Source organism: Verrucosispora sp. WMMA2121 (genome assembly GCF_027460185.1).
GTDB lineage: Bacteria > Actinomycetota > Actinomycetes > Mycobacteriales > Micromonosporaceae > Micromonospora > Micromonospora palythoicola.
Map to the genome: position 1 here is coordinate 1149759 of NZ_JAPZBH010000006.1, position 115343 is coordinate 1265101.

The following is a 115343-nucleotide window of genomic DNA, read 5'->3' on the forward strand; positions in this document are numbered from 1 at the left end:
CGGCGTTGTGGCGGCGGCCGTTGGCGAGCACGTCGAGCAGCACGGTCTCGAACGCCGCCGACTCGACCCAGTCCACCTCCCGGGTGAAGCCGCAGATCAACGCGGCGCCGGTGACGGCGAGGAAGTCCCGCAGCACCGGCTCGGGGGCGCGTAGCACCGAACAGCTGCCGAAGTAGAGGCGTCGCCCCTCGCAGCGTCCGGCCATCAGCTCAGCCACCTCGGTGAGTTCCACCGAGTGCCAGTCGGTGAGGCACAACCGGTTCGGCTCGCCGTGCATGGCGAAGAAGCCGAGCCGGTGGTCGGCGTACTGCTTCAGCAGCCAGCGGTCGATGAAGTAGAACAGCTCGTCGCGGGTGGCCGCGTCCTTGTGGATGAAGCGGACCTTGCCCAGCCGTTCGAGCAGTTCCAGGGTGGGCAGCACGGATCCGCGCTCGTTGAGATCCCGGTGCCACTGGCCCTCGACACAGAAGATGCCCCCACGCGCCACGCCCACCTCCCTCGCCGCCGGCGCTGACGTTACCGGGCCGGTTGACCCGGTGAACATCACCCTCCGTGGCACCGGCTGCGACCTTCCGCACGGAAATGGCTGCTCTACGGCTGCTCACCACCGGATGCCGGTTTCGGAAACGCGCCTAATTCACAGGCAATGCCCAGGTAAGGCGAATTACGAGGACAATTCTCGTTTATTCCATCCAATCGGCTGCTCCGGTGCGAGGGTGGATCCACGGGACAGCCCGGTCGAAGTCCCGGATGCCATCCCATTCACTCTCCTATCGGGAGGACTTCTGTGCGCGTACACACCTTGAAACGGGCAGTCGTCGCCCTCGCTCTGGCCCTGCCGGGCGCCGCGATCGCCTCGGTGGTCGCCGCGCCAGCGGCCCATGCCGACGGCTGCTACACCTGGAACCGCAACCTCTACCAGGGGCGTTCCGGCAGCGACGTGCGCGAGCTGCAACTACGGATAGCCGGCTGGGCCGGCAACAACAACGTCGTGGAACTCGACGGTCGGTTCGGCCCGAAGACCGCCGCCGCGGTTCGCCGCTTCCAGTCCGCGTACGGCCTCAAGGTCGACGGGGTCGCCGGGCCACAGACCTACCGGAAGCTGTACCAACTCCAGGACGACAACTGCACGCCCCGGCACTTCAGCTACACCGAGATGGACGACGGCTGCGGCGGCAGCGGGTGGGACGGTGGCCCGCTGAGCACCGGGCAGACCCGGCAGAACGCGCTGCGCACCATGTGGAAGCTGGAGGCGCTGCGCAAGAGCCTCGGCGACCAACCGCTGATCGTGACCAGCGGGTTCCGCAGCCGCACCTGCAACAACCGGGTGGGTGGGGCGTCGGACAGCCAGCACCTCTACGGCAACGCCGCCGACCTCATCTCCCGGGACAGGTCGCTGTGCCAGATCGCCCGCCAGGCGCGCAACCACGGCTTCAGCGGCATCATCGGGCCCGGCGTGTCCGGCCACAACACCCACGTCCACGTGGACTCGCGGCGGGAGAACAACCAGGACCGCAGCGCGAACAACACCTACTGGGCGGCACCCAGCTGCGGAATCCCCGCCGGGAACCGCTGATCGCACGGCGCATCGCGACGCCGGCCCGGGCGCGGGCGGGGAATGACCGCGCGCTCCGGGCCGGCGTCGTACCGCCGGCGGGCGAGCCCGCTCAGCTCGCCCGCGGCCAGCGCGGCGCGGTGGCGGGGGGTGCCACCGGCCGGCCGGAGCCGGGCGTCCGGACGCCACCGCGCGCGACCGGGGCGGCCACCCGGGGCGCGGGACCCCGAGCCGGGTAACCGGGGACGCGGTCGGGTCGCGCCGGATGACCGGCGGCCCGCGGCGGGTAACCGGCGGCCCGGTCGGTGCCCGCCGGACGCGCGGCGGGAGTACGTCCCGCCGACGGCCCGTTGATCAGGAACGGGAACGGCACGTGCACGAACGGATTGCCGTGCCGGATCAGGGCGTCGAGCTGTCGCTCGTTGAGCCCGTGGTTCAGCAGCACCTTCCGACCCCAACGATGCAGCCGGCAGGGGAACCGGGCACCGTCGTTGCGGCACAGCGCCCCGGTCGGCCACTCCTCGGCCGCGTGCACGACCACCGCCCGGACGGCCAGCCGGACGTCCTCGGGGGTCAACGGCGTCGGGACCGGCAACTCGCCCAGAATCTGATCGATGGGATCCGTCGACTGCTCATCAACTCGCACGGCAGACCTCCCGCAGCTCCGGTAGCGGTGCGCTTGAGCACCGCACCTCGAGCAGTGGTACGGCCACCGCGACGGGATGGTTCAAACGTTTTCAGACCAGCCCGGCGTCGTGGACGAGCAGGGCCACCTGCACCCGGTTGTTGAGTCCGAGCCGGGTCAGCAGCCGGGAGACGTACGCCTTGACGGTGGCCACGCTCATGAACAGCTCGGCGGCGATCTCGGCGTTGGTGCGCCCCCGACCGAGCGCCACGGCGACGGCGCGTTCCCGCTCGGTCAGGTCCTCGATCAGCCGGGCGGCCCGGTCCCGCCGTGGGTCGGCCGCCGGTCCGGCCGTGACGTGTTCGATCAGGGTCCGGGTGACCGTCGGCGACAGCGTCGCCTCGCCGGCCGCCACCCGGCGCACCGCCCGCACGATCTCCACCGGCGGGGTGTCCTTCAGCAGAAAGCCGCCGGCACCGGCGCGCAGCGCCCGCAGCACGTGCTCGTCGGCGTCGAACGTGGTCAGCACGAGCACCTCCGGCGGGTGGGGCAGCCCACGCAGCGCCTCGGTGGCGGCCAGCCCGTCCAACCGGGGCATCCGGATGTCCATCAGCACCACGTCCGGCCGGCACGCGGCGACGGCCTGGACGACCTCACTGCCGTCGGCCGCCTCGCCGACCACCTTCAGGTCGGGCGTACCACCGAGGATCATCGACAGCCCGGCGCGTACCAGCGCGTCGTCGTCCACGATCAGGATCCGCACTGTCTGCCCGCCGCCGGCAGCGGGCGCGTCGGCGGCAGCCGCCGACGCCGCGCCATCGCCCTCGGCGGCCGGCCCCGGGCCGGTCACGTCGCCGGCCACGGCAGCCACGCGGCCAACCGGAAGTCGCCCCGCTCGTCGCAGCCGTGCTCCAGCCGGCCGCCGGCCAGACTGACCCGCTCGGCGATGCCGACCAGGCCGGTGCCGGTGCCGGGGATGGTCGTCCGGGGCACCTCGCCCACCGGCCTGCGGTTGCGGATCTCCACCCGCAGCCCGTCACCCGGCGCCCCGTCGAGGCCGACGGTGACGGCGGCACCGTGGGCGTGCTTGCGGGCGTTGGTGAGCCCCTCCTGCACGATGCGGTAGGCGCTGCGCCCCACGGCCTCCGGTAGCCGGTCCGGCACGGCGACCTGTTCCCGCAGGTCGACGCGAGTTCCGGCGGCCCGGGACTCGGCGATCAGGGCGGGCAGGTCGTCGAGGGTCGGCTGGGGGCGTTCCGGGTCGTCGGGCAGCGCGGTCTCGGCGCGCAGCACGCCGATCACCGCGCGCAGGTCCTGAAGGGCGGCGTGTGCGCTGTCCCGGATCACCCCGGCCGCCCGGGCCACCTCCGGCGCAGGCGCGTCGGGGCGGAACTCCAGCGCCCCGGCGTGCAGGCTGAGCAGGGAGATCCGGTGGGCGAGCACGTCGTGCATCTCCCGGGCGATGCGGGTGCGCTCCAACTGCCGGGCCTGTGCGACCCGTAGCTGCTGCTCGGCCTCGGCCCGCTCGGCGCGCTCCCGCAACGACAGCACCAGTTGCCGGCGCGCCCGCACGAACATGCCCCAGGCCAGCACCAGCAGGGTGATCACCCCTCCCCAGAGGGTGGATATCCAGTACGAGCCGGAGGGGTCGGGACGCAGCAGGGCGAAGAGGAAATTGGTGACGAGCCCGGCACTGGTGACGGCCAGGGCGACTGCCGTCCGACGGTGCACCACCACCGTGAAGTAGATGATCACCAGGGCGATGCTGGAGGCGACGGAGAACATCGCCAACGGCAGCGTCGCCATGGCCACCCCCACCGGCCAGCGACGCCGCAACCAGAGTGCGGCCGTGCAGACCTGGCCGAAGAACGCGTCCGTGACGATCATCCAGTCGTGGGGCAACCGGTCGGCGAACGTCGGGTTCGGGGAGGCGGCGTCGAAGGTGGCCAGCACCACCCAGGCCAGAGAGATCAGGAAGGCGAGGCTGTCGACCAGCCAGTCGCGGGCGGTGCGCCGGGCACGGAGCGGCGCGGCGCCGAGCGACCCGGGCAGCAGACCCGGGTGCTCCAGTACGACGGCGCTGCTCACAGGCGCAATGGTAGGCAGCCGATCGGGCACCGGACCAGCTACCAAAGTCGAGACCTCGGCGTCGACCTTGGTCTGCGCGGACCAGACCGATGGCCGCTGCGGACGACCGACCGGCTCGGACAGGCTGGCAGCCATGATCGCCGTACACCAGCTCACCAAACGGTACGGGCGGCACACCGCCGTCGAGGACGTGTCGTTCCACTGCGAACCGGGCACCGTCACCGGCTTCCTGGGTCCGAACGGGGCCGGCAAGTCCACCACCATGCGCATGATCTGCGGGCTCACCCCACCGACCGCCGGTGCCGCCACCGTCGACGGTCGGCCGTACCGGCAACTGCCCAACCCGGGCCGTACGGTCGGGGTGCTGCTGGACGCCTCCGCCCAGCACGCCGGGCGGACCGGCCGGGAGGCACTGGCCGTGGCGGCGGCGACGATGGGCGTCGACCGGCGCCGGGTCGGCGAGCTGCTCGACCGCGTGGGGCTGGGCCCGACCGCCGCCCGACGCCGGGTGCGGGCGTACTCGCTGGGCATGCGCCAGCGGCTTGGCCTGGCACACGCGCTGCTCGGCGACCCCCGGGTGCTCGTCCTGGACGAGCCGGCCAACGGCCTCGACCCGGAAGGCATCTTCTGGATGCGCGGCCTGCTCCGGGACTTCGCCGACCGGGGCGGCACCGTGCTGCTCTCCTCCCACCTGCTGCGCGAGGTGGAGGCCGTCGCGGACCGGCTGGTGGTCATCGGGAGTGGCCGGATCGTGGCCCAGGGCGGCAAGGACGAGCTGCTGGCCGGTGCCGGCACCGTGGTGCGGGCCCGCGACGGCGCGGCGTTGCGGGCCGCGCTGCGGCGGGCCGGCCTGACGGTCAGCGAGGGCTCCGAGGGCCTGCTGGTCGGCGCCGACACCGACACGGTCGGCGAGATCGCCCGGACCGCCGGGGTCGCCCTCAGTGAGCTACGTCCGGCCGGCGGCGGTGGCCTGGAACAGCTGTTCCTCACCCTGACCGCCACCGCACCGGGCCCCGTCCCGCACTCCACCACCAGCACCGAACCGACCGGGGAGGTCGTCCGATGACCACCGTCAGCACCGCACCAGAGGTTGTCCCGGGTCACCGCTCGGCCGAACACCTACCGTCGCTGGCCCGGCTGACCGCCGTGGAGCTGCGCAAACTCGTCGACACCCGGGCCGGCCGCTGGTTGCTGATCACCATCGGTCTGGTCAGCGCCGTGATCGTCGCGCTCCTCCTGGTGTACGCCGAAGCGCCGGAACAGAACTTCGCGGTCTTCTTCACCACCGCCCTGCTGCCGGTCGGGGTACTGCTGCCGGTGCTCGGCATCCTGTCGATCACCAGTGAGTGGTCCCAGCGCACCGCGCTCACCACGTTCGCCCTGGTGCCGCGCCGGGAACGGGTGATCACCGCCAAGCTCGTCGCGGTGGTGCTGGCGGCGCTCGGGGCGGTGCTGAGCAGCCTGGCGTTCGCCGCCGTCGGCACGGCGATCGCCGGTGCCACGGGTGGCGCGGGCACCTGGCGGATCGAGGGAGCGCTGGTGGCGCACGCCGTGGTGTTCCAGGTGGCGAGCGTGCTGATGGGTGCGGGGTTCGGGCTGCTGCTGCTGAACACTCCGCTGGCCATTGTGAGCTACCTGGTGCTGCCGATCATCTGGTCGATCGTGGGAGAACTGGTCCGGCCGCTGAACCGCGCGGCCGAGTGGTTGGACACCGGGCGGACCATGGAACCGCTGTTCACGGCCGAGGTGACAGCCGGGCAGTGGCAGCGACTGGCGGTGTCACTGGTGCTGTGGTTGGTTGTGCCGGTGGTAGCCGGTACGGTCCGCACCATGCGGCGGGAGGTGGCGTGAGGGCGTACGGGTCGCCGACCGTGGTGAGCGGTGGCATCACCGAGCTGGTCGTGCTCTGGGGCGGGATCCCGTTGGTCGGCGGCGCGCTGGGTGGGTTGGTGGTGGCCGGGTCCGGCTGGGTGGCCGACCTGCCCTGGGCTCCGGTGCAGGGCCTGTTCCGAGCGCTCGACGGCCTGCCCGACACGTACTCGCTACCCGGTGGGGTGGGTGTCGGGATCCTGGTCGGGCTGGTGATCGCCGCCATCGGCACCGCCGAGCGGGTACGGGTGACCGTGTCCGGTGCCGAGGTCCGGCTGCGGGAAGGCAGCTCCGAACGGGAGATCGACCGGCGCGACACCCGGGCTGTCTACCTGGACGGCAAGCACCTGGTGCTGCTCGACGCGGACGACGCCGAGCTGGCCCGCCAGTCGGTCGACCTGCCGGCGAGGGAGCTGGCCGAAGCCTTCCGGGAGCACGGTTGGCCGTGGGCGGAGGCTGATCCGCACCGCGCGGCGTACCGGCTCTGGGTGCCCGACCTGCCCGGTTTGCCGGCGGGCGCGAACGCGCTGCTGCGCGCACGGCAGGAGGCGTTGAAGCACGACCGGGGCGGCGAGGCCAGGGAGCTGCGCGCCGAACTGTCCCGCTACGGCGTGGTGGTCCGCGACGACGGCAAACGACAACACTTCCGGCTGACCCGCCGAGCCGCACTGCCCGACTGACCGGGGCGGGCCGGACCCCGAGACCAGGTCCGGCCCGCCTGGCGCATGGTCGCCTACCTCCAGTGGTGGCCGTGGCCGTACTTGTGGCCATGACCGTGTTTGTGGCCGTGCCTGCCCTTGCCGGGCGTCGTCACGCCGTTCACCTTCGAGGTGTCGTACGCGAACGTGATCACGGCGGTGGCGATGGCGTCGGCGTTGACGTCGAGCGCGAAGACGTTCACGTTGCCCTGGAGCCGGTACTTCTTGCCCAACGCCTGGTAGATCGCCGCGTCAGCGCCGTCGGCGACCGGCGTGCGGCTGTCGCAGGCCTGGTGGTAGCAGGGGTCGTAGGAGACATCGGCCAGCCCGCCGAAGAGCGCGACCTCGGCCTCCGTCTTGACGCCCTCGGCACCGGTGAACAGGCCACCGGCCGGGATGTCGACACCGGCGGCGATGAACGGGCCGTAGTCCGAGCGACCGGTGAAGTCGGACGGCACGGTGGGCAACTTGCGGGAAGCGAAGAACTTCTCGAACACCTTCTCGATCTCCGCCGAACCTTCCGGACCCGGGCCGGAGCCCTGCTGGGCGGAGTCGTCGCCGTCGTACACCCCGAAGACGTAGTTCGGCGAACCGACCATGTCGAAGTTCAGGTAGAGGGCGATGTCGGCGACCTGCTGCTCGGTCAGGCTGTCCACGTAGTACTGCGAACCGACGAGGCCCGCCTCCTCCGCGCCCCACCAGGCGAAGCGGACAGCGTTCTTCGGCTTCACCTTGGCCATCTGCAGCGCCACCTCGAGCAGCGCCGCGCTGCCGGTGCCGTTGTCGTTGTAGCCCGGACCGGCCGGATCCGAGTCGAGGTGCGCTCCGGCCATGACCACGTTGTCGGTGCGCCCGTGCCGGGTCTGCGCGAAGACGTTCTCGGTACTGCGGATCTCCGACGTGGTGTCGGCCTCGATCCGTACCACCAGGCCGGCGGTGGCGGCGAACTGCTCACCGGTGTAGTAGGACACCGAGACGGTGGGGATGCCCACGGGTGCGCTGAGGGTGCCGGCGAACAGGTCGTAGCGGTCCGCGTTGGCCTCCGGCGTACCGTTGCCCTGGTTCATGATGATCGCGCCGATGGCGCCTGCCGCCTCCGCGTTCGCGGCCTTGACACCGAACCCGCAGGTGCCCCGCTGCATCAGCGCGACCTTGCCGGCCACGTCGACGGCGTCGAAGTCGCTGGCCTCACAGCCGGAGGACGAGGCGCGTGGTGGGTCGAGGGCGAGGTCGACCGGAACGACCGCCGCCTCCGCGATGCCCGCACCGGAGTAGTCCATCAGCTCGTAGTCGACGCCTTCGGTGTACGTGGCCGGGCTCGGTGTCACCTGGGCGAACGACGAGCCGAACTCCTCGTAGAACGCGAAGTCGAACTGCTGCCGGGTCACCTGGTAACCGGCCTTCTTCAACAGCTTGGCCACGTAGTCGGCGCTGGCGTCGTAGCCAGGGGTGCCGGAGGCGCGGGTGCCGGCGTTGGCGTCGGCGATGGCCTGGAACCTGTCGAGGTGCTTGAGCACCCCCTTGACCGTCACCGCCTTGGTCAACTTCTTGGCCGAGTTGTTGTTCGGGCTGGCCAGCGCCGGGCTTACCAGCGCGGTCGTGCCCAGGAGGGTGCCGGCCGCGATGGTGGCGAGCACTTTCCTGCCGGAGAAAGGCACCACGATGTGCCACGTCCTTCCTCTATGGATGTCCGGCTCCCCTACCCCCGTGCGCCGGACGTCCCGCCATCCTGATATATCTCGATGCCGTCGCACAGCGCCTGATCAGCCGGTACGCATCGACGTTCGGCCGCTACACCGATCGACGCGCACCCGCACCGCACCGCACCGCTCAGCGCACCAGGGCGACGGCGAGCGCCATGGCGACGACAAATGAGCCGGCCGTCGCCGCCACCCGCAGCCAGGGCCGCGTCGCCCCGTTGACCGGTAGGCCTCGCCAGCGTTGGACGGCCAGGGCCAGCCCGACGCCGGAGGCCACCAGCCCGAGCGGCCAGAGCCATCCGGGCACGGCCGACCAGTCACCGAGCTGGTGACCAAGAGCCGGGTAGACGATCGCCCAGACACCTCCCGACAGCACGGTGAGCCGGTCCGCCGCGGGGCGCAGCGCGGTGCCGATCAGTGAAAGGCCACCGATGAAGGTGAACAGCAGACCGATCCCGACTCCGATCCAGGTCGGCCGAGCCGGCGAGGCGGTGCCGGCCTCCTCACGGGGCACCCCGAGCAGCCGCAACCCGACGGGTTCCACTCCCCTGTCGGTGTTGCCGAGCACCACCACACCCCGCCCGGTGGCCCGGTCGAAGCCGACGTACGAGTAGAAGCCACCTGTGGCACCGTTGTGCCAGGTGATCTCCCGGTCGCCGTAGCGGGTGGTGAGCCAGCCGTACCCGATGCGGGTGCCGTCGGTGTGGTCGAAGCGCGGGTCGCGGGCATCGGCGCCGGGTGCGGTACCTGCGGCCGTGGCCGCGACGAGTCGCGCCAGGTCCTCCGCTGTGGACCAGTAACCCAGGCCTGCGGGGGCGTATCCGGTGCCGATCCACGGGTCGGGTGTGCGACCACTGCCGAGAGTGCCCTCCGCCCGCTCGGCGGGCAGCGCGTGCGCGCTGGTGACTCGGATGGTCGCGGTCATGCCCAGCGGGGTCAGCAGTTCCCGGTCGAGCAGCTCGGGATAGCCGGTGCCGGCGTCGGCCGCGAGAGCCTGGCCGAGCAGCGCCATGCCGAGATTCGAGTAGTGGACCTCGCCCCGGCCGTCGCCGGGTGTCTGGTCGTTCGCGGCGGCGCGGACCCGGTCGACGTCCTGCCCGGCGTACGGGTTGCCGGCCGCGTAGTTGGCCCAGATCGTGCGAGCCCAGTCGGTGACCGAGCTGAGCACGATCCGGGGCAGCCCGGCGCGGTGGCTGGCCAGCTCGGCCAGGGTCACCTCCCGGGCGGCACCGGTGATCGCCGGCCAGGTCGCGCCGAGAGTGTCGTCGGGGCGTACCGCCCCGACGCTGACCTGGTGGGCCAGCAGCATGCCGGTGAGCACCTTGGGCACCGATCCGGTCTCGAACGGCGTGTCCGGCCGGACCGGGTTGCCGGCGCGGTCCCGGTCACCGAGGCCGGCGGTGCGGATCCGCCCTCCGTCGATCAGGGCGACGGCGAGGCCACGGTAGCCGGCGGGGTCGGCCACGGCCGCCCGGGCGGCGGCGGCCACGTCGGCGTCGCCGGTCGTCTGGGCGGTCAGCCGGGGTTGCCGGGGCATGAGGCCGAGCCCGGCCAGACCGGCGACCATGCCGGCGACCAGGGCGATGACGGAGGTCTTGCGCATGACGTGCTCCTTCCGTGCCCTGCCGGATCGACGCGGGGCAGTCGTGCCGGCCACGGTGGTGGTCTCCTGCCGCGACGGTCGGTGGTGGTCAACGACCGGCGGCGGTGAGGATGGCCAGCAGCGGCACCACCCGCTCGGCGGGGATGGCGTACCGGCCCCGGCCGGCGCTGCGCAGCCAGCCGGCGGCGGTGAGCTGGCGCAGGTGGTGGTGCAGCTGGCCGGTGGTGCCCAGGTCCTCGATCCCGGCCAGCTCGGCGGTGCCCTGCCGGCCGCCGAGGATCTCCCGCAGCAGCCGCAGGCGTACCGGGTGGGCCAGCGCCGACAGGACGACCGGCAGGTCGGCCCAGTCGTCGGCCAGCAGGTCCTCGACGCCCCGCCCGTACTGCCAGTCGTAATGCTGCCCGCCGACCCGGACCGTGCCGGTGTAGAGCACGGCGCCGGCACCGTCGGTGGGCAGTCGCTGCTTGAGCCCGTCGAGCGCCCAGAAGACCCCCTCCGGCGGCGGAGCCGGACCCGCACCGCCGCCGAGCCGCTCGATCAGCTCGGCGACCTGAGTCTCCAGCGCCGCCAACCGTTCCTCCACGTCCGCCATAGCTCGAGAGTACGAACTTACGTACTTACGTGCAAGCCGAGGATGATCGACTTTTCGCCGGACGGACCGCTACCGTCAGTCGTCTTGGGGAGGTACGTCGATGTACGTCGTGTCCGTGATCAACTACAAGGGCGGGGTCGGCAAGACCACGGTGACCGCCAACCTCGGTGCCGAACTGGCCAACCGGGGGATGAAGGTGCTGCTCATCGACCTCGACCCACAGGCCAGCCTGACCTTCGGCTTCTACGACCCGGACGACTGGCGGGAGCGGCTGCGCGACACCCGGACGGTGAAACGCTGGTACGACGGCCTGCGCGAGGGCAGCCCGTCGGTCACGCTCAGTGAACTTGTGGTGTCACCCGGCCCGGCGAACTCCCGGCTCAGCGGTGCCGGCCGGCTCGACCTGATCGCGTCGCATCTGCAACTCGTGGACATCGACCTGGCCCTGGCCCGCAGCGTCGCCGGTGGCGAGGAGTACGACGCCGAACTGTTCCGGGTCCGCGGGTCACTCGCCGAAGGACTGCTCGCCGACGGGCTCGACCCGTACGACATGGTGCTGATCGACTGCCCGCCGAACTTCAACGTGGTCACCCAGTCGGCCATCATCGCCAGCGACCACCTGGTCATTCCGGCCCGGGCCGACTACCTGTCCACCCTGGGCATCGACTACCTGCACGGCAACGTGCGGGAACTGGTCGAGCAGTACAACTCCGACGCCCGCCGGTTCGCCACCGTACGCCGGCACCAGAAGGTCGCCCCCGACGTGGCCGGCGTGGTCTTCACGATGATCCAGTTGCTGTCCCAGCAACCCATCGCCACCCACCAGACCTACATGGACCAGGTCCGCAACCTGGGTCTGCCGGTCTTCCCCACCGCGCTGCGGGAGAACGTCACGCTCTACGCGACGAACACCCCGCGCGGCGTGCCGGTGGTGCTGCGCGACCGCGTCACGGTGCCCGCCGTACGCGACGAGCTGCGCCGCCTCGCCACCGAGTTCCTCGACCACCTCCAGCCGGACCGGCAGCCGCAGCGAAGCGGAGGGCCGGCATGAGCGAGCGACCGGACCTGACCGTCGCCGTCGACCGGCTGGCGACGATGGGCAGCCGCGCCGACGGTTCCGCGTACCTCTCTCCCTGGCCGCTGCGCGACCTGCGGGAGCTGGCCGCGCAGCTGGGGTTGCGCGGCGTCGGCGGGCTGCGCAAGGCGGACCTGGTCGAGCGGCTTGTCGAGCACACCATCGGCTACCGACTCGCCTCGACCGCGTTGCGTCGCCGCTGATCCGGCACAGCTCAGCCGCCGGTCCTCACCGCCTGCCGTGACCGACCGCTACCTCCGGTGGCCTGACGACCGATCACGGTCTGCTCGGCGGTGCGGGCAGTCGGTGCCCGGTCGAGCAGCGCCCGGTACGGATTGCGCAACGCCCGCTCCCGGTGGCGGGTCCAGCGCACCAGCACGACCATCGCGCCCACCAGAACCGCCGCCACCACGACCGTGAGCGTGACGCCCAGCCAACCGGTCACCGTGGCGAACGCGACAGGCGCACCCGCAACCATCAGCCCGACCCCGCTGATCATCAGGACGACGGCAGGCAGCCACAACAGGTCGTGGTCGGCCGGCATGAACAGTGCGACCACGAACGAGATAACCAGAAAAGCCGTACACACCAGCACGAGGGCCGCCAGATCCTCCTTCCCCCATCCCCCCTGGCGGCCGATCACCGTGCTGAACGAGCGAATGACGGCGATGCCGACCAGGACCACACCGGCCAGCGCCCCGAGCGTCACGGCGACGTTGCGCAGGAAGGTCAGGACCGTGGGCGCCTCGGGCCGCTCGTTGAGCGTCCGCCAGTCCCGCAGGTCGGCGTCGAGCACGCCACCTGTCCACAGTCGACTGGCCAACTCCGTCAACACCGGCATGGGCAGCCGGGTCAGCAACGCGGCCCGCCAACCGGACACCCGAGACCCCAACGCCTGCACCGCCAGGTCGCGCGCGGCCTCGGGCTCCCGCCGGGCCACCAGGTCGAGCATGTCGCGGATCTCGTACGCGCCGAAGGCTCCGGAGAGCAGCCGCTTGTAGCCGAGGCTGTGCGCCTTGCGATTGAGCTCATCGGTCAGTTCCTTCGACGCCTTGCCGGCGCTGACCGCATCGGGGCGCGCAACGAGGCCGATCGCGAGACGCACGTCGACGGTGCCGAGGTCACCCGGCGCGTCGTCGGTCGACTCCAGGATCAGCCAGCCGAGGCGCCCCATCGTCCGGGCCATCGGGGTGCCCGGCTCGAACGGTGCCCACAGCCAGTCGTACCACTCCGCGCCCGGCAGCCGTCCCGACCGCCGGCCGGTCAGCCGCGCCGCCTCGGCGGCCACGGACGCGGCCTCCGCCGCCGTGGGGTCGAAGGTGCGCAGTTCGTTCTCCACGTCGGGGGCGTCGACCAGGGTGGCCAGCCGCCATGCCGCGCGTACGGCAACCTGCCGGTCCCGGGCCCACAACTGTTCCGCCAGGGCCACCGCGGCGGCGGGAGTGCCGATGGCAGCCAGGTCGTCGACGGCAGCCACCGAGCCGGCGCCGGCCCGGGCGGCGAGGGTCGGAATGGCCAGTTCACCGGTGGCCCGCAGGGCGGCGCGGGCCGCCGGCACCCGCACCGCCATCTCGCTGAGCAACTCGATCGCCTCGCGGCGACGGGACTCCGCGAGGGCCACCACCGCGTCCTCGGCCACCGAGCCGCCGGAGCGAGCCTGCTGCGCCAGGCTGTCGAACAGTCGCTGACCGAACGGCCCCGAGTTACCGGACACCGCACCGAGCGCCGCCAGCACCAGATGCTTGTCCGCGGCCGGCGTACCGAGCAGCCGGACGTGACTGTCCACGATGGTCGCGGCGAGGCTCTCGTCGAGCTGTCGGGCCTCGGCGACGCACTCCAGGGCGAGCAGCCGGTCCCGGCCGTCACCGGCGAAGATCTGCCGGATCACGCCGGAGGCGTCGCGATTGGCCCCGGCGCACCAGAGTTTCACCGTCTCCCGCCACCGGCTCGGGTTCTCGCGGTAGAGCCCGAGCAGCCGGTCGGGATCGTCCGCGAGTTCCACCGCCGCCAGGTACTCCTGCAGGGTCAGGTGGGCGAACTCGTAGAGCAGGTTGTTGTCGTCGATGCGGATCAACAGCCCGCTGCGCTCCACGATCTCGTCGACCATGCGCGGCAGGTGCTCCTCGGCCAGCCGGAACCGGGGCAGGATGCGGGCGAGTTCGGCGTACACCTCCGCCTCGCCGATCACCCGGCGGTCGGTGCCCTGGGACCGGCCACCCTGGGCGGCCAGCGCGATCGCCCGCAGCGCCATGAGCTTGTGGCCGGCCTGGTAGCGGGCCAGGTTGCGGTGCCGGCCGAGATCCCGGTCCCGGCGCAGCAGGTGCTCGACGGCCTGCTGGTAGAACTCCGCCCGCGAGTTGGTCAACATCGGACCGGCACCGGCGTCCGCCTCGTACAGGGTGGTGATCATCGTGAGCATCAGCGGGCTGCGGGCCAGCCGCATCACCGTCGGGCTGGATCGCAGTTCCGCCAGGAGTTGCTCCACGACGTGCCGGGAGTCGGCCGACACCTCGTCGCGTTCCCGCCCCGGTGCGTGGTGCTCGGCATCCCCGCCGTCCCGCCGGGTGAACCAGAGCCGCAGGAAGTGCCGGATCCCGGCGTCGTCGAAGCCGGCCACCCGGATCTCCCGGTCGAAGACCGGCCGCAGGTCACCGTCGTAGACCGCGTCGCGGCAGGTGACCACGACCTGCGTCGTCGAATGGCGCTCGGCGAACTCCTTGATCTCGTCGGCGACCGCACCGCGTCGCTCGGTGACCACCTCGTCCAGCCCGTCGAGGAACACGCAGAGCTGGCCACTGGCCAACGCCACCTCGACGACCTGCGCCGCGTCGGCGACGAGCGGACGGGCGCGCCGATGCCGGCGGCGACCATCCGGGTCGTCGTCGAGCCGGCCGAGCGCCTCCGTGATGAGCTGCCGGATCGGGCGGCCGTCCCGGTTGGACCGGGCAAGCTCCACAAGCACCGGTACGCGCTCGAACCGCTCGGGCGCCGCCGCCCAGCGCACCATCGAGTGCCGCAGCAGCATCGACTTGCCCGCTCCCGCCGCGCCGAGGATCACCGTACGCCGCCGGTCCCGCACGTCGCGGTAGACGTCGACGCGCCTGCCGTCCTGCTCGTACTCGAGCGGCACGTACACCTCGTCCAGCGTGACCGAGACGTCCCGCACGAAGCCGAGTTCCATCCGGTTGTAGGTGCGCGCGACCCAGGCACGGTAGCGGCGCCACTCGTCCGCCCGGATGCCGCGCCGTCGGCCGGCGACGAGTCCCCACAGTCGGGCCAGCTGGGCTTTGATCCAGTCGGCGAAGAACTGCTGGATCACCGCGACGAGCAGCGCCAACAGGAAGACCCCGACTGCCCGGTAGTCCACACCGAAAGGCAGGTCCGGTAGCTGCGGCACTGGTGAATCCTCCACTGTGTGACGTCGGACAGGAACACACCGTATGGGTGGCGCCGTCCGGGCGCACCGGGCTCAGGTGTCAGCGTCGATGGACCTTCGGACGAGCGGACCGGGTCAAGGGGTTGACCTCGAGTGCGCTCGAAGACGCAGGCTGGTGCCGCGTCCACAGGTTCGGGCGCGCGAGAGGAGTTTCCATGCGGTACCGCACGATCGGCAGCGACCCGCGTACCCGGCGCGAGGTCAGCGTGCTCAGCCTCGGGGCGATGCTGTTCGGCACGAAGACCGACGAGGCCACCTCCTACGCGATCCTCGACCGGTACGTCGAGGCCGGCGGCACCTTCATCGACACGTCGGACAACTACGCGTTCTGGATGACCGGCGGGCAGGGTGGCGAGAGCGAGGAACTGCTCGGCCGGTGGCGGCGCAGCCGGGGCATCGGCGACGAGGTCGTCATCGCCACGAAGCTCGGTGCCCGGCCACTGGCCCCCGGCACCAGCTACCTCGACAACCCGGAGGGGCTCTCGGCCAAGGTGATCCGGGAGTCCGCCGAACGGAGCCGGGAACGCCTCGGCATGGACCGGCTGGACCTGCTCTACGCCCACATCGAGGATCACCGGGTGCCCTTGCGGGAGACCGTGGAGGGGTTCGCCGAGCTGGTCGCCGAGGGCACCGTGGGGCTGCTCGGCGCGAGCAACCACCGCACCTGGCGGGTGGAGCGGGCCCGAGCGCTGGCCGCGGCGGCCGGACTGCCCGGGTACGAGGTGCTCCAGTACCACCGCAGCTACCTGCCGGCCCGACTCGACGGACCGACCGACCTCGACGTCGACGGCAACGTGGGCGCGGTCGGCGGCGAGCTGACCAGCTACCTGCGCGCCGAGCCCGGGCTGATCCTGGTGTCGTACGGGTCACTGCTCCGGGGCGCCTATGTGCGACCGGACAAGCCGCTGGGGCCGGAGTACGACCTGCCGAGCGCGCCGGTGCGGCTGGCCGCGCTGCGCGAGGTGGCGGAGCAGACCGGCGCGACGGCCAACCAGGTGGTGCTGGCCTGGCTGATCGACGGCGACATCCCCACCATCCCGCTGGTGGGGGTCTCCTCGGTGGCGCAGTTGGACGAGAGCCTCGCCGCCGTGGACCTGGCGCTGACACCCGAGCAGCGGCACCGGCTCGACACCGCCTGGTGACGGGGCCGGCAAGCCGTCGGACCGGATCACCGCCGGCAGGTGGTGTCGGGACAGCCGCCGCTAGATCAGATCTAGCGGCGGCTGTCCGCCGTCTCGCGCCTGTGTGGTGAGCCGACCACTCCCGTCGGCCAGCGTCGTTGTAGCTGGCGGGCGGCCACGGGGAGGGAGCATTCTGTCGTACCCGTGGGATGTGGTGGGTCGCCGGGTCCGGCGGCCCGGCTCACAGACGTGACGAACGGAAGGACACTTCGCAATCATGAGTAGACGCACCACCGGCCTCGCCATCGAGGCCGAGGGGCTGACCCGGTCGTTCGGCGAGACCCGCGCGCTCGCCGGCATCGACCTGCAGGTTCCGGCCGGTGCCGTGTACGGGCTGCTCGGTCCGAACGGGGCCGGCAAGACCACCGCGGTACGCGTGCTGGCCACCCTGCTTCGTCCCGACGGCGGGCAGGCCCGGGTGTTCGGTCACGACGTGGTGGCCGAGGCCGACGCGGTACGTGCCCGGGTCAGCCTGACCGGCCAGTACGCCTCGGTGGACGAGGACCTGACCGGCACGGAGAACCTCATCCTGCTCGGCCGGTTGCTCGGGCTGCCCAAGTCCGCCGCCCGGCAACGGGCGGAGCAACTGCTGGCCGCGTTCGGGTTGACCGAGGCGGCCGGACGGCAGGTGAAGAAGTACTCGGGCGGCATGCGGCGGCGCATCGACATCGCGGCGAGCATCCTCAACACCCCCGACCTGCTGTTCCTCGACGAGCCGACGACCGGGTTGGATCCGCGCAGCCGCAACCAGGTGTGGGAGATCGTCCGGGCGGTGGTCGCGCACGGCACGACCGTGCTGCTGACCACGCAGTACCTGGACGAGGCCGACAAGCTGGCCAGCCGGATCGCGGTGGTCGACCACGGCCGGGTGATCGCGGAGGGCACCCCGGGCGAGTTGAAGTCGTCGGTCGGCTCCGGCACGGTCCACCTGCGGCTGCGCAACGCCGACCAGCGGCCCGAGGCCGAGCGGGTGTTGCAGGCGACGCTGAGCGTACCGGTGCAGTTGGAGGCCGACCCGGTGGCGATCACCGCCCGGGTGGGTGGCGACGGCAGCGAACTGGACGCCAGCGCACAGGCCGCCCGGGCCCTGGGCGAGTTGTCCCGGGCCGGGATCGTGGTCGACGACTTCTCCCTCGGCCAGCCCAGCCTGGACGAGGTCTTCCTGGCCCTGACCGACCATCCCGCCGTGCCGGCCACCGACGAGCGGGACGACGAGCTGGAGGCAGCCCGATGAGCAGCGACACCGCCACCTCGACCGGCCGGGCGCCGACGGTCTTCGTACCCTCCTCCGAAGCGCTGGCGACGGTCCTCGCGCCGGGCGCCCGACCGCCACGGCCGAGCCCGCTGTCGGCGTCGTTGACCTTCAGCTGGCGGGCCCTGTTGAAGATCAAGCACGTGCCGGAGCAGTTGTTCGACGTGACCGCGTTCCCGATCATCATGGTGCTGATGTTCACGTACCTGTTCGGTGGCGCGCTCGCCGACAGTCCTCGTGACTACCTGCAGTTCTTCCTGCCGGGCATCATGGTGACGAGCGTCGTGATGATCACCATGTACACCGGGGTCGGGTTGAACACCGACATCGAGAAGGGCGTCTTCGACCGGTTCCGGACGCTGCCGGTCTGGCGGCCCGCCGCGCTGGTCGGCATGATCGTCGGCGACGTGCTGCGCTACGTCCTCGCCGCCCTGGTGATCCTCACCGTCGGGCTGGTGCTCGGCTTCCGCCCGGACGGCGGCGTGGTCGGCGTCCTCGCCGGGATCGGCCTGCTGGTGGTCTTCTCCTTCGCGTTCTCCTGGGTGTGGACGTTCTTCGGGCTGATCCTGCGCAGCGAGAAGTCGGTGATGGGGGTCAGCATGATGGTGCTGTTCCCGCTGACCTTCCTGAGCAACGTCTTCGTCGACCCGTCCACCATGCCCGGCTGGCTCCAGGCGTTCGTCAAGGCCAACCCGATCACGCACCTGGTCTCGTCCGTACGCGCGGCCATGGCCGGCACCACGGACGCCTCGGCGATGATGTGGATCGCCGTCTGGAGCGCCGCCTTCATCCTCGTCTTCGGCCCCCTAACCATGCACCGCTACAACCGCCGCTGACCCGACCCGCAGCCCTGGATCTTGGTCCGGAGGCGCCCCTCGGAGGGCGCTTTCGGACCAAGATCGCTCCTGGTCAGAGGTGCCAGGGGAGGGGGGTGGGTGGGAGGTAGCGGCAGGCGGCGCCGGTGGAGATGGTGGCGCGCAGGTGGGTGGCGAGGGGTGGGTGCCGCTGGTCGAGGCGGCGGAGCGTGTCGCGGATGCGGGCGGTGACCGTCTTGCGGGCCCGTTCCGCCTCGTCACCGAGCCGACGGGTCCGGCCGGCCAGCCCGGCGGCGGCCCGCAACTGGTCGATGAGCGCCTGCCGCTCGGTGTCCAGCGCCGCCACCCTGTCCTCGTCGCCGCGCCCGGCCGCCAGGTCGATCTCGTCGTCGAGCCGTGCCAGGTGGCGCCGGTACCGGCTCTTCGCTTCGTCGTCGAGCACCTGATCGCCGCCCATCCGGCGGGCGGCGACGAGTTCCGGCCCGGCGGCCGGATCGAGCATCTCGACGGCGGGCACGTCGACGCCCGGACGGCCGAGCAGCAGGCGCAGATCGTGCAGCCCCTTCGCGTCGGGCAGATGCACGGTGCTACCACCGAAGGTGAGTCGCCAGACGGCCCCGTCGCGACGGAACTCGTACGCCGGACCGACCGCACCACCGGTGACGGCCGTACCGGCTGGCACCGCGCCCACGGCCGACGCCCAACCGGCTGCGGCTGCTCCCACCGCCACCGGACCAGCCGCCAGCTCCGCCACTGCGCCGGCCACCGACCCGCCAGGCGACGCCGAGCCCGCCGACGCTCTGTCGGCCGTGGCCGAGCCGAAAGCCGGGACCGCCTCCGCGGGCCGCTCGGGTGCCTCGGTGGCCGGCACGACCGGTGCGACGGCGGCGAGTCGGGCCAGGAGTTGCGGCATGTCGAGGTCGCGGGCCTCGCGCCCGGCCTCGGCACGCAGGGCGGCGGCGATCGTGGCGTCGTCAGGCCCAGCCCGGGCGGTCAGCGCGTCGACCAGCGCGGTACGGGCGATCAGCGACCACGGCCGGGCACCCATCCGGTCGGCGGCGGCGCGGGCGGCGGAGAAGCCGGCGACGGCGTCGTCCCAACGCCCCTCGGCGGCGTCGACCACGGCGAGCCAGTGATCCACCGGACCGCTGAGGTCGCAGCCGTACAGCGAGACGAGCCACTGGCCCCGATACGGCAGCAGCGCCTGACGCACCTCGGCGCAGCGGCTCGGATCGGCGACCGTGGCCTGGGCGCGCAACCGCAACCACATCGGCGAGACCGACCCGGCGAACCGGGTGCCCGCGGCTTCGAGCTCCGCGATGAGGTCTGCCGCCGTGCGGTGGTCACCCCGTTCGGCGGCGGTGATCGCCCGCAGCAGGCCGAGCTGCGGATGATCGGTCTTGGCGAGCCCGTCGAGCAACGCGTCGGCATCGTCGAGTCGGCCCCGTAGCAGCAGCAACGCCCAACGCAGATGATGCCCGAGGAAGGCGTGGTCGGAGTGCTCCCACTCGTCCAGCTCGCCGAGTTCGTCGTAGCAGGCCTGCGCACCGGCGAAGTCGCCTCGGAAGGCGGCGATGATGCCACCGTCGATGGCCGCCGCCATCTGGTGCCGCGGCTTGCCGGTCTGTCGTCCACCGGTGACGAAGGCGGTGAGTTCGTCGAGGTAGTGCGGGTCGCCGAGTTCCAGCAACGCGACCCAGCGCAGCGAGGTGGACCACAGCTCGGTCTCCCGGTCACCGTTGCGACGCGCGACGTCGCGAATCTCGCCGGTGAGGGCGGACCGGTCGGCGGCGGTGCCCAACCCCCAGGTGGAGTCGTGTCGCACCCACAGGCTGAAGGTGAGTGCCTCGTCGTCGCGCGTCGACCGGGCGAGCGTCTCGGTGGCGGTCATCAGGTCGGCTTCCAGGACGGCCGGTCCGACGCTGGCGGCGGGCTCGCCGATGAGCCGCCGGTACGCCTCGCGCAGCAGCGCCTCGCCGTCGATGCCGGCTACGGGGTCGAGTTGCCAGTGGCGACGTACGTTGAGTGCGAAGCGGGCCAGCACCGCCGGGTCATCGACCGTGAGGGCCAGCGCGGCGGCCTCGCTGAGCAGTTGGCGCGCCTCCTCCCGGGCACCGCAGTGGAAGAGCTGGTCGGTCAACGTCGTCACGATCTTGAACTGTTGGAGTTCGTCCCGCACCACCTCCAGAGCCCGCCGCAGGTGCAGGGTGGACTCGTCGAGCGCCAGTCGACACCTGGCGTCCCGCGCGGCGTCGAGCAGCAGTTCGGTGACGCGGAACTCGTCCAGATGGGCACCGGCCAGCCATGCGTGGCGGGCCACGTCGGCGGGGATCAGCAACCGGCCCAGCGTGTCGTGCTCCTCGACGGCCCGCACCACGGCGGCGTGCCGCGCTGCGCGGTCGTCCTCGGTCAGCGCGTCGTAGAGCGTCTCGCGGACCAGGTCGTGCGCGAATGCGTAGCGGTCGTCGCCCATGCCGAGCAGTAGTCGGGCGGTGACCGCGACCTCCAGCAACTCACCGACCCGGGGTGTGGGCAGGCCGACACCGGCCGCCAACACCTCCCCGTGGAACTCCCGGCCCAGCACGGCGGCGACGGTGAGCGCGTCGACCACCATGGCGGGTAGATGCTCCAGCCGCCGCCGCACCACCTCCCGTACGCCGGGAGGGATGGTGGCCAGCGTGCCGTCGGCGTGCCAGAGCCGGGCGGTCTGCTCCACGAAGAACGGGTTGCCGCCGGTGCGCCGGTGCACGTCGTCGACGCAGTGCGCGTCGGGTGTCCGGCCGGCGGTGCGGGTCATCAGCTCGCCGACCTCGTCCCGGCTGAGGCCGGTGAGGCTTATCGAGGTGGCCTTGGCCACCAGCGACATCAGCAACGGCCGCAGCGGGTGGTCGGCGGCCTCCACCTCGGCGTCGCGATAGGTGCCGACGAGCAGCAGCCGCTCGAACCAGGTGTGCTGGGCGGCGAACCGCAGCAGTCGCATCGACGCCGGGTCCGCCCAGTGCAGGTCGTCGAGGATCACCATGACCGGCCGGCGTTGCGAGACGGCGACCAGCGCGGTGGTGACCGCGTCGTAGAGCGCGAACGCCTCCTGCTCCGCCGCGTCGCCCTCGCCGCGAACCGACGTCAGGACGCTGCCCTCACCGTGGACGGTGGCCGACACCAGAGGACTCGCCTCGCCGAGCAGCAGGGCGAGCGCCGGCTCGGCCGACTCCCGGGCCACCGTCCAGTCCTCCGCCGACCGGCGCAGCCGGCGCAACACCTGCGTCCACGGCCAGTAGCCGGGTGCGCTGGCCGAATCCCAGCAGGCGCCACCGAGCACCAGCGCACCCTGTCGACGGGCCTCGTCGGCGGCGGCGGTGACCAGGGTGGTCTTGCCGATGCCGGGCTCACCGGCGACCAGGACCAGCCCGCCGTGGCTGGCGGTGGCGCGGTCGACCTCGGCCCGCAACAGACCGGCCGGATGATCCCGCCCGATCATGAATCCGCCCGCCCGCACGCTCATGGCAACCGACGGTAGCCGACCGGACCGACACCCCGGGCCGTCCCGGTTCAGCGCGCGTCGGTCACCACGTGGGCGCAGGCGACGCAGGCGGCCGGCCCCTGTTCGGCGAACCAGCGGCAGGTGCGCCGGATGGCGCAGCGGGGCAGTTCCACCTCCGGTTCGCCGACGGTCTGCGCGTACGACGCGACGAGGCGCTCGCCGAGCCCGCAGTGCTCGCCGGTCCAGAAACCGCATCGGCTGGTGACGCAGGGGCCGGCGAGTCGGTAGCGGGTCTCCACCGCGACGTCGGCCTCCGTCGCGGCGGCGACGGCCACCTCGGCGGGCAGGGCCGGGGTCACGTACGCGACCCGGCCCGCCGGGGTGATCATGCCGAGGAAGACCGTGGCGTTGCCCGTGGGCGTACTCGGGCACATCCGCTCCCCCGGCCCGTCCGGTCCCCGCGGCGGTCGGGTCACTTCTGCAACCAGAAGCCGATGTCGTTGATCTTCTCGCCGAGGTCCTGGGCGAACGGACCGTCGATCACCCACAGGCCGTACCACTCGGGCCGCAGCCGCAGGTTGGCGTGGCCGAGGGCGAGCGGGTTGCTGAGCTTGGTACCGGCGACCGAGAGCGCGGCCAGACCGGCCTTCTGGATCTCACCGGCGATCTGGCTCTGCTGCTCGGATGTCAGGTCGACGCCGTCGACCACGAAGCGGAACTCGTGGCGTGCCATGGTGTTTCCTCCGGTTCGTTCAGTAGGTGTCGGTGCGCAGCCCGCGTCGCAGGGCCGCCCTGGTGAAGGCCGCCCAGCCGGAGCGGGAGGCGGCGTCGAGACGGCCCACCCGGTGCCGCCAGGTGGCGGCCCCGGCGGTACGCACGCCCCACAGTTCGCGGCACGCCGCGACCGCGAAGGCGACCTGCTCGGATGAGCCGGTGAAGCCTGCCGCACCGTCGACCACGCGCAGCCCACCGTCGGCGGCGACGCTCACCTGGCCGAAGTGGTGATGCAGGCTGGCCAGGGTGCCCAGGTGGGCGTGGTCGGCTCGGCCGGCGAGGAAGGCGGCGAACGGCCGATCGGCCGCCACCACCCGGATGGCGCGCAGGGTGAACGCCGCCCCGGCGGCGTCGGCCGCGCCGACCACCTCGACGGGCACACTCCACGCACCCGGTGAGTTCGCCGACCAGAACGCCAACCAGGCGCCCAGCCGCTCGTGCAGATCAGGTTGCAGGGCCGCCGGGGCGGCCAGTCGTGCGGTGGCGATCCCGTCGCGGACGACCGCCGATGCTGCCGGGTGAACCGGGACGGCCGCCGCGGCGGATGGGGTGAGCACGGTTGCGGTGACGGCCGCGGCCGAGGCGACCGCGGTGCCGGCGAGCAGCCCGCGCCGGGACAACGAAACGGATGGGGAGGTCATGGTCCGCCTTTCTCCGACGGCCTAGGCACCCCACGCTATCGACGGCGACAGATCATCTGAACCGCCGTTGTATCGGGACACCGACATGAATCCCGGTGATCGACGACGGCGTGAATCCGTTCATCCTGCATGCCGTCGCCGCTGGTCAACGCGGCGGTGCAGGCACCGTGGCGAGGTGGGCGAGGATGGCCTGGTTGGCCTCCCAGCCGTCGGGGAACCGGACCGGCACGTCCAGTTGCGGCACCTCGGTCGAGGGGTGGGCGTCCAGCAGGTCGCCGATGCCGGCGCGGGCCACCACCAGGCAGGCGTGCCGGTGCCGGGAGGTGAGCACGCAGAGCCGCCCCGACTCCAGGTGGAAGGCGGTCGCGTCGCGCCGCCCGGAGAGCGGGTGCAACACGATCGTCACGTCGTACTCCCGGCCCTGGAGTCGGTTGGCGGTGTCGACGGTGATGTCCGCACCGGCCTCGCCGAGTCGCGCGCGGATGGCCGCGACCTGGTCACGGTGCGCGGCGCCGACGGCGATCCGGTCCGCGGTGACCGGCGCGCCACCGGGCGCCTGCTCACTGACCGCCACCGCCCCGCGCCGCAGCACCCGCAGCGCGAGCGCGGCGCACGCGGCGGCGGCTTCCCCGTCGGTACGCAGGGTGTGCCGGGGCGGCAGCTCGTGCAGCGCCCAGCCGGTGGCGGCGGCCGACTCCACCGCCCGGTCGACGGCGTCACCCGACCCGGGCGTGGTGAGGTGCAGGGCCCGGTCGTCCGGGCCGGTGCCGGCGCGGAAGCCGGTGAACGGGTAGAACGCGCGGGACACCACCGGGGCCGCCGAGGCGGGCAGCCGCCAGGAGACCGGCAGCCGACGCACCGGCAGGTGCGGGTTGTGCCGCAGCAGCACCGCCACCGCCGACTGCATCGGATCCCAGGTCAACCCCGCCCACCGACCACTGTCCACGGTGGAGAACGGGTCGAGCTGCCCCGGATCACCCACGAACAGGGCGCGTTCGAACCTGCCGGCCACGCGCAGCAGGGCGTCCGAGCGCATCTGGTACGCCTCGTCCACGATCGCCCACGGCCAGCAGCCCTCGGTGACCGTGGCCCACTTGGCGGCCGTACCGATCACCACGGCCGAGGCGGCCAGGTCGGCGGCCTTCGCCGCGACCCGGACCTGTGGATGCGCCCGCACCCGGGGCGACGCCCGGTAGTCACCCGCCGAGAGCCGCCCGATCCGCAGCTGCGGCGCCTTCGCGGCGAGCCGGTCGATCAGGTCATCGACCTGCTCGTTGGTCTGCGCAATGATCATCAGTGGCGCGCCGTCGCCCGACCCGCCGCCGCCCGGGTCGGTACCGCCCGACCCGCCGGTGGCCAGTTCGACCGCGGCCCGTACCACCAGGGTCGACTTGCCGGCCCCCGGCGGCGAGTCGACCACCACGCCCCGGTGCTCCCCGGAACGCAGATCGGCCAGCACGGCGGTGATCACGCGCTCGGCCTCGACCCCCGGCGGCACCACCAATTCCGGCGGCAATCCGATCTTCCCCACCGGCCGCACCCTACCGCCAGCTGTCCTGTCCCGCGCCCGCCCGCTCGGCGACAGCCACGAGATGCGGCATGTTGGGCCCGCTAGCTCGTGGGAAGGCCCAACATGCCGCAAGCCGCGAGGGACGGAGCGGTCAGTGAACGATGACCGGGACCTTCGGCTGGTCCCCCGGCTGATCTCCGGGCTGGTCGTCGAGCAGGTGGGACCGTTCCCGGCGCCGGGGCAGGAACGCGGCCGGGATGAACGTGGCCGCCACCAGGGCGAACGCCACCCAGAAGGTGGTGGCGAAGGAGTTGGCGGCGAAGTCCAGCCCACGCTCGATCAGCGACGGGTCGGGAATCTGCTGTGCCAGCTCCGGCCGCTGCTGGGCGGCGATCGCCAGGCCGGCCTCGGTGACCGGGTTGCCGTTCTCGTCGGTGAGGCCGGGGACCTGCCGGGAGCCGTTCAGCTCGTTGGTCAGGATCACCGACATCACCGCGGCGCCGACTGATCCACCGATCTGCTGGAGGATGTTCACCAGCGTGGAACCTCGGGCCACCTCGTGCCCGGTCAGCGTCTTCAGCGCCGACGTCATGACCGGCATCATCGTGCCGCCCATGCCCAGGCCCATCACGAACAGCGAGCCGCAGAGCAGCACGTACGAGGTGTCGGCGTCGAGCTGGGTGAAGGTGAAGAACCCGGCGAGGATGAGCAGCAGCGCGAACGGCACCGTCCGGCCGACCGGCACCTTGTCGGCGAGCATGCCGGCGATCGGCATGGTGACCATGGCACCGAGGCCCTGCGGAGCCATCAGCAGGCCGGCATGCAGCGTCGACTCACCGCGTACCTGCAGGAAGTAGCTCGGGAACAGCAGGCCGGCACCCATGAACGCGATGATGAAGACGAACATGGTCAGCGCGGCGACGGTCAGCCTGCGGTTACGGAACAGCCGCAGGTCGAGCAGCGGGTGCCGGGGCTTGAAGGAGTAGATGACGAACGCCACCACCAGTGCGGCACCGACCAGCATCGGCCCCCACACCTCGGGGTCGGCGAAGGTCCCGGCCTCGGGCAGCGTGGAGACGCCGTACAGGAAGAGGGCGAGACCCGGCGAGAGCATCAGCATGCCGAGGAAGTCGAACGACTCGGAGGGCTGCGGGCTGTCCTTCGGCAGGGCCAACTGGGCGTACACCAGCGCGACGATGCCGATCGGCAGGTTGATCAGGAAGATCCAGTGCCAGCTCGCCACGTCGATCAGCCAGCCGCCCAGGATCGGGCCGCCGATCGGGCCGAGCAGCATCGGGATGCCGAGCACCGCCATCAGCCGGCCGATCCGGTTCGGCCCGGCCGCCCGCGTCATGATCGCCATGCCGATCGGCATCAGCATGCCACCGCCGAGACCCTGCAACACCCGGTACGTGATCAGCTGGCCGATCGTGTCGGCGGTGGCGCACAGGCCGGAGCCGATGGTGAACAGCGCGAGCGCGATCATGTAGAGGCGTTTGGTGCCGAACCGGTCGGCGGCCCACCCGCTGAGCGGGATGACCGTGGCCAGGGCGAGTGTGTAGCCGGTCATCGTCCACGCCACCCGGGCGTACGAGGCGTCGAACTCGCTCTGGAACGTCGGCAGGGCGACGCTGACCACCGTCACGTCGAGGATCGACATGAGCGCACCGAGCACCACGACGCCGGCCACCTTGAGCACCGCGGCGTCGAGCTTGTCCGAGGTCGGAACAGGCTGCGGTGCCGCGACAGATTGCTGTGTCACGAGGTCTCCCGTTGTTGGAACTGCCCATGAAACGAGCGGTGGTGGCCGACGTGGCGCCGATTGGCCGACGCGACGGCGGAGGTGAAGCCCGCACGGCACAGTAGCTCCCGCGAACGACACTTCGCCGCCCGTTTAGCGACCAGCAGAGGTTTCTGTGAGCACGGCCACGGTGACTCTGCGCCGCCAGGCGTGACCGGACGGGAAACGGGTAGGCGCGGCACGCGGTCAGGGCCGGGCAGACGGCGGGAGAGGTGGTGCCAGCGTGGCGAAGTTCCTGGTCACAGCGATCTACACGATCCCGGGCATGGCCGGGTTGGCCAAGGAGGGCGGCACGGCGCGGGCCGAGGTGGTCGAGGCCCTCATCGAGAACGCCGGCGGGCAGGTGGAGGCGGTGTACTACGCGTTCGGCCAGTTCGACCTGTACGTGCTCTGCGAGGTGCCGGACAACGTGACCGCCGCCGCGCTCGGCATCGCCGTACGGGCGGCGGGTGGCGTCGACGCCCGTATCGTGCCGCTGCTGACCACGGCGGAGATCGACGCCGCCGTCCGACTGCCCATCACCTACCAGCCGCCGGCTGCGTGACGTAGGTCCGGACGGACGGCGCCGCTCCACGTCACTCAATCAGCGGCGGCGCTCCCCCACCCGGTAGGTGACCAGGTTCGGGTCGGCCCGTAGCTGCCTCTTGGTGAACTTGATGGTGTCCCAACCCTTGGCCGAGTACAGCCGGGTCTGGTCGGCGTACCAGGGCGAGTTGGGGTTGGCCGACTGCGAGTAGGTGAGCAGCTGCCGGCCCGACGGCCCGTCCCGGCTCAGCTCGACGGCCATCAGGTACGACGTGCCGTGCCGCACCTTCGGGTAGCCGACGCCGGGCTGCACCTGGTTGATGATCATGTTGAAGACACCGGCCTCCGGCCAGCCGCCGTGGATGGGGATGCGTTCGGTGCCCCGAGGTTCGCTCTGGATGTCGCCGAGGCGGGCGTCCAGCGGGATGCCGCCGAGCAGTTTCACGGCGTCGGCGAGCGCCGTGCGGACCCTCGGGTCGTCGACCGCGAGCCGGTTCGGCGTGGTCAGCGGCGCGGCCGGATCGAACGGGTCGGCGAACCGCAGGCCGCCGGCCCGGGCGAACTCGGTGAACACGTGCGAACCCCGGCTGTCCAGGTCGACCCGGAGGTCCCAGCCACGGAGCGCGGCGCAGGCGGCCGTCAGGTCGACCGTGGTGCCGTCCGAGGCGGTGGCCGTCGGCTGGGCCTCGCAGAGCCGGACCAGGTCGTCGCGGACCAGTTCGCCGCCGTACGCCCGGTTGCCGAGCGTCACGTCCCACAGCCGGCCGGTGGTGAACCCCCGGCCGGGCAGCCCGTCGGTGCCGGCGAGTCGCTGCCGCACCTGGTGCACGCCGAGCCGGGTCCGCAGGCTGCGGACCGTCCGCTCGTCGCCGACGATGCGCGGGTACCCGACGAGCGGGCGAGCCGGGTTGGCCAGCCAGTAGCTGTCGTTGGAGTTGGTCACGTAGTCGTCGCGGACCAGCGTGGGCAGGTTCGCCGGTCCGAGGATGCCGGGCACCGCCGCGTCGCGGTCCCGACCCAGCTCACAGGCGGAGCGGGAGCCGTCGAGGACGGCCTGGCCGCTCGTCGCGTACAAATTCTGGAAGGGAGCTGGAATGCACGCGGCGGCGAGGGAGTCGGTGACCCGGGGCACGACGGAGTGGTCCGCGTAGAGGGCCCGTCCGTGCCGGTCGGCGGCGATGACGTTGACCCAGGGCAGGAACTGCCGCCGGTCCAGCACCGACCGCAGCTCACCCACCGAGCGCGCCCGGCCCATGGCGAGCCAGCCGTCGAGCGCCCGGTTGTTCGTGGCGTTGACGTCGGTGATCGCGTACGCCGTGTCGGTGGTCCAGTCGAAACGGCCCGGCACCACGACGACCGGGCCGAAGTGGGTGTCGTGGAGGGTACGGCTAATCGGCCCGGCGGGGGTCCGGACGGTGACCGTGCGGGCTGTCATCTTCCGAGTCCGGCCGTCGTAGCGGTAGCTCGTCGGGTCGCCGGGCACCAGCGTGAGCCGGTGCCAGACGAAGCGGCGGGCGGTGGAGACGGTGTGCGACCAGGCAATCTTGCCGTTGTGCCCGATCTCGACGAGCGGATCGCCGATCAGGGCCGCGCCCTCCACGTCGTACCGGCCGGGCACCTTCAGCCGCATCCGGTAGAAGCGCTCGTCGCCGTCCCACGGGAAGTGCGGGTTCGCCAGCAGCATGCCGGCGCCGCTGGTGGTGGCGCGGCGTCCCAGACCGTACGCGTTGCTGCCCACCCCGGCCGGCGCACCGTCCCGGGCGGTGACCACGGCTTCCGCCCGCGGGGCGCTCACCTTCGCGTCGCTGCCGTCCGCACCCGGTGGCGTGGCGGCGACGATGCCGTCGGCGAGTGCGCCGGAGCTGGCCCGGACCATCCGGGCCCGGTTGGCCCGCCACAGGTCCAACTCGGTGACCGGACGTACCCACTCCTGCCCGGCGCAGGCCGGGTCGTTGATCTTCTTCCGCGCTCCCCGCAGGTAGGCGTTGTAGCCGGCGGCGAAGCCGCGCATCTGATCGCGTACCTCGTCGGAGGGTGCGCTCAGGCCGTCGCGCCGGCCGACGAGCCAGCGCTCGGCGGCCCGGTCGTCGATCGCCTTCTGGTGGAACAGGTCGCTGGCGACGTTGTCGGTGTCCGCGCCGAACCAGCGGGACCGCTGGCCGTTCACGGTGACCAGCTGCTCGGCGATCAGGCAGACGTTGTCCTCCGCCTGCGCGTACCCGACGCCGTAGCCGAGGCTGGCGAAGTCGCGCGCGGTGATGTGCGGTACGCCGTACGAGGCCCGCTGGATCAGGGCCGAGTAGCCGCCGCCGCGCGCGACGGCGGTCCCGCCGGTCACGGCGAGACCTGCGGCGACCAGGACGGTGGCGGTGGCCGCGGCTGTTGCTCTGGCGACGATCCGTCGCGCCCTCATCGGACAGCTCTCTTCATGGACGTCTCCCCGTGGTGTCGACTGTGCCCGGTCAACTCGTTGCCCAACCGAGGCTAGTCACATCGACCGATCTGGCAATCGGGGATCACCACCACCCGCCTCCGGGATCACCCTCAGAGTAGGGGCCCAACCACGCCACATTGATCACCGTGGCCGAGTGCGGCTGACCGTAGTGCCATGACGGAGAGCCGGCCGGAGGAGGTCCCAGGTTGCACCGGTGCTGACAGGATTGAGGCGGCGGAACTGATGCATTGGGGGTCCGATGCCGGTGGACACCTTTGTCGACCGCGAGCGCGAGTTCGAGGTCGCGATGGCCCAGGTTCAGTCGGCCTGTGCAGGCCGCGGAGGTTTCCTCGTCATCGACGGTTCGGCGGGCATCGGCAAGAGCGCGCTGCTCGCGAAGCTCGCCGAGTCGGGAGGTGCGCCGACATTCTTGTCGGTGCGCTGCCACGCCCAGGTAGGACACCTTGCCGCCTACGGACCTCTGGTCGATCTCGCGTGGCTCATCGAGCAGAGCACTCCACGTCACCGCCGCCTGCTGCGCCGCTCCGGCGAGGGAATGAAGACCCGGTGGCCCGAACTGCTGACCATGGTGCCTGGCGTGGGGGAAGCGCTGAAGATGGTCGCTGAATCCCTGTCGGGACCAGTGCCCGGCGCACCGCTGGTGGACCACCGCACAGCTGCCCGGTCGATGGCGGAGGCAACGCTTGCGCTACTGCGGGCGAAGCACCCTGCCGTCGTGATGATCGATGACGTGCATCGGATCGACGGGAGTTCCTGCGCAGCGCTGTCCTACCTTGCCCGCGCCGTGCAGAGCGAGCCGGTGCTGTTCGTATTGGCGCTGCGCCACGACGAGACACCCGACAATCCCGCTGCCCAGCAACTGATCGACGACCTGCAACTGCAAGGTGCCCGTCAGGTTCGGCTCGGCGGTCTGCCGCCTGCCGCCGTCGAACAGCTCGGTCGCCTGCTCGCCGGGTCGACGTCTGCCCAGGTGACCCGGCGGCTCGTTGATCAGACTGGCGGGCATCCCCTTCTGCTGCACTACTGCCTCGGCAGGGGAAGACCGCTTGCCGCGCTACCCGCCGCCGACGATGTCGCCGGAGAGGTAGGCCTGCGGGCAGAGGACGACGCAGATGCCCTGCTCACCCGCGTCCGGCTGGTGATTCAGGCCCGGCTGCGACGACTGTCCTCGGAAGACCTACGCCTGCTGTCCATCGCGGCTGTACAGGGCCGCTCATTCCACAGCAGTGTGGTGGCACACATCGCGGGACAGGACCACGATGTGGTGGCGCATCGGCTACACCGGCTGGCGACTGAGACGGGCATGCTGTACCCGGTCGGAGCCGATGACTGGGACGATGTGCTGAATGCCGATCGTTACTCTTTCGAGCACGATCTGCTCCAGGAAACCCTCTACCGAGACCAGACCGAGCGGCAGCGCCGCGAGCGGCATCGCAAGGTGGGCCGCATCCTGTACCAGCATTCACGGAACTTCGCCGACCTGAACCAGGAGCTCGCGTTGGACCTGATCCGGCATCACCGGCTCGGTGGCGACTGGTTGTCGGCAGCGAAGGTAGCGCACGATACCGCCTGTCGCCTGGCCGGCACCGGTGCCTCCACTCGCGAGGTCATCGCGATCGCCGAGCAGGGTCTGCACGATGTCAGACATGCGGCACCGGTGCCGGACGCCGACCGGCTACGCGCCCAGCTGATCGAGCTGCTGTTGACCGCAAGTGAGTTGAGCTGGCGTACCCGGCCGGAGGCAGATGGCACCGTACGTCTCGAGGCGCTGTCGGCCGAGGCGCTGGAGGCCGCCCGCACCGCCAACGACGAGGCGCTCCAGGTCCGGGTGCGATATCTGCACGGCAAGGTTCTGCTCTATACCCGTGGCGTCCCGGCCGCGATCGGCCCACTCCAGGAGGCCTGGGAGACCGCACTCGACAGTGGCGATTCAAAGAACATCCTCCTGGCTGGTTGTGAGTACGGACGGCAACTGCCGAAGGTGAACGTCGAGGCTGGCCTCGACGTACTCCGCCGAACCGAAGAGGCCGCTGACGCCCTCGCCGACGACGGGGACGATCCCGTCCTGCAACGTGCCCGGCACATGACTGCTTTGCAGCTGGGGGTCAGCCTTCTCGATGCGGGCCGGCTCGGGCCAGCCCTCACCCGTCTGCGGGCCGCGGTGCCCGACGTCCGCCGCAGGCCGGCGCTCGGTCTACTACCGATCGGTCTCAACTACCTGGCGCAGGGGGAGACCGCTGTCGGCAACTACGCAGAGGCGGAACGGTTGCTGACCGAAGCGACAGCGCTGCACGACGCCGACGAGCCGGACGGTTGGCACGCGGTCAACCTCGCGTATCTCGGTAGTCGGAGGGCGTTGGACCAGCACGACTCCGGCGGACTCGCGCTTCTGGAACAGGCCCGGGACGAGGCAGAGGCGACCTGGCAGGCGAACCTCGCCCCGCTCGTGGCGAATCTATACGCAGCGAGTCTCATCGCGCTGGCCACCAACAGCCCCGCCATGATGCGGAAGGCACTGAGTGTCCTCAATGAGACGCTTACTGAGACGCGGCGCACCGGCATGCGGCGCAGTGAGATAGCCGCCCTGTCATTGCTCGGCGAGTGGCACCGCCTGGAGGACCTGCTCCCGCAGGCAATGGCGTTCAGTGAGCTGGCCGTCGACCACATCAGGACGGCTGACTGGAAGATCCCGGCCGTCTGTGTGGAGGAAGTGCTGTACCGGCACAGCCGCATCCAGGAGGCGCTCGGCGACGAGCAGGGCGCGCGGGAATCCGTGATCCGTGCCGCGTCCGAGGTGAACCGCAAGGCCGACAGCCTGGACGGCGATGCCCGTGTCCGTTTCCTCCGAGACGTTCCCCTGAACAGAGCCATCCTCGCAGCGGCCGCCTGAAATATTCCGTGGCCATTGAGATTCATGCATGTCGCTATCTAGCATGCGGACCATGAGTGCTCGTCGGGTCACCCTCGTCGCCGTCCTCGGCATCGTGCTCGGGCTGTCCGGCACCGCCGTCGCCCACGCGGCCGACGATCCGGTGCTGACCACTCCCGGCGCGCCGGTCGTGGTGGCCAACGAGCCACACCAGCTCACCCTGACCTGGGCACCGTCGACCTGGATCGGTGAGCCCGGCGGGACGCCCATCCAGCACGAGGTCCGGGCGTGGCTCGGCCCCAACGTGTACCGCAGCCTCGGCACCACCACCGGCACCGACCTCACGCTCACCGATCTCGCGCCGGGCACCGAATATCGGCTCACCGTGTGGGCGTACACCAACGCCGGGTACTCCCTCGACTCGTCGGTGACCCCGGTGCGCACCGCGTACGGGAAGGCGCGGGTCAGCTACCGCAACCTGAGCTGGTCACCGACGGACAACCAGATCCAGCACGTCCTCCAGGTCGTCAACACGGGCACCGCCCCGCTCGACCTCGCGGACGTGCGGATCCGCTACCACGTGACGTTCGAGGGTGGGAACACCTCGCTGGTCACCAACTGCGACTGGGCGGCGATCGGCTGCGCGAACGTGCAACGCCACATCGAGTACTTCCCACCGCCCCTGCCGCCCGGCCCGCCGACCCCGACGCCCACTCCAACGGTCTTCCCGCCGCCCGGCACCCCGGTCCCCGGCTGGATCGAGCTGACCTTCACCGGTGGGGAGCTGGCCCCTGGCGAGTCGACCGGGCCCATCTACCTCCGCCACCACCGCCCGAACTGGTCCGCGATCGACGAACGCGACGACCGCAGCTGGCAGCAGCCCTCCGGCGAGTGGACCGACAACAGCCGGATCACCCTCGACGTCAACGACATCCGCGAGTACGGCGACACGTACGCCTGAGCCGAGCAACGTCCGCGGCAATCTTGCACTTACTGTCGGGACAGAGCGAACAAACCAGTCATCTCGACGACCGGAAGTGCAAGATCGCCGTGCAGGGGCGTCAGTGGATCGGATAGCTATAGGCGGGCGACGGATCAACCTGTCAGCACCTGCTCCACGACGCTGAACCGGATCCGCTCCTGCTCCAACCGCAGGGCGGGTGCGTAACGGTCGGCGACCAGATCGCGGTACACCTGCGACTCGTCGGGAGTCAGGCGAGCCAGCTCCACCGCGACCGGAGTGGCCTCCCGGCCCCAGTGGGCCCGGTGCCGCAGCAGCGTGTCGGCGTCCATCAGCGTCGACGCCGTGTGCGGAAACACCTGGCGAAGCCGGTCGAGAATGGCGAACCCATGGGTGTCGATGTCACCCCAGTAGGTCAACTTCCGGTCGTGCAGCCAGGCCAGCGGTGCCAGGGCACGCACCGCATAGCCGCCGCCGAAGACCGCGATTGTGTCGGGGACCGGCGGAAGCGCGAGGTATGTGGTCTCGTTCTCCACGACGAGCACCCGCGCGACGTCGGGCGGGCAGGCGGCCAGCTCGTCGACGCGTACGGTCAGCTCGCTGAACGGTCCGAGCGCCGCCGGCGCAGGCCGGGTGAGCGCCCGCAGCCGCACGTACGCCGGTTTGGTGCGGAACCGGTACCGCTCGGCGAACCGGCCCGGCGGTTGCGCCGGGTCGACCCGTTCGGGTGCCAACTGCCGGTCCAGCAGCTGGGCAAGGACGCCCCGGTGCTGCTCGATGAACTTGGTGTCGACCCCGGGCACGTCGATCTGCCGCACATACCGCTCGCTGCTGGGGTGACGGTCGATCCAGCGCACAACGTCGACCAGGCGGGGCCAGCTCGGCTCGTGGTCCAGCACCTTCATCGGTTCGGCGATCATCCACTCGACCAGGCCGGGGACGCTGGACCGGGTGGCCTCGACCAGCCGCAGGAACGTCTCCACCTGCCGCTTCACCCGCAGCAGGGACCACATCCGGTCGGCACTGTCGATGACGGCCCGATGCGGCACCTCGTTGCTGCCGACGAGTCGCCCGCCGACGCGTTTCCACTCCAGGCGGACCAGGGTCGGGTCGACGGCCTGCCACGCGGCGAGCCAGTCCTGAGCGGCGCCGAAGTTCTCGCCCAGTTCGACGGCGGTGGGCGCGCGCAGCGGCACGACGATGGGCTCCCACCGCTGCCGCGCGTACGCGGTGAGCAACTCGCCGGAGTTCCACCGACGCCGCAGCTTCGCGACGAGGTCTGCCGGCGTGGACCAGCGCGTTGCCGGCACGGTCATTGCCCGACGGTGACCAGATGGGCGAGCTGGTGCGTATCGCGCTGCTTGTGGTACTCCTCGATGCTGAGGCTGCGCAGCCGCGAGTTGCTGCCGGTCGGGTTGTCGACGAAGCCGACGGCCGACACGTACGGCTCGATCACGTGGATCTTCTGCAGCGGGGTGACGATGAGCAGTTGCAGTCCGAGCCGCTGGAACAGTGCGAGCGCGAACCGGGTCGACTCGTCCGAGCCCCGGCCGAACGCCTCGTCGATGACCACGAAACGGAAACTCTGGTCGCGGTCGGTGGTCAGGTCCAGCTTGAACTGGTACGCCAGCGACGCGGCGAGGATGGTGTAGGCGAGCTTTTCCTTCTGCCCGCCGGACTTGCCGCCGGAGTCGCTGTAGGTCTCGTGCTCGCTGTCGTCCTCGCGCCACCGCTCGGAGGCGGAGAAGACGAACCAGTTGCGCACGTCGGTCACCCGCCGCGCCCAAGCCTTGTCGATGTCGGTGAACCCCGGCCGGCCCCTGAATCGTTCGATGAGCTGCTTGACCTGGAGAAACTTCTGCTCCGAGTACTGGTCGGCGTCGTCGCGCGCGAGCGAGTTCTCGGTACAGGCGCGCAGGTCGCTGATGAAGTCGCGGATCTCCACGTTGGGAGTGCGGTTGCCCTCCAACCGGATGTACCGGCCGTCGTTGTAGTCGATGTCCACGAGGGACCGGTTGATCGTGTCGATCCGTTCCCGGATGAGATCGGCCTGCTTGTGCAACTGGGAGTGGAAACCGGCGATGTCGCGGATGGTGTTGGTGTTCAGGTACGTCTTGAACTCGTGCTCGAACCGCGGCAGGTCGTCGCGGACCAGCCGCTCGTGCATCACCCGGTACTCCGGCGCGGACTGGATGGAGCTGTCGAGTTCGGCGGCCTCCACCGGATAGGTGTTGCGGAAGTCCTCCATGGCGCGTACCGCCCGGTTGCTGGCCAGTGCCGACCGGCGGGCCGACTCGTCGCGCTCCCTGGTGAACTGCGCCTCGGCAGTGCCGCGCAACTGGTCGTACTCCTGCGGGCTGGACAGCGGGGTCTCCCCGGCCAGCTCGGCGATGGCCGCGAACCAGCGTTCCGCGTCGCGCGCCGCCGGCTCCCGTAGCAGCGCCTCGGCGTCCCGCTGACCGTGCGCGGCCTGTTCCAGATGTACGTCGGTCTGGGCGATCCGACGCTGTAGGGCGTCGCGCTCGGCGCTGTGGGTGTCGATCTCCTTCAGCACCGCGTTCAGCCGAGCGGTGATCCGCTCCAGCTCCCGCGACGCGCCTTCGAGCTGCTGCTTCTCCTGGCGCAACCCGTGCACCCGCCGGGCCGAGGACTGCCAGTCGACGTCGGCGAAGTCGGTGGCTTCGGCGAGCTTGCCCAGCACGCCGAGCCGGCGGTTGAGGGCGTCGAGCCGGTCGACGACCGCGTCCCGGTCGCGCACCGCCTGAGCCTTGTCGTGGGTGAGTACACGTGCCTTGGCCAGCAGCGCGTCGATCTTCGACTCGATGCTCCAGCCCAGCACGTACGTGCTGCGGTCGTCGATGCGGCTGCGGTCGTCCTTCTCGTGCCGGCCGCCGGTGTCCTTGACCTGGCCAGCTTCGGTGATCGCCCGCTCGGCGCGGCGGAACTCCTCGACCGTCTGCACGCACTCGTAGCCGGCGCGGCGGCGCAGCTGCCGTTCCAGCCAGGGTCGCAGCGGCGAATCCTTCAACTCCAGCTTGGCGAAGAGCTGCCGGCCGGCGTCGGCGGGCAGCGGCTCCGCCTGCCGGGGCACGGTCGCCGGCACGCGGTAGTAGACGAGCCGTCCGCCGAGGTGGTGCCGGTCGACCCATCCGGCCACGGTCGGGTAATGCTCGTCGGACACCAGGATCGACAGCGCGAAGCCGCGCAGCAGCCGCTCGGCCGCCCCCTCCCAGTCGGCGGCGTCGGCCCGGACCTGGATCAGCTCGCCCGCGAACGGCAACGCCGCCTCGGGCAGCTTCAACTCGGCGCAGATGCGTGATCGTAGATCGAGGTTGCGTCGGGGGATGTTGCTGCGCCGCTCCTGGAGGCTGCGCAGCTCGGCGTTCACCTCGCTCTCCTGCTGCTCCAGATCCCGCACCCGCACCGCGGCGTCGGTCAGCTCGTTCTGCAGGGCGGCGCGATGCTCCTCGGCACCGGTCAGCTCGTCGGTGATCTCCCGTTGCCGGGCGGTGAACTGCTCGATCGTCTCCACCGGCGGGAGGCCGGCCTCGGCCAGCAGGCCACTGAACCGGTCAGAGCGGCGGCGCCGTTCGTCACGGGTGCCCTCGGTGTCGGCGATCTGCCGTTCCAGTTCGGCGATCCGGTCGCCGCCGTGCCCGGCACGTTCTAGCTCCAGGCGTTGCCGCTCGGTCCCCAGCTCGTTGAGCGTCGTCCCGGTGGCGGCCAGTTGTCCGTGCAGCTCGGCGAGCTCGGCGGTGTGCGCCGCCACCCGGGCTGCGTACAGTTCGGCCTTGCCTCGGGCACAGAAGTACGGCAGCGCCTCCCGCTTCGCGTCCAGCTCGCCGATGGCCTGACCATAGGTGTCGTACGCGTCGCAGGCGTCGAGCAGCGGCTTGAGCGCGGCCAACTGTTGGCGGGCCTTGACCACCGCCTCGTGCGCCTTGGTCAGATCCTGGAAATGCTCGACGAGGCGACGGATCCAGCCGCCGGTGTCGAAGGGCTCCAGCATGTGCTGGCGGACGAAGTCGTTGAGGTCACCGACCGCCTTCATCGACACGGTCTGGTGGAACAGCTCCATCGCCTGGTCCGAGGCGATGCCGAGGCGGTGGCGAAAGTCCCGGCCGTACTCGGGGAAGTGGTCGTACACCTTCGCGCCGGACTGGCGCAGCCGCCGCTTGAGCTGGCCGATCTCGGAGCCGAAGTCGGCGAAGTCATCCGCGATGGTCAACTCCTGGCCGGCGGTCAGGTAGAAGCGCTCCGGCTGGCCCGGGTTGCCGTCGTGCAGCCAGAACACCTGCGCCAGGCTGACCGTCGCGCCGCTGGCCGGCTCGATGAAGACACCGAGTAGCACCGAGTAGCAGGAGCCGCGGCGCAGGCCGACCGGTTCCGAGGCGCCGGTCTTCTCGTTGCGCTCCGACTTGTAGTGGCCGAGCACGTAGGAGCGCAGCGATCGCTCCCGGGTGTCGGCGCCGGCCGCCTTGTTGTACGAGATCCGGTTGGCCGGCAGCAGCAGCGTGGTGATGGCGTCGACGACGGTGGACTTGCCGGAGCCGATGTCCCCGGTGAGCAGGGCATTGGCCCCGTCGAGGTGCAGCGCCCAGACCTGGCCGTCGAACGTGCCCCAGTTGTGCAGCTCCAGCCGCCGCAGGCGGAACCCGCTCTCGGCGGTCATCGGGTCGCCTCCAGTTCTGCGGCGTACTCGGCCAGCCGGGCGTCGAAGTCCGCCAGCCACTGCGCGTCGACGAACGCCTTGATGATGCGCCGCACCTCGTACGTCGCCTCGGTGTCGTCGATGCGGCGCAGGAAACCCAGCTCCACGATCTTGTTGAGGTGGCCGTCGATCTGGTCGATCAGCCGAGCCTCGCTGGTCGAGGTTGGCAGGAAGACCGCGCACAGGTCCACGATCTGCTGCCGGGTCAGCACCAACCGGGTGTCGGCGTTGCTGGCGTCGAACTCAGCGAGCTTCTTGCGCAGCAACGCCAGCAGCAGGCTGACGTGGAACGACAGCGCCCGGCGCGGGATGAGCCGGGGAACGGCCGGCTGCGTCTCGTCATCGCCGGGCTGGGAGCGCAGGAACGCGTACCCTTCGGCCTCGTCGATGACGACGGTGAGGCCGAGCACGGCGACGTAGTCGCGGACCTGTGCCTGCAACTGCGTCAGGTGGTGCCACGGCACCGGATGCGTGTCGCGGTAGACGACACCCTTCATCAGGTGGGCGGCGGCCACCGAGAGACTCGGCTCGTCGCTTCTGGTCGTGGCCATCACACCGCCTCCGGTACGGGCACCCGGCGGACGAAGGAGACGGCGGGCAATAGTGCGGTCCGGGTCCGGCCGTCGGTGTCGCACCAGCGCACCTGGTCGCGCCGGCCGTCGTCGAAGACCACGTCGAACGCCGGGTCGCGCAGCGACAGGTACGTCACCAGCTCCGCCAGGCCCTGCTCCAGTGGGCGGTCGGCGAGCACGTCCGGCAGGGACACCTGAGAGTTACGGCGCAGGGCTCCGCGTACCGCGTCGGTCAGCCGGGCCGGATCGACGTACACCTGCTCGAAGAGCCGGGAGACGTCGATGTCCGTCTCGCCGGTGTCGACCGTGCTGTCCAGGGTCTGCTTCGCCCGGGGCCGGTACAGCGGGCGTTCCATCGGCAGCACCACCTGCGGGGCCGGCGCGTCGACGGCGAAGACCAGGTCGTTGGTGGGCTGGTCGCGCAGCGCCAGCGCGTGCGCCTCGATGCCACGCAGCAGATCCATCACCCGCCGGTTCTCCAGCCACACCTGGTCGTCGAGGAACCGGCGCAACTGCTCGGACAGCAGCCGTACCGTCGCCTGGGTGCGCTCCGCCGCGTCGAGCCAGTCGTAGTGGATGCGCCGCATGCGCGGATCCGCCTCCGCGATGACATCCAGCGACTGGACCCGGGCGAGCAGGTCGGTGAACTCCTGCTGGCGCTGCGGCGACAGCAGGAAATCATAGAAGGCGTGGAAGCTGCGCCCCTGGTCGGAGTCCGCGATGGCGTGCCGGTTGCCGACCACCTCGTCGAGCAGTTCACCCTTCGAGCCGCTCCAGGTGGCGATCTTCTCGCGCAGCGCCCGATCCAGCGCCCGGAAGTTCGCCTCGACCTCACGGAAGTCGGCGAGCAGCCCGCGCGCCGTCGACACGAACTGCTGGTAGCGATCCCGCTGCGCGGCACCGTCGAGCACCTCCACCTGCCCGCCGCGCACCTTGGCGATCTCCGCGTCGATCGCGTCGCGGCGCGCCTGCAACTCCGCAAGCCGGGCGTCCGGGTCGGTCTCCGCGCCGTAGGCCATCTGGCGCAGCAGCTCCAGCACGATGTTCAGCCGGGACTCGGTGCCGACGAACGACCGGTCCTGCAACGACTGCACCCACGACAACGCCCGTTCCACCGCCGGCGTAGCGTCGAAGTGCACCTCGTCCGAGTCGGGCGGATAGTACTTCCGCAGCCAGCCCACCTCCGGCTGCGCCCAGTCGTCCAGGTACGCCTTGGCGGGGCGCGGAAAGGTGCCGGCGCCATGCCGCTCGTTGAGCGCGAACAGCTCGTCGGACAGCCGCGCGGTCAACTCGACGCCGGAGATGGAGCGTACGTTCTCCTCGACGAAGACCCGCCCCAGAAAGCCCAGCACGAGCGCGGCATGATCGGCACGCAACAACCGCCACGCCGCGTTGTTACGGCGCAGCCACTCGACCTCGTCGAACTCGATGGTCACCGCCCCATGCCCACCCCTGACCGGCCAACTCAAACCCCGCCCATGCTAGAGCCCGCCACGGACATTCGTGTACGGCTGGCCGCCGCAGACGTCGCTCCGGATTCAGAGCCGGTTCTTCACTGTCGTCACGACCTGCCCATCCACCGTCGTCGCTTCACACGTCAGACTTACCGACTGGCTGACCTGCGGCAGCAGTGTACTCGTGAGCGTGTAGCGGGCAGCGCCATTGACGGCAAAGCCCGAATCCGTCTCCCACGATTCCTGCAACTCCACGTCGTTTAGGGACACCAGGATCCCATCCGGCCCAGCTTGACCTGCCCGCCTCTTTGCCTCGCGCTCCAGGGCGGTCCGACATTCCCGTTGGGCCGTTTCCAAAGTCAGACTGTCCCTGCTGCTAACCCAGACGAGGGCGGCCACGGCGACAGCGATCAGAGCCACAGCCATGCTGGCGACGGCAAGAATGGCGGGCAGCTTGCTGCGCTTGTCCCAGCCGTTCATCGGTGGCTGGGGATGTCCGAGTTCGGTAGGTGGATCCTGCTGGTTCGGACTCGCCGGTGCAGCCACTTGATGCGGCTGTTGGCTCGGGTACGGATCGGTCATTCTTTGGCCTCCCCACGTCGTGTCAGCTTGTCGATGCTGCTCACCTCAGGTTCCTGAGGCCACGAGTTGTCGGGTAGGCGACTGCGGGTGTGGCCGGACGGTCAGGGAGCGACCATGATCCGGTGACTGAGCAGACAGTCCTGTAGGTACGGGTCCTGTCGAGCTGAGGGCGTCAACGAGTCGAGCGACCGCTCGTCGATGCCATGAGGTCGAGCCCGTCCGGCCCGGGACGCCTCAGGGGGCACGACCCTCGGTCGGCCTGCCGCTACGGCGGTCGAGGATCCCGATAGCGCGAACGGCTCAGCTCGACAGCAGCCGAGGGCAACATCCCGGCTGGCGGCCGTGGCGTCGTGGCTGACGCACCGGCAGACGACGGTGTCCAGGTATCAGAGAACGCAGCCCAGTGCCCGCCGGAGCACCCAGCGACTGCTCAGGGTGCCGCTGGGACCGGTTCGAGGACGAAGACGGGGATCTGGCGGTCGGTCTTGCGCTGATAGTCGGCATAGTCCGGGTACGCCTCGACCGCCCGGCGCCACCAGACGGCCTTCTCGTCGCCGAACACCTCACGGGCCCGGTACTCCCCGGTCTTTGTCCCGTCCTGAAGCTCGATCACCGGATCGGCGACCAGGGCGGCGTACCACTGCGGGTTTTTGGGTGCGCCTCCCATCGATGCGACGGCCGCAAAGTGTCCGTCGTGCTCGACCCGCATCACCGGCGTCTTGCGGAGCTTGCCGGTCTTGGCGCCCCGGTAGGTCATCAGCACGATGGGCCGGCCGGCGATCGTGACGCCGTCGGTCGTGCCGTTACGCACGATCTGATCGACCTGCTCGCGGACCCACTCCAACGCGCTCGGCTCGTAATCACCCGTCAATCCCATGCGCCCAACGTACGCGACCTCTATGGACGCCGCCCATTCTCCAAGGCCGCCCCTGCGACCTCGTCGATCATGCAGTTGTGGCACCAAGTAAAAAGGAAACAACATCCCTTTTCGGAAGCCACAACTGCTTGATCGCGGGAGCGCGGACTTGACGGAGGCGAGGTGGCTCGCTTTCCGTCAAGTAAGAGTGGGCAGGTGGAGCCGCTCGGCGGGTATCCCGGTGGCAGGGAGTTGGTGGCGGGCGAGGCTGAGCATTGCGGGCGGGCCGCAGACGTAGACGTGCTGGTAGGGGCGGTAGTGGTTGAGCGCGACGGTCAGGGCGTCGCCCTGTTCGGCGGGGGCGGCGAACGGGTCGTGTGACAACGCTGGCACGACGGTCAGCCAGGGGTGTGCCTGGTCGAGCTTGTCCAGGGTGATCGCGTCGTAGAGGTCGGCGATGGTGCGTGCGCCGACGATCAGGGTCACCCGGCGACCAGCCGGTGCGGTGGCGACCTGCTCGACCAGGGCGCGCAGCGGGGCCAGCCCGGTACCGCCGGCCACCAGCAGCAGATCCCGGGCAGTGGTTCGTCCCGCCTTGGCCGGCTCAGCCCTGGCGGATGCCGCCTCGGCAGGGCCGCCAGGAGGGGACGGCTCCGGAGCGGTGGGCAGGCTCAGGCCGATGTCGACGGGTGGGCCGAGGTGGAGCAGGTCGTCGGGGCGTACCTCATGGACGAGGGTGCGGGAGACGGTGCCGGCGGGGACCGCGCGGACGTGCAGCTCGACGGTGCCGTCGAGGCGTGGAGCGTTGGCCGGGCAGTACCAGCGCCAGCGGCCGGGATGCTGCGGCAGGCAGACCGGCACCGCCTGGCCGGGGCGGAACGGCAGCCGCCGCCACGGGCGTACCGTCAGGATGGCGATGCCGTCAGCGGCCAGGTCGCGGCCGACCACCTCGGCGGGCCAGAACGCCGGCCCGTCGCCCATCCGCCCGGCGGCGCGCTCGATCAGCGCCCAGGCCCGGCGCCAGCGTCGCTCCCAGCCGACCTGTTGCGGGCACAGCCGTGGTGCCACAGGTGCCAGCGCGGCACCGATGAGCGGGCCGTGCTCGGGGCACAGCCGGTACCGGCGGTGGACCCGGCCGAGCACCGCCAGCAACGCCAGCCGCCCGGCCCGGTCACCACCACCGCTGACCAGGCGGGCCAGCGCGGCGACGACGAGCGCCGTCGCCCGTTCCGGCAGCAGCCCCGGGCAGTACGCCTCCAGCCCGGCCCGGAAGCTCGCGGCAACCTCGCCCATCACCGCGTGGTCGCCAGCCGCCCCGGTCACCTGCGCTCCCCTGCCGCATGCCCGTGGGGTCGACACTCGGTGTGCCGGGACTGCCACTGCCGCAACGCCTGCCGGATCCGCTCCGACTCGGTGTTCGCCGTGGTCAACTCCCGGTGCAGCCGGGCCAGCTCGTCGGCGACCCGATCGAGATAGTCGTACACCTGGGCGGGGTCCAGGCCCCGCCAGCGCCTGTCGAACTCGGCGGCGCGGACGTGATGCGACTGTAGGCGTTCCCCGGACAGGTAGATCATCGCCGCGGTGCCTCCTGCTCGGCGATGAGCGCCCGCACCTGCCTGTCGCTGAGGCCGCGCCGATCCAGCACCCGCCGCCCCCAACGGTGCAGCCGGCACGGATGCGGCGCACGGTCGTTCCGGCAGCGCGGCCCCTCGGGCCACTGCTCCGCAGCGTGTACGGTCACCGCCCGCACCGCGAAACCGACATCCTCTGCTGTCACGTACGGCGGCATCGGCAGCTCGCCGAGCACCTCGTCAATCGAATCCATGTCCCTCCCCTGCTGTGGTTGCGGCACCGGGGCGGGCGGGGACGGCGCACCGTCGGGGGTCGGCACCGCCGGAGCCCAGCACCCGCCCCGGGCCTCGTGTCCAGCCTCGGCGAGCACATGAGCAGGGACTACAGCGCCGGAGAGGCCTGCGTGACGCAGAAATGAGGCATCTGCGTACCCGCGTGGTCGACGCAGGGTTATTAAAGTGACGCCAAAGCGGAGGGAGGTCGGGCGTGGCCTTGAAGCGACACCGACTCTGCCAGCGGCGTAAGGCGCTCGGATACAGCCAGGAGCGTCTGGCCGACCTTCTCGGCGTGGAGCGGTCCACTGTGGTGCGCTGGGAAAACGCGGAGACGGACCCGCAGCCGTGGCATCGCACCCGCATTGCTTCCGCGTTGCGCGTTACGCTCGAACAGCTCGACGACATGCTCGTCGACGTGTCAGTGGCAGCGCATCGAGGGCAGGCCGTGAGGGACATGGAGCGTGATCCCGTTTCCGCCGCCGCTAGGTCTGATCTCTTGAACGGCCTTCGGACCTTCCTCAGCACCTACCTGACGGACTCAGCACGACCGGCACCACCGCTGCCCGAGGTCCGGCGCGCTGTGGGCAGAGTGCACAACCTCTACCAGCGAGCGAGCTACACGTCGGCGGCCCGCCTGATGCCGGATGTGCTCAGCCATGCGACGGCCCTGACCAGCAGCGCCGCCGGCATACACCGCACCAGTGCATTTCGGCTGCTCGCCGCTGCCTACATCGCCGCATCCAAGCTCGCGGCCAAGGTGGGTGACGGTGAGGCAACCCTGTTGACGGCTGACCGGGCGTCCACCGCCGCACGTCTGGCCGACGATCGGGCGCTTGCTGCTGTTGCCGCCTACCAGGCGGCATGCGGTTTGATGGGGCAGCCCGGAAGATCGGTAGAAGCCGAGCAGGTGGCACGAACCAGCATCGACTCATTGGCTTCGGCTGCTTCAACCTCCGACCCTGACCTGCTCTCCGCTCAGGGAGCGCTACTACTTCTTGCTGCCGTCATGACTGCTGCGCAGGGCGACACGAAGCAAGCGGGCTACTTCCTCACGCGTGCCGAACGGCTGGCAACGACGTTGGGCGCCGACCGCAACCGGCTGTGGACCGGCTTCGGCCCAACGAACGTCGTCATTCACGCGGTATCGGCCGCCGTGCGCGCGGGTAACCCGGACCAGGCCATGGAGATTGGTGCTCGGCTCGACACGTCGCGACTGCCCATCGTGCTGGTTGGCCGAAGGGCACAGGTGCACGTCGACCTGGCGGCGGCAGCGCTGATGTCGTCCGGCGACAGGTCGATTTCCGTGTTACACCTGCTCGAAGCTGAGCGGGTGGCCGCCGAAATGGTCTACGCGAACGTGCAGGCCCGCACGCTCCTGCTAGACCTGTTGGCCAAAGAACGCCGGACCGCCACGCCAGGGCTGCGGCCACTCGCGGAGCGGGCCGGACTGCTGGCATGAGCCAGCCACGCGTACTCGCCCTGGTCGTTTGCGCAGCGCCTCCGGTGCTGCGGATCGCTGAGCTGATTGATCTGCTACAGGAAGACGGCTGGACCGTCTGTCTCACCGCCACCCCGACCGCCGCGACCTGGATCGACCGGGAGGCGCTAGCAGCGCAGACCGGCTACCCCGTGCGGGTGGAATGGCGGAAGCCCGGCGAGCCGGAGCCGCATCCGCCGGCCACGGCCGTCGCCGTCGTGCCCGCCACCTTCAACGTGATCAACAAGTGGGCTCAGGGCATCAACGACACCCTCGCGCTCGGCATCCTCAACGAAGCGCTCGGTGCGGGGATCCCGGTCCATGCGTTTCCGAACGTCAAGGAGCATCTGGCCGCACACCCGAGCTACGACCGGCACCTGCGGCTGCTACAGGACGCGGCGGTCGCCGTGACACCCCTACCTGCTGAACTGGATTGGCATCCAGCCGTTCACCGTCTTCGGATCGCGCTTCCTGGGGGCGGCCCTGCTTCCGTTGGCCCACCCCCGACGTCATGATGCACGCCGTTCGATGAGGTCAGCGACCGTAGGTGGTCACCGTCTTCGGGCGCGACTTCTTGTAGTAGAGCAGGCCGTACACCGGCAGCCAGCACCCTCCGGTGAACAAGGAGAGCGTGATGTGCAGGACGTGGAAGCCGGCGCCGATGTACTCCCGGGTGTAGACGGGCGGCGGCGCGGGCGGAGCGAACTGCGGCGGATAGGGCATCGGCTGAGCCGGGTACGGGTAAGCCTGCTGCGGTGCGACCGGCGACTGCGGCGCGTAGGGCCCGGGCGGGTAGGCAGCCGGCGGCCCCGAGTACGGCACCGCCGACTGCGGCGGATAGGTGGCGGGCGGGCCGGAGTGCGGCGCTGCCGGCGGCGGATATCCGGCAGGCGGGGCCGGGCACGGCGCGGTCGGCGGCTCGGATTGAGCCGGGCCCAGCACCTGCGGATAGCCGTTGGCCGGAGAGTGTGACGGATCGGGTTGCACAGCAACACCCTGCGCGGCCCTCCCACCGGCACGCCATCACCCGGGCGGATCCGGTTTCATGATCAAACAGCCAGCCCAGGGACCAGTTCACTTGGGCGGTGGTACCGATAAGTTCAGCCGATGTGTCAAATCGCACCGACCGATCGGCGCCCAGCTGATCCAGCTACAACCCTCGGCGCCACCTGAGACACGTACGCCCAGGACACGGAGGCGGCTGGCGAAAGTCGGCCGGCCCTACCTCGGCTTCGGCACCTGACGGTTGAAGCGCGGCTTGAGGGCCAAGACCAGCGCCTCCTTCGTACCCTCCGGGTTGTCGGTCTCCTGCCATCGGACCTCGCGCAGGCCCAGCCAGTCGGCGATGTCCTGCGCTGACGCAATCGGACCCTGCTTGTCGAGGAGGTGGCCGACCTGCTCGTGTAGCACCGACGACTCGCGGTTGCCGGTCAGGTGCTGCCGGAGGCGGTTGCGCAGGTTCCCGGTCCGGCCGACATAGATCACCGTGCCACCGTCGAGGACCATGTGCACGCCGGGCGCGCGGGGAGCTTCGGCCACAGCCTCCACCGTGTACGGCACGGGAGACGTGAAGCCGGCCAGCAGGTCGTCGCTCAAGGGCACGGGCATGCCCGGGAGGCTACTCCTCGGTGACCGCGCACGAGCCGTCGTGGTCCTGAAGTTGCGGAATCAGCGGGGCGTGCCGAATGGCCGGCTCGACTAGCTGATAGGCACTTGTCCGTTGCCGTCGACTATCGGCTCTTGCGAGTCGCCAGGTGGTCCCGCCACTCGCGGGCGGCACGGAGCAACGGTCCATGGTGGGGGCTTGGTGCGGACCGCTGCTTGCGTTCCCACAGGCGCACCAGCCCGTCTGCGAAGGCGTGCAGCGCTTCGTCGGAGGCGTGCGCCCATGTCGGGATCTGTGCGGCCCATGCCTCGGCGTCGGCGGAAGAGTGACCGGCGAGGACGAGGCGGACCAGCATGAGGGCGGTGTCGATCCACGCCGCGCCAAGCGCCGGGCTGGACCAGTCGACGAGCCGCAGCCGATCAGCGACGAGGAAGTTACGCGGCGTCATGTCGGTGTGCAGGAGCGTGTCGCCGTCGACCAGTTCGGGAGCGATCAGGCCGCACCAACGGTCGGCGAAGCGCTGCACCCGGACAGGCGGGCTTGGAGTCAGGAGACGGCTCTGGGTGTCGAGCAGGTCCGCGACCGCAGTCAGATCCGGCGAGCCTGGAGCAAGATCGGCGTGCCGGCCGGCAACGTACTCGAAGCCGAGTATCAACCAGCCCTTCGCCTCAATCGTCCAGCACAGACGGGGTGCCACATCGGGTAGCACCGGGTTGACGCGAGCCTCGTTGCGGTAGAGCCAGGCGGTCGGACCATCGGTCTTGCCGCCCTTGCAGAAGACTCGGCCGGTGTCGGTGTCGATAACGGCGGCCAGGTCGCAGGAGGCACCAGTCGGCACGGAATAGGCCGCATGGACAGCGCCAGCCCGATGTTCAACGCGTTGGCTTATTTCTTTGGGAAGTTCGTGCCAATGGCGGCGCTGCGGCATGCGGTAGCCTCCCGGCAGTCGAGCGGACCCGGGCAGAGTATGCCCAGGTCGGCTGATGGTTTGCCTACCGAGGGAGAGCCGACGTGGCACAAGGTGCAAACGGCACCCCTGCCATGACTGAAGCGATCGGCGTGTGCGGGGCGGCGTCCGCCTGCGGGAATTGCTAGGTTCCCGGCGTGGCCGACCTTGACCGAGGCATCTACGAGCACTTGATCACCGAACAGCTCGCCGAGCGACTTCGACAGGTTGCCCCGGCCTTGGTCCAACACGACAAGATCGAATTGGCCGATGCGCCCGACGTGCTCTCTCGGCACATCGCAGGCTTGGCACGGCGGGCGCTGCTCGCCGTCGGCGGTGGCGACGACAAGCTAGCTCGCCAGGTTGAGTTGGCCAACCGAATCGCCGAGAACATCGGCCGGGCCGAGCCGCGCGCGGTCGACAGCGCCGACCAGATCACGGATGCCCAGCGCCTGCTCCACGCCATCGCCGCCCCGCCGACCCCTCCCGCGCAGCCCGTCTTCCCGCCGCGCCCCACTACCCCACTCTCGACCGGAGCGCTCCTCGTCAACGGTCGCCACCAGCCGCGTATCGGCCACGAGGTCACCCACGAGATGGCGTCCGCCGACCAGGTCGACCTGCTCTGCGCGTTCATCAAATGGCATGGCCTGCGCATCATCGAGCCGGCCATCCGCGACCTGATCGACCGTGGCGGCTGTCTCCGCGTCATCACCACGACCTACCTCGGCGCGACCGACCAACGCGCCCTCGACCGCCTCGCCGAACTCGGCGCTGATATCAAGATCTCCTACGAGACCCGCACCACCCGGCTGCACGCCAAAGCGTGGCTGTTCCGCCGCAACAACGGCATGACCACCGCGTACGTCGGGTCGTCGAACCTGTCGAAGGCGGCGCTTGTCGACGGGTTGGAGTGGAACGTCAGGATCTCCAACGTCGAGCAGCCGTACGTCATCGACACGTTCACTGCCACGTTCGAAGACTACTGGCACGATCCGGCGTTCGAGGATTACCAGCCGGGCAGGGACGCCGAGCGGCTGCGCACCGCGCTGCGCGGGGAGCGACGCGACGAGACGGCGACCGAGATCGCCAACCTGGATGTGCGGCCGTACCCGTACCAGGCCGAGGTGCTTGCCGACCTGGACGCCGAGCGGAAGGTGCACGGGCGCTGGCGGAACCTGGTGGTGATGGCCACCGGTACCGGGAAGACGGTGGTGGCGGCGCTGGACTATCGCAGGCTGCATCGGGAGAAGGCCGTCGACTCGCTGTTGTTCGTGGCGCATCAGGAGCAGATCCTGCGGCAGAGCCTGGCGACGTTCCGGCAGGTCATGGGGGACGGTAGCTTCGGCGAGACGCTCGTCGGGGGCCGGGCGCCGCAGCACTGGCGGCACGTCTTCGCCTCGATCCAGTCGCTGCACCGGCGGGAGATCGACCCCGAGGCGTACGACATGGTGATTGTCGACGAGTTCCATCACGCGGAAGCGCCGACGTACGCCCGACTGCTGGAGCGGCTGACGCCGCGCGTACTGCTGGGATTGACGGCGACGCCCGACCGCAGTGACGGCGGTGACGTGCGGCGGTGGTTCGATGGTCGCGCGGCCGTTGAGCTGCACCTGTGGGAGGCGCTGGAGCGGCAACTGCTCGCGCCGTTCCAGTATTTCGGGCTGCACGACGATGTCGACCTGTCGCAGCTTCGGTGGAAGCGCGGGCAGGGGTACGACCCGGCGGAACTGGACGGCGTCTACACCGGCAACGACGCGCGGGCGCGGATGGTGCTGCGGGCGGTACGGCACAGCGTCGACGTCGACCGGATGCGGGCGCTCGGGTTCTGCGTGAGCATCGGGCACGCCGAGTTCATGGCGAACTGGTTCGGCAGGCATGGCGTGCGGTCGGCGGCGATCACGTCGCGGGTCGACGCGGCCGGGCGGCAGGCGCTGCTCAAGGAGTTCAGGGACGGCACGGTCAAGGTGCTGTTCACCGTTGACCTGTTCAACGAGGGTGTCGACCTGCCGATGGTCGACACGATCCTGATGCTGCGGCCCACCGAGAGCGCCACGATCTTCCTTCAGCAGCTCGGCCGTGGCCTGCGCCTGGACGACGACAAGCCGTGCCTGACCGTGCTCGACTTCATCGGCGGGCAGCACGCCAACTTCCGCTTCGACCTCCGCTGGCGCGCTCTGACCGGGGTCAGCCGCCGCGCGATAACCGAGGCGGTACGCGACGATTTCCCGTCGCTGCCGAGCGGCTGCCACATCCAGCTCGACCGGGTCGCCAAGGACATCGTGCTGGCCAACCTGAGGTCAGCCATGCCGACCTCGAAAACCGGGCTGGTCAAGGAGCTGCGGCTACTCGGGGACGTGAGCCTGGGCGAGTTCCTGCGCGAGGCCGGCGTGGAGATCGAGGACGTGTACCGGTCGGCGAGCGTCGGCGGGTGGACCGGGTTGCGGCGGCTCGCCGGGCTGGAAACTGCGCCGGGCGGGGCGGACGACCGCGAGTTGGGCCGGGCCATCGGGCGGATGCTGCACCTGGACGACCCGGACCGGCTCGACCTGCTGGCCCGGGTAGCGGCCGGTGAACGGCCGGAGGTCGGGCGGCGCTGGGACATGTTGCACTTTGACCTGTGGGGGCCGAACGCACCACTGAGCCAACGCGGGGAACGGCTGGCCCGGCTCTGGGCCGAGCCGGCGCGCTGCGCGGAGCTGCGGCAGGTGGCCGAGGTGCTCCGCGACCGCATCCACCGGGTGACGCAGCCGGTCGACGGGTTGCCGCTCAACGTGCATGCCCGGTACAGCCGCAACGAGGCGTGTGCCGCCTTCGGCATGCCGAACCCGGGTTCACTGCGGGAGGGGGTGAAGTGGCTGCCGGATGCCAAGGCCGACATCTTCTTCGTCACCCTGGTCAAGTCCGAGCAGCACTACTCCCCCACCACGATGTACGCCGACCGGGCCATCACCGACACGCTGTTCCAGTGGGAGTCGCAGAGCACCACGTCGTCGGCGTCAGCGACCGGGCAGCGCTACATCCACCACGCCGCACGCGGCTCCACGGTGCATCTCTTCGTGCGCGAGACCCGGATCCCGGACCGCGACCTTGGCGCGCCGGCCTACCTGTACGCCGGCCCGATGACCTACCAGGAGCACAACGGCGACCGGCCGATGCGGATCATGTGGCGACTGCACAACCCGTTGCCCGCCGACATGTACGCCGCTGCCCGCGCCATCGCCGCGTAAGCCTGTGTTGCTACGGACAGACACGACTTCCCACCCCCAACCCACCGATCTCCTGACAACTACGGGGAAAATGTCGCCTCCCGCAGCGGCGAGGGGACACCTTCCCCGAACTTGCACCCAGCTGGCCTTCCGCGGCAGTCGGCGTAGTCGGCGGAGCATTCCGGCCCGCCGGCGTTGACAAGCACGCTTGACATCACCTCCCGGCGTCAAGCATCCTTGTCGTGACAAGGTCACTTGACACCGGGGGTGTTGGTTGAGGAACGACCTTCGCGAGCTTCGGCAGGCTGCGGGCCTGTCCCAGCGGGAGCTTGGACAGGTCCTCGACGTCTCCCGACAGACGATCAATTCGATCGAGACCGGTCGCTACGACCCTTCCCTGCCGTTGGCCATCGCCATCGCTCGCCATTTCCACCGCAACGTTGAGGAGATCTTCCATGTCGACTGAGGGTCGCAACACGACACGCATGATGATCTTCGTCGCCGTTCTGCTGGCATTCACGGCGCTGGTGATCGCCATTGGTCTGGGGCTGCGGGAGCACGCCCCCGGCAACATGGGCGCCGGGTTCCTTCAGGGAGCGGCGATCGGGTTGCTCGCCATCCTGCTGATGGCATGGCGGCTGAGCAAGCGACCGGATCGCGCGACGACGTTCGAGCGGGCCTGGACGCAGACGGGTGACGAACGCGACGACGCCGTGCTGACCCGCGCCCTGGCCGTGCTGGGCCTGGCCGCGTTCCCGCTCACCGCGGCATCGGCCATTGCCGTCGCACTCGGTGCCGAGCCGATGATCGTGCTCACGATGCTGCTCTTTGCCCAGATCGGCGTCGGTGGCGTCGCCTTCCCGGTCATCAACCGCCGAAGCTGACCGGGTTGATCCCCGTAGCTACCGCTACCGCCGGTCGACGCGAATCAAGCACCTCCCGATAATTGGTTCGGATCTCCACAAAAGGCTGCCACTCAGATCGTTCCTGCTGATCGATGGCGGTAGAGGGTTGCCTGATCGGTAGCGACGTGCACAGGATACGGGGACGCTCGATCAGCGTGCGTAGATCCACTGGTGCCTGGGCCACCCCGGGCCGGTGGTCTTCCACCTATGAGGAGGTTTCGTGGCACGACGCCGCTTCGCGGGGATAGCAGCCAGCGCCATCGTCCTACCGTTACTCGTCATCGCTCAGCCGACCGCCGCCTCGGCCACCCCGGAGGCCGCGACCGTCAAGCCGGTGCCGGCACCGGCCACCGGGCTCGCCAGTGACGTCCGGGAGCTGACCCGCAAGGACTTCACCTTCAACGGCCAGCGTCTGGAGGCGCCGACCCAGTACCAGCCGCGTACCCAGGCCCGGTCGAAGGCCGCGGCGGCCGAGACGCCGCCGGTCGGCACGGTGCGGCAGTGGCTCGCCCTGGACGACTACCTGGGCGAGATCTACCTGAAGGACTACACGCTGCGCGGCGTGGGCGACAACATCGAGGTGTGGGTCGCCAACGACACGGAGTTCCCCGAGGGTGACTGCCGCCGGCAGATCCCGAACTCCACGGTGGTCACCGACGAGCAGGTCGCGAACCTGGTCAACGAGTTCGACACCAACATGTACCCGAAGTCGACCGCCGCGTTCAGCACCCCGCCGGACCGCGACGGCAGCAACGCGCAGATCGACGGGGACTTCACCGGTGCCGGCAACCGGACGGTCACGCTCGTCGACAACGTACGCGACGACAACTTCTACGACTTCCCGGCCGCCCCCAGCTACATCGCCGGGTTCCACTTCTCGCTCTTCAACGAGCTGCTCGACCGCAACATCATGACGGTCGACGCGTTCGACTGGGCGCACCGCACCGGCGCGAACCCACCGAACGAGCCGACCGACGACCTGTGCACCAGCCGGCCGGCCCGCCCGCAGCTGTACGAGGGCACGTTCATCCACGAGTGGCAGCACCTGGCGCACTACTACACCGACCCGTTCGAGACGACCTGGCTGAACGAGGGTCTCTCCGACTTCGTGCAGACGCTCGCCGGGTACGTCGATGCCACGGCCCGGGTCGACGAGCCGGGCACGGACAGCCACATCTACTGCTTCCAGGGCTTCGGCATCGTCCAGACGGACTACAACACGAATCCACGGGACTGTGGTGGCCCGGAGAACTCGATAAACCTGTGGAACGAGGGCAGCACGTCGAGTGGGGTGCTGGCCGACTACGGCAACGTCTACTCGTTCGTGCTGTTCCTGTACGACCGCTACGGCCTGGACTTCATCTCGCGGCTGCACCGCGACGGTGAGCTGCAGGGCTTCGCCAGCCTTGAGGCGGCGCTGAAGGCCGAGGGCGTCAAGGACATGTACAAGGTGATCCACGACTACCAGACGATGAACCTGGTGGACCGGATCGTCGGCAACTCCAAGCTGGGCATCATGCTCGGCGTGGACAAGCGCCGGGTCACCACGGCCAGCCTCGACGCGACCGTGAACCTGGCCAACCCCGCCTCGTACGCGGCCGGCGGCGCGGCACCCAACGGCGCCGACTACGTCACCCTGCAGAAGGCCAACGGCAAGCCGCTGGGCCTGGGCGACCTGCGTTCGATCAAGTTCCAGGGCGCGAAGACGCTGCCGCCGGTCCCGCTGGCCTGGCAGATCGTCAACGACGACCCGGATCGCAGCGGCAACCCGGTGCTGTGGTCCGGCAACGGCAACAGCCTGGACGTCGCGGCGGTCACCCCGGTGACCGTGCCGGCCGCCGACCCGACACTGACCTTCCTGGCGAAGTACGGTGCCGAGGCCGGCTACGACTACGGCTACGTGAGCGTCTCCACCGACGGCGGCGAGACCTACACCGTCATCCCCGGTGAGGAGACGGTCGCCGGTCCGCTCGGCCCGGCGCTGAACGGCACCACCGACGGCTTCCAGCCGCACTCGTTCGACCTGTCCGCGTACGCCGGGCAGGACGTGCTGGTCAGCTTCCGGTACGTCAGCGACGGCGGGGTCAACGAGGGCGGTCTGCTGATCGACGACATCGCGGTCGGCGGCACGCTGGTCAGCGACGGTTCGAGCCTGGAGCCGTTCGACTCGCCGTCGGAGATCAACCCGACGCCGGTGGCGAACTGGAACGTCCGCTTCGTCGGCATCAACGAGAAGCTCAAGCTGGCCTACCAGGTGGAGGTCGACGGCAAGTCGAACTTCACCCTCGGTCTGATCCAGACGGCGCTGCTGTCCGCGTTCCCGAAGGTGGTCGCGATCGTCGCCTACGACGAGCCGACCGAGCAGGTCACGCAGTACGCCCCGTACACCCTCACGGTGAACAACGTGGCGCAGCCCGGCGGCGCTCCGCTGAGCTGACCTGAGCAGGAACTCCCGGTGCCGCCCGGCGCGGCACCGGGAGTTCTCTGTTTCCCCGGCGAAGCTGCCGGATCCGGCGCCGCGCAGCGGGGTCGGTCCCTAGCCTGACGAGCAGAGGCAACGTCGTGGGCGAGCAGCGGGGGAAACCATGACCAACGCGATAGGTGACGCGCTTGATGGCGTACGCGAAGTCGAGCTGACCGTGACCGGCCGCAGGAGCGGGCGGCAGATCACCCATCCGGTGTGGTTCGTACAGGAGGACGACAACGTGTTCCTGGTGCCGGTGACCGGCTCGGACAGTCAGTGGTACAAGAACGTCCGGCAGACCCCGATGGTCCAGCTGGCGGTCAACGGCACCGCGTTGAGTTCGAGCGCCACCCCGATCACCGAGGCCGATCGGGTCGACCACGTCGTGGCGATGTTCCGCGACAAGTACGGCGCCGACGAGATCGCCTCGCTCTATCCGAGACACGACGTCGCCGTCCAGGTTCCCCTCGGGTAGCCGTCGCAGATCCGGGTTACCTTGCTGCGATGGAGCAGCGACTCAGTCTGATCACGCTCGGCGTGACCGACCTGGCCCGGTCCCGCGACTTCTACCGGCAGCTCGGCTGGCAGGGCCAGGAGGTCGAGCAGACCGTGTTCTTCCAGGCCGGCGGGCTCGCCGTGGTGCTGTGGTCGCGCCAGTCGCTGGCCGGGGACGCCGGTGTCGAAGACCGGGGCGCGGGCGGGTTCACCGGGGTCGCGCTGGCCCACAACGTACGCGAGCGCGCCGAGGTGGATCAGCTGATGGCCGCCGCCGCCCGGGCTGGGGCCGTGGTCACCCAACCGGCCCGCGACACCTCCTACGGCGGGTACGCCGGCTACTTCACCGACCCGGACGGCCACCTCTGGGAGATCGCCTGGAATCCGGGCTTCCCGATCGCCGCGGACGGCACCATCACCGTCCCCGACTTCGGCGCAGCCTGACCCGACCTGGTTCACGGGTCTTGCCGTCACCTCCCGCAGGTCGCTACCCGGCCGCCAGGGGACCATACGTGTTCAGACCAACATGTCACGGTGAGATATTCGTGTCTGCCTGGCGGGCGGGGCGGGCGAGGGTCAGCAGCATCAGCAGGGACGCGGCGGCCGCGGCGCTGAGCACCACGGCCATCGGGAGCGCGCTGCCCTCGCCGCCGAGCCCGACGAGTGGGGCGGCGCTTGCCGCGACCACGGCCTGGATGCCGCCGAGCAGCGCCGCTGCGGTGCCGGCGCGGGAGGCGTGCCGGTCCAGGGCGAGGGCGGTCCCGTTGGGCATCACCAGGCCGAGCGAGCCGAGGAAGACGAAGAGCGCGGCGATGACCACTGGCAGGTTGTTCAGCAGTGCCCCGGTGAGCACGGCGAGGGCGGCGAGCAGGCCGATGCCGAGCCCGCTGACCAGCAGCGGACGCGGGTCGTGGCGGTCCAGCAGGCGGGCGTTGAGCTGACCGACGGCGACGAAGGCGAGGGCGTTGGCGCCGAAGACCAGACTGAACGTGCCGGCGGAGAGGCCGAACACGTCCTGGAGGACGAACGACGAACCGGAGAGGTAGGCGAACAGGCCGGCGAAGGCGAGGCCCTGGGTCAGCGCGTACCCGAGGTAGACGCGGTCGGTGAGCAGGGTGCGGCCGGCGGCGGCGGTAGCGGCCAGGCCACCGGCGTTGCGTCGGGTGGTGGGCAGGGTCTCCGGCAGCCGCAGCGCGACGGCGGTGGCCAGCAGGGCTCCGACCAGGGCGAGGGCGACGAAGATGGTGCGCCAGTTGCCGACGTTGAGCACCAGGCTGCCGAGGGCGGGAGCGACCATCGGCGCGATGCCGAAGATCAGGACGAGTCGGGAGAAGTACTTGGCGGCGGCCCGGCCGGAGTACAGGTCACGCACCACCGCCCGGGCGACGACCGTGCCCATGCCACCGGCGAAACCCTGTGCGAAGCGGGCCACCGCGAGCGTCTCCGCCGTCGGCGCGAGGGCGCAGACCAGCGACAACAGGGTGTACGCGGCGACGCCGACCAGCACCGGGCGGCGCCGGCCCCAGCGGTCGCTGAGCGGGCCGGTGACGAGTTGACCCAGCGCCATGCCGATCAGGCAGGTGGTCAGGGAGAGCTGGATCTGTGCCTGGCTGGCGGCCAGGTCGCGGGTCATCCCGGGAAACGCCGGCAGGTAGGTGTCCAGCGACAGCGGGCCGATCGCGGTGAGCGAGCCGAGCAGCACCAGCAGCCCGAGCGCGGCGCGGCCGGTGGGTGGGGTGATCCGCTCCGGCGGGCGTACGGGCACGTCGGTCTGCGGCATCGGTTCCCCTCGGCGGTCGGCGCCACCACGGCGTGGCCGGCTGCCGGGGGCGTCCGGCTACGATAGCTCTGCCTACAGAGGTGTTGCAGCGTGAAGGGGCGGCACTGTGACCGACGAGACGCTCGACCAGCTCGGCAGCGCCCTCAGCGACCTGCATCGGGTGCTCCGCCGTCGGGCCCTGCAGCGGACCGGCCGGGCCGCCCTGCCGGACGCGCAGGTCGAGGTGCTGCGGCTGGTGCAGCGCCAGCCCGGGATCAGCGTCCGGGAGGCCGCCGCGCGGCTGGGCACCGCCGCGAACACGGTGAGCACCCTGGTCGGCGAGCTGACCACCGCCGGCCTGCTGCGCCGGGACCGGGATCCGGCCGACCGGCGTACCGTCCGGTTGGCGTTGACCGAGGTGGCGTACGGGCGCATCGCCGCCTACGGGCGGTACCGCCGCGAACTGCTCGCCGCCGCCCTGGCCGACCTCGACGCGACCGACCGGGAGCGGCTGCACGTCGCCGTGCCCGCCCTGTCCCGCCTGGCCGACCGCGCCGCCGAGCTGCCCTGAGCGACGCCAGGCGTCACCCCGCCACGACGGGCCGGGTGGGTGGCGGACGGTCGAGGTGAGCGCCGGGAGGGCAGCCGGAGAAATACCGCACCCGTCAGCTCCGGGCCCGGATCACCTCGTACAGGGCGGTCCAGTCCTGGTCGCCGTGGCCGGCCGCCACCGCCCGCTCGTAGTGCGACCTGACCGCCTTCGGCAGCTCGACGTCGACACCCAGCGCTTCGCTGGTCCGCAGGACGTGCTCCGCCGTGGCGCCCATCATCAGTGCCGTGCTCAGCTCACCCGGGTGCTCGCCGGCTTCAAGTGCCCGCGCCAGCTCCAGCCCGTCGCCGATCATCGCCGGGATGTCGGTGAGGGTGGTGAGCGCGCCGGGCAGGAACTCCGCCGGAGGCACGCCCGCCGTCGTGACGAGTGCGGTGGCGTGCAGCAGGCTCGACAGGCAGGTCAGGAAGACGTCGAGGTGAGCCTGGTAGAAGAGTTGGGCCAGCCCTGGATCGGCCCCCAGGTACCTCGGCTCTCCGATGATCCGCAGCACCGGTTCGTTGTGGTGGAACGCCTCGCCGGCTCCGCTGTAGAAGACGTACGCCTCGGCGGTGCCGACCATGGGGGCCGGCACCATCACCCCTCCGGTCACGAGACGCGCGCCGTGTCCGGCCGCCCACTCGGCTGCCTGTCGGGAGGTGTCGGGGGTGTCGGAGCTGAGGTTGACCAGGGTGCGCCCGGTCAGTGCCCCGGGCTGGCTGGCCACCGGACCGAGGATGTCGTACATCGCCGGGTAGTCGGTGAGGCTGAGGATTGTCAGTTCGCTGGCGGCCACGGCGGCGGCAGGCGTCGGCGCCAGGGTGGCTCCCCGGCGGACCAGGGCGTCGGCCCGGCTCGGGGTGCGGTTCCACAGGGTGACCGGATGTCCGGCGCGCAGCAGGGCGGCGGCCATCGCCTGCCCCATCGGCCCGAGACCGATGACGGTGACCGGCCGGAGATCGCTGTTTCCACTCATCGGACACTCCTCAGTGCCGCCCTGCCCCGTGCTGGCCGGCATCACCAGGGTTGGCGACCACAAACCGCATGACAAGTACCCACTATTTTGTTCAATACTTACCTCCAGGTAAGCATTGAGGGGTCGATCAGCGGAAGGGCGGATCCATGGCATCAAGTGAGAGGTGCGGCCCGTACATCTGCGGGATCGACGCGGCGATGGACGTGGTGTCCGGAAAATGGAAGTCGCTGATCCTGTGGGAGTTGGACAACTACGGCACCCGACGGTTCGGCGAGCTGAAACGGGGCTTGCCCGGAGTCAGCGAAAAGATGCTCATCCAGCACCTACGGGAGATGGAGCAGGACGGCCTGGTTCACCGCGAGGTCTACCGCGAGGTCCCGCCCAAAGTGGAGTACTCCCTCACCGAGCACGGACGGTCACTGAACGAGGCGCTCGGCCCGCTGGGCGAGTGGGGGCAGCGTCGCGCCGAACGGCTGGCCGCCGAGGCTGCCACCGTCTCTTCCTGACCGTGCCCCGTCGCCCGCCGCCGGGGCCGCACGTCACCCAGCACCTAGCACCTTCGGGGAAACTGCACCCTCACCCCGCAGCCCGTGAGCAACTTCGGGGATACTGCGACCTCGCACCCGGCACCACCCAGCGCCTTCGGGGATAGTGCGGTCTCACTGGCGTTCCCAACGTTGCGCGGAGGGGTACCGGGTGGTGGGCGGGTGGGTCAGGTCGTGATGGTGCGGCGTACGCCGCCGTGCAGGCCGCAGGCCCGGGGGCTGCCGCCGGCCAGGCTGACCTTGCCGTTCTCGCACTGCACCAGGTAGCCGCGTCCCTCCCAGAAGCCGGGCACGCAGTCGAAGTGGTCGCACACCTCGCGGGCGGGTTCGCGGACCCGTTTCCCGCCGCAGAAGTCGTACCCCATCGGGTTCTTGGGGGCGCCGCAGCGCCGCTCGGGTTTCGGGCTGGCCTTGACGGAGCCGGTGGCGCGCGGTGCCGGCGCGGAGCCGGTGGCGCGCGGGGTCGTCGCGGTGCCGGTCGCGGCCGGCGCTCCGGGGGCGGCCACCGCGGTCTCGGTGCTGGTCGGGTCGGACGGGCCGGAGTTGGCCAGGGCCACCGGCACCATCACGGCGAGCGCGGCGGCGACCACCGCGGTACGCCGGCCGCCGGGGATGAGGGCCGACAGTCGCGCCTGCCCGGGGGTGGCGATGCCGGGGCGGGACGGGCGCAACCGGACGTGCTCGTCGATCAGGTCGTCGAGCTGGTCGATGACCGCCTGGCGCTGCTCGATGGCGTCGGCGAAGGCCAGGGTGAGCACGAAGCGGAACTCGGCCGCCACGTCGGGGCGCAACAGCACGCCGGAGGTTCGCCGCCGGTCCAGCACCTGGATCAGGGTGACCGAGGCGTGCGGGTCGTGGGCCAGACCGGTCATCCGGCCGTACGCCCAGTCGCGCCGGCCGCGCCCACCGAGCAGCACCAGCCGCCGGTTGGTGATCACCGCCATACCGGCGTCGGTGATCCGTACCCCGTCGGGCAGGCGCCGGCGCAGCCGACCGGTGGGCGTACCCACGGTCAGGTCGGGGGCGGGCAGCACGGCGTTGTGCCGCATCTCCACCAGTTGGGCGGCCGGCACCACCCGGAGTACGACCTCGTCGGGGGCCAGTTCGAGCGGCAGGCCGTCGCCGGCCGTGGCCGAGCCCTGACACTGCTCGGCGAGCGTACGCAGGCGGCGCAGTTCGTCGTCGCGCCGCCGCCAGCCTCCCTCGGCGCTGCGGAACAGCCGCAGCCGGCGCTCGTTCTGCCGGCGCGCCCACCGGTACCGCCATGTCGAACCCGTCGAATCAGTCCTCGCCACGCCGAACTCCTTCGCCGTGCATGCCACCAACCGCAGGCCACCAGATGGGGTGTCACAGTGTTAACGGCTGCGGGCACCACCCTGGACACGGCCATAAGCGGTCGAATTAGCCGATCGGTGCAGCAAAACGGACGAGATGGTGGTTTACCCTGCGCCGTTCGCCTTCCCTCCGGTGGGCTGTGACGCAACTGGCCACCGGTACGCCAATCAGTCGTACGGGCAGACGAGATGGCTGCCGCCCGTGGCGGTGGCACGTGATGGCGAATCTGGTGACGAGGTGCTGGCGATACCGGAAGCGGCGGTCAGGTCGCCGGGATTACGCCCGCCCACGCCCACGATGCGTCGACTCGCGGCGGATGAGTGACGCAAATGATCCGGAACGACGCCAGGGAAGACGAGATGAGCAGACCGTCACCTCGCCGCATGGACAGGAAGACCGCGGATCGGCTGCTGGACGCCGACCCGGTCGCCCTGAGCCAGGCCGGTCCGCTCGCCGCCCCGCTACGCGCGGCACGCGGGCCGGCACGACCCGACGAGATGGCTGGGGAGCATCTGGCGGTGGCCGCGTTCCGAGCTGCCGCTGATCTCGCCCCCGAATCTCGACCACGGAGAGAATCGATGCTCAGGAGCACGCTGGCGAAGCTGCTCACCGTCAAGGCCGCGACCGTCGTCGCCGCCACCGGGCTCGGTGGCGTGGCACTGGCCGCCGGTACCGGCGCGCTACCCGACCCGGTGGTCGACCCGACGACCCGCCCGGCGACCCACGCTCCGGCAGCACCTACCGCCACCCCGTCGCTCCCGGCCGGACCGGCTGACCGGGCCGGCGTGGGCGACAGTCCGTCGCCCTCGCTGACGGGCCTGTGCCAGGCGTACGCGGCCGGGGCCGCCAACCCGGGCAAGGCGTCGGAGAACCCGGCCTTCGCCGAACTGGTCGAGGCGGCCGGCGGTGCCGGACAGGTCGACGAGTACTGCGCCGACGCCGCGTCGAAGGACCGCGCTCGCCCCACGGGCGCACCGGGCGGTGCCGGGCGGCCGACCACCCGCCCCACCCCGAACCCGCGTGGCACCACCCGGACCAGCCGCCCCGACGCGGCCATCACAAAGCGGCCCGGTGGCGTCCCGACCGTGACCGTTCCCGGTTTGCCTGCCGGGAGCGTTCCGGCCGCGACGCCCCGCACCCCCGGCCGCTGACCGCGGGGCCGGGCGGGTTCTCCCCGACCCGTCCGGCCCCGCGCCCACCTCGACGGGCGATCACGGTGATTCGACCGCGCTGACCAGGAACTTGTGGACCTCGGCCTCGACGATCGCCACCCGCTGCTCCGGCTCCGGGCCGGAGCCACGGAAGTCGAGCATCTGCTCCTCGGACTCCCACCGCTCGTAGACGTTGATCCGACCCGGTTCCACCAGGTCGGGACTGATGGCGAAACCAAGGCAACCGGGTGCCTCGCGCGCCTGGCGGACGATCTCCGCGCAGGTGGCGAGGTAGGCGTCCCGCCCAGCGGGGTCGACCTGTAGCGTGCCGGCGACGATCAGCAAGGCAACCTCCGAAGATCGGGAGAGCGGACGCCAGTCATACTCTCCCGATCCGCCATCGTCCGCACGCCCGATCAGGCACGGGTGATCGCGTTGGCGTGGATCGCCTCGGCCAGGTACTCCGTCAGCCCGGGAGCCATCGCCTCATAGTGGGCGGTGAAGCGTTCGTCGGCCAGATACAGGTCGGCCAGCCCGGTGTGGATCTCGTACGAGCACTCGTAGAACCACCGGCTGATCTGCTGCCGGTGTTCCTCGGCCAGCTCCATGGCCGCCGGCGCGTCGGCCGGTGCGCCCGAGTCCATCAGCGCCACGATCCGCCGCCCCCAGTCCTCGGTCTCGGCCTTGAGCCGCTGCCAGTCCTCCTTGCGGTAGCTCGACGTCCGCCGGTTCGACTCCCGGTACGCCTCGGTGCCGCCCCACCGCTGCTCCGCCTCCTCGGCGTGCGCGTCCGGGTCGAAGTCGCCGAAGACCTCGAACCGCTCCTGCGGGGTCAGTTGGATGTTCATCTTGCTCGCCTCCATCGCGAATTCGATCGCCGCGACCATCTCCTGCAGGCGCTTGATCCGCACCGTCAGCAGCTCGTGCTGGCGACGCAGGTGCGCTCCCGGGCCGCTCGCCGGGTCGTCGAGGATCACGGCGATCTCGTCCAACGGGAACCCCAGCTCGCGGTAGTACCGGATCAGCTGCAACCGCTCCAGATCCGCCGCGGAGTAACGGCGGTATCCCGAGCCGCTGCGCCCGCTCGGCGTCAGCAGTCCGATCTCGTCGTAGTGGTGCAGCGTCCGGACCGTCACGCCGGCGAGCTTCGCCACCTGACCAACCGTGTGGGCCATGGCTCCCCCCTTTCCGGGTACCACGGTCCCGCCTGCCGTTAGGTGAGGGTCAAGCCCGATTCTGCGACGCCGGACACACCTGGCGGGTCGCAGTTCACCAGGACCGTACGCAGCTCGGCCAGGCCGGCCGGCCGGCCGTAGCGGTAGCCCTGTCCCTGCGCGCAGCCGATCGCGGCCACCGCCTCGTGCTGCCGCTCGGTCTCCACCCCCTCGGCCACCACGCCCAGGTCGAACGCGCCGGCCAGCCGGGTCACCATCTCCACCGTCGCGTACGCCCGGGTGTCCTCGGGGATCCGGGCCACGAACGAACGGTCGATCTTCAACTCGGTCGCCGGGATCCGATGCAGGTAACTCAGCGACGAGTACCCGGTGCCGAAGTCGTCGATGGCGATCCGGATGCCCAGCTCGCGTAGCTGCCCCAGCCGGTCCAGCACCGCCTCGCTGCCCTCGATCAGCGCCGACTCGGTCAGCTCCAGGGTCAGCGCCCGGGGTGCCAGCCCGGCACCCGCGGTGGCCTCGGTGACCGTGGCGATCAGGTCGGGCCGGCGCAGGTGCGACGCCGCGATGTTCACCGCCACCGTCGCGGACGGCACGGTCTCCTGCCAGGTGGCCGCCGCCCGGCACGCCTCGTGGATGACCCATCTGTCGATCGGCAGGATCAGCCCGGTCTCCTCGGCCAGCGGCAGGAAGCGGGCCGGGCTGAGCACGCCCAGCCGGGGGTGACGCCACCGCACCAGCGCCTCCGCGCTGCGTACCGCCCCGGTGGCCAGGTCCACGAGCGGTTGGAACTCCAGGTGCAGTTGCTCCTCGTCGACGGCCCGCCGCAGGTCGGCGATCAGCTCGGCCCGGCTCACCGCCGACTCCCGCAGCCCCTGCGTGCACCGCCGGTACGCGGACTTACCGGCCGCCTTCGCCGCGTACATGGCGATGTCGGCGTCGCGCAGCAGATCCGTGTGGGAGATGTGCTGCGGCCCGTACTCGGCGATGCCGATGCTCGCCGACGGATGCACCCCGACCAGTTCCTCTCCCGGAGACGGTTGCAGCGCTCTCAGCAGCCGCTCGGCCAGCCGCTCCGGCGCCAACGGTCGCCCGTCGGTGACCAGCACCGCGAACTCGTCCCCACCGATCCGGGCGATCAGGCCGTCGTCGCCGACCGCCCGGCGCATCCGGCGGGACAGACCGGACAGCAGCGTGTCGCCGGTGGTGTGCCCGAACCGGTCGTTCACCTGCTTGAACCCGTCCAGGTCCAACAACAGCACGGCGACCCGGTTGGTGCCGCGCAGCGCACCACGCAGCCGCCGGGTGAAGGCCAGCCGGTTCGGCAGCCCGGTGAGCTGGTCGACGTAGGCGAGCTTGCGTAGCTGCATCACCAGGCGCAGGTTCTCGTTGGCCGCCAGCCCCTGCCGCAGCGCGAGCGTGGCCAGCAACGCCATCACCGCCAGGAAGATCGGCAACGGGGTGTGGCCGCTGGCGTCGCGGGCCAGCATGGTCGCCACGATCGCCCCGCCCACCGGCAGGTAGGGCAGCACCACCCGCCACCACGGCGGCAACGGCGCCTCGCCGGCCTCCTCGTCGGTGCCGTGGTCCCGGGGCGGGGGCATCCGGGTCGCCGCCACGATCAGCAGGTAGCTCAACGGCCAGAGCACGTCGATCGGAGTGCCGGGCTGGTAGGTGCCGGCGGCCACCCACGACACGTACACCGTGTCGGCCACCGCCCGGACCGTGAGGCTCGCGCCGAGCAGCGCCAACGGCCGCCACACCGGCCGGCTCGGACCGACCACCGCGATCAGGATGGTCAGCTGCACCAGGTCGAACATCGGGTACAGCAGGCCGGCCGTCCGCAGTGGCTCGTCCAGGTCGGCCAGGCTGACGTTGCGGAAGATCAACAGCCAGCCGATCGGGATCAGCGCCAGCCCGACGATCACCCCGTCGAGCAGGGTCCGCGCTCGACCCACCCGGGTACGTGGCGCGGTGACCGAGCAGAACAACGCGGCGGTGCCGGTGACCAGGCTGGCCGCGAAGATCAAACCAATGGGCAGGGTGTGCGGCAGGCTCTCACCGAGCAGCCGCTGCGATGTCCACAGTGCCCGTCCGGCCAGCGACATCGCCATCGTGGCGGCCAGCAGCAGCCAGAACCGGCGTACCGTCGGATGCCGGCGGGACGCCGCGGCGCAGGCGATAGCGGCCCAGCCCGCCACGGTGAGCGCACCCAGATCGCTGACCAACGCGCCGTCGGGCAGCCCGAGCATCAGCCACAGCGCCTCGACCGCGACGACGACACCGGCACCGACCAGCCCCACCCGGCCCACCCGGTCCGTTCCGGGCGAGCGCGCGGCGGCCCGCTCGATGTCCTTCCGCGACACAGCGATCGCTCCGGCTCTCTCTCGTGCGTACACCCTCGACGGTGAGGTCCGGCCCTGGCAAACCCCGAAAGCCTAGCCACGCCCGCCGCCACCCCGCCAGATCCACCGGCACGCAAGTACCCGACCTGACGGCTCCGGCATGCGGCGACGCGGGCAGCGACCCCCTCGCGGTCGCCCCGTGGCGCCCTGTCGCGCCGGTCGCACCCGCACCGACGGGACGACGACCCCCGGGCCGGGCCTCCCGCTGCACCCCGCCGACCCCGTCCCACCGCAATGCGGCCATGACTCCGGGTGACCACGACGACGAGTCGCTGAACGTGACCACCCGGCCCGCCACCGACAATGCCGCCTTCCACCTTTGCTCTGCTTACCTATACGCAACCCCACGTTGAACAGGCCTTATCGGAATGGCGCGGCGATCGCCGCAATTACTCAGCGCAACCTGTGCGTATAGGTAAGCAGAGCAAAGCGTCCGTAGGTGATGGTGTCCCTGGCGGGGATGGTTACCGTCGGCGGTCCCAGCGGGTCGGCGGTCCGGCTCGGCGGTGGGTGGGGTTGTCAGGGCGGGTGTTCCGTAGGGCGGACGCTTGCGTTCACGCCCATTGTTCGTCGGGCGCCGCCGTTCCGGACGCGGGTGGACCACCGTGGGTCCACGGGGTCTCGTCCACCGTGGGGAATGCCGCGCCCGGGACGTAAGCGTCGCTGAGCGTGGTGTAGCAGAGTCGCTCCCCCACCTCCGGCACGCTGCCCGGGCTGGGCGTCAGGCCGCGCCCCATCCCGCCGGACAGCTCCAGCACCACCTCGGTCTTGCCGTCGGCGGTCGGGGTGACGAACACCAGCCGCGCCTTCTGCCCGGGACGGGACGGGCTGGTCAGGGTCGCGCCGACCGACGCCAGCACCGGGTCGGTGGTCAGCAGCTGGATGCGCGGGCGCAGCACCGGCCGTCGGCCACTGTCGTCGACCCGGGCCGGATCGGCCAGCAGCACCTCACCGACGAACGCCTCCCCGGTCAGCCGGTACTCCGCCATCACCAGCGGATCGTCGTAGGCACGCTGCACCGCGTAGGTCGCGGCGGCCCGCTCCAGGCGGTGCAGCCGGGCGGCGGCGGCCACCGCACCGTCCCGGCGCGGCTGCGGCGCACCGTCGGCGTCGAGATGGTCGGCGTGGGCGGTGAAGGCGTCCCGGTCACCGTCCCACCGCCCGGCCACCCGGGCGCCGGGCGGCAGGGCGCGCAGCAACCCCAGGCCACGCCACATCAGCTCCCAGGTGGGCGTGAGCTGGTCCCGCAGCAGCCGCTCCAGCTCGGCGTACGCCTCGACCCGCGTCGCCTCGTCGTCGGCGGCGGCGTACGCCTCGATGGCCGGCGCCAGCAGCCGGTTGTCGAACTCCGGATCGGTGGCCGGGCCGGCCGGCGGGCAGCTCGACGGGTCCTCGGCGCGGGCGGCCGCCTCGGCGCCGGACAGTCCGGCCGGCGGGGCGATCCAGCCCAGCAGCGCCGGCAGGTGCAGATCCTCCACCGCGCTCTGCCCGGTCGCCCAGTGCAGCGTCAACGCCTGCGTCATCGCCACCAGCGTCGACGAGCCGGGATGCTCGGCCCGTTCGGCGAAGAAGGTCAGCCAGCGGCCCAGCAGCGGCACCTGCGGCGGCACCGGATGATCGCCGTCGACCCGACGGAACCGGGTGGACCGACCCAGCAGCCGCAGGAACGTCACCCCTGCCGGGTTGGGCACCAGCAGCTGCGGTGCGTCGAGATAGCGGTACCGGACGTCCCGACCCCGGTCCACGGCGACCGCCTCGTTCGCCGTGCGGTGCCCGTCCACATAGGGCAGCACGATCGCGGCCAGCTCGGCGGCGAACGCGAACCGTTGGTCCCGGTTGCGCGGCTGCGGCACGATCAGCAGCCGCCCGTCGCCGGGAGCCGCGCCGACCATCGCGGCGAGCGGCGCGTTCGCCTCCCCCGCCATCGCCAACGGCACCAGCACCAGGGGCCGCCTCGACAGGTGCAGATGCCGGACGGTGGCCACCGGTTGGGCCAGCCCGGCGGCCACCGCCTGCGCCGCCGCCAGCGCCCGCAACGTGCTCATGTCGGCGCTCCGCCGCGCCGGGTGCCGGCCGGAGACTGTCTGACGCGCCCGCTCATGCGGTGGCGAGGGCGTCGGCGCGCAGGCGGGCCGCGGTCCGCAGCAGCGCGGCGGCCTCCGCCCGCTCGGGGTCGGTGACGGTCTCCCCACCGGCGAGTGCCAGCACCTCGTCGATGTCGGCGATCCCGCCCAGCGCCTCGCGGACCGGGCGACCGAGCGCGCCGGTCTGCCCCCGCGCCTCGTGCCGGCAGAAGTACGCCAGCTCGCAACTGGCCAGGCAGTCGGGGGCGTACCGGGCCGGCACCCGGGCCAGCGAACCGGCCAGGGTCGCCGGATCGGCGACGGGATCGGCGGTGAAGTCGGCCGGTACCTCGGCCAGCAGTGTGTCGAGCCGGTCCATCCGGTCCAGTTGTCGGCGGACCACCAGCAGCTGCCGGCGGACGTCGAGCAGATGCGCGACCGGCGCGTTGCTGAAGTCCCGGGGGCAGACCAGCACCACCTCGTGCGACACCAGGTGCGGGTCGTGACCTCGGGCGGTGAGCAGCTCCCGCAGGGCCAGCACGTAGACGGCGGACTGCACCGCCGCGGCGGCCAGCTTCGCCGGGTCGGCCTGGCCGTCGATCACCGGAAACGACTTGATCTCGACCACGTGGAACCGGCCGCCCAGCCGGGCGGCCACCAGGTCGGGTTCCAGATGCACCCGCTGCCCGGCGACCACCAGGCCCAGCATCGGGTGGTCGAACAGCGCTGCCGGCTCGCCGGCGGGCGACGGTTCTTCCGCACCGGCCGGCTCGTCAGGGCGGGCTCCGGTGGGCGGCAGCGCCTCGGTGAGCAGGGTCGCCGAGCGGCGGGCCCGGTCGGCGTGGTCGTCGCCGTCGCCGAGATCCGTCCAGCGGGCTGCCGTCGGCACCGGTACGCCCAGCCGCTCCGCGACCAGCCGCAGCAGTTCGGCGCCGCCGTCGGCCTTAACCTGCGCCTCGAAGGTGTTGCCCCGGGTGATGGCGAACCGGGACTGCCCGAACCGGGCGGGAAAGCCGACCCGCTCGGCCAGTGCCGGTTTGTCCACCCCGGCGCCGTCGAGGACGGCCCGCCGGGTGCAGCCCGGGTTACCGGTCAACGCCGCGAGAGTCCGGGCGTTGTGTCGTTTCGGCGGCGCGTCGCCCCGGATCGCGGCCAGTCGCTGCTCGGTACCCGTCACGACAGGCCACGATAGCCGCGTCCGCGAACTCCGGCCCGTCGCGGCCAGCCGCCACTACCCCGTCGCGCGCCGGTTGATGCGTCGCCGGGTGCGGGCGGTCACCGGGGTGTCCGGTGGCCGCCCGCGCCGGTACGGCTCAGCCGGCCGTGGCCGAGGTCTCCTCGGGCAGCCAGATCGGCTGCCAGTCGGGCACCTCGTGGAAGCGGCGCAGCTCGGCCAGCCCGGAAACCGACCCGGCCCAGGCGGCGTACGGCGGGTTCTGCTCGTCGAAGCCGCTCTGCACGAAGGTCAGCTTCGTCTTTCCCTCGGACTCGGTCAGCTCCCAGCTGGTGACGCCGGGGGCTCCCCAGTCGACGGACATCTTCCGGCCGGGCTCCAGGTCGACCACCTTGGCGGCGAAGCCGCTGTCGAAGCCACCCATGGCGTACCGGCCACCGACCCAGGGCTCGATCCCGATGGGGTAGCCGAACCAGGCGCTGACCTGCTCGGAGTCGGTCAGGGACTCCCACACCTTGTCGGCCGGCGCGGCGATGACCAGCTCGCCACGGAAGTCGGTGCCGGTGAAGTCCACCTTCGGCAGCAGCGGCTGGCCGGCCAGGTGGCACTCCAGGTTGGCCACCGAGAGCGCCCAGAAGGTCTGCAGGACGCCCCGGATGCTGGTGCCGTTGATCACGTCGTTGAAGTCGAAGTGGGTCTGCGACAGCCGCAGCACGGTGGCGTCCGGTCCCTCCGCGCTCAGCGTGATCTCGGTGGTGGTCTCCACCCCGTCGAGCAGCCAGGCGAAGCGCAGCCGGTCGTCGTCGGCGTGCAGCACCCGCTGGTGTGGAGCGTCGCCCTCGGGCGTGTAGCGGCCCCAGAACTCGTACCGCTCGGGCAGCTCGACCTCGGCGTGCTCGGCCAGCCAGACGCGCAGCTCGGCAGGGTCGGTCAGGGCCCGGCGCACCCGCGCGATCGGTGCGGCGAGGCGGACGGCGAGGGTCATCGGTTCAGTCACGGTCGGTCCCCTTCGGGTAGCAGGCCACGGCGAGCTTGAAGGCGTCTCCCTCGGCGCCGCCGTAGCGTGTGAACAACTCCTGCAGCGCGGACTGCAGGTCGTGCAGGAACTCCTGCCGGCGTTCGGCCGGCACGCGGATCTCGCCGGAGACGCCGATCGACGGCAGCTCCGGTGCGGTGCGGTCCAGGGCGGCGACGTCGGCCTGGACCTCCTCCATCAGGTCCAGCAGGTAGCCCAGGCTCAGCTCGTCGCGGGCCCGGCGCAGCCCGATCCGGCCGACCAGCCGCGGTGAGAGCCAGTACGACCGGGCGGCGGCCTGGTAGATCCCCTCGGTGATGCCGCGGACCTTGCGCCGGTCGACCTGCTCGACCAGCCCGGCCGCGACGAGTTGCTTGACGTGGTAGTAGACGCGCTGTGGCGTCTGCTCCAGCCGGGCGGCCACCTCGGTGCAGGTGCGTGGCTCGGCCAGCTGCCGCAGGATCTCGACGCGCTGCGGTTTCAGCAGCACCTCGGCCTGCTCGATCTGCTCCAGGTACAGGACATCTCTCATGGCAAAATCAGTTTGTACGTAAAAAACTTCCTTGTCAATGGGATCGAGAAAGGCCGCGCCGGCAACTTCCGGCGCGGCCTCGCTCAGTCGCGCGACGCGGGGGTCAGGGCAACCAGTCCGGGCGCAGCGGATAACCGTTCACCGCGTCCGGGCCGTTGCGGGTCGCCACCACCTGATGCAGCTGGATGCCGTTGCGCTCGAACGCCAGCCGTGAGCCGGCCATGTAGAGCCCCCACACCCGGGCCGTGCCCGCGCCCACCTCGGCGACGCAGAAGTCCCAGTGCTCCACCAGGTTGCGGCACCAGGCGGCCAGGGTCAGCGCGTAGTGCTGGCGCAGGTTCTCCTCGTGGTGCACCTCCAGCCCGGCATCGTGGATCTCACTGATCACCCGCCCCGGACCGGCCAGCTCGCCGTCCGGGAAGACGTACCGGTCGATGAACGCGCCGGACCGGTGCGGCGCCCGGTTGTCCGCCCGGGTGATGCAGTGGTTGAGCAGTCGGGCCCCCGGGCGCAGCCGGTCCCGCAGGAACCCGAAGTAGGCCGGATAGTTGCGGACCCCGATGTGCTCGGTCAGGCCGATCGAGGAGACCGCGTCGAACTGTTCCCGCGGCGCGTCGCGGTAGTCCAGGTACCGCACCTGCGCCAGGCCGGTCAGCCCTTCCCGCTCGATCGCCGCCTGCGCCCATTGCGCCTGTGCCCGCGACAGCGTCACGCCGAGCGCCTTGACGCCGTACTCGCGGGCCGCGTGCCGGACCATGCCACCCCAGCCGCAGCCCACATCCAGCAGCCGCATGCCCGGCCGCAGCGCGAGCTTGCCGGCGACCAGGTCGTACTTGCCCGCCTGCGCCTGCTCCAGCGTGTCGTCGGGGCTGCGGTACACCGCGCAGGTGTAGGTCATCGACGGGCCGAGCACCCGCTCGTAGAAGGCGTTCGACACGTCGTAGTGGTGCGAGATGGCGCTGCTGTCGCGGATCCGCGAGTGCCGCAGGCCACCCACGATCCGCTTCCAGCGGGGCCTGGCCTCCTGCGGCGGAGCGGGCGGTGGCAGCAGCCGTTCCCAGCCCAGCTCGCGCACCAGCGCCAACCCGTCAGCCAGCGCCGGTGCCCGCATCCGCATCCCGGCGAGCACCCGTAACGCCTCGTACGGGTCGCCCGGGTGGACTCCCTCGATGGCGAGGTCGCCGCTGACGTAGGCACGCGCCATACCCAGGTCGCCCGGCGCGGTGAGCAGGTAGGACAACCCTCGCTCGGAGCGGATCGACAGGGTGATCCCGGCGTCGGCCGGGCCGAGTGCGCTGCCGTCGTACGCGGTGACGCGTATCGGCAGGGGACCCGAGGTCACCGCCCGGACGATGTCCGCCACGGTCAGCCCACGCCGTCGGCCCCCCGGGGGCGGCGTGGCGGGAGCGCCTGCCGCTCCCTGGCTCCGGTCGGTGAGACTCATGCCGGCACTCCGCTTCGTTCGCTCACGCTCGTGCTACCGCCTTCTCGTACAGTCCGGTCAACCGATGCTCCGGGTCGTACCGGTCCCGCACGGCGCGCCAGGTACCGCCGCCGTAGAGCCGGTCGAACGAATCCCGGTCGTAGTACGCGTCGGAGTAGAGCGACTTGTGCCCGCCCGCCTCCGACACCGCGCGCTCGATCTCCCGGTTGACGTCGCCGTCGGCGGCGCCCGCCGCGATCGGCACGCTCCCCCAGAACCCGATGTTGACGTAGTCCTGCCCCGGCCGGAGCGGATACAGCGGCCAGGACCGGGCCGATCCCGGCCCGGCCGGCTCGCGCAGCCGCAGCGGGCACAACCACACCGGCGTCATCCCGACGTTCGCGGCGAACCAGTGCAGGAACTCGGCGGTGCGCTCCAGTGGGATCTCCACGTCCTGCACGACCCGCTCCCGGGCCGGCTGGCCGCGCCACCTGTCGATCCGGGCCGCGACCCGGTGCCGGTGCTCCAGCCGCACGATGCGGTGGTAGACGTCGCTGCGTCGCCACCGTGCCGGCCACAACCGCCGCACCACCGGATGCTGCGCCCCGAAGGCCGCCGAGCACCAGAACCAGTCGGTGTCCCAGCGCCACAGGTAGTCGTGGACGGTCAGCGCGTCGTGCGGGCGCTGGCGCAGCGAGCGGTAGTAGATCTCCTGCCCGGTGTAGTCGGAGACGCCCGGCACGTCGTCGGTGAAGTTGCCCAGCACCAGGTACGCCTCACCGGGGCTGAACATCACCCCGTCCATCGCGTCGACGCTCGCGCCGGCCCAGTGGCGGGTGGCGGTGATCTCGCCGATCGCCTCGGTCAACGCGGTCAGGTTGGTGAACCGCAGGTTGCGCAGGGCCACGTACCGACGGACCGGTTGCAGCTCGATCCGCAGCCGGGTGGCGTACCCGAGACTGCCGAGCGAGTTGGGAAAGGCCGCGTACAGGTCGGCGTGTGGGCCGTCGGGCCGGGCGGTGACCACCTCACCGGTGCCGGTGAGCACGTCCAGTTCGGTCACCGACTCGTGCGGCAGTCCGTTGCGGAACGAGGTCGACTCGATGCCCAGCCCGGTCACCGCCCCGCCGAGAGTGATGGTGCGCAGCTGTGGCACCACCAGCGGCATCAGGCCGTGCGGCAGGGTCGCGGCGACCAGCCGTTCGTAGGTGCACATGCCCTGCACGTCCGCGGTGCGGGCGACCGGGTCGACGCCCAGCACCCCGCCGAGCCCGCTGACGTCCAGGCCGGAGGCGGGGGCGCTGCGCGGACGGAACAGGTTGGAAGTGCGCTTGGCCAACCGCACCGGCTGGCCGGGTGGCACCGCCGCGTACGACCGTCGCAGCTGGGCCACCGCCAGGTCATGATCACGCACGGCGTGCATGGGATCACTTTACGCGTCACGCGCCCGCCTGGCGGGATGTCCATCGGAGGCGTTTCTCGCTCGGCCCGGGGCCGGCCGACGGGGGTGGCTGGCCGGTGGCCCGGGCGGTGGGACAGGATGCCGGCATGTCGCACACCGATGGGTCGGGCAGCGTCTACGGCACCCGCCGAGCCGGACCACCCCGCGATCCACTGCTCGTCACGGCGCTCGGGTTGGGGCTGGTCGGCGTACTGGTGGGGGTGCTGTTCGCCACCGGCGTGCTCGGCGGCGGCGAGCCGGCGCCGGTACCGACGGTGGCCGGCCCCGGCCCGAGCACGGCGCGGCCCAGCCCGACCGAGAGCGAACCGGAACCCAGCCCGTCGAGGTCCGAGCCGTCCCCCGAGCCGAGCCCCAGCCGGGATCCGGACGCGATCGTCGGGCCGAGGGTGCTCCGGGGCGTCGGTTCCGGTTTCTGCCTCGGTCTCGACGGTGACGGTGAGAAGGCCGTCGCCAAGCTGACCGGGTGCAGCGGCGGGCCCGAGCAGCAGTGGGTGGTCAACGCCTTCGGCCCGGACACGGTGACGCTGACCAACGCCGCCCACAACCAGTGCCTCGACGTCGAGGGTGGCAGCGGCGACGACGGCGCCCGGTTGCAGCAGTTCGGCTGCCACGGCGAGGGCAACCAGCAGTGGCGGCTGCAACGGGTCGACGGCGGCGCGGTCGTGCTGGCGGCCGTGCACAGCGGCAAGTGCGCCCAGGCCCGCGACGGCGGCGCCGCGGCCGGCACCGACATCGTCCAGGCCCCCTGCGACGGCAACCCGGCCCAGCGCTGGACGCTCCAGTAGCCGTCCCCACCCGCCAGGCCCCGTCCTGGTCAGGACCGGCCGCGCAGCGCCCGTAGCTCGTTCAGGTGTCGGGGCAGGTGCACGCGGGCGTGCAGGTCGATCGTGCGGCCCCAGGGCAGCGGCTCGTCGACGACGAGTTCGAAGCCTTCGCGCAGGTGTGTCTCGACCGGGGTGTCCGCCGCCGGACCGAGCCGGGCCACCAGCGCGACCAGCCGGTCACTGGTGGCCCGCAGCCGGGCGGCGAGCCCGTCGAGGCCGCCGCACTGCGCGGCCAGTTCGTCCAGTTCCGGCCGGTGGACCTCGTCCAGGTCGTAGAAGGCGTACGGCGAGCCGGCCAGCACCGCCTCGGTGGCCTCGCGCATCAACTCGTCGCTGGCGACCAGGTGGGCCACGATCTGCTCGGCGCTGTACCGGTCGGGCGGGGGCGGCCCGAACCCGCCCGCGTCGACCTCGGCCAGCACCGCGTCGTACGCCCGCCGCAGCCCGTCGACCTCCACCCGGCCGAGCCTAGCGGCGGCCCCGGCGAGCCCGCAGGTAGTCGCTGACCACGTACTCGCCGAGGTCGTCGGTGTCGGGGGTGAACACCCGCCCGCCGCTGCGTCGGGCCACCGCGTCGACGAAGCGGCGCAGGCCGGGATCATCGCCCAGCATGAACAGGTTCAGGGTCGCCCGGTAGCGGCCGAGCCGGTCCACCTCGCGCACCGTCGCCTCGATCGTCTCCGGCGACGACGGCCAGGCGAACAGCGCCTCACCGTCCTCCGGGTCCAGGTGCGCGGTCGGTTCCCCGTCGGTGACCACCAGCACCACCGGTTCCGCGTCCGGATGACGCCGCAGATGCCGGCCGGCCAGCCGCAACGCGTGCTGCAGGTTGGTCCCCTGCATCATGTCCGGCTCGACGGCGGCCAACTCCTGCTGGGTGAGCGTCTCCGCCCGCCGGCCGAACCCGATGATCTGCAACGCGTCCTGCGGAAACCGGGTGGCCATCAGGTGCGCCAGGGCCAGCCCGGTCTGCTTCATCGGCCCCCACCGCCCCTGGGAGATCATCGAGTACGACAGGTCGACGCAGAGCGCCACCGCCGCCGACGCCCGCCGTTCGGTCTCGACCACCTCGAAGTCCTCGACGGCCAGTTGCACCGGCACCCCGGGGCCGGCCCGGCGGACCGCCCGGGTCAGGGTCCGCACCACGTCCAGCGGCTGCTCGTCGCCGTACTCCCAGGGGCGCGACGCCCCGGTCACCTCGCCGGCCGCCCCGGCCGAGCGCAGGTCGTGCTGGCCGCGCGGGCCGGCGGTCAGCTCGGCGAAGACCTGTCGCAGCGCGGTGCCGCCGAGCCGACGCAGCGCCTTCGGGCTCAGCGTCAGGCCATCGGCGTCGCGGGTCACCCACCCCTGCCGGCGCAGCTCCCGCTCCAGCTCCCGCAGCCGGCGTACGTCGTCGGCCGCGTCGCGGCCCAGCGTCCGGGCGACCGCGTCGACGTCGATGTCGTCCAGGGTCGCCCCGGGGTGCGCCTGGCCCAACTGGTCGAGCAGGTCGTCCAGTTCGGCGATCTCGTCGAGCGCTCCGGTCGCCTCGCCGTAGCCCAGCGGCTGACCGCCCTGCATCCGCTCACCCCGACCCCAGCGCAGGTCGGGCCGCAACGCCCGCAGGTTCCCCTCCAGCGCGGCCAGCTCGCCGGCGAGCCGGTCGCCGAGGGACTCGCGCATCAGCCCGGCGAGTTCCTCCCGCTGCCGCTGCGACAGCGAGTTCATCAACCGCTGCCCGGCCGCCGACCGGCGCGCCAGGATGTCGATCAGCTCGTCGACGTCGCGGGGACGTTCCGGGAAGAAGTCGCCGTGCCGGCGCATGAACTCGGCGAACGCGTCGGTGGTGTCCTCGGCCCGGGCGTGCCGGGCCAGCAGGGCGTTGAGGTCCCGCACCATCTCGGCGACCTGCTCCTGCACCGCCGGGTCACCCGCCAGCCGGGCCGAGTCGCGCAGCCCGGCGAAACGCTGGCCGAGCACGTCGTCGCGCAGCCCGTCCAGGATCCGCTGGTAGGTCTGCCGGGCCTCGTCGCTGGCCCACCGGTAGTCGGACAGGTCCCGCACCGCCTGTGCGGTCGAGCGGGGCAGGTTCTCCAGCATCGTCTCGGCGAACCGGGCCGCCTCGTCGTCGCGCCGGGCCAACTCGTCCCGCTCGGCGGCCAGTGCCTGATCGAGCAGCGCCCGCGCCCGGGTCACCGCACCGTCGAGTTCGCCCCGGCGCAGCGCGTCGCGGCGCAGCCGGCGGGCGCGGGCGGTCAGCCCGTCCAGCCCGCCACGCCCCTGCGGGCCCCGGCGCAGCAGCTCCCGCAGCGCGTCGCGGAGGCTGCCGCCGGCCAGCACCTCCGCGCCGACCTGGTCGACCGCGGCCTGCACGTCGTACGGCGGTGCGAGCGGATCGGGGCCGCCGCGCCACTGCCCGTACCGGAACCGGTTGCCGGTCATCTCAGTCCCGTCCGCCGTAGCGGGTCCGCCCGGTGTCGGTGACGTCCTTGCCCAGCCGGCGGTTCAGATGCAGCCCTTCGAGCACGAACTCGACGGCCGCGGCGGCCTGCCCGGCGCTCGGCGCGTCGCCGATGCCGAGCCGGTCGAGCACCTTGGCCAGCCCCGGCACCGTGCCCACCTGACGCAGCAGCTCGGCCGCCGAGATCAGCTCGCCGGTCTCCACCGCCTGCCCGTCCTCGACCAGCGCGGTGAAGCCGGACAGGTCCAGCCCGGCCAGCCGGGCCCGGAACGTCTCGGCGGTGGCGGTCCGCAGCAGGTGGCCGAGCAGCTCGATCTCCCGACCCTCCTCGCCGCTCTCGAACTCCACCTTGCCGCGCAGCGTCGACGTCACCGACACCGCGTCACCCACCCGCGCCACCGCCTCGGCCGACGGCACCTCCGAGTCGGCGCCGAGCAGGCACGCCCGGCGCAGCGCGGCGGCGGCGACGGTCTCCGCGGCGGCGATGGCGAACCGGGCGGAGACGCCGGAACGCGGGTCCACCGACGGTGACTCGCGTACCGCCCGGGCGAACCGGGCCAGCACCTCCAGCACGTGCTCCGGCACCTCGGCGACCAGGTCGGCCTCCTGCCGGATCAGGGACAGTTCCAGCTCCAGGTCGGTCGGGTAGTGGGTGCGGATCTCCGCGCCGAAACGGTCCTTGAGCGGGGTGATGATCCGACCCCGGTTGGTGTAGTCCTCCGGGTTGGCGCTGGCCACCAGCAGCAGATCCAGCGGCAGCCGGAGCTGGTAGCCGCGTACCTGGATGTCCCGCTCCTCCAGCACGTTGAGCAGCGCCACCTGGATCCGCTCGGCCAGGTCGGGCAGCTCGTTGACCGCGAAGATGCCCCGGTTGGTGCGCGGCACCAGCCCGAAGTGGATCGTCTCGGGATCGCCGAGCGTACGCCCCTGGGCCAGCCGGACCGGGTCGACGTCGCCGATCAGGTCACCGACGCTGGTGTCCGGGGTGGCCAGCTTCTCGCCGTAGCGCATCGAGCGGTGCAGCCAGCCGACCGGCAGGTCGTCGCCGGCCTCGGCGATCAGTGCCCGCGACGCCGGGGTGACCGGGTGCAGCGGGTGCTCGTTGAGCACCGAGCCGGCGATCACCGGCGTCCACTCGTCCAGCAGCGTCACCAGCGACCGGATCAGCCGGGTCTTGCCCTGGCCCCGCTCGCCGAGCAGCACCATGTCGTGCCCGGCGAGCAACGCCCGCTCCACCTCCGGCAGCACGGTGTCGTCGTACCCGACGATGCCGGCGAACCGCGGCGCGGCGTCGCGCATCCGGGCCCGCAGGTTGTCGCGGAGTTCCTGTTTGACGGTGCGGTAGCGGTGCCCGGCGGCGCGCAGCGCGCCGAGCGTGGCGGGCAGGTCGGCCGGTGGGAGCGGCGGAACAGACGAAGACTCACTCACCCCGCCCACGCTAGCGCGCACCTGCCGCCGTCAGCTTGGCTCGATCATGAATTCGGGGTGGGTCGGTGGCGCTGCCGCACGGTCAGGGCTCACCCCGGACACGGGCCAGTGCGGCGTCCAGAGCGGTCTGCTGGGTCCGCTCGCCGTAGGTTTCCGGGTCGACGCAGGCGAGGGCGTTGAGCCCCTCGACGAGGGCCACCAGGCTGGTGGCCGTGTCGGCCGCCTCGGCCGGGCCCAGGTCGGGCCGGGCGGCGTGGACCAGTTCCCGGACCCGGGCGACGAACCGGCGGTTGTAGTCGCGGTGCAGGTCGGCCAGGACCGGATCGGCCAGCGCGGCGGCGAGGAAACCGACCCAGACCCGGGCCTCCTCCCGCTTCTCCTCGTCGGGTGAGGCCGCCTGGACCAGCACGGCCCGCAGCGCCGCCACCGGGTCACCGGCCGCGGCCTGGGCGGCGTCGGCACGCAGGCCGGTACGCCGGTGCAGCAGGTCGCGGGCGTGCACGAGCAAGGCCTGCTTGTCGGCGAAGGCGTGCAGCACCATGCCGGTGGTGCACCCGGCCCGCTCGGCGACGGCGCGCAGGGTCAGCCCCGGCAGACCGTGTTCGGCCAGCACCGACCAGGTGGCCGCCGACAGGCGTCGCTGCTGGTCGGCGAGATCACGCCGTCTGGCCATCCGTACCCCTTCCCGGTCGACGGGTCGTACCGTAGCGTACGTTACGGTAACGCTCGTTACGGAAAGGTTGGGACTGGTGCTCACCATCGATCGCGAACCCTGGGAGTCGGCCGACGCCACCCGACTGCGCGCCGCCCAACGGGCCGAACTCGACGCCCGCTACGGCTGCGACGACCACGAGCCGGGCGCAGCGCCCACGGCCGAGACGGTCAGCGTCTTCCTGATCGCCCGAGACCCCGGCGGCACCGCCGTCGGCTGCGGCGGCCTGCGCTTTTTCGCCGCCGGTTCGGCCGAGATCAAGCGGATGTACGTCAGTCCGCCGGCCCGGGGCACCGGCGTCGCGACCGCCATCCTCCGCGCCCTGGAACAGGCCGCGCACGATGCCGGGGTGCGCACCCTGCTGCTGGAGACCGGCACCGCCCAACCCGACGCGATGCGCTTCTACGAGCGGGAGGGCTACCGGCGTATCGACAACTTCGGGCCGTACCGGGGCGAGGCTCTCTCCGTCTGCTACGCCCGCGACCTGCCGTGACAGCCCGGTCCGCCGCCCGCCCCCGTGCCGGACGACGGACCGGAGCCACCGGTCACCCCAGGTTGCAGCGACCGCAGACACCCCGACGACGCAGGTGGTACGCGTACGTCGCGGCGCCGAGCGCGAGCCCCCAGAGCGGGAAGAACATCAGCGGGAGACCCGCCGCGCTGAGCCCTCGGCCGGGCTCCCAGAACTCGGGGAGGCTCAGCGCGTTCAGCCCGGCCGCGGTGGCCAGGACCGCGACCGCCGTCGCCGGGATCACCGCCAGCCGCACCGGCACCCGCCGCCCGGCCAGCCCCACCATCCAGCGTGGGAACCGCTCACCCCAACGCTGCACCAGCCCCAGGGTCAGCACCGAGCCGACAGTGGCGAAGGCGCCCAGGCCGGCCCCCGCCCAGACCGCGCCGCTCTCCCACAAGTCGGCGAGGCCGTCCCGGGAGACGCCGAGCGGGATGCCGGCCAGCCAGGCGAACCGGGTCAGCGCGTACCCGACCGGAATCAGCGCCGCCACCCCGACGGCCCACCGGCCCCAGCGGGCGGCAGCCGCCGGGGTGGTCCACCCCCGGTCGGTGCCGGCGCGGCCACACCCCACACAGGAGCCGGCGGTACGCCGCTGCCACCCCAGCAGCACCCCGCTCAACAGCACCCCACCGCACATCGCGGCGACTCGGGCGGCAAGCGGCCAGGTGAACACGTCGGCGTAGTCCACCGGTGGCCAGCCGAAGGGCGCGCCGATCAGCAGCATCGGCGCGTACCCGAGCAGGGCCAGCACCTGCACGCCGGGCACCACCACGGCCAGCACGAACGCGACGGCCCAGCCGTAACCGAGCAGCAGCACCCGCAGCGGGCCGGTGGGCGTGGTCCTGCGGCTGACCAGGACCAGTGCGGCGGCGGTGAGCAGCATCGCGGCGAAGAACGGCGGCCCGGCCTCGACGGGGAGCAGCCGGAGCAGGGTCGAGTCCAGCTGCGGATCGTCGGCGCCGAACGGATAGCCGGTGCCGGTGCCGGCCGCCACCAGGGCGAGCAGGCCCCACAGCCCGAGCCAGCCGGCGGTGAGAGGGTCGAGCAGGCCGGCAGGGCCGGTCGTCTCGCGGTTTTCGGATACGGCCACGTTCGTCATGACCCCAGCCTCGGCCGGGGCGCCCGCCCTGCCCTCCCGTGCGGCGGGGAACCGTCTCCCCCGCGCGCGGGACACCTCAACCGGCCGGCGTGACGAACCCCGACTCGTACGCGGCGATCACCGCCTGGGTGCGGTCACGCACCCCGAGCTTCGTCAGCACGTTGCCGACGTGCGTCTTCACCGTCTCCACACCCACCACGAGTCGGGCGGCGATCTCCGGGTTGGACAGTCCGGCGGCCATCAGCCGCAGCACCTCCGCCTCCCGTTCGGTGAGCCGGGCCGCCCGCAGCCCGTCGGTGTTCCGCCGCCCGTACGCACCGACCAGCCGGCGGATCGCGGCCGGGAAGAGCAGCGACTCGCCGCGCGCCACCACCCGTACCGCCGCCACCACCTCGGCCGGCCGGGCCCGCTTGAGCAGGAATCCACTCGCGCCGGCGCGTAGCGCGTCGTAGACGTACTCGTCATTGGCGAAGGTGGTGATGACCAGTACCCGGGGCGGCTCGGCGGAGGTGGCCAGCAGGTGTCGGGTGGCCTGGATGCCGTCGATCCCGGGCATTCGCACGTCCATCAGCACCACCTGCGGGCGGTGCCGGGCGACCAACGGGGGCACCTCCGACCCGTCCGCGGCCTCGGCGACGACCCGCAGGTCCGGCTGGGCGTCGAGGATGGTCCGCAGCCCGATCCGGACCAGTTCGTCGTCGTCGACGATCAGCACGTCCACGCTCACCCGTCCGCCCCGATCGGCAGTCGCACCCGAACCCGCCACCGTTCTCCCTCCACTCCGGCGGTGACCCGGCCGCCCAGCAACAGCACCCGTTCCCGCATGCCGATCAGTCCCCGCCCACCGCCCGGCACCGCCGCACCGCCGGACGCCGACCGGGCCACCGCGTTGACCAGCTCGATCTCCAGACCGTCCGGCGACACGTCCACCCGTACGGTCACCGGCCCGTGGCCGTGCCGGGCGGCGTTGGTCAACCCCTCCTGCACGATCCGATAGCCCTCCCGCGAGACCACCGCCGGCAGGGCGTCCAGCGAGCCGCGACCGCGGCTGCGCACCGGCGTGCCGGCCGACCGGGTGATGGCGATCAGTTCGTCCAGGTCGGACAGGGTCCGCTGGGGAGCGGCGGCCGATGGTTCCCCGGTCTCCCGGAGCAACCCGAGCATGTGGTCGAGATCGTCCATCGCCCGCCGACCGGTCTCCTCGATGGCGGTCAGCGCCCGGCGGACGAACTCCGGGTCGCCGTCGAGCACCTCGCGAGCGGCGCCGGCCTGGAGGGTGGCGACGGTGAGCGCGTGGCCGACCGAGTCGTGCAGTTCCCGAGCCAGCCGGTTGCGTTCGGCCAGCCGTGCGGCCCGGGCCTCCAGCGCCGCGATCCGCTCGGCCGACGCCGGTCCCAGCAGCGCGGGAGCCATCGACGCGGCAAGCGCGCCGAGCCCGGCCACGACGTAGCCCAGCGCGGCCAGTACGAGCACCGCGAGCAGCGCCAACCAGCCGGTGTCCCCGCCGTCGAACGGCCCGAACCGTTCGGCACCGGAGATTCCGACGTCCATCCCGGCCTGGGCGGCGATGAACGCCAGGGCCATCGGCACCACGCTGAACAGCGCGGCCACCACCAGCGCGCCGCTGGTCAGGTGCAGTCCGATCCAGAGCGCGGCGCGCAGCCGGGTCTCCCGGTCCAGTCGGTGACCGGGCATCGGCTCGGGCACGTCGACGCCGAGCAGCCCACGAACCGCGGCGATCTCCAGTGCCCGGCTACCGCCGAGGAAGATCGGTACGATGGCGATGCCGGCCGCCGGCACCAGCAGCACCAGGACCAGCAGCCGGGGCGGCCCAGGGTTGGTGAACAGCTGTGCGAAGGCCACCCCGAGCAACGCGTACGGCAGCGCGAGCACCCCACCGAGCAGCAGGAACACGCCGCGCCGCCAGGTGGAGCCGGCGACCAACGGACGCAGCGGCGCGGGACAGTCCATCGCCCTATGATGCCGACGCCCCCGGCCGGTCACCACGACCTGGGACACGACGGACCCTCAGCCGCGCGTGCGGGACCTGATCAGCTTCGGTACGGCGGCCAGCCCGGTGACCGGGCGGAACGCCCGGGCGGCGTTGACAAGCGCCGCGTACTCGTCGTCGGTCAGATCGATCTCGGCCGCCGCGACGTTGCGTTCCAACTGTTCCACACTCGACGCACCGGGGATGGCCACCACGTTCGGGTGCCGCAGCACGTACGCCAGGGCGATCTGGCTCGGCGTCGCGTCGTGCGCGGCGGCGACCTGCCGCAGGGTCTCGATCAACGCACCGCCGCGTTCCAGGTTCTCCGGCAGGAAGTACGGGTTGGCCCGGCGGATCGCGCCGACCGGCGGATGGTTCGCGTCGTACCGCCCGGACAGGAAGCCCTGCGCCAGCGGGCTGTACGCGATGACCAGCCGACCGGCCTGTTCGGCGTACCGGAGCAGATCCTCCTCCGGCTTGCGGTCCAGCATGCTGTAGCGGACCTGGTTGCTGAGCACCCGCCGGCCCAGTGCCGCCTCCGCCACCTGCCAGCGGCGCAGGCTGTAGTTGCTCACCCCGACCTCGGCGACCAGGCCGATGTCCTGCAACACGCGCATCCCGCGCATGGTCCGGTGGTCGCTGACCACCGGATTGGGCTGGTGCACCTGGTAGAGATCGATGCCGGTGACCCCGAGCCGGGCCGCCGAGGCCACCGCCCGTTGCTGCACCACCGACGCGACCGGTAGCACCGGCAGGATCTTGGTGGCGATGGCCACCTTGTCCCGGTCGGCGGCCAGTGCCGCGCCGAGGAGCCGTTCACTGCGACCGAATCCGTAGACCTCGGCGGTGTCGAAGAGGGTCACGCCCAGCTCGACGGCGCGCCGGACGATGCTCGCCGCCAGCCGCTCGTAGTCGGGGCCGTACCCCCACTCCCGCGAACCGAACTGCCACGTACCGAGGCCGATCCTGGACAGAGGCTTCGCAGTGTCGAGCCGCACGTAACGCATACGTCGACGCTACCCCTCGCGGCGCACCACGGCCGCAGCTCAAGCCAGCGACCGTACCTCGGGATATGGTCATGATCGTGACTTACCTCGCCGCCGACACGCGCTATGACCAGATGACCTACCGGCGCAGCGGAGCCAGTGGACTTCGGCTGCCCGCGATCTCGCTCGGCCTGTGGCACAACTTCGGGCCGGACCGCCCGTTCGAGCGCCAGCGGGACATCGTCCGACGCGCCTTCGATCTCGGCGTCACCCACTTCGACCTGGCCAACAACTACGGTCCACCGCCCGGCTCCGCCGAGGAGAACTTCGGCCGGATGCTCGCCGACGACCTCGGGCCGTACCGCGACGAGTTGATCATCTCCAGCAAGGCCGGCTATCTGATGTGGCCCGGGCCGTACGGTGAGTGGGGTTCCCGCAAGAACCTGCTCGCCTCACTCGATCAGTCGCTGCGCCGGCTCGGCCTGGACTACGTCGACATCTTCTACAGCCACCGGTACGACCCGGACACGCCGCTGGAGGAGACGATGGGCGCTCTCGACGCCGCCGTCCGCTCCGGTAAGGCCCTCTACGTCGGCATCTCCAACTACACCTCCGAGCAGACCGAGCGGGCCGCGGCGATCCTGCGCGACCTGGGCACCCCGTTGCTGATCAACCAGCCGGCGTACTCGATGTTCAACCGGTGGACCGAACAGGACGGGCTGCTCGACACGCTGGAGCGGGTCGGCGCCGGCTGCATCGCCTACAGCCCGCTGGCCCAGGGCCTGCTCACCGACCGCTACCTCGACGGCATCCCGACCGACTCCCGGGTGCGCACCAGCGTCTTCCTCGACGAGAGCGACGTGAGTGAGCAGCGGCTGGCCACCATCCGTGGACTGGCCGCCATCGCCGAGCGCCGGGGCCAGTCCCTCGCCCAGCTCGCGCTCGCCTGGGCGCTGCGCGACCCCCGGATGACCAGCCTCATCATCGGCGCCAGCAGCGTTTCCCAGTTGGAGGCGAACATCGCGGCCGTGGACAACCTCGACCTGACCGCCGAGGAACTGGCCGACATCGACGCCCGGTTGAGCTGACCGGCCGAGGATCCTGCCCCCGGTCGGTGTCCGGCTCTAGCGTGAAGGTGGAGGTGGGCCATGCGAGTGACAGTGTTCAGCACCAAGCCGTACGACCGGACGTTCCTCAGCGAGGCGAACGCCGCGGCCGGTCACGAGTTGACCTTCCTGGAACCTCGGCTCACCGCGCAGACCGCCCGGCTGGCCGAGGGCTCGGACGCGGTCTGCGCCTTCGTCAACGACGACCTCTGCGCCGATGTGCTCGGCCAGCTCGCCGACGTCGGCGTCCGGGTGGTGGCGTTGCGCTCGGCCGGCTTCAACAACGTCGACGTGGTCGCCGCCCGCAAACGGGGGCTGACCGTGGTACGGGTGCCGGAGTACTCACCGCACGCGGTGGCCGAGCACACCGCCGGCCTGATCCTCTCGCTGAATCGTAAGATCCACCGCGCCTACAACCGGGTACGCGAACACAACTTCGCCCTCGCCGGCCTGCTCGGCTTCGACCTGTACGGCCGTACGGTCGGCATTGTCGGCACCGGGCGGATCGGCGTCTGCGTCGCCCAGATCATGGCGGGTTTCGGTTGCCGGGTGCTGGCCAGCGACCCGTACCCGAACGAGGCGGCCGTCGCCGCCGGGGTGGAGTACGTCCCGCTGGAGCGGCTGCTCGCCGAGTCGCACATCGTCACCCTGCACTGCCCGCTCACCCCGGACACCCGGCACCTGATCGACGCCGACCGGATCGCCCTGTTCCGCGAGGGCGTCATGTTGATCAACACCGGCCGCGGGGCACTGGTGGACACCCGGGCCGTGATCGACGGGCTCAAGAGCGGCCGGATCGGCTACCTCGGCCTCGACGTGTACGAGGAGGAGAGTGACCTGTTCTTCGAGGACCGCTCCGAACGGGTCCTCGGCGACGACGATTTCGCCCGACTCACCACCTTCCCGAACGTGTTGATCACCGGCCACCAGGCGTTCTTCACCGAGGACGGCCTGCACAACATCGCCGAGACCACCCTCACCAACCTGACCACCGTGCAGCACGACGGCCCCGACGCCGTCCCCACCCCGGCCCGGGTCTGCTAGGGCCTGTGGCGGCGGTAGGCGCGGGGAGTGTGGCCGGTGGTGCGTTTGAAGGCGACACTCAAGGCACTTTCGGAGCCGTAGCCGACCAGTTGCGCGATGCGGGCCAGGGTGTCATCGGTCCGGCGGAGCCGGTCGGCGGCGAGTTCCACCCGCCAGTCGGTGAGGTACTCCAGCGGAGCCCGGCCGACGACCGTCCGGAAGCGTGCGGCCAGGGTCGAGCGGGAGACCGAGGCGGCCCGGGCCAGCTCAGCCACCGTCCACGGGTGTGCCGGGCGCTGGTGCATCTCCCGCAGCGCCACGGCGACCACCGGGTCACCGAGACCGGCCAGCCAGCCGGTCGTCGTTCGGGCGTCGGCGGCAAGGTGGTGACGGAGCATCTGGATCAGCATGACCAGCGCGAGATGCTCGGCGACGAGGCCGGCGGCGAGCCGCTGCTGGCGCAGTTCCGCATCGACCTGGTCGATGGCCCAGTGCAGGGTGGCGGCCTCGGCGGCGGCGCCGGGCACGTGGACCACCGGGGGCAGGGCGTCGAGCAGCAGGGTGCGGGCCCGTTCGCCGAAGTGGAACGCACCGCCGATGGCCGCGAAGTCGTCGCCCGCTCCGATGCGGGCCACCCCGCCCGTCGCCGCCAGGAAGACCGGTCCCGCCGGCACCGGGACCGCCTCGGGGTCACTGAAGAGGGTGTACGACCGGGCGCGGGTCAGCAGGTAGCAGTCGCCTTCCACCAGCGGCAGCGCCTCGGCGCAACCGTCCACGCGCAACCAGCAGCGCCCCCGGCGGACCGCGTTGAACTTGATGCCCACCGGTGCCTCGAACTCGACCGCCCAACTGCCGCCCGCCGCCATACTGGCCGAGACGTGGCCGGTGGCACCGACCAGACTCAGCACGTCGTGCAGCGGATCCACGGCCGCCTCCTGGACTCACACTAAAGAGAACTGGACTGGAAACCATAGTACGTCCGATGCGCGGGCCTTAACGTTGCCCTCATGGACGAGAACACGAAGACCCGTGCCCGGGTCGTCACCCCGTTCGGGCCACGGACGACCGCTGCCGAGGTGCTGGCGGGCGTCGACCTCACCGGCCGCCGGATCATCGTCACCGGCGGTGCCTCCGGCCTCGGCACCGAGACCGTCCGCGCACTGGTCGGCGCCGGCGCCGAAGTGACCATCGCCATCCGCAGACCAGCCGCCGCCGCCGACATGGTCGAGGAGATGTCAGCCCTGCCGGGTTCGGCCCGGGTCGCCCCGCTCGACCTGTCCGACCTGACCTCGGTGGCCGCCTTCGTGGCGGACTGGCGGGGCGCGGTGGACGCGGTCGTCGCCAACGCCGGGATCATGGCCGTGGCGGCGCGTGAGCTGACCGCGCAGGGCTGGGAGGCGCAGCTGGCCACCAACCACCTCGGGCACTTCGCGCTCGTCACCGGCCTGCACGACAACCTTCGCGCCGCCGGTTCGGCCCGCGTCGTCCTGGTCAGCTCCGGCGCGCACCTGCGGGAGCCCTTCGACTTCACCGACCCGCACTTCGGCGAACGTCCGTACGACCGTTGGTCGGCGTACGGCCAGTCGAAGACCGCCACGGTGCTGTTCGCCGTCGGAATCGCCAACCGCTGGGCGGACGAGGGCATCGTCGCCAACGCCGCCAACCCCGGCTACATCCTGACCAACCTCCAGCGCCATCTCGACGACGAGACGATGCGGGCCTTCGGTGTGCTGGACGAGGCGGGTAACCGGGTCCCGCTGGACTACTACAAGACGCCCGAGCAGGGCGCCTCGACCTCGGTCCTGCTGGCCGCCTCACCGCTCGTCGAGGGCGTCACCGGGCGGTACTTCGAGGACAACCAGGAGGCCGAGGTCGTTCCGGTGCCGGCGGAGGCCGAGGCGGGGGTCGCCCCGCACGCCCTCGACCCGGCGGCGGCGGAGCGCCTGTGGGTGTACTCGCAGCAGGCCGTCGCCGCCTGAGCGGCGTTGATCACGGTGCCGGGGCCGGGCAGGAGCGCGCCGACACGTAGCGCGATCTGTCCGAAACTGAACGTATCGGTGTCGACGGACAGACACAGACGAGAGTGGATCAAACTGGTCGATATAGCTTGCCCATCGGAGGCGTTCAGCTTCGATGAGGAGGGCTCTCGTGACGTCCACACCATTCAGCAAAACCCGGCCGGGGGTCATTCTCGCGATCGGGATCACCGCCGTCCTGGCGTCGGCGCTCGCCGCCGCACCGGCCACGGCCGCGTCGACCACCGCCGCCCGCACCGACGTGCACGGCGCGGTCGCCGACTCGGGCGCCGTACCCGCCGCCGTCGCGCTACCCACGGTGCAGCGTGGCCTCGACGGCGTACGGGGTTCCGGCACCTCCGGATCGGTCGGCACCGGCAAGGCCGGGCCGGGAGGCAGCCGGTTCGACACCGGCGCTCGCCCCGTCGCCGCCGACGGCGACTCGATCGGCATCCAGAGCGTCATCGGCACCGACAACCGGGTCCGGGTCGACCCGACCACCGTCTTCCCGTCCAGCGCCATCGTCCAGATCGTCCGCACCACGAACGGCACCACCTGGGGCTGCACCGGCTGGCTCTACGGTCCGAGCATCATCGCCACCGCCGGGCACTGCGTGCACCCGGGCGGTGGTCAGAACGGCGGCGGTGGCAACAACTTCTACCCGCGCGGGGACTTCCAGATCATCCCGGGCCGCAACGGGACGTCGACGCCGTACGGCACCTGCACCGCCGCCCAACTGCTGTCGGTCACCGGCTGGACCCAGAACGGCGACGAGACGTACGACTACGGGGCCATCCGGCTGAGCTGCGCCGCCGGCAACAGCACCGGCTGGTTCGGCATGTGGTGGCAGAGCGCCTCGCTGACCGGCACCGCGACCACCGTCAGCGGTTATCCGTGCGACAAGACCTTCGGCCAGCAGTGGCGGCACGCCGGGCAGACCGTCGCGGTCACCCACGCCCGGCAGGTGTTCTACCAGAACGACACCTTCGGCTGCCAGAGCGGCAGCCCGGTCTACCAGACCCGGGCCGCCGGCAGCTCGTACTGCACCGGGCAGTGCGTGATGGCGATCCACGCGTACGGCCTGCACGGCTCCTCGCCGCACTCCACCAACAACCACGGCACCCGCATCACCGAGAGCGTCTTCAACAATCTGATCACCTGGCGTAACAGCTGACCCGAGTTGCCCCGTGCGGGTGGGTGGGCGTACTGCCGCCCACCCGCACGGAACCGACGGCATCCCGAGCACATCCCAGCTACTGTCCGTCATCACACGTGAGGGAGCAGTCATGAGCAGGACGCGTCTCGGGATGCTCGCCCTCCTGATCGCCGTGCCGTTGCTGATCGGGGCGAGCCTGCTGGCCTTCGGCGGCGACGAACCCGTCTCGGACGACGGGCCGCCCCCGCCGCCGGGCAGCACCAGCCCGACCGGAACCGTGACCGGCACCGTCACCACCCCGGCGGGCGAGCCGGTACGCCAAGCGTCCGTGCAGGTCACCGCCCTCGACGAGCCCGCGCCGGCGATCCCCGAGATCGGCGTCCTGACCGGGGACGCCGGCCGCTACGAGTGGCGGCTCCCGCCAGGCCGGTACGACATCACCGTGCGCACCGGCGATCGGCACAGCGGCCCGCAGACCGCGACGGTGACCGCCGATCAGGTCACCCGCCTCGACTTCACCCTCCCCTGAGCGGGCCCCGCAGACGAGATCTACCAGTCATCGCTGACCTGCCGAGATAACGCTCTCACGAATAACGCTGGAGTGCTTGACGCGCCCGTGACGCAGCCGTAACGATGTATGTACATGCCTCACGCTCGCACCGGCGACGGCGCGTTGAGCGGGCCGCGAGCATGCTCGGCTCCACCACCTCCACCCCGCCAGGCGTGATCGGCGCACGCCGTCCTCGAAGGGACCCACCGTGCGCAGATCTCTGAGATCGTGGCTCGGCGCCGTACTGAGCGCGATACTCGTGGCCGGCGGCATCGTCGCCGTACCACCCGCGGCCAGCGCCGCACCGTTCACCGTGCTGGTCTTCAGCAAGACCGCCGGATTCCGGCACGGATCCATCGTCCCCGGCATCGCCGCCATCCAGCAGCTCGGTGCGGCCAACGGGTTCACCGTCGAGACCACCGAGGACGCGGCCCAGTTCACCGACGCCAACCTGGACCGGTTCGCCGCGGTGATCTGGCTGTCCACCACCGGTGACGTACTCAACGCCAGCCAGCAGGCCGCGTTCGAGCGGTACATCCAGGGCGGTGGCGGGTACGTGGGCGTGCACGCCGCCGCCGACACCGAGTACGAGTGGTCCTGGTACGGCGGGCTGGTCGGGGCGTACTTCGCCTCGCATCCGGCCAACCAGACCGCGACCATCAAGGTCGCCGACCAGGTGCACCCGTCCACCGCCTCGCTGCCGCAGCGCTGGACCCGGTTGGACGAGTGGTACAACTACCGCACCAACCCCCGGGGCAGCGTGCACGTGCTCGCCACCCTCGACGAGAGCACCTACAGCGGCGGCGGCAACGGGTACGACCACCCGATCTCCTGGTGCCACAACTACTCCGGCGGCCGGGCCTGGTACACCGGCCTCGGGCACACCGACGAGTCGTACGCCGAGCCGAACTTCCGTACCCACCTGCTCGGCGGCATCATGAGCGCGGCCGGCGCGGCCGAGGCCGACTGCGGCGCCACCGTGACGAGCAATTTCCAGCAGGTCGAGCTGGCGAAGGGCGCGGCCGAGACGGGCGAGCCGATGAGCCTCACCGTGCTGCCGGACCGGGGCGTGTTCCACACCTCCCGCAACGGCGTCATCCGGCACACCGACGCGGCCGGCAACACCAAGGTCGCCGCCACGCTGCCGGTCTACACCGGCGACGAGGAGGGCCTGCAGGGCATCAAGGCCGACCCGAACTTCGCCACCAACCGCTGGGTGTACGTGTTCTACGCGCCACCGCTGGACACCCCCGGTGGCGGAGCGCCGGCCACCGGTACGCCGGCGGACTTCGCCCGGTGGGACGGCGTCAACCGGCTGTCCCGGTTCACCGCCAACCCGGACAACACCATCAACCTGGCCAGCGAGACGTTGATCCTGGACGTGCCGACCAGCCGGGGCATGTGCTGCCACGTCGGTGGCGACATGGACTTCGACGCGGCCGGCAACCTTTACCTGTCCACCGGCGACGACACCAACCCGTTCGAGTCGAGCGGCTTCACGCCGATCGACGAGCGGGCCGGCCGCAACCCGGCCTTCGACGCCCAACGCACCTCGGGCAACACCAACGACCTGCGCGGCAAGGTGCTGCGGATCAGGCCGAGCGCGGCCGGCGGGTACACCATCCCGGCCGGGAACATGTTCGCGCCGGGCACCGCGCGGACCCGCCCGGAAATCTACGCGATGGGCTTCCGCAACCCGTTCCGGATGAGCGTGGACAGGGAGACCGGCGTCGTCTACCTGGGCGACTACGGTCCGGACGCGGGCACCGCCGACCCGAACCGGGGTCCGGCGGGCAACGTGGAGTTCGCCCGGATCGACAAGCCCGGCTTCTACGGCTGGCCGTACTGCACCGCCCGCAACGACGCGTACAACGACTACACCTTCCCGTCCGGCCCGTCCGGCCCGAAGTTCGACTGCGCCAACGGGCCGGTGAACAACTCGCCAAACAACACCGGACTCACCCAGCTGCCGCCGGCCGTCCCGGCCTGGCTGCCGTACGGCGGATCCGGCTCCCCGCCGGAGTTCACCGGTGGTGGTCTGTCCCCGATGGGCGGCCCGGTGTACCGGTTCGACCCGGACAGCACCTCGGACGTGGCGTTTCCGGAGTACTACGACGGGACGTACTTCGCCGGCGAGTTCGGCCGCCGCTGGATCAAGAACATCAAGCTCGACCCGGCCGGCCAGCCGTTGAAGATCAACCCGTTCCCGTGGACCGGCACCCAGGTCATGGACATGGAGTTCGGCCCGGACGGCGCGCTCTACGTGCTCGACTACGGCACCGGCTGGTTCAACGGCGACGCCAACTCGGCCCTCTACCGGATCGAGTACGCCCGCGAGGGCAGAGCCCCACGTGCGGTCGTCTCGGCCACCCCGACCAGCGGCGTCGCACCGCTTACCGTACGGTTCTCGTCGGCCGGCACGCTCGACCCGGACGGCGACCCGTTCACCTACGCCTGGGACTTCGACCGCAACGGCACCACCGACTCGACCGCGGCGAACCCGACGTTCACCTACACCGCCAACGGCACCTTCACGCCGACCCTGACCGTTCGGGACAGCACCGGCAAGGTCGGTACCGCGAGCACCGTCATCACGGTCGGCAACAGCGCGCCGGTGGTCACCGTGAACACGCCGTTGCACGGGTCCACGTTCACCTTCGGCGACGCCGTACCGTTCAGCGTCACGGTCACCGACGCGCAGGACGGCCCGATCGACTGCGCCCGGGTGAAGGTGAACTACGTCCTCGGCCACGACTCACACGGCCACCAGATCAGCAGCGTGCAGGGCTGTTCCGGGGTCATCCAGACCTCGGTCGACGGCGAGCACGACACCGCGGCGAACATCTTCGGCATCATCGACGCCGAGTACACCGACCTCGGTGGCGCCGGCCAGCCCCCGCTCACCACGCACACCCAGGCCGTCCTCCAGCCCCGGGTGCGCCAGGCCGAGCACTTCGGTGACTCGTCCGGCATCCAGGTCGTCACTCCCGGCAGCGCGCACGGCGGCGCGGCGATCGGGTACGTCGACAACAACGACTGGATCTCGTTCCACCCGTACAACCTGACCGGCATCCAGTCGTTCAGCGCCCGGGTCGGCGCCCCGGCGGGCGGCGGTGGCACCCTCGAACTGCGGGTCGACTCCCCCACCGGACCGCTGGTCGGCCAGGCGACGGTGGTGCCGACCGGCGGGTACGCCACATTCGCCACGGTCACCGGCGCGATCACCGCACCGACCGGTACCCGCACCCTGTACCTGGTCTTCAAGGGCACCGGACCGTACTTCGACATCGACGAGTTCACCCTCTCGACCGGCCCCGGCGGCGGCCCCGGACCCGGCCCGGAACCGGGCACCAACCTGGCCCGGGGCAAGCCGGCCCGCGCCTCCAGCGTGCAGGACGCCTTCGTCGCCGCCAACGCGTTCGACGGCGCCCTCGGCACCAGGTGGGCCAGCGCGTTCAGCGACCCACAGTGGATCGACGTGGACCTCGGTGCCAGCTACGCCATCAACCGGGTCAAGCTGACCTGGGAGACGGCGTACGGCAGCGGGTACCAGATCCAGACCTCGCCGGACGGGGTCAACTTCACCACCATCCGTACCGTGACCGGCGGCGACGGTGGCGTGGACGACCTCACCGGGCTGACCGGCTCCGGCCGGTACGTGCGGCTCACCGGCACCACCCGGGGCACCGGCTGGGGCTACTCCCTGTTCGAGTTCGAGGTGTACGGCGGCACCAGCGGGCCACAGCCGGGCACCAACCTGCTGTTGAACAAGCCGACGCTGACGTCCAGCAGCGAGGGAGCCGGCATGTCCGGCGCCCAGGCGGTGGACGGCAGCCTCACCACCCGCTGGTCGTCGGCGTTCTCCGATCCGCAGTGGATCCGGGTCGACCTCGGCAGCCCGACCGCCATCGGCCGGGTCAAGCTGAGCTGGGAGGCGGCGTACAGCAGTTCGTACCGCATCCAGACCTCGAACGACGGCACCACCTGGGTCGACGTGAAGACCGTGACCGGGGCCGACGGCGGGGTGGACGAGCACACCGCGCTCGGTGCCAACGGCCGCTACCTGCGGATCTACGGCACCGCCCGGGGTACCGCGTGGGGTCACTCGCTCTGGGAACTGGAGGCGTACGCCAGCTGAATCGCACCACCACCGACGTGGCCGGCACGGGCAACCCGTGCCGGCCATGTCATGTCAGTCCCTGACGAGGCACTACCCTTCGCCGCCGAGGCTCTTCGGAAGCGGGAACTGCCGTTACGTTCCAGCCCCGGGATAGAGGGCAGGAGCAAAACAGCTGGCGAAGATCAGTGCGAGCACCCAGTCGAGGTTCGACGGCAGACACAACCGGACCAGAAAGCCCGGCCGCCGCCGGACCGGCCGCGGATCACGACGGCGGGGAGGCCCGAGGCGGCGATCCAGGTCCGGTCTGAAGTACTGCGACAGCGAGCACTTGAGGGCACTCACCAGAAACATTCCCAGCGCAAACATGCTGACCGTCACGGCGACCGTCATGACTGCCTCGTGCCCGGGATTGCTGGCGGTGGGATCCGAGCGCAGCAGCGACGCGACGATGTACACCGCCAGCGGGACCATGCTCAGCCCGAACCACGCCTGGAAGCGGAAGAGGTTCGCCATCTCGGCGTCCCCACCGGAGGGCGGCCAGTCCCGGGCATGGCCGCGCACCTCCGCCACCGTCCAGACAAACCGCTTGTCCCGATTGGCCAGATGCACCAGCAGCGGCGCGACCAGGACGACGAGCGGCCGTCCCAGATCCCGCAACTGCCGGCGCGCCGGCCCACGCTCGTGCGTGAGATCGTCATCCATCAGCACAGCCACCAGCCACCAGCACCGGGCACCGGATATTCGGGCTACGCACACCGTCCCTGAACTGCAAGATCAGGATGGAAAAGACTCAGTCGAGTAATCGATCCGGCCCCTCAATTCGGCATTCCAGCCCTTGAGATTAACCCTACAACGGAAAATCGTTCTTCCAGGGCGCATCCAACTGCTCCGGGTCTACGCCAGCTTCCAATACTGCCGCGTCCACCTCGCCGATTTCATCGACAACCTTCAGATAAGGTGTACTCATATCCTCTTCAAAGAAGCATACGTCATCATCGACCAACTGCTTCGGTACCTCAATCGCCGCAACTCTGAACCTGCCATCCGGCAGAGGCAGCACCCAGACCCACGAATAGCAATCGCCAGAGGAGCTCGACCTTCTGGCCGAGACGAGCGCCTTGGTCATGAGTAGCCGATTCTTGGCCTGAGTCCTCATTCAACCACCCCAGAATATTCGAACGATTGGGCCCTCAAATGTGTGGACCTGCAGATGTGGCAACGCTCCGTCAGCGTTTCCTGGACCGTGCCCGACCACCCTGCCGTCAGCACCAATAGTGTCATCCCAGTGATAGGTGCCAACCTTCGATCCAAAGTACTGTTTGGTCCCGACTCCGTCAAAGCCGGTAGCGTTCCGGTACCCTTGCCCAAGATACATGCCGAGCAGCAACTCCTCGGCCTCGGCGCGCGATCGAACCGTGATGCTTGTGCTACCCATCTCAATAGACCTGGCAGCACTGCTGACACTGCCATTCGACCAAGGAATGCGCGTGGCCGGTGCCCTACCCCCGGTAGCGGCCGAGAACACCGCCGCCAAGGCCACGGCCTGGGTATCCTCGCAGTCGTCCACGCACTGCCCGGCGATGCCGGCGATCGCTCCGGCGGCGAGCATGCAGGTCACGCCGGCCGTCTCCGCGCAGAGAACGGCACCGACGATGGCCACGACGGTGGTTACCACCATCTGGTCCAGGGCTTCCCAGTAGTCCTTGAAGGTGGGCGCCCCGAACAAAGCGCGCTTGATGCGGAGCATGATGGCGTTGTATGCGTTTGATCCGGGAATGTTCCAGGTATCGGGGTTTTGGTCGATGACCATTCTGATGTAGCTGTCAAGTTGCCGCTTCTTCTCCGCAGGGATGGTCGGTATGTTGGCCGTCGGGTTTTGCCCGCTTCCATTGCCGCCGGTGGCCTGTCCAGCGCTCGTGTTCTGGCCGCCACCGCCCTTCGTCTCACAGCGCCGCTGGGCGGACCCGGTGTAGTTGTAACACTCGTCGCGAGGCGGCGTTGAGCCTCCGCTACCGCCACCAGAGCAGGTGTACGAACCTTCGCAGACGATCAGCCCGCTGGGGTCGCTCATGGTCACCGGAGTGCTGTTGCTGTAGACGTACCCGTTCCAGGACTGAGGGTCCTTGTGGTTGAAGATCGGGTCGACGGAGACAAACCGGCCGGTGGTCGGGTCGTACTCGCGGGCGCCGAGATGGGTCAGTCCGGTGTTGTCGATGGTGCCGCCGACGAAACCCTTGTCGTTGGCCCACGTCGGGTTGCCGCCTCGGGGGTTGCCGTAGGGGTCCTGCCGCCGCACCGTGGCATTCTGGGCGGCCGTGGCGCTGATCGACACGTTCGCCGTGCCTTGATGGTCGGAGGCGAGCCAGGTCAGACCGGTCGCCGTTCGCGAGGCGACGAGAGATCCACCGTACGTGTAGTAGCGGGTGCAGGTGGTTGTCCCGGTGGTGTTGTTGTAGCGCAGTTCCTGTCCGGGCAGGTACAGGGTCTTGCCGGCCGGGTCGCGGCGAATGAGCCGGTTGCCGTCCGCGTCGTAGATGTAGGTGGTGGTCCCGGTCGAGTCGGTGCTGGTTTCCAGCTTTCCCTCGGGGTCCCAGGTGAGCACCTGCGATCCGGTGCCGCTGGGGCAGGTGTTCGTGGTCGTTCCCGCCGGTCGGCAGATCGTGTTGCCCGATTCGTCGTACCGGTAGTTCTGGGTCACCGAACCGGTCGTGGTGCGCGACAGTGTGTGTGGCTGCGCTGCCTGGGCGGCTGGATAGTCGTAGTTCGTGGTGGTGTTGCCGGCACTGGTGTGCACGACCTGGGTTTTGCGGTTACCCACCCGGTCGAATGACCAGGAGTGCCAGTAGGGCGCCGGGCCGCCGAGGGCGGTGGCCGACGGTGTCGCGGCGCAGTCGCCGTTGCTCGGGGTCCAGGCGTCGGTGAGCCTGCGCAGATAGTCGTACGTGAAGCACTGGGTGTCGTCGACCGGATTTGGCGCGGTGTCCACCGTCTTGATGATGTTGCCGGCGTCGTCGTACGTGTAACGGACGTCGGAGAGCGTGTTGGGCGCGACGGTGTCCCGGTCGACTCGGACGCCGGTGAGTCGACCGGTCTCCAGCTCTCGCGTGAACCGCTGCCACACCCGGCCGCCGGCGGTGTCGTCCGTGTCGAGGGTGAGCTGGTCGAGCTCGCCGAGAGCGTTGTACGTCGTGCCCACCACGTAGGACAGATTGGTCGTGCCGTACAGCGAGCTCATCGTGAGTGCCTGGCCGAGCGCGTCGTAGGTGTAGGTGAGCGTCTCGGCCGGCAGGTCGCCGCCGGTGGACGGCAGGCTCGCCGAGGCCAGGCTTCCATCGACGTTGTACGTGTTGAAGTAGTTGTAGGTGCCGGCCAGATTGGTCTCCGAGGCGGGGATCACCACCTGCGTCCCGGTCGGCTGGTACTGGTCCGTGTAGCCGGTGATTCTCGTCTGGTAGGAGGCACCGCCGACAAATCGGGTCGACTGCGACAGCCGGCCCTTCGCGATCGTGTCGTAGATCCATTGGGCGCGCATCGTGCCGCCGACAGCGTTGTCGTACGTCGCCCGCTTGCGGCCCAGCGGATCGTAGAGGTACGCCAACTTCTTGCCGCGGGCGTCGGTGGATGAGGTGAGTCGGTCGCCGGCATCGTAGGTGAGGGTGGTGACGCCGGTGTCCGGGTCGGTGGTCTTCGTCCGGCGCCCCTGCAGGTCGTACTCGTAGAGCCACTGGTTGCCCATGGCGTCCGTGACCCGGGTGAGTTGCGCCTTCCGGTTGTAGGTGTAGGAGGTGGTGTCCCAGGAACCGGCCGTGCCTGGCGTCGGGCTGGCACCGTGGTACTGACGTACGGCGATGGTGCGGTCTCGGGCGTCGGTGAGCGTGGAGGTCGCGGTGCCGCCGGCCGGTGGGGTCATGTCGGTACGGTCACCGGCGTAGTAGATGGACGTCCGCCAGCGTTCCGCGTCGTAGGGCTGGAAGATGGAGGCGGTTGGACGTCCGGCGCCGTCGAAGACGGTCCGGGTCTGGGTCGGCACGAAGGCCCGCTCGGTGGCGGTCACCAGCGTCGTACCGGGAGAACCGGTCGCGTGATAGCTGCCGAACGTCGTCGCTTCGCGGCCGGCCGTGTCGTAAAAGGTGTCGGTGAGTAGGCGACCGCCCGAGGGTGAGGGCGACTGGGTCTGTCGGACCCGCAGTAGTCCGTCGTAGAGGGCGTAGATCGTGTTGTAGGCGCCGGCTGCGTTGAGCCGGGAGGTGGAGACCACGGTGGCGGCGTTGTTGCGAATCAGGTAGCTGAAGGTGGCGCTGGCCGACTGGGTCGCCTTGTCCCGGCCTGGTAGCCACACTGCGGTCAGCCGGCCGAGACCGTCGTAGGTGAGGTCAGTGCGCTTGCCGTTGGGGTCGACGATCGAGGAGTTGCTGCCCCATGCCGGGTTCACCGTGGTCGTGGCGACGTGCAGCAACGGGTTGGTGACCGTGGTGGCGGTCACCGGTCCGCCGGTGGCGGGGGTGTACGCGGTGGTGGTCTTGGCGTTCAGTGCGTCCCACGACCCGGTGACCCGGCCGTTCGCGTCGTACGCCCCCTGGGAGACGGTGGCGAAGGTGGGCGTCCCCGCGTTCCAGGCCGTCATCTTCTCGGTCTTCGTGACCAGGCCACGGGTGGGCGCGGTCCCGAAGGTCGCGCCGTCGAAGCTGGTCCGCTCGTCCGACACCACGTCCGCCTCGGTCAAGGTGCCGGTCGTGGCCGAGCACTGCACGGCGTACGTCTGGGTACGGTGCGCCTTGTCCATCAGCCACAGCGTCGTGTTGCGCGGGGCGTAGGTGATCTTCTGGCACTGCTCGTCGCCGCTGACCCCGTCCTGGCCGAGGTCGTCGATCTGGACGGCCATCCCGAGGGAGTCGTAGGTGGTGGTGGTTCTGGTGACCCGCTCGCCGCGCCCCGCATCCAAACTGGTGTACTTGCGGGTGGTGGCGACCCGGGCGAACCGGGCGGTCACCGTGTCGCCGTTGATGGTGCGCGTTGCGGTCGCGGCGGATCCCCACGGATCACTGGTCTCGCGGCTCACTACGGCCCCACCCGGCCCGTTGAACGTCTTGACCTCGCGGGTCATGCCGGCGAACCAGTCCGCGTCGGTGATCCCGTCGATGGTGACCGATCTGGTGCCACCAGACGGCGCGGCCCGGTCGCCGTCCATGCCCCGGAAGTAGCGGGTCTCGGTGTAGGTCCGCTCCCCCGCGTCGCCCGTGGTGACGGCGACCCGGCCATAGCCCCGGAAGCTCGACCAGGTTTTGTACTTCTTCTCGATCAGGCCGTCGTCGTCGCTGTAGTGCCACGCCGCACCGTCGAGGTAGCTGTACGTGTGGACCACCCGGGGGCTGCCTTGAGGCGGGGCACCGCCGGTGTTGTCCTGCTCGTAGATGGTGGTTACCACGTACTTGTGGAACCAGTCGGTCACCGGGTTGGTGTAGCCCTCCGGGGTCCACACCGACGGGTAACAGCGTTTCGTGTTCGTGTGCGGCGTCGGCGTCTGGCCGGCGACACAATCCGGGCTGGAGTAGGTGACGTTGATGGTGCCGCCGGTCTCTGTTCGGATTCTGGCGATCCGCCACCAGTTCATCGCCGCCGCGAAGTCGATCGTGTCCACCCGGTTGGCCAACTGCACCCCGGTGAACTCGATGTCCGGCACGGTCGTGGTCGTGCCGACCAGTCCGACGTGGGAGATCTTCGACAACCACAGGCCGGCGCGGGTGCCGTCACCCGGGTCGGGGAACGTGTGGGTCAGCGTCCAACGCTCGACGTCCGCATACGAACTACCGGAGCGGATCTGAGTGGTCACCGTCGCCAGTCGTTTCGTTGTCCAGAAGGTGGGCGCGAACACGGTGCCGCAGTTGGAACCCGTGCACTGCTGGTCCCACGGCGTGTCCGGCCAGCGCACCGCGTTGTGAGTGGTGCAGTCGGACAGACAGCGGTCCGCCACCCCGAAGACCACCTGTGCCGGCGCCGGGGAGTTCAACACCGACTCCACCCCACCGTCGCGTCGGGTGCCGTACGAGATGCGGGTCAGGTAGCCGGCACGGTCGTAGGACGTGGCATCACTGGCAGTCAGGTTACGGCCGTACTTGTTGGTCTCCTTCGTGTACCAGTACGAGGCGGAGTTGCCGTGCACGTCCACCACGTAGTCGAGGTTCCACCGCCACGCCTGGACACAGTCGGAGTTCGCGAAGGCGCTGGCATGGCAAGGCTCGCCGGGCTCGTTGCCGAACACCGGCGCGGTGAGCGTGGAATTCGTGACCGGGTCGCCGGAGGCCCATCCGGGCAGCCGGTTGACACCGAACCAGTACTGGGTGCCGTCCGTGGTGGTCACCACCCAGTATTCGCCGTTGTTGTCGCCGTTGCTGGCCCCCGTCTTGCGCTCGATTCGGGAACCGTCGTCGGAACGCAGGTGCCAGCGCGCCTCGGTGGCGTTGTACAGCAACTCGCCCGAATGGCCAGCAAGGGAAAGCGTCGCGTTGTCCGTCTCCCAGCACAGGTCGCTGGTCTTTTGGGTGTTGTTGGCCGAACCATCCATGTCCTGGCCGCAGCTGACGTACCGCCGTTCGATGAATCCGCCCGGGTTCGCCTCGAAACCCTCGCCCACCCACGACGGTTGGTTGTTGCTCGCAGCCTGCCGGCCGTCCACGGACTGCGACGAGTACGACAGGGCCAGGCTCGGTGCTGGTCCACCGAGCGACGGAGGCACCCGCATCGGGTACGACCAGTTGAACGAGCCGGAGTTGCCCCCGGCGGTCCAGGTCGACGAGGGCTGAAGCGAGGTGGCCTTGTAGTCGCCCGCCGCGCTGGAATCGGCGGCCATCACCGCAACCAGGCTGTTGTCCCCGGACAAAGGCACGTCCGCCGAGACGGTGCTCATCCTGAGGTCATTGGTCGACCGCAGCGGCGTGCCAACGCACGACTTCGCGCCCGGTTTGGTAAGCGCACACGCGGGCAGCGACACCAGGCGTAGCCGGCCGGCCCAGTCCGCGCCGTAGGCGGTGGCGAACTTCCCATAGTCCACCGTCAGCCGGGCGCTGCCCGCGCTCGCGGAACCATCGCTGCGGCCGACGCGGAGCAGGACACCGCGAACGCCGCCCTGTTCCGTTGTCGCCCGGTCCAGCACCTCCACCCGGACCCGGGACGGGGCGTTGGCGGGCGCGAGCTCTCGCCCGGCGGCAGAGATCGCGCCCCTGCCCGCCGCCTCGACCCGCACGGGGAGGACACCCGCCTTGCTCTGCCGAACGGCCCCACCGGCGGCGAGAGTCACCTCGGCGACCCCGGCGGCCGGCCAGACCGGCGCTGGCTGACCGGCCGCGTCGGGCATCACGGCCGGCGCCTTCTCGATGCCCGGCGTCACCGGGGACACCGGCACCGTCGGAATCTTCTCCGATGCGGGGGGCTGGTACGACTCCTTTCCGGCGGCAGGAGCCGGCACACCTGCCAGGCCGGTGGCCATGACCACCGCGGTGACCGCGGCTGTGCCAAGTCGAAATCGACTGCCGGCCGGGCGTGGCAGGCTGGGCGAACGGACTGCGTCCATCATGTGCTCCCCCGATAGTTCCTTGCTCACCGAGATCGAGAAGGTCGTGCCCGCGCTCCGCGTCACTGCCAGAGGGCCTGGCCAGGTCAAATATCAGCCGGTTCAGGTACGGCGATGGCCATAAGGAATCCGACGGCTACTGAGGCCGTAAGGAGCCACGTCCACGGGGCGGCGACCCAAATCCGAGTGGCCTAATGCAATTGCCACTGCGACGTCATCGGCCCCGGCTTGCCAGCCCTCCTCCCTTACCAGATCGAACTATTGCACCGCCCAAGTGGAGAGATCCGCTCATACCTGTCGACGCCATATTGATCCTAGTCGATCAATAGATAAATTGGGAGCCCTTGATTGGACCCGTGAGCATGTCAGGGATAGGCGTTCGGTGCCATGCAACTGGCAAAGACCAGTGCGAGTACCCAGTCCAGGTTGGATGGGAGGCAAAGCCGCACCAGGAACCCCGGCCGCCGACTGCGCGGCCGAGCGTCCCGCCTGCGGGGTGGGCCGAGACGACGGTCCAGGTCCGGGGTGAAGTACTGCGCAAGCCCCCACTTCAGCCCGCTGACCAGGGCCATACCCAGGGTGAACATGCCTACCGTGGCGGTGAGCACCATGACGGTCACAAGTGTCGAGTCGCCGTCCGAACCGGAGCGCAGCAGCGACGCTCCGGCATACGCCGCCAAGGGAATCATGCTCAGGCCGAACCACGCCTGGAAGCGGAAGAGGTTGGCCATCTCGGCGTCGCCGCCCGAGGGCGGCCAGTCCCGAGCATGGCCGTGCACCTCCTCCAACGTCCAGACGAACTCCTTGTCCCGATTGGCAAGGCGCAACAACAGCGGTGCCATCAGGACGACGACTGGGCGGCCCAGATCCCGCAACCGTCGACCCGGCCGGGCATGTTCGTGCTCGGTGTCATCGTTTGTCAACAAAGCAACCAACCACCTGGCACCTTGATATTTTGACACCCGCCACCGGGTGCCGGGGCTGAGGGGGCGCTCGGTGCCGATGGAGCCGCCGGCGGTCGGCTGCCTCCGTTGCCGCCGTTACCTCCGCCGCGCGGCTGTTGCCCGCCGAAGACGTAATCGTGCCGGGAGGACGAGCAGTCGCCGAGCTGGAAACATGCGGTCGAAGACCAGCTCGCGTTCTCCCACGTGAAGACGTTGCCCGCGTAGTTCCATTGCTTGCGGCGCCGTTCCGCCTCGGCGGCGAGGCGCCGCACATGGGCCTCGGCGGCCCGGGCATCACGGTATGCGCCGTCGACCAACGAGTCGACCTCCCGAAGGCGGTCTACGTACCGGTTGACGGAGTCGAGGTCCTGAGTGGCCTTGATGTCCCGCACGATGAAGTCCTTCATCGATCCGGTGGCTCCGTCGAGCGCCTTCGCCGTAGCCCGCGCCTCCTTCGCGGCGCTGGCTGCCTTCTTCGCTTTCTGCGCCGCTCTAGCTCCACTGGCCAGGGCGCCGGCGCCCGGGATCATACTGGCGACACCAATCCCGCAGTCCAACTTGTTGCCGCCGGTGCAGTTCTTGTACGTGTCGATGGCTCCGGTGATCGCGGACACCGCAGCCAGACCCGCACCGAGACCTGGCACCGGAGCGCAGACGATGGCGAGCACTCCGGTGACTGCCGAGATCGTGCCGGCGTTGTCGTAGACGTACTTCGCGGAGGCCTTCGCCGCCGACGTGACCGTGTTGGTGACGCTCTTGACCCACTTCGGCCACTGGCCGTCCGGGTCGGAAAAGGTCAGCGGACTGCCCCAGGCATAGGCATAGGCGTTCAGCGAGCGAACGTCCATCATGTCGATCAGTGGGTCGACTGAGATGAATATGCCCAGTCCCTGGTCGTACATGCGTGCGCCCAGGTGGATGAGGCCGGTGTTGTCCCGGGTTCCACCCACGAAGCCCTTGTCGTTCACCCAGGTGGGGTCGCCGCCGCGCGGAGCTCCGTACGGGGTGTGTCGGCGGATCGTGGCATCCTGGGTGACCGCGTTGACGGCCACCTGCGCGGTGCCCTGGTGGTCGGCACCGAGCCAGGTCAGACCGGCGGCGGTACGGGACGCCACCACGTTGCCCGCGAAGCTGTAGTACCGGGTGCAGGAGGTGGTCCCGGAGGTGTTGTCGTACCGGATTTCTTGCTGTGGCAGGTAGAGCGTCCGGCCGGCCGGATCGCGCCGGATCAGGCGGTTACCGTCCGCGTCGTATATGTATTCGGTGGTCCCCGTCAGATCCGTCGAGGACTCCAATTGCCCTTCCGGGCTCCAGGTCAGCGTCTGGGTTCCGGCCGAACCACCCGACCGACTGGTCATGTTGCCCGTCGCGTCGTAGCTGTAGCTTCCGTTCTGCGCACCGGAGGTGGCGGTCACGGCATGCGGCCGGGGAGAGCCCGCAGCCGGATAGTTGTAGTTCGTGGTGCTGTCCCCCGCCGCCGTGTGGACCGTTTGCAGGCTGCGGTTACCAGCCCTGTCGAACCGCCAACTGTGCCAGTAGGGCGCGGGACCGCCCAGCGCGGCGACGCTGCGCGACGCGCCGCAGTTCCCGGAGGATGGCGTCCAGGCTTCGACGAGGCGCTGCATGTAGTCGTACGAGAAGCATTGCGTGTCGGCGACCGGGTCGGGTGCGACGTCCTGGGCGCGGGTGACGTTGCCTGCCGGATCGTAGGTGTATCGCCGATCGGAGAGTGTGTGCGGCGCCTGGCTGTCGCGGTCGATCCGTACCCCGGTCAGCCGACCAGTCTCCAGCTCGCGGGTGAACTTCTGCCAGACCCGGCCGCCACTGCCGGTGTACAACTCGTACTGGTCGAGTTGGCGCAGCGCGTTGTACTGGCTGTCCGCGACGTAGGACAGCGACTGGCCGCCATAGAGGGTGTCCAGCGTGAGCGGCGATCCGAAGGCGTCGTAGCCGTAGGTCAACGTCTCGAGCGGCAGGTCCGCCGTGCCGGGCAGGCTGCTCGACGCGAGTGAATCATCGGGGTGGTATCCGTACAGGAAGTTGTACGTGCCGGCGAGACCCGTCTCCGAGGTGGGAATCACCACCTGGGTTCCGGTGCGCTGGTACGAGTCGGTGTACCCGGTCGCCCTGACCTGGTAGCTGGCCGACCCTACAAACCGCGTACTCTGGGTGAGCTGTCCCTTGGCCAGGGTGTCGTAGACCCACTGGGCCCGCATCGTGCCGCCGACCTGGTTGTCGTACACGGCCCGCTTCCGGTCGAGCGGGTCGTACAGGTATGCCAGCTTCCTACCTTCGGCGTCCGTGTGGGTGCTCAGCCGTCCCGCGTTGTCATAGGTGGAGACAGTCAGTCCCTTGTCGGGGTCGTCCACCTCGATCTGCCGGCCACGGATGTCGTACGTGTACTTCCAGGTGTTTCCCATCGCGTCGGTGACCCTCGTCAGCTGACCCTTACGGTCGTGCTGATAGGTGGTCGAGTCCCAACTGCCCGGAGTGCCCGGCGTGGGAGTCGCGCCGTGGTAGTGGCGGAGTTCCACGGTCTGACCGCGTCCGTCGACGCGGACGGAGGTGGCGGTACCGCCGGCAGGCGGGGTGATGTCGGTTCGGTCTCCCGCATGGTAGGTCTTCGTCCGCCAGCGCTCGACGTCGTACGGCTGGAAGATCTCCGCCACCACGCGCCCGGCGCCGTCGTACACCGTCCGGTCCTGATCCGGCACCAGAGCTCGCTCCGTGGCGGTTACCAGGGTCGATCCGGGACTACCGGTGGTGTGGTAGGAGTCGAAGGCCCGCACCTTACGGCCGGCCGAGTCGTAGAAGGTGTCGGTCAGCAGCCGGCCCCCAGACGGCGAGCCCGCCTGGGTCTGCCGGACCCGCAGCAGACCGTCGAGCAACGACCAGGTGGTGTTGTAGGTACCGGCGGCGTTGAGCCGCGAGGTCGAGATGGCGGTCGCGGCGTCGGTACGCACGTGGTAACTGAACTTGACACTGGCCGTCTGCGTGCTCTTGCTCCGGCCGGGCAGCCACACCTCGGTGAGCCGGCCGAACGGGTCGTAGGCCAGGTCGGTCCGCTTGTTGTTGGGATCCACCACGGCGACGTTGCTGCCCCACCCGGGCTCGACCGTGTTGGTCGTGACGTGGTTGAGCGCGTTCGTGATGGTGATGGCGGTGACCGGGCCGTCGCTGGCGGGGGTGTAGGCGGTGCGGGTGGCCGCGTTCGCCGCATTTGTGCTCTTGGTGACGCGCCCGTGCACGTCGTACTCCACCTGTTCGGTGGTGACGAACAGCGGTGATCCGCCGTTGAAGTCCGACATGGTCTCGGTGCGGGTCTTCAGGCCGCGGGTGGGGACGGTCTCGAAGGCATTTCCGTCGTACGACGTGCGGGTTTCCCCGATGACGTCGTCCTCGCTGAGAGTTCCGGCGGTGTCCGCACACTTCACGGCGTAGGACTGCGTACGGTGCACCCGGTCCATCAACCAGACGGAGGTGGCGCGGGGGGTGTAGTCGGTCTTCGTGCACCGCTCGTCGCCGCTGACGCCGTCCTGCCCGAGGTCGTCGACGCTGACCGCCATGCCGTACGAGTCGTAGGTGGTGGTGCTGCGGGTCATCCGCTCACCTCGACCCGCGTCGAGCGTCGTGTAGTTGCGGACCGTGGCGACGCGGTTGAATCGGGCCGTAACGGTGTCACCGTTGACGGTACGGGTTGCGGTGGGCGCCGACGCCCAGGGATCGTTCGTCTGCCGCGACACAACTGGCCCGCCCGGCCCGTTGAAGCTCTTGGTCTCCCGGGTCATGCCGCTGTACCAGTCTTCGTCGGCGATCCCGTCCACGTTGACCGTGCGGGTGCCGCCGGTGGGCGCGGCCTTGTCACCGTGCATGCCGCGGAAGTACCGGGTCTCGGTGTAGGTCTGCTCCCCCGGGTCACCGACCGTGACGGCTACCCGACCGTACCCTCGGAAGTCCGACCAGGTCTTGTTCTCCTTTTCGATAAGCCCGTCGTCGTCGCTGTAGTGCCAGGCCGCCCCGTCCAGGTAGTCGTAGTTGTAGACGACCCGTGGGCTACCCTGCGGCGGAACCCCACCCGTGTGGTCGGTTTCGTAGATGGTCTTGACGACGTACTTGTGGAACCAGTCGGTGACGGAGTTCTCGTAGCCCTCCGGCTTCCAGATCACCGGGTAGCAGCGGCGGGTGTTCGTGTGTGGGGTGGGCGTCTGCCCGGCCTGGCAGTCCTGCCCGGAATAGGTGATGTTGACGGTGCCGCCGGATTCGTTGCGGATCCGCGCCACCCGCATCCAGTTCATGGCGGCAGCGAAGTCGATGGTGTCGACCCGGTTGGAGAGCTGCACCGGCGTGAACTCGATGTCCGGGACACTGGCGCTTCCGCCGACCAGGCCGGTGTGGGAGATTTTGTCCAGCCACAGGCCGGCTCGCGTGCCGTCACCGGGGTCCGGGAAGCTGTGGTGCAGCGTCCACCGTTCCACGTTGTCGTAGCCGCTACCGTCGCGGACCTGGGTGGTCACGCTCGCCAGGCGCTTGGTGCTCCAGAACGTCGGCGAGTAGTTGTCGCAGTCGGTCTGGCTGGACGTGCACTCCTGGTCCCAGGGTGTGTCCGGCCAGCGCACCTCGTTGTGGGTGGCGCAGTTGGACAGGCACCTGTCGGAGGTGGCGAAGTTGACCCGGAACGGTGCCGCGGTGTCGAGCACGGAGTCGGTCCCGCCGACGCGGCGGGTGCCGTAGGAGATGTGGTCGAGCCAGCCACCACGGTCGTAGGCGGCCTTGTCGGTCTTGTCGATGTTACGCAGGTATCGATTTACCTCCTTCGTGTACCAGTACGAGACGGAGTTGCCGTGCAGGTCGACGACGTAGTCGAGGTTCCAGCGCCAGGTCTGCGTGCAATCGGAATCCGCGAACGCGGTCGCGTGGCACGGCTCGCCCGGCTCGTTGCCGAAGACCGGCACGTTCCAGGCCGAGTTCGTGACGGGGTCGCCGGAGGCCCAGCCGGGCAGCCGGTTGACACCGAACCAGTACTGAGTCCCGTCGGTGGTGGTGACGACCCAGTACTCGCCGTTGTTGTCGCCGTTGCTCGCGCCGGTCTTGCGCTCGATGCGGGAGCCGTCGTCGCTGCGGAGGTGCCAGCGGCCCTCGGTCGAGTTGTAAATCAGCTCACCCGACGAGCCGTTGAGGGACAGGGTCGCGTTGTCGGTCTCCCAGCACTGGTCGCCGGTCTCCTCGTCGTTGTTGGCGGAACCCTCCCGGTCCTCGGCGCACGGCTTGTAGCTGCGCTCGATGTAGCCGCCCGGCGAGAGTTCGAACCCTTCACCGGCCCAGGACGGCTGGTTGTTCGACGCCGCGTGCCGTCCGTCCACCGACTGGGACGAGTAGTTGAGCGTGACCGAGGGTGCCGGGCCGCCGAGCGCGGGCGGCACGCGCATCGGGTAGCCCCAGTTGAACGAGCCTGAGTTGCCACCTGCGGTCCACGTGGACGAGGGTGACAACGAGGTGGCCTTGTAGCTGCCGGTCGGGCCGGAGTCGCCAGCGGCGAGCGCCACCATCGCACCGTCCAGGGCCAGCGGAACCGTGGCAGACACCGTGCCGGACCGGAGGTCGTTCGCCGAGCGCAGCGGTCGGCCGGCGCATTCGGGTGCCGCCGGGGTGGCCAGCGCACAGTCGGGCAGGGCGACCAGCCGCAGCCGACTGGCCCAGTCTCCGCCGTACGCGGTGGCGAACTCGCGGTAGTCGACGCTGACCTCGACCTCGCCTGCCTTCGGACCGACGGGATCGAGGCGCAGCAACACACCCCGGACACCTGCGCGGGCGGTCGCCGTGCGGTCGAACACCTTCAGCCGGACCTGGTTCGGCGCAGCGACCGACCGATCCCTGCCCGGTCGCGCGACCCGCACCGGTAGCTGGCCCGCCTTCGCCGACTTCCTCGACCCGTCAGCCGGAACGTCGAGCGTCGTCGAGGCCGGTGCTGGCCAGGCGGGCGTCCGCTTCGCGCTGGCTGATTTCAGGTCCGCGTTGGCGGCGAACCGCACTGGCGTCACCGGTTTGACCGGCACGACAGGCACCGGTTGCACGCCCGGCTTCACTGCGGGGGCAGCCATGGCGGCCCGAGCGGGTACGTGTAGCAGGCTGGCGGTCAGGACCAGTGTCACGGCGGCGGCGAAGGTCCGCGCGCTGCGGCGGCTCCCACCGGACTCGATGCGACGACTCCCGCGGAAGCGGGAAGGCGCAGGGGTGCTGGGCTGGTTCGGCGTCACCGGGGTACCTCCGGGGGAATCCGAGGGCGGCGGGAGGGATCGGGCCTGGGACAGGCCGGGTGAGGATGGGCACGGCGAAGCACTGCCTGGTGCGGGTGCCTCCCTACTGGAGGCACCCGCACGGTCGGCGATCGGTCAGGGGGTGGGTGGGTCGAAGCGCAGGCCCAGTCCCGGCCGGAGGACGGGTTGGCGGTAGGTGTACTGGATCGCGGCCGTGCCGTCGGCGTTCTCGATGCCGATGGTGGCGCCGCCGCCGCGTTCGAGGAACGTGCCGTCGTTGTCGGTGTAGGCGAAGCTGTAGCCGCCGGCTTCGTCGAGGATCGCCTGGAAGGTGACGCGGGTGCGGGGGTCCTCGTAGGAGTGGACGTTGCGCCATTCGATGACGAACTGCCGGTTGGGTGCGCTGCCGCGTACGGCGGTGCGGATGCTGGCGTTGGCGTCGACGACCCAGTCGTGCCAGAACGGGTACAGCGCGGCGTTGGGTTCCTCGGGGCTGGCCGGCGATGGGATGGGCCAGGCGTCGGGTGACGGTTCGCCGGGGTTGAGGAAGCTGACCAGTCCGTTGGTGTCCACCCAGCCGGTGTTGTAGGTCTGCCCGTACAGGCTGACCGGGAAGGGCAGCGCGACGGAGGTGTAGGCGTCGTCGCCGGTGAGTGACAGCACGGTGCTGTTGGCGGGGGTGTAGGTGACGGGTTGCTCGGTCAGCCGGTAGCCGCCACCGGCGACAGTGGCGCCCAGGCTGTAGTCGGCGGTGGCCTGGGTGTTGGTGCCGACCACGACCTGCCGAACGTCCGAGCCCCGGCACGCCCCGGAGGGCGTGGTGGCGATGACGGCCCAGCTGCCGGCGGGCACGGCGGTGATCTGGTAGGTGCCGTTGGCGGCGGTGGTCGTCGTCTTGTCCGCCACCGTGATCGTCGCGCCGGCCACCGCGGTGCCCTGACAGGTGACGGTGCCGGAGACGCTGCCCTGCCCGGGCGGGTTCGGGGTGAACGTGACGCCCTGGCCGGTAGCGAGCCACGGCTCGCGGAACAGGTACTGGAAACCGATGGAACCGTCGCCGTTCTCGATCCCGACGGTGCCCTCACCGCCCCGCTCGATCGACTTGTTCGGGTCGATGTCGGCGTAGGCGAGGGTGATCTCGCCGTTCTCCTTGAACACCACCTCGAAGGTCGCGCGGGTGCTGGTGTCGCCGTAGATGTGCACGTTGCGCCACTCCACGACCCACTGCCGGTTCGGCGCGGTGCCGCTGACCTTGGTGGCGATCCGGGCCTGCGAGTCGACCACCCAGTCGTCCCACAGCACGTACACCGCCGCGTTCGGGGAGCCCTCGGCCGCCGGCGACGGGATCGACCCCGGCCAGGAACCGATCCACCCGAAGTACGCCGGGTCCTTGAAACTGATCAGACCGTTGGCGCTGATCCACGCCGAGGTGTACGTCTCGCCGTAGAGCTTCACCGGGAACGGCGGGTTCTTCTGCCACACCGTCTCGTCGCCCTGCCACGCTTCCACCGTGTCACCGGGCACGAACGTCCGCGCCCCGGCGGTGCACTTGTAGCCGAACTCGTCACCGTCGACCATCACCGACAGGTCCACCTCGGACACACCACCGGGGTGATTGATGATCTCGCGGGCGTACTGGCCGGCGCACCGGCTGTCGCCGGTCGACGCGGCGACCTTGTACTCACCGACCGGCACGGCGGTGAACTGGTAGCTGCCGTCGGCCGCGGTGGTGGTGCTGCGGTTGCCCGGGTTCAACGTCACCGTCGCCCCGGCCACCGGGTTACCGGTCACCGCCGTGGTCAACACGCCCTCCACCGTCCCGGCCGACGCCGGGGTGTAGGTGATCGAGCTGTTCGCGGTCAGCACGGCCTCCTGGAAGGAGTACAGCGCCGCCACCGTCCCCGAGGCGTTCTCCAGACCGACTGTCGCACCCGCACCCTGCTGGGTCGGGGTGGACATCGCCCCGTAGTGGAACGCGATCCGCCCGTCCTCGTGGAAGATCACCTCGAAGGTGACCCGCTGCGTGTTGGTCGGCCGGAACCCGACGTTGCGCCACTCCACCACGAACGACCGGTTCGGCGCCGAACCCACCGTCTGCGTCCGCACGCTCGCCGACGCGTCCACCTCGAAGTCGTCCCAGAACGGCGCCACCACCGCATTCGGCGCCGCCAGCGTCGGCATCGTCGGATTCGCCCAGGTGTCCGGCTCACCCGAGGACGGACCGAAGCTCACCAGACCGTTCGTGTGCACCCGACCCGAGGTGTACGACTCGCCGTGGAAACGCACCGGGAAGGGCAGCGCCACCATGGTCGCCGCATCGTCACCGGTCAACCCCAGCACCGTCGACGCCGACACGAAGCTCGACGCGCCAGTGGTACAGGCATAGCCCAGCCCGCCGTAGTCCGGCCCGAGTCGCAGGTCACGGACCACATCGGCGAACAACTCCACCTGCTCACGGGCCACCGCGCCGCAGCGGCCCGCCATCCGCACCGACACCGAGTAGCTGTCCGCGACCAGGCCGGTGAAGCTGTACGCGCCACCCACGCCGGTCGTGGTGCTCACCCCGCTCGGGTCGAGGGTGACCGTCGCACCGACCACCGCGGCACCGGCGGCGTTGGTGAGCGTGCCGGACAGGCTGTGCAGCTCCAACTCGCCTTCCGACTCCGGACGGGCGAACGTGATCGCCTTGCTGCTCGCCAACACCGGCTCCGCCACGGAGTACCGCAACCGGTCCTGACCGTCCTCCGCCTCGATCCCCACGACCGCGTGCGCACCCCGCTCGGCGGCGTTGTCGAGCTGGTCGTAGTTGGTCGTCACGGTGCCGTCAGGGGCCAGGACCGTCGCGAAGGACACCCGCTGCCCGGTGTTGCCCTTGCGGTGCACGTTGCGCCACTCCACCACGAACCGTTGCGAGCCGCCGGAACCGGTGGTCGCGGTGCGCACGCTCGCCGAGGCGTCGACGACAAGATCGTCCCAGAACGGCGCCACCGCGGCTGCCGGGGCCACCGGAGCAGGCTGACCGGTGTACGGGTGTGAACCGCCCGGATCGGTGAAGGTCAGCAGACCGTTGGTGTCCACCCAGGCACTGCGGTACGCCCCGCCATAGAACGGGAACGCGAACGGCAACGGCACCGTAGCGACCGCGTCGTCACCGGTCAGTGCCAGTGCGGTGGACGCCGTCGTGAACGCGGTCGTCTGCTCGGAGCAGGTGTGCCCCAGGTCGTCGCTGAACGCCGACAGGAAGATGTCGAAGGTGATCCCCTGGCCGTCGATCTCCAAAGATCCACTGAACGCCTGACCACACCGACCACCGACCGTCGCGGTGATCGTGTACGAGCCCGGGGCGAATCCGGTCAGGGCGTAGCTACCATCCGCGGCGGAGGTGGTCTGGTGGCCACCGGGCTGCAACTGGACGACGACGCCGGCACGCGGCAGGAAGGTCGCGTCCCACACCGTGCCGGACAGGCTCGCGGCCGACGCGACCGTGAAGGCACCCTCGTTCATCTCGCTGACCCGGTTGCCGTCATCGACCGCGACCGCGTACACCGGTCGTTCCCCGACCGTGCTGCCGACATTGATCGTGACCGTGGCCGTGCCGCCCGGTGTATTGGCGTTCACGGTGGTACCCAGCCCGGGCGCGTCGGGACTGTACCGGAACTTGGTGACGTTGGTGTCTCCGCCGGCGTCGAACCTGACCGTCAGCTGACCCCCGGCGGTGACGTCGGCTCCGTTGGGGAAGGTGATCTTGGGCTGTAGTGGGACGGCGAGTTTCGCCAGGTTGGACGCGGTCTCGGTGAAGTTGTAGAACCGCACGTCGTCGACGGTGCCGGTGAAGAAGCTGTCATAGCTTCCGTTCCACTTACGCCGGCCGACGGAGAAGTCGCTTGTCGCGTTGAAACCGCCGGACAACGTCACGGTCTCGGTCTGCGCCACTCCGTTGACATACAGGGTCATCTTCTTGGACGCCCCGTCGAACGTGGCGGCCAGATGCGTCCACTTACCCGCCGTGGGCGCGGCATTGGAGTGCACGCTCACCATCGGGGCGTTGTCGGTGTCAGCCGTGGCCATGGTGAACCGCCACCGTTGGCCACTGACGACGTAACCCAGATGGTATGCCGGCATGCGGGAACCGTTCGCACTCACCACGGCCTGCGCACCGGTTCCCGACAATGAATTGATCTTGACCCAGGCAGCGACGGTGAAATCTGCGTCGGTGCGGACGGGCGTCGAAACGCCCGTGTCGGGGTGCGGCGTGTTGATCGCACCGGTCCTGGTGGCCACGGCCGTGCCCGGCAGCGACAACGCAGTTCCCACCCCGGACCGGCCGGCGACCCGCGTCGCCGAGGCGCCGACGGTGAGGGTGTTGCCGTGCCCGGAGACGTCGGCGGCGGTGCTACCGGTCTCCTCGAACGTCCACTCCGCTGCCGGACCGGACCCGGCCCGCACGCTGAAGGTGTACGTCACCGGGGTGGAGAAACGCCCGGCGTGGTCCTTCGACCACACGTACAGCACGTTCACACCGTCATGCAACGGAGCCAGGTTGACCGACGCGCCGTAGTCCGTCGTCCGCGCCGCGACGGTTTTCGCCGCGGTCAGCACACCGGAGTCGAGGCTGTAGGCGTACTCCTTCACCTCGTAGGGGCGGGTGGTGGGCGCGGTGATGTTGAACGTGCCCGAGACACCCACGCCGCCCCGCGGCGTGCCGTCGTTCAGGTAATGGGTGGAGCCGACGTTGGCCGGTGGCGGTGGTGGCGTGGCATCCACGGTGAACTCGCACGTACCGGACCAGGCGCTGTGATGAGAGCCGTCCCAGGTCCGGGCCTGCCACACATAACTGGTGCCATCGGTCAGCCGGCCCGAGGGAATGGCTTTCGACACGGTCGACGGGTTACCCGCCGCCTGTGCGACCTTGTTCGACTCGCTCCGCGCGCCACCGACCGGCCACCAGTAGAAATCCGTGGTCAACGACTGCTGCGCGGAGTCCGGGTCGGAGTGCTTCGCGGCAAGCACCGGCGTCGTCGTCAGCACATACGGGCGCCCGGACCCGGTGGCGCAGTTCTTGCCGTCCGACTTGCGGTCCGACGGAGCGTTCGGGGTCGTGTTGTAGGTGATCGCCAGCTTCGGCGAGGAGTGGTTGAACCGCTTCCACTGGTTCTTGGTGCCCTCGTCGACCGCCCGCAGACCAACCGTCAGGTTCGACCACTTGCTCGACGCCGCCTTGGCCACCATCGACTTCACGTTGAACTCGATGGTGCCGGTGCCCAGGCAACCATGCGCCGCGCCGTACTTGCGGTTGCCGACCGTCTGGGCGGTGTAGCTGCTGTTCCAGGTCGGCTGGTTGTTCCACGTCGTGCTCGACGAGATCGACCCCGTCAGCCACAACTTCGCGTTGCTCTTCGGACTACACGTCCACGCGTGCCGCTGCTCGATACGGAACTGCGCGGCGAGGATGTGCTTGCCCGCCACCGCCGACGTGTTCATCCGGAACAGCGACCGGATGATGTGGTCCGAGCAACCCGAGCAGTCCTCCGTACGCCCGGCACCCGCCGAGCCGTACGTCGAACCGTTGTTCAACGCCGACGAGTTCTTCCAGAACGAACTCGACTTGTACTTGCTCCACACCGAGGTCCACGAGTTGCTGACGATCCCACCCGTCCACGAGGGATCGATGTAGATCGGTAGCTTCGTACCCGGGTCAGCCAGCATCTTCTTGTCCGGCAGCAGAGTGATCGTGTCACCGTCGACGCGTACCGGCATGACCGCCCGCCGCGCCGTCTCCGCCGGTTCACCCGACGTCGACTTGGCCGAGCGTTCCTGGTCCAGTTGCCGCTCCTGCTCGACCGAAGCCGGCTTGCGCTGACGGTCGCTGCCGGGTGCCCGCTTCTCCTCCGGGGCGATCACACCGGCGTCGCCGCCCGAGTCGTCCGAGGAATCCCACATCAGCGGGGCCGGAGCCGCGAAGACGGCGGCACCCTTGGCATCCCGGGCGACCAGGCCGCCCGAGCTGTTCGGGCTCACCGTGACGCCCTTGGTCGTCAACCCGAACCGCAACGTCGCAAGCTTGGGATGCGCTGCCGCCTCACGCGACTTCACCACCAGTACCTCGGAGAAACCCAACGGCTGCGCGGTGACCCGCAGATCCACATCCGGCAGGACATCCCGGTAGACCGCCGTCGCACCCTCCAACACCGGCTTCGGCAGTCGGCCCGGCCAGCTCATCGCCAGTTCCCGCGAGCCGTCCTTCAGCCGGGCCAGCGGAGCGTCACCACCGGCCGAGAAAACCATCGGCAGCACCGTCGCCCGCGGTTCGACGCCCTGGCCGGACACCTTCAGCGTGGCGTCCACCGGCGCCCAGGACTTCCCCTTACGCACCCGCGTCGGCTCGATGGTCTGCTCCAACGTGCGGGAGTCGTCGGCGTTGAGGAAGGTCTGCGACCACTCCGTCCGCTCGGCGAGGATCTCCACCCGCCGGCCGCACACCTCCACCATCCGCCGCGCCGAAGCCGCATCCGGCTGCTCATCCACGCATACCGGCGTCGGTGGCGCCGCCTCGGCCCTTGCTGGCACCGCCAGGCCGGAAGCCACGAACGTCGCGACGACGGCCGCCGCCCACCAGCGACGCGACAAAGCCGTACGAGCACCAGCCATCAGACACCCCCGTGCAGACCAGCAGTGCACCGGACTGTAGAGATGCTCGATGATCTATGTAAAGGCCCGTCACAAGTTGCGACCACAAAACAGACATTGGAGCTTCAAACAAGCTGAGAGATCACTGAAAGTTACTCCGGCGCTTCACCTGCACCGTCGGCTGACTCGCCAGCCTCGACGCAGTCGCCATTGCCGGTCAGGACGAAGTCCGGGCGGCCAAGATGGCGGCAGGCTCCCTGGCCAGCGGCGGTTTCTGACGCAATCTCCACACCGTCCGTGGGACGTGCGAGGCGGGGTATGTCCAACCGCCGCCGTGACCACGAGAATGGAAAACCGACATCAGTCGAGGACCAATGTCGGCTTAACCGCGAGAAACAAGTGGAGCCGAGGGGACTCGAACCCCTGACCCCCACACTGCCAGTGTGGTGCGCTACCAGCTGCGCCACGGCCCCTTGCTGTCGCACCCGGTCGCCCGGGCACGGGAAGAACTATACACACGCCCACCGGCATGGTCATCTCGCGGGGGTGCCCGCCGACGCCGTCAGTTCAGCGCCACGTCGGGCGGGAAGTACGCGACCGCGGCCATCATGCCGCCCTGGCGGCGCAGCACCATCGGCCACAGGTCGTCGGGCCGGTCGACGAACGCGTCACCGGGCAGCGCGTCGAGCACGAACCAGGAGCCGTCCTCGATCTCCTGCTCCAGTTGGCCGCTACCCCAGCCCGCGTATCCGGCGAAGACCCGGATGCTCTGCACGTTCTCCCGTAGCCGCTGCGGGTCGACCGACAGGTCGAGCGTGCCGACCGCGCCGGAAACCTGGTGGAAGCCTTTGAGGCGGCGCACCGGCGACCGCAGCCGGGCCAGGCAGATGGCGGAGTCGGGCTGCACGGGGCCGCCCTCGAACAGCACCGCCGGGTGGCGAGCCAGGTCGCCCCAGTCGCGCAGCACGTCCGCCACCGGTACCTCGGTGGCCCGGTTCAGCACCACACCGAGCGCACCGCCGGGCTCGTGCGCGACCAGCAGCACGACGGTACGGTCGAAGTTCGGGTCCTTCAGCGCCGGTGTCGCCACCAGCAGCTTCCCGGTCATCGACTCCGTCGCCTGCCCGCCGATCGCCTGCCCCTCTCCCTGCATCACGCGTACCCGTCAGTCGCGCACGGGGAGGCGGAACCGGTGACACTCGTCGACGGTGGGCCCAACCGGTGACATCCGCGCTGTCATCGCCATGCCTGGCACCATAGCTTGCGCCCCCCGATCCAGGCGAAGGCCTGACAGTCGGGTGATCGACAGACGGTCGGCGGGGCCGGGCAACCCGTCACCATCTGACGGCGCAACTGGTCGGTGCGGTAGGAAACTCAGCCGGGAGCAGCGGCGAAATGCCCTTTACTCCCGAGTCGCCCCGATACATTCAGAAGCGATGGCAACGGTCCGCGACACCACCTACGACCTGCTCCGGGCCCTGGGCCTGACCACCGTCTTCGGCAATCCCGGCTCCACCGAGGAGCCGTTCCTGCACGCCTTTCCGGACGACTTCCACTACGTGCTCGCACTGCACGAGGCTTCGGCGGTGGGCATGGCCGACGGCTACGCACAGGTCACCGGGGCACCGGCGCATGTCAACCTGCACACCGCACCGGGCACCGGCAACGCCATGGGCAACATCGTCACCGCCTGGCACAACCGGACCCCGCTGATCGTCACCGCCGGACAGCAGACCCGGGAGATGCTGCTGCTCGAACCC

Annotated in this window: 87 protein-coding genes and 1 tRNA gene (2 of these 88 cut by a window edge); 32 read left to right on the forward strand and 56 right to left on the reverse strand. The window is 70.5% G+C overall.

All coding sequences use genetic code 11. From position 1 onward, the window contains the following. Positions 1–487 carry the 5' portion of a DUF6642 family protein gene (locus tag O7605_RS14235; RefSeq protein WP_269739628.1) on the reverse strand. The gene continues 143 nt to the left of window position 1, outside the view, so 487 of the gene's 630 nt are visible here — the first part of the coding sequence; its start codon is at positions 485–487; the stop codon falls past the left edge of the window. Between the two features lie 300 nt (positions 488–787). Here O7605_RS14235 and O7605_RS14240 point away from each other — a divergent pair, with 300 nt between their 5' ends. After that, a complete protein-coding gene (locus tag O7605_RS14240) occupies positions 788–1576 on the forward strand; it encodes a D-Ala-D-Ala carboxypeptidase family metallohydrolase (RefSeq protein ID WP_269739629.1) in 789 nt (262 codons plus the stop codon). 91 nt (positions 1577–1667) lie between these two features. Here O7605_RS14240 and O7605_RS14245 read toward each other — a convergent pair whose 3' ends face one another. The 3 genes from O7605_RS14245 to O7605_RS14255 form a co-directional block, all read right to left on the reverse strand. Continuing rightward, positions 1668–2201 carry a hypothetical protein gene (locus tag O7605_RS14245; protein WP_269739630.1) on the reverse strand — a complete coding sequence of 178 codons (534 nt, stop codon included), beginning with the start codon at positions 2199–2201 and terminating at the stop codon, positions 1668–1670. Positions 2202–2292: 91 nt separating this feature from the next. Further along, positions 2293–3051, reverse strand: coding sequence for a response regulator (locus O7605_RS14250; RefSeq protein ID WP_443083926.1), 759 nt, complete (start codon positions 3049–3051; stop codon positions 2293–2295). Then, the gene (locus O7605_RS14255; RefSeq protein WP_269739631.1) at positions 3027–4268 is read right to left on the reverse strand and encodes a sensor histidine kinase; all 1242 of its coding nucleotides are present in this window, start codon (positions 4266–4268) and stop codon (positions 3027–3029) included. The genes O7605_RS14250 and O7605_RS14255 overlap by 25 nt, the downstream gene beginning before the upstream one ends. Positions 4269–4401: 133 nt before the next feature. On the opposite strand from O7605_RS14255, the gene O7605_RS14260 reads away from it, so the two are divergent. The 3 genes from O7605_RS14260 to O7605_RS14270 are packed head-to-tail and all read left to right on the forward strand — an operon-like array spanning position 4402 to position 6817. Continuing rightward, entirely contained in the window at positions 4402–5334 is a 933-nt protein-coding gene (locus O7605_RS14260; RefSeq protein WP_269739632.1) for an ABC transporter ATP-binding protein, read from the forward strand. Further along, positions 5331–6119, forward strand: a complete 789-nt coding sequence (locus O7605_RS14265) for an ABC transporter permease (protein WP_269739633.1) — start codon at positions 5331–5333, stop codon at positions 6117–6119. The genes O7605_RS14260 and O7605_RS14265 overlap by 4 nt, the downstream gene beginning before the upstream one ends. After that, the gene (locus tag O7605_RS14270) at positions 6116–6817 is read left to right on the forward strand and encodes a YqeB family protein (protein ID WP_269739634.1); all 702 of its coding nucleotides are present in this window, start codon (positions 6116–6118) and stop codon (positions 6815–6817) included. The genes O7605_RS14265 and O7605_RS14270 overlap by 4 nt, the downstream gene beginning before the upstream one ends. 53 nt (positions 6818–6870) lie before the next feature. On the opposite strand, the gene O7605_RS32115 is transcribed toward O7605_RS14270, so the two are convergent. From O7605_RS32115 to O7605_RS14285, 3 genes are all read right to left on the reverse strand, one after another. After that, the gene (locus tag O7605_RS32115) at positions 6871–8496 is read right to left on the reverse strand and encodes a M28 family metallopeptidase (RefSeq protein WP_269739635.1); all 1626 of its coding nucleotides are present in this window, start codon (positions 8494–8496) and stop codon (positions 6871–6873) included. Between the two features lie 169 nt (positions 8497–8665). Then, complete coding sequence (locus O7605_RS14280) at positions 8666–10138, reverse strand: serine hydrolase domain-containing protein (protein ID WP_269739636.1); 1473 nt, start codon at positions 10136–10138, stop codon at positions 8666–8668. Between the two features lie 88 nt (positions 10139–10226). Then, entirely contained in the window at positions 10227–10730 is a 504-nt protein-coding gene (locus O7605_RS14285; protein ID WP_269739637.1) for an ArsR/SmtB family transcription factor, read from the reverse strand. Positions 10731–10830: 100 nt separating this feature from the next. Here O7605_RS14285 and O7605_RS14290 point away from each other — a divergent pair, with 100 nt between their 5' ends. Both O7605_RS14290 and O7605_RS14295 read left to right on the forward strand, forming a co-directional pair. Next, positions 10831–11781 (forward strand): ParA family protein, encoded by a 951-nt coding sequence (locus tag O7605_RS14290; protein WP_269739638.1) that lies wholly within the window; start codon positions 10831–10833, stop codon positions 11779–11781. Next, positions 11778–12008 carry a Rho termination factor N-terminal domain-containing protein gene (locus O7605_RS14295; protein ID WP_269739639.1) on the forward strand — a complete coding sequence of 77 codons (231 nt, stop codon included), beginning with the start codon at positions 11778–11780 and terminating at the stop codon, positions 12006–12008. The genes O7605_RS14290 and O7605_RS14295 overlap by 4 nt, the downstream gene beginning before the upstream one ends. Positions 12009–12019: 11 nt before the next feature. Here O7605_RS14295 and O7605_RS14300 read toward each other — a convergent pair whose 3' ends face one another. Further along, positions 12020–15202, reverse strand: a complete 3183-nt coding sequence (locus O7605_RS14300) for an NACHT domain-containing protein (protein ID WP_269739640.1) — start codon at positions 15200–15202, stop codon at positions 12020–12022. A gap of 194 nt (positions 15203–15396) precedes the next feature. Between O7605_RS14300 and O7605_RS14305 the strand changes: the two genes are divergently transcribed. The 3 genes from O7605_RS14305 to O7605_RS14315 all read left to right on the forward strand — a co-directional run bounded on the left by O7605_RS14305 (position 15397) and on the right by O7605_RS14315 (position 18510). Further along, positions 15397–16383 (forward strand): aldo/keto reductase, encoded by a 987-nt coding sequence (locus O7605_RS14305; RefSeq protein WP_269739641.1) that lies wholly within the window; start codon positions 15397–15399, stop codon positions 16381–16383. Positions 16384–16639: 256 nt separating this feature from the next. Continuing rightward, positions 16640–17656, forward strand: a complete 1017-nt coding sequence (locus tag O7605_RS14310; RefSeq protein WP_164449989.1) for an ATP-binding cassette domain-containing protein — start codon at positions 16640–16642, stop codon at positions 17654–17656. Beyond that, positions 17653–18510: an ABC transporter permease gene (locus tag O7605_RS14315; protein ID WP_269739642.1), complete on the forward strand. Its 858-nt coding sequence runs from the start codon at positions 17653–17655 to the stop codon at positions 18508–18510. Before O7605_RS14310 ends, O7605_RS14315 begins: the two co-directional genes overlap by 4 nt. A gap of 73 nt (positions 18511–18583) precedes the next feature. Here O7605_RS14315 and O7605_RS14320 read toward each other — a convergent pair whose 3' ends face one another. The 6 genes from O7605_RS14320 to O7605_RS14345 form a co-directional block, all read right to left on the reverse strand. Further along, positions 18584–21991 carry an ATP-binding protein gene (locus O7605_RS14320; protein WP_269739643.1) on the reverse strand — a complete coding sequence of 1136 codons (3408 nt, stop codon included), beginning with the start codon at positions 21989–21991 and terminating at the stop codon, positions 18584–18586. A gap of 47 nt (positions 21992–22038) precedes the next feature. After that, positions 22039–22446 (reverse strand): hypothetical protein, encoded by a 408-nt coding sequence (locus tag O7605_RS14325; protein WP_269739644.1) that lies wholly within the window; start codon positions 22444–22446, stop codon positions 22039–22041. Further along, positions 22443–22703: a hypothetical protein gene (locus tag O7605_RS14330; RefSeq protein WP_093401959.1), complete on the reverse strand. Its 261-nt coding sequence runs from the start codon at positions 22701–22703 to the stop codon at positions 22443–22445. The genes O7605_RS14325 and O7605_RS14330 overlap by 4 nt, the downstream gene beginning before the upstream one ends. 19 nt (positions 22704–22722) lie before the next feature. Further along, positions 22723–23385 carry a hypothetical protein gene (locus O7605_RS14335; protein ID WP_269739645.1) on the reverse strand — a complete coding sequence of 221 codons (663 nt, stop codon included), beginning with the start codon at positions 23383–23385 and terminating at the stop codon, positions 22723–22725. A 145-nt stretch (positions 23386–23530) separates the two neighbouring features. Next, on the reverse strand, positions 23531–24916 hold the full coding sequence (locus O7605_RS14340) for an AAA domain-containing protein (protein ID WP_269739646.1): 1386 nt from the start codon (positions 24914–24916) through the stop codon (positions 23531–23533). 130 nt (positions 24917–25046) lie between these two features. Then, positions 25047–26657 (reverse strand): DHA2 family efflux MFS transporter permease subunit, encoded by a 1611-nt coding sequence (locus tag O7605_RS14345; protein ID WP_269739647.1) that lies wholly within the window; start codon positions 26655–26657, stop codon positions 25047–25049. A gap of 304 nt (positions 26658–26961) precedes the next feature. Between O7605_RS14345 and O7605_RS14350 the strand changes: the two genes are divergently transcribed. After that, complete coding sequence (locus O7605_RS14350) at positions 26962–27240, forward strand: GYD domain-containing protein (RefSeq protein ID WP_443083984.1); 279 nt, start codon at positions 26962–26964, stop codon at positions 27238–27240. Between the two features lie 39 nt (positions 27241–27279). Here O7605_RS14350 and O7605_RS14355 read toward each other — a convergent pair whose 3' ends face one another. Beyond that, a complete protein-coding gene (locus tag O7605_RS14355) occupies positions 27280–29634 on the reverse strand; it encodes an acylase (protein WP_269739649.1) in 2355 nt (784 codons plus the stop codon). A gap of 286 nt (positions 29635–29920) precedes the next feature. On the opposite strand from O7605_RS14355, the gene O7605_RS14360 reads away from it, so the two are divergent. Both O7605_RS14360 and O7605_RS14365 read left to right on the forward strand, forming a co-directional pair. Beyond that, positions 29921–32566, forward strand: coding sequence for an ATP-binding protein (locus O7605_RS14360; RefSeq protein WP_269739650.1), 2646 nt, complete (start codon positions 29921–29923; stop codon positions 32564–32566). A 52-nt stretch (positions 32567–32618) separates the two neighbouring features. After that, the gene (locus tag O7605_RS14365) at positions 32619–33506 is read left to right on the forward strand and encodes a cellulose binding domain-containing protein (RefSeq protein ID WP_269739651.1); all 888 of its coding nucleotides are present in this window, start codon (positions 32619–32621) and stop codon (positions 33504–33506) included. 134 nt (positions 33507–33640) lie between these two features. Here O7605_RS14365 and O7605_RS14370 read toward each other — a convergent pair whose 3' ends face one another. The 9 genes from O7605_RS14370 to O7605_RS14410 form a co-directional block, all read right to left on the reverse strand. Then, the gene (locus O7605_RS14370; protein WP_269739652.1) at positions 33641–34822 is read right to left on the reverse strand and encodes a Wadjet anti-phage system protein JetD domain-containing protein; all 1182 of its coding nucleotides are present in this window, start codon (positions 34820–34822) and stop codon (positions 33641–33643) included. Further along, positions 34819–38178, reverse strand: coding sequence for an ATP-binding protein (locus O7605_RS14375; RefSeq protein WP_269739653.1), 3360 nt, complete (start codon positions 38176–38178; stop codon positions 34819–34821). Before O7605_RS14375 ends, O7605_RS14370 begins: the two co-directional genes overlap by 4 nt. Continuing rightward, positions 38175–38768 carry a DUF4194 domain-containing protein gene (locus O7605_RS14380; RefSeq protein ID WP_269739654.1) on the reverse strand — a complete coding sequence of 198 codons (594 nt, stop codon included), beginning with the start codon at positions 38766–38768 and terminating at the stop codon, positions 38175–38177. The genes O7605_RS14375 and O7605_RS14380 overlap by 4 nt, the downstream gene beginning before the upstream one ends. Then, the gene (locus O7605_RS14385; protein ID WP_269739655.1) at positions 38768–40225 is read right to left on the reverse strand and encodes a DUF3375 domain-containing protein; all 1458 of its coding nucleotides are present in this window, start codon (positions 40223–40225) and stop codon (positions 38768–38770) included. Before O7605_RS14385 ends, O7605_RS14380 begins: the two co-directional genes overlap by 1 nt. 102 nt (positions 40226–40327) lie before the next feature. Then, positions 40328–40825 (reverse strand): hypothetical protein, encoded by a 498-nt coding sequence (locus O7605_RS14390; protein ID WP_269739656.1) that lies wholly within the window; start codon positions 40823–40825, stop codon positions 40328–40330. A gap of 430 nt (positions 40826–41255) precedes the next feature. After that, positions 41256–41702 (reverse strand): nitroreductase family deazaflavin-dependent oxidoreductase, encoded by a 447-nt coding sequence (locus O7605_RS14395; protein ID WP_269739657.1) that lies wholly within the window; start codon positions 41700–41702, stop codon positions 41256–41258. Positions 41703–41879: 177 nt separating this feature from the next. Then, entirely contained in the window at positions 41880–43004 is a 1125-nt protein-coding gene (locus O7605_RS14400; protein WP_269739658.1) for an FAD-binding oxidoreductase, read from the reverse strand. Continuing rightward, positions 43001–43255 (reverse strand): DivIVA domain-containing protein, encoded by a 255-nt coding sequence (locus O7605_RS14405; RefSeq protein WP_269739659.1) that lies wholly within the window; start codon positions 43253–43255, stop codon positions 43001–43003. The genes O7605_RS14400 and O7605_RS14405 overlap by 4 nt, the downstream gene beginning before the upstream one ends. Next, complete coding sequence (locus tag O7605_RS14410; protein ID WP_269739660.1) at positions 43252–43506, reverse strand: hypothetical protein; 255 nt, start codon at positions 43504–43506, stop codon at positions 43252–43254. Before O7605_RS14410 ends, O7605_RS14405 begins: the two co-directional genes overlap by 4 nt. Before the next feature lie 233 nt (positions 43507–43739). On the opposite strand from O7605_RS14410, the gene O7605_RS14415 reads away from it, so the two are divergent. Together O7605_RS14415 and O7605_RS14420 are read left to right on the forward strand one after the other, a co-directional pair. Beyond that, complete coding sequence (locus tag O7605_RS14415) at positions 43740–44987, forward strand: helix-turn-helix transcriptional regulator (RefSeq protein ID WP_269739661.1); 1248 nt, start codon at positions 43740–43742, stop codon at positions 44985–44987. Continuing rightward, a complete protein-coding gene (locus O7605_RS14420) occupies positions 44984–45520 on the forward strand; it encodes a flavoprotein (protein ID WP_269739662.1) in 537 nt (178 codons plus the stop codon). Before O7605_RS14415 ends, O7605_RS14420 begins: the two co-directional genes overlap by 4 nt. A gap of 19 nt (positions 45521–45539) precedes the next feature. Here O7605_RS14420 and O7605_RS14425 read toward each other — a convergent pair whose 3' ends face one another. The 3 genes from O7605_RS14425 to O7605_RS14435 form a co-directional block, all read right to left on the reverse strand. Then, positions 45540–45992 (reverse strand): hypothetical protein, encoded by a 453-nt coding sequence (locus tag O7605_RS14425; RefSeq protein WP_269739663.1) that lies wholly within the window; start codon positions 45990–45992, stop codon positions 45540–45542. A 234-nt stretch (positions 45993–46226) separates the two neighbouring features. Then, entirely contained in the window at positions 46227–46613 is a 387-nt protein-coding gene (locus O7605_RS14430; protein ID WP_269739664.1) for a GIY-YIG nuclease family protein, read from the reverse strand. 122 nt (positions 46614–46735) lie between these two features. After that, a complete protein-coding gene (locus O7605_RS14435; RefSeq protein ID WP_269739665.1) occupies positions 46736–47539 on the reverse strand; it encodes a hypothetical protein in 804 nt (267 codons plus the stop codon). Between the two features lie 176 nt (positions 47540–47715). On the opposite strand from O7605_RS14435, the gene O7605_RS14440 reads away from it, so the two are divergent. The 6 genes from O7605_RS14440 to O7605_RS14465 all read left to right on the forward strand — a co-directional run bounded on the left by O7605_RS14440 (position 47716) and on the right by O7605_RS14465 (position 55071). Next, positions 47716–50784 carry a DUF3427 domain-containing protein gene (locus O7605_RS14440; protein WP_269739666.1) on the forward strand — a complete coding sequence of 1023 codons (3069 nt, stop codon included), beginning with the start codon at positions 47716–47718 and terminating at the stop codon, positions 50782–50784. Positions 50785–51037: 253 nt separating this feature from the next. Continuing rightward, complete coding sequence (locus O7605_RS14445; protein ID WP_269739667.1) at positions 51038–51229, forward strand: helix-turn-helix transcriptional regulator; 192 nt, start codon at positions 51038–51040, stop codon at positions 51227–51229. Continuing rightward, positions 51219–51647, forward strand: a complete 429-nt coding sequence (locus O7605_RS14450; protein ID WP_269739668.1) for a hypothetical protein — start codon at positions 51219–51221, stop codon at positions 51645–51647. Before O7605_RS14445 ends, O7605_RS14450 begins: the two co-directional genes overlap by 11 nt. A 241-nt stretch (positions 51648–51888) precedes the next feature. After that, a complete protein-coding gene (locus O7605_RS14455) occupies positions 51889–54105 on the forward strand; it encodes a choice-of-anchor J domain-containing protein (protein ID WP_269739669.1) in 2217 nt (738 codons plus the stop codon). Between the two features lie 148 nt (positions 54106–54253). Beyond that, positions 54254–54607 carry a nitroreductase/quinone reductase family protein gene (locus O7605_RS14460; RefSeq protein WP_269739670.1) on the forward strand — a complete coding sequence of 118 codons (354 nt, stop codon included), beginning with the start codon at positions 54254–54256 and terminating at the stop codon, positions 54605–54607. Positions 54608–54636: 29 nt separating this feature from the next. Beyond that, on the forward strand, positions 54637–55071 hold the full coding sequence (locus tag O7605_RS14465) for a VOC family protein (RefSeq protein WP_269739671.1): 435 nt from the start codon (positions 54637–54639) through the stop codon (positions 55069–55071). Positions 55072–55156: 85 nt separating this feature from the next. On the opposite strand, the gene O7605_RS14470 is transcribed toward O7605_RS14465, so the two are convergent. Next, positions 55157–56407, reverse strand: coding sequence for a multidrug effflux MFS transporter (locus tag O7605_RS14470; protein ID WP_269739672.1), 1251 nt, complete (start codon positions 56405–56407; stop codon positions 55157–55159). A 106-nt stretch (positions 56408–56513) separates the two neighbouring features. Here O7605_RS14470 and O7605_RS14475 point away from each other — a divergent pair, with 106 nt between their 5' ends. Further along, positions 56514–56957 carry a winged helix-turn-helix domain-containing protein gene (locus O7605_RS14475; protein ID WP_269739673.1) on the forward strand — a complete coding sequence of 148 codons (444 nt, stop codon included), beginning with the start codon at positions 56514–56516 and terminating at the stop codon, positions 56955–56957. Positions 56958–57051: 94 nt separating this feature from the next. Here O7605_RS14475 and O7605_RS14480 read toward each other — a convergent pair whose 3' ends face one another. Further along, complete coding sequence (locus O7605_RS14480) at positions 57052–57951, reverse strand: NAD(P)-dependent oxidoreductase (RefSeq protein WP_269739674.1); 900 nt, start codon at positions 57949–57951, stop codon at positions 57052–57054. A gap of 146 nt (positions 57952–58097) precedes the next feature. Here O7605_RS14480 and O7605_RS14485 point away from each other — a divergent pair, with 146 nt between their 5' ends. Beyond that, the gene (locus tag O7605_RS14485; RefSeq protein ID WP_269739675.1) at positions 58098–58457 is read left to right on the forward strand and encodes a winged helix-turn-helix transcriptional regulator; all 360 of its coding nucleotides are present in this window, start codon (positions 58098–58100) and stop codon (positions 58455–58457) included. Positions 58458–58663: 206 nt separating this feature from the next. Here O7605_RS14485 and O7605_RS14490 read toward each other — a convergent pair whose 3' ends face one another. Then, positions 58664–59791 (reverse strand): hypothetical protein, encoded by a 1128-nt coding sequence (locus O7605_RS14490; RefSeq protein ID WP_269739676.1) that lies wholly within the window; start codon positions 59789–59791, stop codon positions 58664–58666. 423 nt (positions 59792–60214) lie between these two features. Here O7605_RS14490 and O7605_RS14495 point away from each other — a divergent pair, with 423 nt between their 5' ends. Further along, positions 60215–60982 (forward strand): hypothetical protein, encoded by a 768-nt coding sequence (locus O7605_RS14495; RefSeq protein ID WP_269739677.1) that lies wholly within the window; start codon positions 60215–60217, stop codon positions 60980–60982. Positions 60983–61042: 60 nt separating this feature from the next. On the opposite strand, the gene O7605_RS14500 is transcribed toward O7605_RS14495, so the two are convergent. The 9 genes from O7605_RS14500 to O7605_RS14540 form a co-directional block, all read right to left on the reverse strand. Then, positions 61043–61327 carry a putative quinol monooxygenase gene (locus O7605_RS14500; protein WP_269739678.1) on the reverse strand — a complete coding sequence of 95 codons (285 nt, stop codon included), beginning with the start codon at positions 61325–61327 and terminating at the stop codon, positions 61043–61045. Between the two features lie 71 nt (positions 61328–61398). Beyond that, complete coding sequence (locus tag O7605_RS14505) at positions 61399–62157, reverse strand: MerR family transcriptional regulator (RefSeq protein WP_269739679.1); 759 nt, start codon at positions 62155–62157, stop codon at positions 61399–61401. Between the two features lie 38 nt (positions 62158–62195). Continuing rightward, positions 62196–64520: a putative bifunctional diguanylate cyclase/phosphodiesterase gene (locus O7605_RS14510; RefSeq protein ID WP_269739680.1), complete on the reverse strand. Its 2325-nt coding sequence runs from the start codon at positions 64518–64520 to the stop codon at positions 62196–62198. Between the two features lie 593 nt (positions 64521–65113). Next, positions 65114–66604, reverse strand: a complete 1491-nt coding sequence (locus O7605_RS14515) for a hypothetical protein (protein ID WP_269739681.1) — start codon at positions 66602–66604, stop codon at positions 65114–65116. A gap of 52 nt (positions 66605–66656) precedes the next feature. Then, positions 66657–67799 (reverse strand): hypothetical protein, encoded by a 1143-nt coding sequence (locus O7605_RS14520; protein ID WP_269739682.1) that lies wholly within the window; start codon positions 67797–67799, stop codon positions 66657–66659. A gap of 136 nt (positions 67800–67935) precedes the next feature. After that, entirely contained in the window at positions 67936–68793 is an 858-nt protein-coding gene (locus O7605_RS14525; RefSeq protein ID WP_269739683.1) for an SRPBCC family protein, read from the reverse strand. After that, the gene (locus O7605_RS14530) at positions 68786–69343 is read right to left on the reverse strand and encodes a winged helix-turn-helix domain-containing protein (RefSeq protein WP_269739684.1); all 558 of its coding nucleotides are present in this window, start codon (positions 69341–69343) and stop codon (positions 68786–68788) included. The genes O7605_RS14525 and O7605_RS14530 overlap by 8 nt, the downstream gene beginning before the upstream one ends. 103 nt (positions 69344–69446) lie before the next feature. Next, entirely contained in the window at positions 69447–70787 is a 1341-nt protein-coding gene (locus tag O7605_RS14535) for a class I SAM-dependent methyltransferase (protein WP_269739685.1), read from the reverse strand. Positions 70788–70809: 22 nt separating this feature from the next. Further along, positions 70810–72189 (reverse strand): FAD-binding oxidoreductase, encoded by a 1380-nt coding sequence (locus O7605_RS14540; RefSeq protein ID WP_269739686.1) that lies wholly within the window; start codon positions 72187–72189, stop codon positions 70810–70812. A 125-nt stretch (positions 72190–72314) separates the two neighbouring features. Here O7605_RS14540 and O7605_RS14545 point away from each other — a divergent pair, with 125 nt between their 5' ends. Further along, positions 72315–73013 carry an RICIN domain-containing protein gene (locus tag O7605_RS14545; RefSeq protein ID WP_269739687.1) on the forward strand — a complete coding sequence of 233 codons (699 nt, stop codon included), beginning with the start codon at positions 72315–72317 and terminating at the stop codon, positions 73011–73013. Positions 73014–73042: 29 nt separating this feature from the next. On the opposite strand, the gene O7605_RS14550 is transcribed toward O7605_RS14545, so the two are convergent. From O7605_RS14550 to O7605_RS14565, 4 genes are all read right to left on the reverse strand, one after another. Further along, the gene (locus O7605_RS14550; RefSeq protein WP_269739688.1) at positions 73043–73510 is read right to left on the reverse strand and encodes a DinB family protein; all 468 of its coding nucleotides are present in this window, start codon (positions 73508–73510) and stop codon (positions 73043–73045) included. A 10-nt stretch (positions 73511–73520) separates the two neighbouring features. Beyond that, positions 73521–75473 carry a vWA domain-containing protein gene (locus O7605_RS14555; RefSeq protein WP_269739689.1) on the reverse strand — a complete coding sequence of 651 codons (1953 nt, stop codon included), beginning with the start codon at positions 75471–75473 and terminating at the stop codon, positions 73521–73523. Position 75474: 1 nt separating this feature from the next. Further along, positions 75475–76920, reverse strand: a complete 1446-nt coding sequence (locus O7605_RS14560) for a magnesium chelatase (protein ID WP_443083927.1) — start codon at positions 76918–76920, stop codon at positions 75475–75477. A gap of 82 nt (positions 76921–77002) precedes the next feature. Next, a complete protein-coding gene (locus O7605_RS14565; protein WP_269739691.1) occupies positions 77003–77593 on the reverse strand; it encodes a TetR/AcrR family transcriptional regulator in 591 nt (196 codons plus the stop codon). 73 nt (positions 77594–77666) lie between these two features. On the opposite strand from O7605_RS14565, the gene O7605_RS14570 reads away from it, so the two are divergent. Then, positions 77667–78125: a GNAT family N-acetyltransferase gene (locus tag O7605_RS14570; protein WP_443083985.1), complete on the forward strand. Its 459-nt coding sequence runs from the start codon at positions 77667–77669 to the stop codon at positions 78123–78125. 52 nt (positions 78126–78177) lie between these two features. Here O7605_RS14570 and O7605_RS14575 read toward each other — a convergent pair whose 3' ends face one another. The 4 genes from O7605_RS14575 to O7605_RS14590 form a co-directional block, all read right to left on the reverse strand. Continuing rightward, positions 78178–79245, reverse strand: coding sequence for a hypothetical protein (locus tag O7605_RS14575; protein WP_269739693.1), 1068 nt, complete (start codon positions 79243–79245; stop codon positions 78178–78180). A gap of 76 nt (positions 79246–79321) precedes the next feature. Continuing rightward, positions 79322–79972 carry a response regulator transcription factor gene (locus tag O7605_RS14580; RefSeq protein WP_269739694.1) on the reverse strand — a complete coding sequence of 217 codons (651 nt, stop codon included), beginning with the start codon at positions 79970–79972 and terminating at the stop codon, positions 79322–79324. Further along, positions 79969–81216, reverse strand: a complete 1248-nt coding sequence (locus tag O7605_RS14585; protein WP_269739695.1) for a sensor histidine kinase — start codon at positions 81214–81216, stop codon at positions 79969–79971. The genes O7605_RS14580 and O7605_RS14585 overlap by 4 nt, the downstream gene beginning before the upstream one ends. Positions 81217–81273: 57 nt before the next feature. Next, positions 81274–82242, reverse strand: a complete 969-nt coding sequence (locus O7605_RS14590) for an aldo/keto reductase (RefSeq protein ID WP_269739696.1) — start codon at positions 82240–82242, stop codon at positions 81274–81276. Between the two features lie 71 nt (positions 82243–82313). On the opposite strand from O7605_RS14590, the gene mgrA reads away from it, so the two are divergent. Both mgrA and O7605_RS14600 read left to right on the forward strand, forming a co-directional pair. Continuing rightward, complete coding sequence (gene mgrA, locus O7605_RS14595; RefSeq protein WP_269739697.1) at positions 82314–83309, forward strand: L-glyceraldehyde 3-phosphate reductase; 996 nt, start codon at positions 82314–82316, stop codon at positions 83307–83309. 60 nt (positions 83310–83369) lie between these two features. Next, complete coding sequence (locus tag O7605_RS14600) at positions 83370–84371, forward strand: 2-hydroxyacid dehydrogenase (RefSeq protein WP_269739698.1); 1002 nt, start codon at positions 83370–83372, stop codon at positions 84369–84371. Here the strand turns inward: O7605_RS14600 and O7605_RS14605 are convergent. After that, positions 84368–85276: an AraC family transcriptional regulator gene (locus tag O7605_RS14605; protein ID WP_269739699.1), complete on the reverse strand. Its 909-nt coding sequence runs from the start codon at positions 85274–85276 to the stop codon at positions 84368–84370. The genes O7605_RS14600 and O7605_RS14605 overlap by 4 nt on opposite strands. 81 nt (positions 85277–85357) lie before the next feature. On the opposite strand from O7605_RS14605, the gene O7605_RS14610 reads away from it, so the two are divergent. From O7605_RS14610 to O7605_RS14625, 4 genes are all read left to right on the forward strand, one after another. Continuing rightward, the gene (locus O7605_RS14610; RefSeq protein ID WP_269739700.1) at positions 85358–86329 is read left to right on the forward strand and encodes an SDR family NAD(P)-dependent oxidoreductase; all 972 of its coding nucleotides are present in this window, start codon (positions 85358–85360) and stop codon (positions 86327–86329) included. A 169-nt stretch (positions 86330–86498) separates the two neighbouring features. Further along, the gene (locus O7605_RS14615; RefSeq protein WP_269739701.1) at positions 86499–87539 is read left to right on the forward strand and encodes a trypsin-like serine peptidase; all 1041 of its coding nucleotides are present in this window, start codon (positions 86499–86501) and stop codon (positions 87537–87539) included. A 112-nt stretch (positions 87540–87651) separates the two neighbouring features. Then, the gene (locus O7605_RS14620) at positions 87652–88050 is read left to right on the forward strand and encodes a carboxypeptidase-like regulatory domain-containing protein (RefSeq protein WP_269739702.1); all 399 of its coding nucleotides are present in this window, start codon (positions 87652–87654) and stop codon (positions 88048–88050) included. Positions 88051–88279: 229 nt separating this feature from the next. Further along, a complete protein-coding gene (locus O7605_RS14625) occupies positions 88280–92209 on the forward strand; it encodes a ThuA domain-containing protein (protein ID WP_269739703.1) in 3930 nt (1309 codons plus the stop codon). A 114-nt stretch (positions 92210–92323) separates the two neighbouring features. On the opposite strand, the gene O7605_RS14630 is transcribed toward O7605_RS14625, so the two are convergent. The 8 genes from O7605_RS14630 to O7605_RS14665 all read right to left on the reverse strand — a co-directional run bounded on the left by O7605_RS14630 (position 92324) and on the right by O7605_RS14665 (position 114736). Continuing rightward, positions 92324–92905: a hypothetical protein gene (locus tag O7605_RS14630; protein ID WP_269739704.1), complete on the reverse strand. Its 582-nt coding sequence runs from the start codon at positions 92903–92905 to the stop codon at positions 92324–92326. A 133-nt stretch (positions 92906–93038) separates the two neighbouring features. After that, positions 93039–93317: a hypothetical protein gene (locus O7605_RS14635; RefSeq protein ID WP_269739705.1), complete on the reverse strand. Its 279-nt coding sequence runs from the start codon at positions 93315–93317 to the stop codon at positions 93039–93041. Between the two features lie 30 nt (positions 93318–93347). After that, the gene (locus O7605_RS14640) at positions 93348–99590 is read right to left on the reverse strand and encodes an RHS repeat-associated core domain-containing protein (protein WP_332317126.1); all 6243 of its coding nucleotides are present in this window, start codon (positions 99588–99590) and stop codon (positions 93348–93350) included. 533 nt (positions 99591–100123) lie between these two features. Further along, positions 100124–100681 (reverse strand): hypothetical protein, encoded by a 558-nt coding sequence (locus O7605_RS14645; RefSeq protein ID WP_269739706.1) that lies wholly within the window; start codon positions 100679–100681, stop codon positions 100124–100126. After that, positions 100678–106740, reverse strand: coding sequence for an RHS repeat domain-containing protein (locus tag O7605_RS14650; RefSeq protein ID WP_332317127.1), 6063 nt, complete (start codon positions 106738–106740; stop codon positions 100678–100680). The genes O7605_RS14645 and O7605_RS14650 overlap by 4 nt, the downstream gene beginning before the upstream one ends. A gap of 351 nt (positions 106741–107091) precedes the next feature. Further along, positions 107092–113481: a carboxypeptidase regulatory-like domain-containing protein gene (locus O7605_RS14655; protein WP_269739707.1), complete on the reverse strand. Its 6390-nt coding sequence runs from the start codon at positions 113479–113481 to the stop codon at positions 107092–107094. Between the two features lie 502 nt (positions 113482–113983). Beyond that, positions 113984–114056 (reverse strand) — tRNA-Ala (locus O7605_RS14660). 89 nt (positions 114057–114145) lie between these two features. Then, a complete protein-coding gene (locus O7605_RS14665; RefSeq protein WP_269739708.1) occupies positions 114146–114736 on the reverse strand; it encodes a YqgE/AlgH family protein in 591 nt (196 codons plus the stop codon). A 283-nt stretch (positions 114737–115019) separates the two neighbouring features. Here O7605_RS14665 and mdlC point away from each other — a divergent pair, with 283 nt between their 5' ends. After that, positions 115020–115343, forward strand: partial view of a benzoylformate decarboxylase gene (gene mdlC / locus O7605_RS14670; RefSeq protein ID WP_269739709.1) — the beginning only. Its footprint extends 1272 nt past the window's final position; the window shows 324 of its 1596 coding nt (coding positions 1–324); its start codon is at positions 115020–115022; its stop codon lies off the right edge, out of view.

Coding starts and splice junctions, on each gene's coding strand:
- O7605_RS14260 (WP_269739632.1), top strand. CDS start 4,402: ATGATCGCCGTACACCAGCTCACCAAACGGTACGGGCGGCACACCGCC.
- O7605_RS14265 (WP_269739633.1), top strand. CDS start 5,331: ATGACCACCGTCAGCACCGCACCAGAGGTTGTCCCGGGTCACCGCTCG.
- O7605_RS14280 (WP_269739636.1), bottom strand. CDS start 10,138: ATGCGCAAGACCTCCGTCATCGCCCTGGTCGCCGGCATGGTCGCCGGT.
- O7605_RS14285 (WP_269739637.1), bottom strand. CDS start 10,730: ATGGCGGACGTGGAGGAACGGTTGGCGGCGCTGGAGACTCAGGTCGCC.
- O7605_RS14290 (WP_269739638.1), top strand. CDS start 10,831: ATGTACGTCGTGTCCGTGATCAACTACAAGGGCGGGGTCGGCAAGACC.
- O7605_RS14295 (WP_269739639.1), top strand. CDS start 11,778: ATGAGCGAGCGACCGGACCTGACCGTCGCCGTCGACCGGCTGGCGACG.
- O7605_RS14305 (WP_269739641.1), top strand. CDS start 15,397: ATGCGGTACCGCACGATCGGCAGCGACCCGCGTACCCGGCGCGAGGTC.
- O7605_RS14310 (WP_164449989.1), top strand. CDS start 16,640: ATGAGTAGACGCACCACCGGCCTCGCCATCGAGGCCGAGGGGCTGACC.
- O7605_RS14315 (WP_269739642.1), top strand. CDS start 17,653: ATGAGCAGCGACACCGCCACCTCGACCGGCCGGGCGCCGACGGTCTTC.
- O7605_RS14320 (WP_269739643.1), bottom strand. CDS start 21,991: ATGAGCGTGCGGGCGGGCGGATTCATGATCGGGCGGGATCATCCGGCC.
- O7605_RS14330 (WP_093401959.1), bottom strand. CDS start 22,703: ATGGCACGCCACGAGTTCCGCTTCGTGGTCGACGGCGTCGACCTGACA.
- O7605_RS14335 (WP_269739645.1), bottom strand. CDS start 23,385: ATGACCTCCCCATCCGTTTCGTTGTCCCGGCGCGGGCTGCTCGCCGGC.
- O7605_RS14350 (WP_443083984.1), top strand. CDS start 26,962: ATGGCCGGGTTGGCCAAGGAGGGCGGCACGGCGCGGGCCGAGGTGGTC.
- O7605_RS14355 (WP_269739649.1), bottom strand. CDS start 29,634: ATGAGGGCGCGACGGATCGTCGCCAGAGCAACAGCCGCGGCCACCGCC.
- O7605_RS14365 (WP_269739651.1), top strand. CDS start 32,619: ATGAGTGCTCGTCGGGTCACCCTCGTCGCCGTCCTCGGCATCGTGCTC.
- O7605_RS14370 (WP_269739652.1), bottom strand. CDS start 34,822: ATGACCGTGCCGGCAACGCGCTGGTCCACGCCGGCAGACCTCGTCGCG.
- O7605_RS14375 (WP_269739653.1), bottom strand. CDS start 38,178: ATGACCGCCGAGAGCGGGTTCCGCCTGCGGCGGCTGGAGCTGCACAAC.
- O7605_RS14380 (WP_269739654.1), bottom strand. CDS start 38,768: ATGGCCACGACCAGAAGCGACGAGCCGAGTCTCTCGGTGGCCGCCGCC.
- O7605_RS14390 (WP_269739656.1), bottom strand. CDS start 40,825: ATGACCGATCCGTACCCGAGCCAACAGCCGCATCAAGTGGCTGCACCG.
- O7605_RS14395 (WP_269739657.1), bottom strand. CDS start 41,702: ATGGGATTGACGGGTGATTACGAGCCGAGCGCGTTGGAGTGGGTCCGC.
- O7605_RS14405 (WP_269739659.1), bottom strand. CDS start 43,255: ATGATCTACCTGTCCGGGGAACGCCTACAGTCGCATCACGTCCGCGCC.
- O7605_RS14410 (WP_269739660.1), bottom strand. CDS start 43,506: ATGGATTCGATTGACGAGGTGCTCGGCGAGCTGCCGATGCCGCCGTAC.
- O7605_RS14420 (WP_269739662.1), top strand. CDS start 44,984: ATGAGCCAGCCACGCGTACTCGCCCTGGTCGTTTGCGCAGCGCCTCCG.
- O7605_RS14430 (WP_269739664.1), bottom strand. CDS start 46,613: ATGCCCGTGCCCTTGAGCGACGACCTGCTGGCCGGCTTCACGTCTCCC.
- O7605_RS14435 (WP_269739665.1), bottom strand. CDS start 47,539: ATGCCGCAGCGCCGCCATTGGCACGAACTTCCCAAAGAAATAAGCCAA.
- O7605_RS14450 (WP_269739668.1), top strand. CDS start 51,219: ATGTCGACTGAGGGTCGCAACACGACACGCATGATGATCTTCGTCGCC.
- O7605_RS14460 (WP_269739670.1), top strand. CDS start 54,254: ATGACCAACGCGATAGGTGACGCGCTTGATGGCGTACGCGAAGTCGAG.
- O7605_RS14465 (WP_269739671.1), top strand. CDS start 54,637: ATGGAGCAGCGACTCAGTCTGATCACGCTCGGCGTGACCGACCTGGCC.
- O7605_RS14470 (WP_269739672.1), bottom strand. CDS start 56,407: ATGCCGCAGACCGACGTGCCCGTACGCCCGCCGGAGCGGATCACCCCA.
- O7605_RS14480 (WP_269739674.1), bottom strand. CDS start 57,951: ATGAGTGGAAACAGCGATCTCCGGCCGGTCACCGTCATCGGTCTCGGG.
- O7605_RS14485 (WP_269739675.1), top strand. CDS start 58,098: ATGGCATCAAGTGAGAGGTGCGGCCCGTACATCTGCGGGATCGACGCG.
- O7605_RS14495 (WP_269739677.1), top strand. CDS start 60,215: ATGGACAGGAAGACCGCGGATCGGCTGCTGGACGCCGACCCGGTCGCC.
- O7605_RS14505 (WP_269739679.1), bottom strand. CDS start 62,157: ATGGCCCACACGGTTGGTCAGGTGGCGAAGCTCGCCGGCGTGACGGTC.
- O7605_RS14515 (WP_269739681.1), bottom strand. CDS start 66,604: ATGAGCACGTTGCGGGCGCTGGCGGCGGCGCAGGCGGTGGCCGCCGGG.
- O7605_RS14530 (WP_269739684.1), bottom strand. CDS start 69,343: ATGAGAGATGTCCTGTACCTGGAGCAGATCGAGCAGGCCGAGGTGCTG.
- O7605_RS14535 (WP_269739685.1), bottom strand. CDS start 70,787: ATGAGTCTCACCGACCGGAGCCAGGGAGCGGCAGGCGCTCCCGCCACG.
- O7605_RS14540 (WP_269739686.1), bottom strand. CDS start 72,189: ATGCACGCCGTGCGTGATCATGACCTGGCGGTGGCCCAGCTGCGACGG.
- O7605_RS14545 (WP_269739687.1), top strand. CDS start 72,315: ATGTCGCACACCGATGGGTCGGGCAGCGTCTACGGCACCCGCCGAGCC.
- O7605_RS14555 (WP_269739689.1), bottom strand. CDS start 75,473: ATGACCGGCAACCGGTTCCGGTACGGGCAGTGGCGCGGCGGCCCCGAT.
- O7605_RS14565 (WP_269739691.1), bottom strand. CDS start 77,593: ATGGCCAGACGGCGTGATCTCGCCGACCAGCAGCGACGCCTGTCGGCG.
- O7605_RS14575 (WP_269739693.1), bottom strand. CDS start 79,245: ATGACGAACGTGGCCGTATCCGAAAACCGCGAGACGACCGGCCCTGCC.
- O7605_RS14585 (WP_269739695.1), bottom strand. CDS start 81,216: ATGGACTGTCCCGCGCCGCTGCGTCCGTTGGTCGCCGGCTCCACCTGG.
- O7605_RS14590 (WP_269739696.1), bottom strand. CDS start 82,242: ATGCGTTACGTGCGGCTCGACACTGCGAAGCCTCTGTCCAGGATCGGC.
- mgrA (WP_269739697.1), top strand. CDS start 82,314: ATGATCGTGACTTACCTCGCCGCCGACACGCGCTATGACCAGATGACC.
- O7605_RS14600 (WP_269739698.1), top strand. CDS start 83,370: ATGCGAGTGACAGTGTTCAGCACCAAGCCGTACGACCGGACGTTCCTC.
- O7605_RS14610 (WP_269739700.1), top strand. CDS start 85,358: ATGGACGAGAACACGAAGACCCGTGCCCGGGTCGTCACCCCGTTCGGG.
- O7605_RS14620 (WP_269739702.1), top strand. CDS start 87,652: ATGAGCAGGACGCGTCTCGGGATGCTCGCCCTCCTGATCGCCGTGCCG.
- O7605_RS14635 (WP_269739705.1), bottom strand. CDS start 93,317: ATGACCAAGGCGCTCGTCTCGGCCAGAAGGTCGAGCTCCTCTGGCGAT.
- O7605_RS14665 (WP_269739708.1), bottom strand. CDS start 114,736: ATGCAGGGAGAGGGGCAGGCGATCGGCGGGCAGGCGACGGAGTCGATG.